The sequence below is a fragment of the Brevibacillus humidisoli genome (assembly GCF_020923435.1).
In the GTDB taxonomy this organism is placed as follows: Bacteria; Bacillota; Bacilli; order Brevibacillales; family Brevibacillaceae; genus Brevibacillus_E; species Brevibacillus_E humidisoli.
The window spans coordinates 4,675,344-4,790,686 of the sequence record NZ_CP087263.1 but is presented as its reverse complement, the minus strand read 5'-3'; the positions used below and the strand labels follow the sequence as shown (position 1 = coordinate 4,790,686).

Below are 115,343 nucleotides of genomic sequence, written 5' to 3'. Positions count from 1 at the left end.
CTCAACTTCATCTGTTCGCCCCGGGATCGCTGTTGGCCGTGCTCCGCCGTTTGGAGCAGAGTCGGGAGAAGCAGGCTATCTTGCTGATCAGCCCGCGTCTCGACGAAGTGATGATGACTGCCTTGGAACGGCTGGCACGACGCGGACACGAGCTGGTCATCCTGGATACGAGCGATGAAGTCGTAGCACTACACCGCATCGGCACTATTCGCAGCCATGGCGCAGCAGGGGGTGCTCTTCGATGAACACCTCCTCCTATACACGTATCGCCTTGATTCTGTCACTGGAAGCACAGGCGGCAGCAGCCTTGCTGCTCGCCCTGCGCTATCTGCCGCTCGATTTTGTCCAGTTATTCGGATTTTTTGCAGCCATGTCCCTGCTGTTGGCGGTTGGCGCCTGGCTTTACCAAGGCGGCGGCTTCAGCATGACCCTGCATCTGCTGCTCTATCCGCTTGCACTAGCTGTAGGCGTGGCTGGTTATCTGTTGTATCAATCTGTGCTTTTGGCTCTGCTGCTGGCAGGGGGCTACTACTGGCGCATCCACGCCGTCTCCACCTCCCAGCTCACCGAGCAAAAGGCCTTTTTGCACCGCTTTCTCTGGGCTACACTGCTCTATGCAGGCTGCCTGTTCCTGTACACGCTGTTTTTGGCGGGTGAGGTAGCGCCTATCCTCGGGATGCTGGCTGTTTCCACTCTGTGGTTTATCGTCGTCAGCGGCGCTGAGTATATCACGCGCGACAAGCCGGCGGGAGCTCACACATCCGGGAAGGCGCTCGCCTCCCTGAGCGGTCAACTGGCTCAACTGCAACTGCTCACCCTCGCCGCCTACGCCGCTTGTGCCGGACTGGTGCTTGCGGTATTGGCTGCTCTGTGGCAGACAGTGAAGCAGCTGCTGTACTCCCTCGCTGTTACGTTAACCGGACCGCTGCTGCAACTGCTGGAACAGTGGATCGAGCAGTTAGCCAATCTGGTGGCAGAGGATCAGCGATCTGAAAACCTGATCGGGGGTCAGGGAGGCGCTGACGAGTCTGTTCCGATCGGTTCCGATGCGCTGGGCGAATCCCTGATTTCTCAGCTTGCGCCCTATCTCACAGGAGCGATTGTGCTTTGCTTTCTGCTCTGGTTCGGTTGGCGGATCTGGCGGACGCGCCGATACGTCCCGGAGACGGAACAGCTCGATCGATCTGCCCAGCAAACCGCAACGATCACGGCGGTGGCGGATGGAGATGGCAGCTCTCTCTCCTGGACGGAGGAGATCAAGGCATTTTTCAAACGGCGGACAACCCCTGATGATCCTGTACGTCACTCCTACTATCAGTTTCTGCTGGCGATGGCAGCGAAAGGGATGCCGATCCGCAAAAACGAGACCAGTCAAGAGTACCTGCGCCGGATCGGCAGCACACGGCAGGACGATTCCTTGACTGCCTTGGCCAATAGGATCACGCGGTATTACGAGCAGCATCGTTACTCCTCTACCCCGCTATCGCCAGAGGATCTCGCCTCGCTGCAGTCGGATGTAGAGAAACTGCGCAAGCTGCGTTGAATCAGCATAAAACCCGATCTTTCACCAGAGGAAAGATCGGGTAATGCAATAAAGCTATGGTCCGGAAGCCTTGGTCAGTAGGCGAAGAGTGTCTTTTCCTTTTCTCAAAGAGAGCGACTGCTGGACAAGAGACACTCTCGCGCCGCAGTTAACTCTCCACCCCTCTGCAAGAAAGATTGGTAGGTGCTGCTTGTAACAGATTACACCAACGCTTTCTGCAATGCGGCTTGAGCCAGCAGCAGAGACGAGTCCAACATAGGAAGCGGACTGTTTTCCGGATTCAGCAGCATCGGGATTTCGGTACATCCTAAAATAACGGCTTCTGCCCCTTCTTCCCGTAACTCCCGGCAAAGTTGCAGGTATGCCTCTCGTGATGTCTCTCGTATGATACCTTTAAACAGTTCATCCTCCAGTACCTGGTTGACCATGTCCTTTTGGCTATCGCTTGGCGTGAGACATTCCATCCCGTGCTGAGCCAATCGATCAGGATAAAAGCTGGCATTCATCGTCGCCTTCGTGCCAAGCAAAGCGATCTTTTTATATCCTCTCTCCTTCGCTTCTGCTGCCACTGCATCAGCGATGTGCAGAAGCGGCAAGGATACCTGTCTGGCAACATCATCGTACACGATATGGGGCATATTGGCAGAAATAAGGGCAAAATCGGCCCCTGCTCTCTCCAACGCATGAAGCGCCGCAGCGATATAAGCAGCGCATTCCTGCCAATTGCCTGCTTTTGCAGCCTGGTAGAAATCGTGGAATCGCACACTAAAGATAACCATTTCCGGGTATGCCGTATCTCCATGCTGTTCGATGTAGAGACGTGTCAACGACTGATAAAACAGCGCAGTTGATTCCGCACTGAGACCGCCAACAATGCCGATCCGTTTCATGGCTCTCCCCCTTTTTCTATGTATTATGATCATTGTAGCAGTTTGCCAAATATAGGGAAAGATCGTCCAAATCACTACTACGTTTTGGGGATATCCTTGTCGTCCACCCGGAAGGAGGACAATCGCCTGATGAAATACGACGGACCTGCCTTTTACGATCAGGATCGGGTTTTTGAGGCTTACTGGCAGTGTAGAGCGTGAAACAAACGCCAATGATACGCTGGAGCGACCGAACTTTTTTGAACTGCTAGCTGCTAGCTTCCCCCCAAGACCTGTGTATTCTCGATCTAGGTTGCGGGGATGCCTGGCGCTTCATTCCCCCGAAGAACTCGCTCCCTTGTTTGATCAGGTTTACGCCGCACTCGCCCCCGGCGGCCGGATAGGCTCTAAGGAAAATCTGCCACGAGCTATGAGCATTTCAAGAGTGTAAGAATCATCACCAAGGGTGAAACATTCGTCTGGATCATACGTATAATAAGTAAACCTGTTTTTTTAAGGAGGGAGTTATAGATTGCCTTTATGGTTATTTGCTTTAGTTATATTTGGTGGCTTACTCCTTTTTGGAATTGCTTACGATGTCCTTACTAAGCGAAAAAGATCTTCCGAGGAAATTCAAACATCTATAAAAAATGCAAGTCCTTCAGAACAAGTATATAAAGAAACATTTCTTGACAATACCAACGAAAGAATTCCACCACACTAGTGTGGTGCTGTCGCATAAGTGGATTTTCTACAGAGGGATAGCCACTTCTCCTCAAAAATCTGTTCATTAGGAGTAAAATCAGTCGGGTAAGGAGGCTATTCTCGCCGACTGATCTCTTTTTTTCTGGTCTATGGAAGCCTTTTTCATCAAATTGTGGGCAAGGGAAAGCCACCCGACCTCCAGGCTTACTTTGATAAGCCACAAAGCAGTAAACGACGAAACCCTCAATTATTCTTGACTTTCCCAAACACACTCTCCTGTTCAATTATTCGACGAAACGCTAGTTTTATATCCTTCGTCACTTACGGAATTTTTCCCGTACTTGCTGCTTAAAATGGAAGTAGGGTAGATTCATCCTTACTTCTTGATTACCTTTTGCTTTCGTACAGGATTGTTTGAGTGGGCAACCTACGCAACTCAGACTTTAGTAGTGGCGAAGTCGGATCTCACAGAAAAAACAAGGGCGGCTCGCTCCGTCAATATCTCCAAGTTTGTCAAACGTTTCGGATAGAGGTAAAGGTTCGGCAACGAACGCTCTTTACGCCGCTTTTGTTGCCATTGGCACACAAGCTCCGCCTCGTATCCTGAATGAAGCCTGGCAGTCAGAAATGGAGTGGCAGGTTTGTTCGTCAAAGCCCTGAATAGTTGTTTAGGGCTTTTCAACCGTGCATCGTGTCAAACTTGGGTCAAGGATAGCAAGTTTTTCTGACACACTATATTGTCCTTTAGGCATGAAAAAGCTCCCCTCAGAGTACAGGTTTTATTATTTGACCTGTCTTCTATAAGGGGAGCATATCACTTTTGGGACAGCCCCACAGTTACTTTATTGATTCAGCAAATTTTATTAGTTCTTCTTTTGCCAAATCACCTTTAGACAACACAAAATGACTCACTCCATCTTTGTGCCAATTTAGAGCAATTATACCCTCTTCTGGATATTCGAGTATTTCTCCTTTAACTCCATTCAGCTTAATTGCTTTTTTTCCTTCATCACCAATAGATATCTTACCGCTTTTAATGGTATGTTCAATCCAATTACCCGATTTAGTTTGATGCTTGTATCTCATCACCACTTCCTTTTGAGACGTGATATCTGGTTTAACACCGTTGGCAAATTCTTTAGGCGGTTCGTTATAGATAATACCATCCAGTTGATACCCTTCCGGGATCTCCTCAGGTGTAGATATCTTAATATTTGACATAAGCTTTTCCGCTTCATTCATTGAGACAGTTGCGGGTTGTGAAACAATGTGATTGTCTGCCATCTGTTTATGTTGCACTTTATTTGTGTCAGCATATAATAAACCTGAAGAGGCTAGCGTCATCGTTGCTAACAAGCCAACCATTGCAATACCTTTTTTCATTTTATGCACCTCTCTATAAATTAGGGTGTGTATGCAAATCTGTCATATCTGATGTTAGCTTGAGCTCCATCAATACCCTTTTCATCAGCGTAGACAACCATTTCGGTATACAAATCTTCAACGTCAGCAGTGTAGTTTATATCAAAAGATTGGTCTCTACTAATTGAGTCACTGTAGAAATATAGATAACGTTTTTCTGTTGTAGATCCTGCGGAATCCACAATTTTGTAGGTACCAAATTGAGCTCCAGATGGATCGGAATCCCCATCTCTTACACCAATCATTGTAAAGTATGCTTTTGTAGCTTCATCTCTATTGCCTTCAATCTCATTTTCATGAACATAAGAATATTGTAAATCTCCATCCGAGCTTTCGCCCTCTGCCCCCGCCACATAAGTAGTTTTCCGATCACTTAGGTCGAACTCTCCCTATACATCAGCAAAAACACTATTGGCAGCGAAAACTGTAATCACAAATGCAGCAGTTCCAATGATTTTTTTCACATTCGGACCTCTCTTTCAAAACAAATTTTCATTATTACCCTTGAAACCACGCAACACTGTTAATCTTTTTAACTAATAGGCCACCACCCCTCTTCTTACATTATTGGATATTAAATCCATTTATAATGATACCATCCAATCCCTTCGAGTCAATTTTTTGTAAATTTGAAAAGAGAAGTGTTCTCATCTTTCCTTTTTTACTTATAAAGCCCACCTAAAACAATACATACTCAATTCTTAATCCTTATTGCCATCAAATTAAGAATAAAAGAAATTTAATGCTATTTACTCGCAATCACTGTGGAGGATTTGACTGTGTGTCAGCACTCTCATTGGGCCATCTCATATTCGCCGAAATGGAATAGCCTTCGAATTATGCACTTTCATCAAATCTTTTTACACGGAGTTAAGACCAAGGATAACTTTGTGTAAAGGGGTTGTTTTTCTATGGTGCGTAAAAAGTATGACAAAGCCTTCAAGATAGCTTCTCGAGGAAGCCATTTTGCAAGTGTACAAAGAATTTCAAAGGCCGATATGGCAGTCCCCGGATAGCTTTAGAGTTCTGCAAACGCCGCTTATTTACCAGCAAAAACCGTGTCGCTCGCCTTATGCAACGGATGGGACTGGCTGTCGTTTCTTATCGAAAACAAAGTCGGATCGGACGAAAACCAAAAGGATCAGGAGTCATGGACAATTTGGTGAAACGTGCGTTTGAAGCAAAGACGAAAAACACGCTCTGGATTGGAGATATCACTTACCTTCCCCTTCAGCATGGATTTCTCTACCCCCCAACAAACCCTACATTCTTTCCAATTTCATGAGCGTATCCCTACATAATAGCTGTTTTTGTAAGAGCTTTTCCAATGTCTATTTTGAGAGACCAGTTGTCAATCCGTTTTTTCAATCGATGACTGTGTCGTGTGAAAATATCCTCAAAATCAGTTGCAAATTCTACAATGTCTGCAACCGCTCCACCCTCTCCTCCTCGGTCAGCCTGGGACACGTATAGCAGCAGCGGCCCACGCTGGGCAGCTTGTAGATAAAACAGCACTGTTTGCGAATCCGCACCTGGTTATCCGGTTCCGCAGGATGCTCAATGGTGCGGAAGCGTGTGGATAAAGGATTTTTGTCATATGGGCCAAACAGTTCGGCTGGAGCCTCTTGGGTTAGAAAACGGTAATCCATCCTCAGGCTTTGCTGCACCGGCTGGGACTCTGTTTGACTGATCCACAGCGGATACCAGTAGCCGATCACATAGGCTGTGTGAGCCCAAAAGGCGTGAATCGACAGCCCGGAGTACTCTGCTAGCGACCGGTAGAGCGGATCGACGTGACGGGAAAACAACTGACGGAGAAGATCTGCACGCCACTGTTCCCTGCCTTCTTGCGGACATACGGAGGCACCTGTCTCCTCTACCAGAAAGTAGGGCCATTTGTCTACACGAACCCGCAATCGCTCAGGTGACACATCAATCCCGTACTGATAACGGCTCATCGCGTACAAGGCCGCCATCGGCAAGGTGTACCATTTTGCAAACAGGGAAGCCGCCACATCTCTCGAGGGAGCCTCTATCAGATCCTTAAACCTATCCAAAATCTGATCTCGCTGATCGGCAGCAAACAGGTCACTCCCGGTCAACGTGTATGGACTGCGCACTTTCCCCTGTGAAGGATCAGAAAACTCCACGCGAAACTTCTGCTCGAAGAGATCATCTTCGATGAACGGCTGCGGCACGATGCGTTCCCTCCCTGTTAAACAAAGCGATGTTGATAATCATTATCATTATAACGGATAGACGAGCCTCCTGACAAGGAAAACACCCCTCTCGTACTGCCCTGTGTGGGGCAGCATGAAAAGGGGTGGAAATAATCGCGGGAAGAACCTGGTACGGCAAATACCAGACAACGGTTCACCCGGAAAATCGAATTCTACAGGTTCTATTCCGGCATGAGACCGGTGTAGTTGGACTCTGGTCGAATGATTCGATTGTTGGCGGCCTGCTCCAGTACATGTGCACACCAGCCGACGGTCCGGCTGACGGCAAAAGTAGGCGTAAACAATTCATCCGGCAGTCCGACTGCTCGCATCACGGCTGCCGCGTAAAACTCTACATTGGTATTGAGCTGGCGGCCCGGTTTGTACTCAGCCAGCAGTTTTACGCCCACCTGCTCCACGTGGGTAGCCAGTTCAAACCAGGGATCGTCCTTGGAGAGTTCGGAGGCCACCACACTGAGCGCGGTCGCCCGCGGATCTTTTGTCTTGTAGACACGATGTCCAAAACCCATCAGCCGCTCCCCGTTCTCAAGCGCTTGGCGCAGCCAGGGTTCGGCATTCTCTTTTGTCCCGATCGCCTCCATCATCTCCGTTACTTCAGACGGCGCTCCTCCGTGCAACGGCCCTTTTAGCGCGCCGATCGCTGCAGTAATCGCAGAGACCAGATCGGAGCGCGTCGAGGAGACGACGCGAGCGGCAAAAGTTGACGCATTCATGCCGTGCTCCTGTGTCAGGATCAGATAGGCGTCCAGACCCCGTACATGGGCCACAGTAGGCTCCTGCCCTTTGCACATGTAAAGGTAGTTTGCCGTGTGACCCAGATCAGGGCGCGGATCGATCGGCGCTCTCCCTTCCTGACGGGCGTATCGGTAGGCGACAATCGTCGGTATCTTGGCCGTGATGGAGATCACCTGTTCCAGTGTGGGCGGCCAACCATGCCCCTGTTCAGCTAGCAGCGAGACACCGGAACGGAGCGCACTCATCATGTCCACGTCGGCAGGAATCCCGTCCAGCGCTTTTTTCACATGCTCCGGCAGGGTACGATTCTCGGCCAGCTTGTTTTTTAGCTGCTGCAGCTCGGTTTCGTTCGGCAGGTGACCATACCAGAGGAGATGCGCCACTTCTTCAAACGTATGCTGAATCGCCAGGTCACGCGCCCAATGTCCCCGGTACACGAGATGTCCGTTCAGTCCATCCACCAGGCTGAGATCGCTTTCCGCTACCACAATCCCTTCCAGCCCAATGGCGATATGCTTGGTTCCCATCCACTTTCACTCCTTTTGTATCTGTTTCTGACACGTTCTTTCCTTCCTTTTAGTATACGTCTCTTTTTTTAAAAGGAGAAATAAAAGAAAAAACACCAATTGATTACAAAACATAATTAGCAAGCAATCAGGTGACCAGCGGCAGCGGCGGATACAAAGCGGCCAGTATCTCAATAAATCGCTGAGCTGCCTGGGAAGGATCTCTCCTCGGCACAACGAGATACGATGCTACCTGCGGCAATTGCAATCCCGGCGTGGCCAGTTCGATGAAACGATTCTCAAACAATTCCCGGCTAATCGCCGATCGAGGCAGAAAGGAGACTCCCACCCCCTCTTCGACGAAGCGCTTGGTGATGTCTACGCGGGACACCACCATCGTGCGAAAGGAGAGGTCTCGCTGCCGCAGGGAATACAGCAGCTCATCCCAGTACCCGGGATGGTTGTAAGTGATGAGCCTTCGTGAGGAGAGTTCCTGCTCCCAATCCGGCAGCGGCGCTTCCATGTCTCCTCCGTTTGGCGGGACGACAAAGACGATCGGATCATACTGGATCAGGTGGGTCGCCAATGGCAGATCTCCCGGCACGCTGCGGGTCAGGCCGATGTCCACCTGACCGCTGCTGACTAGCTGGCCGATCTCTTTGGAATCGGCGATCTGGATGGAGATGTCCACCTCCGGGTACGCCTTGGTGTAGCGACGAATCAGATGAGTCAGCGATGTATGAGCGATGATCGGGGAGACGGCCAATTGCAATGTTTCGACGTACCCCTGCTGCCAGGCTACAAGATCTTCCACCCCTTCATTCCACTGTTCCAGGATGCTCCTGGCATGCAGCAGGAATCGTTTGCCTGCCGATGTCAGTTTCACTCGCTTCCCTGTGCGGACAAACAGCTCTGTCCCTAACTCCCGCTCCAGCTGGCGGATATGCTGGGTCACTGTCGGCTGTGCGATGTACAAGGTTTCCGCTGTCTGGTGGAAGTTCTCGTACTGAGCGGCAACTACGAATGTCTGCAGTACTTTTAAGTCGATCGGGAACCTCTCCTTTCAACACAAGGCACACTTTCTTGTTAAAACGATGCTCCCTTGTCGGAGTCATGCTCCCTTGCCAGGGCCTCGCTCTCTTGCCGGAGTCATGCTCTTTTGGCTGAGCCTCGCTCTCTTTTCGAAAACTCCAACCTACCTCCAGCGCTTGACCACTTCTTCTGCCTGCGCCATGTACATCTCTACAATCTCGGCCGCCGATTGACCTGCTTCCTTCACCATGGCAACCCCCTGCCCGGCCCACAAGGACATATACTCTGCATCATTACGACGAGCGGCAGCGGCACGGATCTCACGTGTCAAACTGTTCTGCACCGGATACGGCAGAGCGGTGATTCCACTCTCTGCAAACCGGTGCATGATCCGGTTGGCAATTCCCCGCGCGGGACGACCGGAGAAGGCGCGTGTAATCTGCGGATCTGTTTCCTTGGCCGTAAGCAGCCGCTCCTTATAAGCGACGTGGGCTGTACTCTCCCGACAGGTCAAAAAACGGGTGCCGACCTGTATGGCATCTGCTCCCAGCGAAAGGGCGGCTGCCAAACCGCGGCCATCCATGATTCCGCCTGCCGCAACGATAGGTGTGTCCGGCAGCGCATCAACGAGCAGCGGCACGAGCGCCATCGTCCCGACGCTCTCTCCTGCTGGCTTTCCCTCTACCGAAAACGTGCCGCGATGCCCGCCAGCCTCGCCTCCCTGGGCAACGATCGCATCCACGCCTGCCGCATGCAAGGCTTTTGCTTCGTCCAGTGTCGTCGCCATGCCAATCAGTTTCATCCCGGCTGCTTTGGCCGCCGATCCGTACTTTCCAGGCAGAGCGAATGCAACACTGAACACCGGCACTTTTTCTTCAAGGATCACGGAAAAACATTCATCTACTTCATCCGTACTGCCCGGTATCTCTCCATCCCAGGGCGCCAACCCGAGTTCGGAGCGAATCCCGTTGAGCCAATCAACCAGTTCCGGCGTCACCGCATACGCCCCCGGCTCCTCGTACAATAGCAGATTGACGCTAAAAGGCTGCTTCGTCAGTTCCTTCACACGCCGAATCGACCGACGCAAATCATCCGGCTTGACGTAAGCGCCGGCCAAAGTACCGAGACCTCCTGCTTCCGATACGGCAGCCACCAGTTCGGAGGACACGATTCCCCCGGCCATGCCAGCCTGGATGATGGGCACCTGCAGGGAAAACCGCTCACAAAACCTCGTGTAAAAGCAATTCATCACCATTAACCCCCACCTCTTTTCTTTTATTGTAGGCTGCAGGAGTTACATTTTCCAACTCAGTCTGGCGCAGGGCCGACTACTAAGAGGGATTTGCTCATAAATAGAGAGGCCATGCCGTACAATGGCATGGCCTTAGGTGTGTAGACAAGCGCTTCCGTAGAGGCGGAGAGTAGCTCTTTTCCGGGAAGGAGCGACTTTTGCCAACCAGCCTAGCGGAGTCAGTCCGAAGCGGGGGCTTTCGGGCGCAACCCTGAGATGCTTCTTCGTAGCGGCGCTACTTTTGCGCCCGCCCGCTTCGGACTGGCGCAGCGGACAATCCCGCTTCCTAGCAGGTTGGCAACGGAGCGACTGGAGGAAAAGAGCTGCTCTCCCCCGCACCGGTCCCCTTTGCCTACAGACTGAGCGCCATGCCGTACAATGGCATGGCCTCTCTTGACCCCCCGCTTATCCCTGCTGCGGAGACTGCTCGATCACTTTGTCGATCAATCCGTATGTTTTGGCTTCCTCTGCTGTCATAAAGAAGTCGCGATCCATATCCCGCTCCACTTTTTCCTTCGGCTGACCACTTCTCTCGGCAATGATTCCTGCCAGCATGTCGCGGGTCTTTAAAATCCGTTCAGCCTGAATCTTGAGATCGGATGCCTGCCCCTGTGCCCCGCCCCACGGCTGGTGAATCATGATTTCCGAATTGGGCAGCGCGTATCGTTTTCCTTTTGCACCTGCTACCAAAAGAACCGCTCCCATTGATGCCGCCATACCAATACAGATCGTAGAGACATCCGGTTTGATAAACTGCATCGTATCGTAGATCGCCATCCCGGCCGTGGTAGAGCCGCCCGGTGAGTTGATATAGAGGTTAATATCTTTTTCAGGGTCTTCCGCAGTCAGGAACAGCAGTTGGGCCACTACCGAATTGGCCACATTGTCATCAATGGCAGAGCCGATAAAGATGATCCGATCTTTTAACAGACGGGAATAAATATCATACGAACGTTCGCCACGATTGGTCTGCTCGACAACTACCGGTACCAGATTCACTCTACTCCAACCTCCTCATACACCTGTTTTCAAAAATCACTACACTTGAGATCAGGCAGCACGACACCGTGGACTGGTAGAGGATGGCGTACGCACCACCCGGCCAAATCCAGACGAGACCATCGTCACCTTGACACTGGCTCCGTCCTCTCTTTTTACGACTGTCCACTCTGTCACCGTCTCTTCCAGCGTGCGACTGTCTTCCTGCCGACGCGGCTGCAGAGGGATCACCACTCCGTCAGCCGGTTTTCGCATCGATTCAGGATCAGCAGACACGTTGGATGTTCGCTCCCATACGATGGTCGGGGCAGGTTTGCGGCTGCTTTCTTCAGCAGGCTTCCTCATGATTGATCCGCTCCTTTTCTCGGTTCTGGGTAAACGGCGAGGACGACACTATAGGGCTCCGAATCCGCGCCGCTCGCTTGGTACTTCTCCGCTAATTGCTTAACCAGACTGACGTACTCCTCGACAAAGGCCTGCCGCGCATCGTGATCAGGCAGGTGCACCTTGGTGTGAAGCGTTGCACTTGGTACCTCTTCCTGCTGCTCCGAGCGTTCCAACAGCAATAAAGCGTCACGTTTGATCCGCTCAGAAGCAGCTACCAGATGCGAGAGAGCGCTCTGGTCTTTCAGCCGCTGCATCATCTCCGGAGCGAGACCGAGCGATTCCGACAACACAAATGTCCTAGCAATCGCCTGATACAGCACCTCCACCAGGTTTCTCACCTGTCGCGTCCCCACCCGTCGGGCCAGCCCTACCTTTTCCAGTGTCTTTAGATGATAGTTGATTCGCTGCGGTGTTTCGTTGAGACCACGCGCCAGTTCTGTAGCGGAAGCCGGTTCCGTCAGCCGGGACAACATCTCCGCTCGCAGCGGGTGCAGCAGAGTCATCGCCTGTTCTGCCGATTCTACAAAGTACGTTTCCGCGATTTGTTCCTTCACCAAAGACACCTCAATCATACATGTGATTTGTTACGTAAAAACATTTTATTACGTTAGGCAACCCATTGTCAATCCGTGGCAGATACCTGAAACCCACATTCGTTGGTAAACACCCCGGAATAATGAGGCAAATCAAAACACCTCATGTGCAGGGCGGTTTAGCCAGATGTTCTATTCTAGTGCGCAATCGAGATCACGACAACATCGTTCTCACACTCGCCAAACACGTGAGCGTCCAACGATTCTGGAAACGATCAGAAGGTTCACTACTGCTTCCCGATGACCTGCCAATCATCAGACGTAAAACTGCCCATGTGCCACAGGGCAACGCCCCGCAGACCGTGATACTTGGCCAGCCAAATCTTTTTCTCAATGCTCTGCTCATCTTCGTACCAGATCTGGTGCTCTCCCCGCTCATCCGCAAAGCTGATCTGCTGCAGGAAGTAGGGAACAGAGAAAACCATCTCGGTTTCTGACTGCTTCAGTCGTTCCTCCACTTTATCGATAGCCGGTTGATAGTATTGAACACCTTCTCCTGTGGTTACCCATTGATTGGCCTGCTTGGAGATACCCAGCAGCAGCTTTTCTTTCGGGATGACCCGGAGTGCTTCTGTCACCGTGTCGTTTACCAGCGGTAGCGGTGCAGAGGGGAGTCCGCTGGCCTGATCGGTATAATCGTAGGCCATCAGAACGACCGTGTCAGCCGCTTGCCCAATGGCTTGCAGATCGTAGCCCTGGTAGTAGATTGTTGGGGGAACAGCCACCGTCAGGCTTTTCTCCCCGATCGCTCCCTTCACCTGCTGCAGAAAGCTGGCGAAGGATGCCCTGCTGTCAGCCGTCTTTAATCCTTCAAAGTCGATGCAGACGCCCGTAAACCCGAAGCGTTCGTCGGCCAGCACCCCCGCCAAGGACTCGACAAATGAAGTGCGAGCCGGTTCATCCTGGAGAAACGAGACTAGATTGGGTTTGTTGGCAAAGACCATCAGCTCTTTTTGCACCTGGTGCTGTTCCGCTGTATTCACTACCTCCTGCCATCCTTCGGGAATCTTCCATGTGCCTTGATCGACCCTCAAGTTGGCCTGTCCGCTCCCGCTGTAGTCCAGCTCTGCCCATCCAAATGCCATCCTGTCCAGGTAACTGGTTTTGTCTAGATTGGCGTAGGAGGAAATCGCATAAAAACCAAGCAGTTCCGTTGGCGTCTGCTGTGCTTGCAGATCGGTTAAACGATGGAGGATTGCCGCCGCTTCTCGTCGCGACAGCGAATCTTGTGGGCGAAATGTACCCGAACGATCTCCCTGCATCACGGACTTGCTTGCCGTGTAGTACAGGTATGGGGCCAGCCCTTCGCTGATCTGGGCCTGATCTCCAAAGGCATGTGTCTGCTGCACAGCACGCCAGCCAGAGGCAAGCCACTGATTCTTCTGTTCGGCGGAGGTCTGGTTAAGCAAGTACATCCCGACCAATGCCGCCACTTCTTCCCGTGTGATGGCCACCTCCGGAGAGAGATGCTGCCCCTCCCCAAGCGATGCCAACAGTCCGTGGCGGGCAGCAGTCACAAAATAAGGGTAAGACCAACGAGTCGTATCTACGTCCGTCCAGTTCGGCGCAGACCCTCCCCCTGTCTCCGGCAGCTTGGTCGCTGCGACCAGCATCTTCACAAAAGCTTCTCGGGACACCTGTTGATCAGGCCGGAAGGTTTTGTCCGGATAGCCTGCCACATGTCCCAAGGCAGCTAATGTGTAGATGGAGTCTTTGGCCCAGTCCGTTTGGTTGACATCCGAAAACGGACGAAGGTCAACATCATAGGCAAACACCGGGACTGCACTGGTGAAGATAAGCAGTACGGCGCATAACAAAGCTCTTCTGTACATCGTTTCTCCTCCTGTGTCTCTATTGATAACGGCTGATAACGGCCACTATTATTAGACGCATGACGACCCTGATGGGTTTCAACAAAAAAACCATAACTTTTTTACTATGCACCTGTTCTGGTGTTTATTCCCACACTAAAATGGGAAAAGAAAAAAGAGATCAGGTTGGACCTGCCTTCAGCCACTTTTTCCGATTGGCTCTGGACATCCGGATGATCGGAGTAAGAACATTACATATAGGAATCCCGTCCTGCACATGGGTGACAGCAATGCATCAAACGAACGAACTTGTCTTGCAGTCAGAAAGGAGTAGACAGATGAAAAACAGATTACGTGCGGTACTCTCGCGGTTGAAATTGTCGAAACTGCCAAAGCTGAGGAAACCGTCAAAACTGCCTAGCTTTCCAAAACCGTTGAAACAGTTCTTTTCATCCCTGTTTGCCAGGAAAAAACCGAAGACAGACGACCAACAGCAGAACGGCAGCCGGCAGCCGAAAAAGCGAAACGGTAAGTTAATATACAAGCTATATACCTCATACGTACTCATTCTTGTCTTTATGTTAGCCGTAGGCGGGGTGGCGATCTATGCCCAGCAGCAAATCGCTGCTGCCACCCAAAGCTTGTATGAAGACCGTTTGCAGTCTGTGGCCGATCTGCTCACTCTCTCCACCGACTTCGAGAAACTAAACTCCATGATGGCCTCGGCCCTCCTATCCAAGTATGCAAAGGCGGAAGAGCAGGCTGATCTCATCTCGGAACTAAAGGCAAAAGTGAGTGATCAAATCGCCAAGCTAAAGGAAAACCAGGCCCGTTACGGGATTGACAGCGGTGATCTGGAGACCTTTTTGGTGATCTGGAATGGATATTCCTCTGATCTGGACGGGATTCTGGAATGGATCCGCAAAGGAGACCAGGCAGTCGGTTCCAGTGATGGAATGGGGTTGGCGATCAGCACCTTTAACACCAAACTGGCGGTAAAGATCGGCGTACTAACCGAGTACCTGCAAGAGACGGTCGCCTTAAACAACGAATTGGCCCGTTCCAGTTATACCGAGACCCATAACCTGCAGCAAAACATCTTCTACATTCAGATTGGGCTAGTCGCGCTGGCGATCCTTCTCTCGATCATCATCGGTCAAGCCATGGCCCGCTCCATCGTCAAACCATTGGGATTGGTCGTACACGCCGCTCAGGAAATCGCGCAGGGCAGGCTGCAGCAGCAGATACAGATCAACCGCAGAGATGAGTTGGGGATTCTTGGCGAAGCGTTCAACCAGATGTCCGATAATATTCGCGTATTGATCCGCCAGGTTCAGCAGTCCAGCGGAAAGGTAACCACATCGTCCAATGAGCTGATGTCCAGTGCGGAGCAAACCAAAACGGCTGTCAACCAGATTGCCACCATGATTGAAGAAGTGGCAAGCGGTGCGGAAGTACAAGTAAAAAGCGTGGAAGAAAGCAAACTGGGGATCAATGAGATGGTCCTGGGGATCCAGCGGATTACCGAAACAGCGCAGGTTGTATCGGAGTCATCGCAGGATACGGCCAAGGAAGCAGAACAAGGAAACGTCTCGATCCAGAAGGCGATCAACCAGATGAACACAATCGAAAGTTCCGTCGGAGAATCAGCCTCAGCCGTCAAAGTGTTGGCTGAACACTCCCGCAACATCGGCAAAATCGTCAACACGATTACCGACATTGCCTCCCAGACCAACCTGTTGGCCCTCAACGCCACGATTGAGGCGGCGCGGGCCGGTGAACACGGCAAAGGGTTTGCCGTCGTAGCCAATGAGGTGAGAAAACTGGCGGAACAAACAGCCGGATCAGCGCAACAAATCACCAAGATCATCGAAGAGATTCAGTCTGGAACCAACCGTGCCGTAGACACGATGGACAAAGGAACACAGGAAGTGCAGCTCGGCATCGAGATCGTCAACGAAGCCGGACAGGCTTTCGAAAAAATCCTCGTTGCTACTCAGCACGTGGCCGACCAGATTGCCGAAGTCTCTGCCGTCACCGAAGAAATCTCGGCTAGTTCCGAAGAAGTGGCAGCAACAGTGGATGAGTTGGCACGCATTGCCCAAGAGTCCTCCGACAATACGCAAAGCGTCGCCGCGACTACGCAGCAGCAGCTTGCGTTTATCGAGGAAATTTCCTCTTCCGTCAGCACGTTGAACCAGATGGCCAATGAGCTGGAAGATGTGATGAAACGATTTGAGCTGTAGGCATGTGAGGATAGGAAAAGGCTGGAGTACAAGTTTACTCCAGCCTTTCTGTGTCCCGATGACTAAAAAGGAAACAAGCCTTGTTTGGGTTGGTCTATCGATATAGGTACCTGTTGATATTTCAAAACTAACTCGCCCCATGTAATAAGCCAAAAAGTAAAGGATCGGAAAGAGAAATAAGAAAATCAGCAGGTATAGTACAATGCGTCTACTGTCTTTCATCAGCGTTATCTCCCTGAACGTGTTTTGAACGTCTCTTTTTTCACTGGCATTCGTTTTCCCTGTTACTTAGCGATTCGTGATATCGATTCCCTAGCTTCCATTATAATCTTTCTATTGGAAGTCATCACGTATGCCTTAATCGCATGCACCGCTTTCGCATTTCTAACCTGATCGCCCGATTCGGTCCGTCGACACCTAAACCAAATAGCCAATCAGTTGGAAAAGAAACCAACTGTGATACCATTTCTCAAAGTGGTTCTGGACGGATCGTCCCAAACGTCTCATACTGACAGAATAGAGAGTTGAAGGAGGGAGTCCACATGGAGGAAGCAAAACAGAAAACGGCTGTAGTGACCGGCGCTGCCCAGGGGGTGGGCTTTGCAATCGCAGAAGAGCTGGGAGCAGCCGGCTATCAGCTTGTCCTGCTCGACCGCCAAGCGCAACGGTTAGCCGAAGCCGCTGAACATTTGAAACAACGCGGATACCAAGTTCATACTCAGGAGATTGACCTGTCTGACACCGATGCCATCCATCCTACGGTGGACAAAATCGTGCAGACCGTGGGTCGACTCCATCTGCTCGTGAACAATGCCGGGATCAATCCGCTCAAGCCGATGGATCAGCTAACCAGCTCTGATTGGGATCTGGTGATGAATATCAACCTGAAGGCCGTCTTTTTTATGATGCAGGCGGTCGCACCACACCTCTGCGACGGGGGAGCGATCGTCAACATTGCCTCTGTTGCCGCCAACAGTCCGCGACCGCTGGCCGTCGCCTATGCCGCTTCCAAAGCCGGCGTCGTCAGTGTAACCAAAACGGCCTCCATCGTGCTGGCTCCGCGCCGGATCCGTGTCAATGCCGTCTGTCCCGGTGCCACGGAGACGGAGCTGCTGTCCCGCATGGCCGATCAGATGGCCGCTTCATCCGGTAATGGTTCCCAGGCTGCTCTCAAGCAGTTTACCGGTGACATACCGCTGGACAGACTGGGCTCTCCGACTGATGTGGCGCAGGCGGTCGCTTTTCTTGCCTCAGACGCTGCCGCCTATATCACCGGACAGACGTTGAACGTATGTGGAGGTTGGACGGTCAAGTAGAGTGCGATCACTGCAGCAGCCTGGCGAGTCCGCAGCCCGTATCGCCGCCTCTATGATCCAAGTTGAGAGGGAGATGTTGGAGTATGCTGGCACGAATCACGATGATTGCAACCAAACTGCTGCCGTTCTGGATTATCTGCGCTTCCATTCTGGCGTATCAACAACCGCATGTGTTTTCGTTCCTGCACAGTTGGACGGCTCCCTCGCTTGCTTTTATCTTGTTTACGATGGGGCTGACCCTCTCGCGAGAAAGCCTCCGCCGGGTGATCACTCGTCCTAAGGTGGCCCTGTTGGGCGTAGGCGGAAAGTGGACCGTCACGCTCGGTATCTCCGTCCTGCTGGCCGTGCTGTTTTTCCCTGACAATCCCGCTCTGTTGGCTGGAGTTGTACTGGCAGGGGCGGTTCCCAGCGGCACGACGGCCAACTTGTATACGTATATGGCTGGTGGGGCTCTGGCGCTCAGCATCACCATGTCGGCGATTGACACGCTGATCGGCCCATTTTTGACCCCGATCATTATGGAAAAGACAGTCGGCAGTGTCGTACCTGTCCAGTTCTTTCCGGTGTTTATGCAGATGGTTTATGTGGTTCTGCTGCCGATCGCACTTGGCCTGCTGGTGCAGTGGAAGTGGGAAAAGCATCTGACACAGGTGCGCCAGGTCATCCCGCTTTTGTCAACCGTTGCTGTATTGATCATCAACCTGGCTGTCGTCTCCGGGGCTCAGGCGATGCTGCAAACCTACCTTTCTCTCCTGCCGCTGCTGTTCCTGTGCGTCTTCCTGCAGGTGACGCTGCCGATGTTGTTTGGCTACCTGTTCGGCGCAGGTCTGCGGGCGGAAGAAGCTGAGCGGCGGGCCCTATCCTATGAGTTCGGCATTTGCAATACGGCCTTGGCAGCCCTGCTGGCGATGCATCATATCAGTCCGATCGCCGCGGTGCCTGCGGTAGCCAATATGATCACCAATACATCCGTCGGAGCGCTGATTGCTGTCACGTGGGAGCCGTTGTTCGGTCGACTCCGGTCCAAGCGGCAGTACAGCTAGTGTCTTGACTGACAGTATGTGTTTACTACTGTCTCGCTCTACTGGAAAAACCGCTGAAACAGCCAGTTGGCAGCGCTGCTGGCAACAGCTAGCCAAATGTTTAGCCAGCCCGCCAGTCGGGCTGCTTTTCTTTCCCTGTTCATGTTGGCCATCTGGTACAGCTTCTGGTCATACCGCAGCAGCAGCCACCCCGTGAGCAGAAACAGAAACACAGCATAGTAGACAAAGCCAATGTTGGGCATCGCTCATCCCTCCCTGCATCCTTAGCGGCCCTTCATTCCGATCCGACGAATGTGAACCATGACCTTAACATCAACAGGGACATCTTTATACATCTGCCTCCATTTCTCCGTTGTACCAATGTGCCGGTTCCAATAGCCGGGCAGCTTGGCCCTTACGTACTCACCAAACCCAAAGATATCCGATCCTTTTTGTTTTGTTTTTTTGATCAGTTTCTCAATCGTTAGTTTTGCTCCCTGAGCCGCTTCCCTCTCGATCTTGCGCAGCAGCTCCGGCTTGTTGAGCGAGAATCGGGTACTCGTCTTTTCATCCACTTCCAGTTCGTAATGAACCTTAACCGCAAAATGGGGTTGTCCGCCCTTCAGATTAACATTAACCTTCGTGTGGCGCCTCGTTGCCCGTAGCAGTACCGACCCCTCTTTACCCGGAACAGGGGTAAATCCGCCATACCCACCCTGTTCAAATCCTTTCACCGCCATAAAAAAGCCGATCTCCATCGGCTCTGCTACTCCGACCATCTGATCTCCCCGGAAGTAGGCAAGTCCTGCGATCAAAATGTTGTCCTTTTTTAACACCTTGATGTAAGGCAGATACGGATCCATTCCCTTGCTGGACAGCGCAGTCCAAAAAATCCCCAAAAAGTCGTTGGGGAACTTGCCTAGTCCTACTGCCTGATTCATCGTCGCAGTCAGATAGAGGGTGGGCACTCGTTCCAACTCCGGCGAAGCTTCCATTGCGGCGGCGGCTCTTCCATTGGCAACCAACATCCATGCCGTTCGCCGTACTTCCGGATTACGGCGTAAATAGTCGTTCAACTCCCTGATTCCTTTTCTGGCCAGCTCTTCACTGATGATAATCACCCGCAGATGCCCTAAAAAGAGCCGATCGGCCAACTGCTGCTGCAGATTCATCATGGCATCGTCAATGGTGTGGCCGACAACACTTAGTACCCAGACCGGCTTTTGCTGTGGCGCGCCACCCCCGGCTTCCGGTCCGAGTGGTATGCGGCCCGGTACCGCGATCTGAGCCGTCAGTTGCAGCATTCGCCTTTCGGGTTCCGGAAATCCGCCATTAAAGTGAGAGACGCTTGGCTCCCTTTTCTCCGCTCGTTCGTCAATCAGGTCGATCGCTACGCCAAGCACATTGGCCCGCTCTTCAATCTCCTGGCGATCCCAACAACCACTCAACAAGGTGGTGATCAGACAGCAGAGGATCAGCAGATTACGAAATGTTGCCGGCTTTATTGGCCGCACTCCGGTCCCCCCTTTTCCCGCGGACGACTGCCATGAGCAGCAATAGTGCGGGATAGACAATGGTGATATAGAGACCGAATCGGCCGACCGTGCCGATCAATTGGTACAGCTGCAGGGTATTTTGCGGCAGCAGCGCAATGATGAAGATAAACGGCAAAAGGAACAGAGAGAACAGTTTGTGATCGCGCAGGCGAAACAATTCACTCATCGCGTGAACGGTAAGCTGGTAGCTGGAATAAAGCGTGGTAAATACGGCCGTTACCCAGACAAACAGAAAGACGATATCCAGCCGCTCCAGCACATTGGCCGGCAACGAGGTAGTCCTGGCCAGTTCCAGTGTCGGCCAGAGCAGTTCTTTTATTTCTTCGGGGCCGAACACGGCTACCGTGGCGATCACTGTCACCAGATACAGACCGCCGGCAATCATGATCCCCCAGATACTGGCCTTCATTGCTTTTCGAGGCTCTATCATGGACGGTATCACAATGGACATGATAAAAGCTCCCTGAAACAACGCCGCTACGGTGGCCACACCGGTCAACATGCCACTAGGTTCATTGCCCCAGAGCGGCTGCAGATAGAGCAGGTTGGCGTTTTTGAGGGAGAGAGCCACGATGACCAATGCCGGAGCCAGCAAAAACGGCAAGTAGAAGAGGTGGATGCTGGCAAATGTCCCCATATCGTTTCGGGTAGGCAGCCCAGCCAACAGCAGCATCACGATGACAGTCACTTCTAACGGCGTTTGCCTGAGCACCGCCGTTACGACTACCGCCCCAAACTCTCGTGCCGTTAAGGCAGTCAGCAGCATAAAGAAAATAATGATCATCACACTGCCCAAACGGGCTGGCCACCGTCCTACGATCCGCTCGCTATACCGGATAATCGATTGGTTCGGGAAGCGCATGCCTAGTATGGTGATGATCCACAGGCCTGCAAAGGCCAGGCAGACTCCCAGCAAGGTAACCAACGGTGCTCCCGTGTCTGCCGCCCGCACAGCAATCAAGGGCAGGGCCAACACGCCAACCCCGATGATCGTGCTAGTCAGAATCGCGATTGCTTGCATCAGCGTGATCCGGCGTGGATATTCCATCCGTGTCATCCCACCTTTGATTGCCGGTTTTGACCGGCTCTAAGGTATTGCCTGGCGGCTGCCGCAGTTTGAACGCCAGGCCGCCAAGCCGCTTTTGATTGGAGGATTGAAGGTGCTGCGGCCGTTTGGTCATCGTCCAAAAGGGGGCGCGAAAGACTGTATCTTTCATTCCCTGCCAATTGCCGGGAGCAATTGGGGTCATGTACGGAACTCCGTATGAGCGCAAGGAAAGCATGTGGTTGCCAATGATGATCAGCCCTACCATCAGTCCGTACAGCCCGAAGATCCCGGACAGCAATACCAGCGGAAAGCGTAGCAGCCGCAGCGCCAGAGCAACATTGTAGGCAGGTGTGGCAAACGAACCGATCGTCGTCAAGGCGATCACAACCACCGTAATCGGGCTGGCAAATCCAGCCGATACCGCCGCCTGTCCGACGACCAGCACACCGACAATCGACAAGGCCCCGCCTACCTGCTGCGGCAAGCGAACGGTTGCTTCTCGCAGTACCTCCATCGATACTTCCATGATCAGCACTTCCATTACAGCAGGAAAAGGCACGCCCGCTCTCCCTCCTGCGACCGCCACTGCAAACTCCGTCGGGATCAATTCCGGGTTAAACGAGATGACCGACACATAAAGGGAAGGAAAAATCAGCGAAAACACCAGGGCAACTACACGTGCTATGCGGACAAAACTGGAGAGAATAAACCGTTCCGAATAATCCTCGGTGGTTTGGTAGAATTGACTAAACACAACCGGAACAATCAAGGCAAACGGTGAACCATCCGCCAGAATGGCTACCCGCCCCTCCAATAGGTTGGCCACCACTTTATCTGGCCGCTCGGAATTCTGCACCTGCGGAAACGGAGAGAAGTGATTCTCTTCGATAAACTGCTCCAAATAACCCGTATCGAGGATCCCGTCAATCTGAATCGCCTGCAGGCGATCAAACACCTCATCGACCAGTTCGGGATTGGCCACGCCTTCTATAAAGCAGACGGCTACCTTTGACTTGGTCAGCCGTCCGATCTCCATCATCTTGACGCGAAAGTCGGCCGTCGGCAGCCGGTAACGCAGCAGGGAGATGTTGGTCCCTAACTGCTCAATAAACCCCTCCCGTGGTCCACGTACGGTCTGTTCCGTTTCCGGTTGGTTGATAGAGCGCTTTTCCACATGACGGGAGCCGATACTGGCCGCTTCTGTCAAACCATCGACCAGCAGTACCTTACGTCCTCGCAGGATTGAGTCTACCAAGGAAACAAGCTGCCGCTGCCAGTCGATGACACTATGGTACAGGGCGTCACAAGTGATCACGTCCTGCAGGCGGCTTAGTTCCTGGGTCGGCTGATCGAGATGAGCATAGGGAATCATCAGCGGTTTCAGGATGTCCCTGCTAATCACCTCTTCATCCTTTAGATTGCTGATATAGAGCAAAGCAGCATCGTAACGATGGAACAAGCGAAATCGGCGAATCACAAAATCGTCGTTTTCTCCCAACATATCAAGGATAAAGCGAATCGATTCCTTTAGACTGCCGTAGACGGCTTGATCTCGATGTTCTAGCAGTTTCTGTTCGGTCGTTTGGGGATGGGAGTGTCGGACGCTCATCGTACCACCTCTGCTAACGTTAACCAGGTTCCTTTATTTTCCCTCTACAAGGAAATTTCATGCAGTAGCTTGTAGGGGTGTCAGGTCCGCGCCCGCATCCATCGTCACAAAAAACCTCGGCACCAGCAACTGGTCTACACCAGTCATCTGGAGCCGAGGCATGATAGAAAAATGATCGTTTTTCAAACCGTACTGCCTCTCCGTATTGGCTGCTACGGCAAATGAATCGCCTGTCCGCTCATCGTCAGCACAGCCTCGGACAGTCCCTCCGCAACCGTCGGGTGAGGATGAATCGTTTGCAGCAGTTCGTCAACAGTTGCTTCCAATGTTAGTGCCAGGGCCGCTTCCGAAATCATCTCCGTCGCATGAGGGGCCAACAAATGTACGCCCAGCACGCGCCCATACTGCTTGTCGGCGACGATCTTGAGGAATCCGCCAGCCTCCCCTTCGACTAGCGCTCTTCCACTCGCCGCAAGGGGGAAAACCCCTTCCTGCACCTGGAAACCTCGCTTCTTCGCCTCTTCACCGGTCAGGCCAACCGCTGCTGCCTCAGGGTGTGAGTAGACACACTGCGGCACATGGTCGTAGGCAACCGGTTGGGGATTCTGTCCCAAAGCATGTTCGACCGCTATCCTGGCTTCGGCCATCGCTACATGAGCCAGCATCATCGGACTGCAGCAGTCACCAGCCGCATAAATGCCAGGTTGATTGGTTTGCTGATAACGGTTTACCTTTATCTTATGCTGTTCTACCGCCAATCCGGCGGTTTCCGGCGTCAGTTCGTCCAGGGCGGCTTTCCGCCCGACTGCCGCAAGCACCAGATTTGCTTGCAGGCGTTGGCCATCGGAGAGAACCAGACAAGCCCCTCCCTGTGCCGCATTCTCCACCGCTGTCACTGTCCGCCCGGTGTAAAACCGTACCTGTTTTCGTTCCAGGTGTGCTTTCAATCCCTGCGAGATGTCGGCATCCATGCCCGGCAGTACCCGTTGAGCGGCTTCGATCACAGCCACTTTTACACCCACTTCGGCGAACAGCGTGGCAAACTCAAGGCCGATCACACCACCGCCGATGATCGCAAGACTTCCCGGCAGGCTGGGCAAGGAGAGGATCTCATCACTCGTCACCACTCCTGCCGTCTCCATACCGGGAATGGGCGGCAAAATCGGCCTGCTTCCAACAGCAAGGATTACGCTGTCTGCAGACAGGGTCTGCTGCTGTCCATTCGCTTCCCGGACGTTCACTTGCCGATCAGGTGTGAACGTAGCGGTGCCGGTCACTACCTTGATCTTGCCTGCCTGGAGCAGTCCGACGACACCCGCCCGAAGCTGCTGGACTGCTTCATTTTTCCGATCGAGCATCGCCTGCCAAGGGATCGGATAACTGGCTCTCATCTCGCCTGACTGCCGGTTTTCTGTCTTCTCGTGCTCCGGTCCGCCTGCATGTCCCGAAAAAAACAGTTCCGCTGCTTTCGCCCAGTTGTGAGAAGAATCGAGCAAACTCTTCGTCGGAATGCAGCCCAAGTTAAGACAAGTTCCCCCCAGCAGCCCCTTTTCTACAAGTGTCACATCAGCGCCCAACTGGCTTGCGCGGATCGCTGCCGTATATCCGGCTGGTCCACCGCCAATCACCAGCACGCTTCTTCTCATCGCACTTCCCCTCCTTGCACGAGCAGCCGCATCGGCTCCTGAATGTAGAAATCGAGGGTTTGCAAAAAGGCTGCTGCTTCCGCCCCATCCAGCGCCCGATGGTCAAAGGAGAGGGAGAACATGGCGACGGATCGCTTCTCCAGTTGATCGCCGACGAAAAGCGGTTTGTCTACTACCCGGCCAACTCCGAGAATGCCGGTCTCAGGTGGATTGATGATTGGGGTAAAACCGTCAACCCCCATCATACCCAGGTTGCTGATCGTGAAAGTGCCCCCTTGTATCTCCTCCGCTGACAGCCGCTGCTCTCTGGCACGAACGCTTAGATCGCCGAGCGTCTGGGCAATGGCGCCGAGATCTTTGCGGTTGGCCTGTCGAATGACTGGTACGAGCAAGCCACCCGGTACCGATACGGCTACACCGATATTTACCTCTTGGTGAGGGGTGATCGTTTGACCGTCGCACCAGGCGTTCAGTTCGGGGTGGCGGCCGAGCGCGGCGGCCGTCAGCTTGATCAGAAAGTGGGTGAGGGTTAGCTTGAATCCAATCTGTGCCGCATCCGGCTGCAGTCGTTTAATCGCGGCAAGCAGTTCAGTCACGTCGATTTCTCGGGTCAGCGTGACGTGGGGAATCTGTTGCCAGCTGGCTGTCATCCGCTCGGCGATTACCTTGCGCATCCCCTTCATCGGTGTGCTGGCCACAGGGGCTGAATCCACCCCTGCTGCCATCCCCTCCATCCGGGAATATCCTTTGCTTCCGTTGACGCCATCCGTTTCAGACCCCGCCCCCAAGTGAGCTGCAATCACATCGGGCAGCATGATCCGTCCTCTCACGTCAAGCTGCTCCCAAGCCACCCCGTGCTCTTCCGCCCATTTCCGGGCCATCGGCGATATCGACGGTGTGGCTTCCGAATGGGCTTGCACGTCTCGGGCAACCACAATTCCAGCCGGCCCTGTCCCGGCAATGGTCTGGAGCGAAAATCCTTGCTCACGCGCCAGTTTCCGGGCGAATGGAGTGGCCCGCAAGATCCGTTCTGCTGATCGCGATGAATCGCTGCTGCCAGAAGTGGCGAGCGTCTCCGAAGCAGTCGATGTTGCCTCTGCCACAGCGCCTGCTGTTGCCCCTTCTGCTGCTGCGGGGGCTGCATGCTGAGCGGCAGCGTCGTTCTCCATTCCGGGCGTACCAGACAATAGTTGACTGATGTCCTCCGACTCAGCCGCAATCACGGCTAAGGGAGCCCCTACCTCCAGCGTAGCTCCTGCTTCGGCAAAGATATGACGCAAGATGCCTGCGGCGGGAGCTTCCACCTCGTTGCTGATCTTCTCCGTCTGCACTTCGTACAGCACTTCACCGGCCTCGACCCGCTCGCCAACCGATTTGCACCAATGGGAGACCGTACCTTCTGTCATCGTCAGGCCAAACTTCGGCATTGTGATCAGGTGTGCCATCTATATCCCCCTCTCGCTACCACCGGGCAGTCAGCACGGCATTCACGACATCCTCTACTTGTGGAATCACTCGATTTTCCAGCGGAGGACTAAACGGTACGGGTGTAAAGGCAGCACCCACCCTGACGATGGGACCGTCCAGGTATTCCAAGATGTTCTCACTCACAGCCGCCGCGATCTCCCCACCAACACCGCCAATCTTTACGGCCTCGTGGGCAATGACCAACCGTTTGGTTTTTTTGACGGATGTGTAGACAGTCTCCAGATCCATCGGTACAATCGTCCGCAAATCGATCACTTCCGCATTGATCTGATGCTGTTCCGCCAGGATTTCTGCGGCCTTTTGCACCTTGCCGAGCATGGCGGAATACGAGACGATCGTCACGTCGTCACCCTGGCGTACGACTGCCGCTTTACCGATCGGAGTGAGATAATCACCATCGGGTACCGGTCCCTTTTGTCGGAACAGATCTTTATGCTCAAAGTAAATCACGGGATTGGGATCCCGAATCGCTGCTTTCAACAAACCTTTGGCATCTGCGGGATTGGAAGGGATGACCACCTTTAATCCCGGGATATGCAGGAACCAGGCTTCCAGCGACTGCGAATGCTGGGCAGCCGCCGATCGGGTCACACCATCCGGCGCTCGCAGGACTAGCGGCAGGGTCGCCTGTCCACCGAACATGTAGCGGATCTTGGCCATCTGATTGAGCACTTCGTCCATCGCCACGCCGATAAAGTCGGCAAAGTGCATATCAATCACAGGTACGGCTCCGGCCAATGAAGCCCCGATGCCGGCACCGACTATGGCCGTCTCGGAAATCGGCGTGTCCCGAACCCGCTCCAGGCCAAACTCTTTGGGCAACCCTTTAAACTGTCCAAAGATTCCGCCCTGACTGGCAATGTCTTCTCCCATAATAAAGACTCGCTCATCGCGCCGCATTTCCTCCTGCATCGCTTCCAGAGTAGCGTCGGAAAACGAAATGTTACGCATGGTCCGCTTCCCCCTCTACGTACAAGTCTTCAAACGCCTCTTCCGGATCGGGGAAGGGACTCTCTTCCGCAAACCGAACCGCCTCCGCCACGTCCTGTTCCACTTTCCGTTCGATCTCACGCAGCTGCTCCTCCGTAAGCAGCTCGTCGGCAAGGATGCGTTCCAAGAGCTTTTTGATCGGGTCCCGCTCTTCCATCTGGGCCATTACCTCTTCGCGTGTCCGGTACTGTTCCGGATCGCCCACGAAATGACCTTTTATGCGGTAGGTTTTGCATTCGAGCAAGGTAGGTCCCTCTCCCTGTCGGGCCCGTTCGACTGCCTGCTGCGCAGCCTCGTACACGGCAAAAACATCGTTCCCGTCAACCATCACACCGGGGATCGCATACGACGTCGCACGCTGCGAGATGTCGGTGACGGCCGTCGCCTCGTGCAGCGGCGTTGTCGAAGCCCATTGGTTGTTTTCACAGACAAACACCACCGGCAGCTTCCACACGGCAGCCATGTTGAGTCCCTCATGGAATGTCCCTCGATTGCTTGCCCCGTCCCCGAAGAAACAGACAGCCACTTCTTTTGCCTTACGCAGTTGTACAGCAAGCGCGGCGCCTGCAGCGAGATTGATGCCTCCTCCGACGACGCCATTTGCTCCGAGCATACCAACTCCAAAATCGGCTATATGCATCGAACCGCCCTTTCCTTTGCAATAACCGGTTTTACGCCCGTACAACTCGGCCATACACCGCTTGACGTCGGCTCCTTTGGCGATGGTGTGGCCATGTCCACGGTGTGTACTGGTGATATAGTCCGCTCGCGTGAGTGCAGAGCACACGCCGACAGCCGTTGCTTCTTCACCGATGTAGAGGTGAACGAAGCCAGGAATATCTCCGGCCAGAAACTTCTCGTTCACCTTTTCCTCAAACCGGCGAATCAGCAGCATCTTGTAATACCACTCTTGCACAAGCTGATCTGTCACGTGATGTACGTCCACTAGATACACCCCTCCCCCTCTTTGACAGCGCTTTCATCATCTTCAGACTACAGGGAATTGCCGAGAGTTCCTATAACCATTCTCAACATTGGTATGAGTCGTGCTCGGCAATCGCCTGATCAATCTGCTTCAGCCCTTCTTTCAACAAATCAAGGGAAGGATGGGTAAAAGCGAGGCGGAAATAATGATCTCCCAGCCCTACGCCGCTAAGCCAATTGCCAGGGACGAAAGCGACTCCTTTGCGGATGGCAATCTGCAGCAGCCGTTCTGCGCGAATATGAGAAGGTAATTTGCACCAGAGGAACACACCGCCTTCTGGAAAATGACAGCTGATGTCCGGATGCGCTCCAATCACTTCCCTCAACAACGCGATGCGAGATGCGTACGCGCTGCGCAGTCGTTCCAGGTGCCGCTCCAGACGTCCTTCCATCAGAAAGGCGTGGACCGCGATTTGACTCAGATTGTTGCTGTGCAGGTCAATTCGCTGCTTCACCTTGAGCAGATTGGTGACAATCGCCTCCGGAGCGACCAACACAGCCACCCGCAGACCGGGAAACACATACTTGGAAAATGTCCGCAAATAGATCACCAGATCGTCCCGATCCATCGCCTTGAGCGGGATGGTTGGTTTGCTGCCGTAGAAAAGCAGGCTGGTTGGATCATCTTCAACAATAGGGACACGATATTTTTTGGCCAGTGAGAGCAGGTGTTCTCGACGCTCCAAAGACATGGTGATTCCGGTAGGGTTATGAAATGTTGGGTTGACGTAGATGAATTTGACAGGGAACTGCATCAGCAGGTTCTCCAAACTCTCAGTGCGAATCCCCTGCTGGTCCAGCGTAATTCGTAAAATTTTGGCGCCTGATGCCGTAAAGGCATCGGATGCCGCGGGCAGCCCCGGGTCCTCCATGATCACGTAGTCACCCGGCCCGAGAAATAACCGGCTAATCAGATCGAGTCCCTGCATCGCACCCGAAACGATCATGGTCTCCTCCGGTGCGGCATGGATTCCACTCTCCTCCAGCCAGCCGAGCAGATCGTGGCGCAGCGGCTCATATCCCTGTGTCGGTGTTGGCAGCTGCAGCAGAATCGGGTTGCGCCGGAGATGTTCCGCAAAGAATTGACTCAGTTCAATCCCAGGATGAACCTCAGGGGCTGTACCGACCCCGGCGAGCGGGATCAGTTTAGGGTCCCGTCCAAAGCGCATGACCTCTTCCATCGCGTAGTTGATATTGCCCGTCTCGTAGGCAAACTGGGTATGCCAGGTCACCGCCTGCTCACTCCGCTCAATCCGCGGGCCGCGCATGATAAACGTACCACTACCCTGCTGGCTGCGCAGGATCCCACGCGCTTTCATGTCTTCGTATGCCAGCGTGATCGTCATACGACTCACCTGTAGAATCTCTGCCATCTTCCGCTCGGAAGGCAGGCGGACCCCAGGCTTCAGTTTTCCTTCGTGTACCATCTGCTCCGTCTGCTGCGAAATCTGTTTGTAAAGTGGCAGCCGATGCTGCGGATCCAGCTTGAGCTGACCCCAGACTGGCGATGACATTCAACTCTCCCCCTTTATTCCATGCCCAGCAGGTTGGGCAGCCAGAGCGAGATCTCCGGTACGTAGGTGATGATCAGGAGTGCGACAATCGACGCGAGGATAAAAGGAATCACGCCTTTGGAGATTTCCCTGAGGGAAACCTTGGCCAGACCGCAGGCGACGTACAAATCGATTCCCACTGGCGGCGTGACCAGGCCAATCGCCAGGTTGATCGTCATCAAGACGCCGAAGTGAACGGGATCGATCTGCATCGCTGCCATAATCGGCAGGAAGATCGGCAGAAAGATATAGTAGGCGGAAATCGCATCGACAAACATCCCGGCCAACAGCAGAATCAGGTTGATCATCAGCAGCATGGTAAACTTGTCCGGAGCAAAACTCATCATCATGTCAGCCAGTTCCTCTGCGATTCCTTCCACCGTGATCAACCAGGCGAACGCAGAGGCAGAAGCGATGATCAGCATCACCATCGCCGTCGTCTTGGCCGATTCCAGGATAATCTTCGGCAGCTGCGGAAGCTTGATCTCCTTATACACGAACAGACCGACGAACAAGCCGTAGAAGACGGCAACGACAGCGGATTCCGTAGGGGTAAAGATCCCGCTGTAAATCCCGCCGAGGATGATGACCGGCGCCAACAGCCCCCAGGCGGCGTCGAGCAGGGCTCGCAGCAGCTCACTTCCGCTCGCTCTCGGCATCGTCGGAATCTTTTCTTTTTTGGCGATGAAGTAGCTGGTGACCGCCAGCAGGACGCCAACCAGCAAACCGGGCACGATCCCCGCCATAAACAGCTTGGCAATCGAGACCTCCGCCACTACACCATAGACGATATAGGCGATGCTGGGCGGGATGATGATCCCGATCCCTCCCGCCGTCGCCAACAGCCCGGCAGCCATCCCTTTGCGATACCCCGCTTTCGTCATGGCCGGGATCAGAATCGCCCCGACAGCAGCCATCGTAGCCGGTCCAGAGCCGGAAATGGCGGCAAAGAAGCAGGCCGAAACCACGGCAACAATCGCCAACCCTCCCGTGTAGTGCCCAGACAGCTTTTCAGCGAGGGTAATCAGCCGACGGGATATGCCTGCCCGCTCCATGATGAGTCCCGCCAGAAAGAAAAACGGGATGGCCAGTAACGTAAAGCCGGTCATCGCCGAGTACATCGTCCCAGGCAGCGATTGAATCGGCAGATCAAACATCAAGAGCGTAACGGCAGTAGCCAGTCCCAGCGCTACCGCAATCGGCATGTTTAAAAAGAGAAACACAAAGAACGACCCAAATAGCCAAATCGCCGTCTCGCTCATTCCTCTCCCCTCCTGTCTTCACCATCAGGCCCATCCTCTATCTCGGTCATAGCTGACCATACGCGAATGTACCCCTCCCAAAAACGGAACAAGCAGAGCACGGCCCCCAACGGAACAGAAAGCCCCATCCACCAGGCCGGCAGCCCCATCGCCGGTGTCTTCTGCCCATACTCGTATTGCTGCATCACCATCTCCAGCCCATACCAGAGCAAAACGGCAAAAAAGACGGAGGTGAGACAGCCGACTACGATGAGAGCTGCCCTTCGCAAAGGTACCGGTACAAGATCGGTCAGCAGCGAAAAGCCGATATGGCCACTTTCTCTGGCCAACAGCGCCGCACCGATAAAGATAACGAAAGCAAACAGGTTGGTCGTCAGCTCCTCGGTAAAAGAAAAGGAAGAGGCCAAAACGTACCTTGATAAAACATTGGCCATCGTCAGCAGGCAGATGACACTCATCATCAGGACCAGCAGCCACTCTTCCAGACGAACCCATAACTTCATCGGTGATCCCTCCCTGACAAATTGCAAAAAAAGGGGCCAAGACAGCCCCTTTTTCCTCTTACTTGCGGAACGCGTCTAACAGTTCTTTGCCGACAATCCCCTCGTACTTGTCGATAACCGGTTTCACCTTTTCCTGGAACGCCTTGATCTGCTCCGGAGTCAGCTCGGTTACCTGCATCCCGTGTTCTTTCAACTTGGCCAGTACTTCCGCATCCTGCTGTCGGTTCAGCTCTTTTTGGTATTGTGCTGCTTCCTGTGCCGTTTCTTTGATTAGCTGCTGCGTCTCGGGATCGAGGCTGTCGTACAGTTTTTTATTCATACCGAAGACAAGCGGATCGTACATGTAGTTCCAAATCGTCAATTGATTCTGCACTTCATAGAGCTTGGAGTTGAGAATGATCGGCAGCGGGTTTTCCTGTCCGTCAATCACTCCTTGCTGCAGTGAAGTAAACACTTCGGCGAAGTTCATCACCGTTGGATCGGCACCAAACGCTTTGTATGTGTCGACCATCATTTCCATGGAGGGGGTTCTGATCTTCAATCCACTCAGATCCTCCGGTGTGACGATCGGCTTTTTGCTGTTGGTGATCTGTCTGTAACCGCTTTCACCAAAGGCCAAAGGTTCAATCCCTTTGCTGCGAACAAGCTCTTTTAGCTTCTCGCCGCCCTCTCCGTTCATCGCCTTATCTGCCTGCTCGTAGTCAGGTATGAGCCACGGGAGTGATGGTACGGAAAACTTCGGATCCAAGACGCTGTAGATGATCGTCGAGTGGACAGAGATTTCAGTAGAACCGTTTTGAACGGCTTCAATTCCTTTCGGCTGATTCCCATTCGATAGGGACTCATTCGGATAGATCTTCAACTTGATCCGGCCGTTCGATTTTTTCTCCAAATCCTCAGCCCACTTGTTCGCTGCAACACCCCAAGTGTCTGATTCCGAAACGGTGATACTCACCTTAAACTTCAATTCTTCTTTTTGAGCCCCGGAAGAATCTCCACCGGAACCACCTGCCGTTTGCGACTGCTCCCCGGCTTGTCCGCCGCAGCCAGCCAGAGATACTGCTGCCAGCAGAGACACAAGCGCCATGTTCACAAATCTCTTTTTCATAGGAATCCCCCTCTGTTGATCGCAGGTTGGCAAAACCCTTAATCTTTATATTATTCAGAATAATCATTTGTCCTGGAATCCGCAATATCCAATTATTGAATTGGACTTATGAAATGGTGTATTTTGCCATTCGATTGGCTTCATGTTCCCTTCTAATCCTTGCTTTTGCTTGCTTTCCCTCATCCCGTGACTCATAGCCAATTGCTGCTCTCCCCACAAATTGGCCGGTATCACTTCTTCCTACCTCCGATACAAGCAGCTCTACTCCGGAAGGAGCAACTTTTGTCAACCAGCTAGCGGAGCCAGTCCGAAGCGGGGGCTTTCGGGCGCACCCCTGGGATACCTCGTAGCGCTGACGACTTTTGCGCCCGACCGCTTTGGACTGGGTGGTGCAGCGGACAGTCTCGCTTCCTCGCAGGTTGGCAATGGAGTGACTGGAGGAAAAGAGCTGTTCTCCCCCGCGCCGCTCCCCCTCTGTCTACAAGCTCTAGCCTCCTGGTCAAGAGGCTGATCTGTACGGTTGACGCTCAACTAACAGCGGAATCAACAAATACAGAAAATAGGCGATCACCATCCAGATCATGAAAGACAGGAGCTGGCCTTCCGTAAAATCGGGAAACAAGCGGTCATGATGGAAGAGCAGCACGCTGTCCAACAACAATCCAATCGCTGTCCCCCATACCCCTAGTCTCACACCGGCATGCGGAGCTGAGTCGAACAGCCGGTACAAGATGAGGACCAGATACAGCAAACAAGCCGTTCCTGCCTCGAGCAGGCAGATGGTGAGCCAAAAACCGCTCTGCTCAGGTTCCACCAGCACGGTATCGCCCAACCAGATAAAGAAAAGCGTCGCCCCCGCCCAGACAAGCAAACCTCCGATCATCGCACGCCATGCATGCTGCAACAACATAGCGATCACCCCTCCCGTTTTTCTCCCGATTGCATGATAAAACGCAGCAAGACTTCCAGCTCAGCGTACACCTGGTCGGCCGAAAAGTCCTCCCTTAACAGCGCCTGCAGAGCCAATCCGTCAACCAGCGCATTCATCAGCACACTCCAGGTTGCAAGCGATACGCCCTCTACCGGTGACTCCTGCCATTGCTGGCTCAGCCGATCCGTCAGCCATCCGTTCTCCTCATCTAGCAGCTTCCCCAGGCGCCTTCTGATATTGGGATTGGCGAACCCGGCCACGACCAGCGATAGGAACAATTGATGATAAAACGAATCCTCGGTGCAACGGCTGCGAGCCGATTCCAGCCCGCGAACCACCAGGTCCTCTCCGTTTTCTTCGGTTCGGGCGAGTGATTGCCACGATGTTCGGCAAACATCCTCGACGATGTCCAACAGCAGTTGTTCTTTGCTGCGAAAGTGATAGTAGACGGTACCTTGCGTAACATTTGCCCCTTTGGCCACGGCCTGCAGCGTCAACTTTTGCAGACCATCCCTGACGATGCACTCCTGTGCCGATTTGATGAGCTCTTGTTTGGAGACCGTATTTGGTTTGGCCATCGCTTCCTCCTCTTGATTCGTCTGTTTCCACTCTTCCCCTTCCCTAGTCGCCTCTTAAGGCAGGGCACAAAGCTAGGAGTATCTAATGGAAAACAGCACTATTAGTTATTTGACTAACTTACTATCATCATATACGTAACAGGAAGTCTCTGTCAATTTTTTTAGCAAATCAGTCGTGAAAGAGAGAACGGCAATGGGTCGCTACTTCATCAGCTTGGCTACCGTTTTCATCAGTTCATCGATTACCTCTTGATCGCCTTCCTGAATACGTTCCACAACACAGGACTTCATATGCCCTTCCAGCAGCATTTTGCCGACGGCATTTAAAGCGGACTGCACGGCGGCAATCTGATTTAACACATCGTCGCAGTAGACGTCCTTTTCGATCATTCCTTTTATCCCTCTAATCTGCCCTTCGATCCGGTTCAATCGAGCGGTCAGATTGCTCTTTACCTTGTCAGAGTGATGGCTCTTGCGCTCCTCGGTGTGTGCACACTCCTCACAATGCAGCTCCTGCTCTGTATTCATCGCAGTTCCTCCTCTGTCAAACTCGATTGGCGATCCACAGCTAACAAGACCGGGAATCGTTGTCACCTCTTATCCAGTCATCGGCAATTATAATACTTCTGATCGTACAAAAAAAGCTATCCGCCATGAGTGCGCATAGCTTTTTCCATGAAACTTCGTTTTTATACAACTTTATACAACATCGTATCCTTGCTCTTCGATCGTCTCTTTTACTTTTTCGATTCCGATCTGTGCTTCATCATAGGATACGGTGACCTCGCCGGCAGCCAGATCAACAGTGGCACTGCTCACACCAGCCAGTTTTCCCACCGATCCCTCGATGGCGTTGACACAGTGATTGCAGGACATTCCTTTTACCTGTAGAGTCGTCGTGATCATGGTTCCCCTCCTTTCTTTCCTTTGGTCATCATCGCCAAGGGTTGCCTCATCTTAGGACGCGGATTGGCGTGTATTGCGGTGCGGCCTATACCCTTGACGAGAAAGCTCGTTATCTAAAGCATGCCCACCAATGCTCCTATATCCCTACAAACAATGTACTTAGCACGGCACAGGAACAAGTAGCGACATTGCTATTATACAATACCCCCCTAGTGTATTTCAATCACAAAACGCATTCCTTTTACACTTTCCATCAGTTTTCCATAAGGTGGACATTTGCCTGACACATTGCTTCTCTATTCTTTGGACTGTGAGGTTCACCCCTCCACCATAATCAAGATTTTGAAAGGAGCACGATCATATGAAACGAATCACTACCCCAATTCTAACTGGAGCCCTGGCCCTCTCTGTGGTTGCCCCCTTCTCCGTGTTTGCAGCTACCAACGCCGATACCACAGCGGACGATAGTCTGCAAAAGCAGGTAATAGTGGCTCAGCGGGGGCCAGACGCTGGTATGGGAAAACATGAGCAGTTGATGAATCTCATCAACACCTATGCACCTGATTTGGTTGATGACTTTGAAGCCGTCTTCGAGCAGCTTCATCCGAAGCTGGACGAGGCCACCAAGCAAAAGCTGGATGAGATCCGCCAACAGCTAAAAGACGGATCCATTACACAAGAAGAAGCTGAGGCACAGTTGGCTGAACTGGGCATCGAACATCCCCGCTTCCTCAAGATCATGAACCGTCCTGAACTAGACGAAGCTACCAAGCAAAAACTGGATGAGATTCGCCAGCAGTTGAAGGACGGATCGATCACACAAGAAGAAGCCGAAGCTCAGTTGGCCGAGCTGGGCATCGAACATCCCCGCTTCCTCAAGATCATGAACCGTCCTGAACTGGACGAAGCTACCAAACAAAAACTGGATGAGATCCGCCAGCAGTTGAAAGACGGATCGATCACACAAGAAGAAGCCGAAGCTCAGTTGGCCGAGCTGGGCATCGAACATCCCCCCTTCCTCAAGATCATGAACCGTCCTGAACTGGACGAAGCTACCAAACAAAAACTGGATGAGATCCGCCAGCAGTTGAAAGACGGATCGATCACACAAGAAGAAGCCGAAGCTCAGTTGGCCGAGCTGGGTGTGCCGTTCCGTGTAAAAGTCCAACACGATGAGAAGTGGAGCCAGTTGCAGCAGGCAGTTGAGGCAAACGACACAGACCAAATCCATGAGTTGCTGGAACAGATGCTGTCGGAACTGCAAGAAAAGGCGGAGCAAAAAGCAGAATAACCCAGATGCGCGGGAACATGGTGGGACAACCATGTTCCCCTCTGCTGTTTTTGATGGAACCCCCTCCTCTCACTGTCATATATGTGTTGCAGCTTTCGTGATACAATGATGGGCAATAGAAGCGGATCATGACCGGACATGACACACCCCCGCATCGTGCCTGTCATGATGTGGATGCCAAACAGCTTACCAAGATTTTATGCGCCAAGGTGAGGTGCTTCATGAAACAGATCTTGCTTGTTGAAGATGAACTCGTTATATCGCGAGTCCTAAAGGCTTACCTGGAAAAAGCAGAGTACCAGGTGGAACAAGCGTTTACCGGTAAAGAAGCGATTCAAAAGTTTGCTATTTCTACTCCTTCACTTGTCCTGCTGGACGTAATGCTGCCGGAACAGGATGGATGGAGCATTTTACAGTATATACGCGAGAGGAGCTCCTGTCCGGTGATCATGCTGACGGCCCTCGGACAAATCAATCATAAACTGTCAGGCTTGAATCAAGGAGCAGACGATTACATTACGAAGCCGTTTATCGCAGAAGAGGTAGTGGCTCGGGTCAATGCCGTTTTGCGACGACCAGCACGCGTCATGGAGGATCAGAGAATCAAATACCTCGGCGGTCTGAAGGTCGACTTCAAAGCTCATACGGTAACGCTGCATGGGCTGGAGCTCGCTTTTACACCACGGGACTTGTCCCTGTTTTTATTTCTGGCCCGCCACCCGAACCAAACCTTTACCCGGGAACAGTTAATCGAACATGTATGGGGACTTGATTATGAGGGCAGTGATCGGGCTGTCGATTTGGCGATCAAACGGATCAGACGAACACTGGAGAACTGGCCGTCATCTGAGGGAGAAATCCGAACGCTGCGAGGATTGGGGTATCAACTATATGTCAACGAAAGATGAACACCGCATCTCACTGCTGCAATTCTGGACGACACGTTATCTGCTGATCTTGTGTGTTGGCTTGCTGGTGATCGGCATCATCTCCACGTACTGGATCAAACACAGCGTGACGGAAAAACGCTTGGGCATGATGAAACTGATAGCAGAAGAACTGGCTGATCGTATCGTAGATGATGAATATGGACGAATCCGGATTGCTCCGACGCTGCCCAGGTTGATTGCCAGTCGTGAGCGTTTTCTGGAGCCAGACAGCAAGATCATTGTGTTCGTCATCAGCCAAAACAGACAAATCTTGTTCAAACCAAAAGGATTCCCGCCTCACGTGTCGCTGCCGCCCTCTCTCTTTGTACCGCCGAACGAAGAGAGTGCAGTCGAAACCATCACAGGAATGAATGATGATACCTTGCATCTGGTCAAACGTAAAATCGTCAGCAACGGAGCTACGATCGGCTGGGTTGCGCTGCTGCTGCACGAAGAAGACCTGACCCAAAATAAGGAACAGATGCAATTCCTGATCATCATGCTGGGAAGCCTGGGGTTGCTGGGATGGGGTGTTATTTATTTGCTCACCCGCAAACTCTCCCGACCGATCAAAGAGGTTGCTGACGCCGCCAAACAGATTGTATCCGGCAATTACGATGTTGCCCTGCAGCCGGACGTCAAGGAATTAGAGCTGTACGAACTGATCGATTCATTTAAAGAGATGGCTGACCGTCTGCGTCAATTGGAGATGATGCGGACCGAATTGCTGGCAGGGGTCACACATGAGTTGAAAACGCCTGTCACATCGATTAGCGGGCTGATCCAAGCCGTTCAGGATGGGATCGTAACAGGTGAAGAAGCCAAAGAGTTTTTGCAGATCTGTACGAAAGAGACCAATCGCCTGCAAAAAATGGTAGAGGATCTGCTTGACTTCAATTCCCTGGCTGTTGGAGAGATCACCGTCCGAAAAGAGAGACAAAACATGAATCAACTGGTGCAAGAGATCGTCTACCAATGGACGATTGGACATGAAGAGAACCGCTTTACCCTGCGTACCCATCTGCCTGACGAAACGATCTCGGCCGATACGGATCCTATGCGAATCCAGCAAATCCTGTACAACTTGCTCAACAACGCCAAACAAGCAATCGGCGAAGAAGGAACGATCGATGTTTTTCTCCGCCAACAAGATGATTACATCCAGGTTGACGTTCAGGACAACGGCAGCGGCATCCCGGAGCAAGAACAGCATCTGATTTTTGAACGCTTCTTTCGGGGAGCAGAGAAAAAACATCGGGTCAGGGGCTTAGGGTTGGGACTCCCTTTTAGCAAAATGATCGCAAAAGCCCTCGGAGGCGATCTGCTGCTGACGAAAAGCACCCCAGGAAAAGGGTCCATCTTTACTCTGCTGGTGGCAAAATAGCAAAAACGGCATTCTTAGACGGTATGGCAAAGCCACACTGTCTTTTTTATTGCCATTATCTGCTCCACGTCCCGGTACCATCGGGCTTTGACATTTGTCTGACATGTTTGTCTGGTAGGCTTTGTCAGAAGCAGACAGTTATTTTGTCCCGTTGTCAGAACGCTATGTTACCTTAGGAGGAGAAGTATCTTGGAGAAGAAACCGTTTCATGTAGCGGCAGCGCTCCTGTCCATGCTGTTGTTCATCACAGGCTGCTCCGCAGCAAACGAAACAGCAGCAAGGATGCAGCGCAGCAATCAACAATCTGTGCCGGTGGAAGTAAGTACGGCAGCCTTAGAACCGTTTGCTGAAACGAGCACGTTTAGTGGTCGTCTGGAAGCGAATCAGGAGGTAACGGTTACGCCGAAAGCTTCCGGGCGCATCGAGCAGATCTTGGTAAAAGTGGGTGAGTCCGTAAAAGCCGGGCAGATCATCGCCCGACTCGATGAAGAAGATCTAAAGCTGGAGCTGCAGAAGGCAGAAGAAGCGCTGGCACTTGCGAACGCCCGTTATGAAGAAGGGAAAAGCACAACCAGACCTGAGTCGCTGGCGCAGATGCAAAACTCGGTAGCCGAAGCGAAAGCGAAGTACGAAGCAGCCCAAAAAAACTTCGAACGGAACCAGACCCTCTATGAGGAAGGAGCCGTCTCGCAGCAAGTCGTCGAAGAAGCCGAGATGCAGATGATCAGCGCCAAGACGTCCTACGAAAATCTGCAGCAGTCACTTGAAATGGAGCAATCCGGACCGACCGAATCCTCGCTCAAGGTGTTGGAGATTCAGCTGACACAAGCGCGGACGGATTACACGATCGCCCAGTCCAACTACGACAATGCTGCGATTGCCGCCCCGATCGACGGTGTGATCGCGGAACTGCCCGTCTCTGTCGGGGAATCGATCGGAACCAGTTCGGCGATTGCGACGATTACCGACATCAGCACAATGAAGGTGGTCACATCCGTCAGTGAGAGCCAGGTAGGAACGATTGCAGTGGGGCAAACCTTCCAGGTGGATGTGTCGTCCATCGGCTATCAGACAGACGGGAACGTCATCTCGGTCAGCCCGAAAGCAGACGACAGCAAGATGTATCCGATCGAGATCAGCATTTCCGATCCGGAAGGGAAAGCAAAGGTGGGGATGCTGGCATCACTGGAGCTACATAAAAATCAGCGCAACGCCATCGTCGTACCCAGCGAAGCGATTGTAACCAAAGACAACAAGACATACCTCTACGTCGTGGAAAACAATACGGCTAACCAGGTAGAGGTAACCACAGGTGAATCCGATGGCGAGCGCACGGAGATTACATCCGGTCTAACCGCAGGCCAGCAAATCGTCGTCAAAGGGCAAAACACGCTCTATCCAGGAAGTGCGGTCACCATCATGAATCAGGGCAACGCCATCGACACCAACCCAAACGATACGGAAAACACCTCACAAGATCAGGGCAAAACGAAAATACAGCAGGGGAGCGACTCCCAGCGAGGATCGGGTACCCGCGATCCGCAAGGCGGTCGCACCAATTCCGCCAACTGACAGGAGGTGATCTGATATGAAAATATCCAAGCATTCCATCGAGAGACCGGTAACCGTCATGATGGGCGTCCTGATCGTCATCATCTTGGGCATCATTTCGCTGACCCGCATTCCCATCGATCTCTACCCCGATATTGAGATCCCGACGGCTGCCGTCATCACCTCCTACAGCGGCGTAGGACCAGAGGAGATCGAAAATCTGATCACCAAGCCAGTGGAGAATGCCATATCTACCGTCGCCGGGCTCAAATCGCTCCGCTCCACCTCACGTGAAGGCTCATCCATGGTGATGGCAGAATTCGATTACGGAACGGATATGGATGAAGTGATCGCCGAGATGCAGCAGAAACTGGAACGGGCGAAACGCAGCCTTCCAGACGATGTTGATACACCAACGGTAGCCAACTACGACCCAAACAGCTCCCCTGTGCTCACATTCGCCGTCTCATCTGAAATGGATGCGGCACAGCTAAAGGCACTGGTCGAACAATCGGTCGTCCCCTCATTGGAGAAGATTGAGGGTGTAGCCTCCGTCACCGTTTCCGGAGGACTGGAGCGGGAGATTGAAATCCTCGTTGATCCATACCGACTGGAACAATACGGCTTGACGATGTCAGACATCTCCCGGCAGTTAAGCAGCGAAAACACGAACGCTTCCGCCGGAAACGTGACCGAAGGCTCTTCCTCCTATCTGGTACGCTCCATCGGTAAGTTCTCATCTGTGCAGGATATCCGGGAGATATCGATCCCGCTCCAGGACGGCTATGTCAATCTGCAAGACATCGCCGTGATTCGGGACGGCTACCAGGAAGTGACAGTGGAAAGCAAGCTGAACGGTGTCCCCACCGTCTCTGTAACCGTACAAAAACAGTCGGGAACCAACACAGTTGCCCTCGTCGATGCGATCAATGAGGAATTGGATCAGGTCAAAGCTTCCTTTACAAATGATATTCAAGTGGAGACGATTTCCGATCAATCGTCCTTTATCCGCCAATCGATCGACACGTTGGTTCACGACACCTACATCGGCGGGATCCTGGCGATGTTTATCATCCTCTTTTTCCTGAAGAGTGTTAAAAATACGTTTATCATCAGCATGGTGATCCCGATTTCGATCATCAGCACCTTTGTCCTGATGTACTTCACCGACATGTCGATCAACATCATGAGTCTGGGCGGTCTAACCCTCGGGGTGGGAATGATTGTGGACGACGCCATCGTCGTACTGGAGAACATCTATCGCAACAAGGAGAGTGGGCTAAGCAGCCGGGAAGCCGCTTTCCGAGGGACAAAAGAAGTGGCGATGCCGGTCATCGCAGCCACTTTGACGACGGTCGCCGTATTTCTGCCGATCGTGTTTGTCGAAGGGGTGACCTCTCAGTTGTTCCGCGACATGGCTGTGACGGTCTCCTTCTCCCTGCTCGTTTCGCTGATCGTTTCGCTCACCCTGACCCCTATGCTCGCCTCTCGCTGGATCTCCACCCGGCAAAAGGGACAGGCGAAGCGTACACCCGTTGTGCGTGAGCTGAGTCAAGAAGCGGGATGGGTGCTGTTTTATCAAAAGATGCTCAACTGGGCTTTGCACCATCGGAAATCGGTAGTCGTGATTGCGATCCTGGCCATGACAGGCGGATTTAGTCTGGTTCCGTTCATCGGCTCCGAGTACATGCCGACTACAGATCAGGGCGAGATCAACGTTTCCATCCAGCTGCCGTCAGACACGCAGCTGGAGACGACGCGCGAAACAGTGGAAAAGGCTTACCAGTTGATTGAACAATTCCCTGAGGTAGAGACGATCTTTTCCAGTGTAGGCAGTCGCAGTGGAACAGGTGCCGGGTTCGGAGGCAGTTCCGCAAATACCGGGGCTTTCACCCTGCGCCTCAAAGATTTGTCCGAACGGGAGCGGAGCACGGCGGAAGTCGTAGAAGAACTGCGCACTGTGCTTAATATCTTCCCTGGTGCCCGCATCCGCATCAGTGAAGCAAGCAGCAATACGATGCCCGGACTAGGAGGCGGTTTTAGCGGCGGACGTGTGGGAGGCATGGGCGGCGCTACACCGATCTCCTACGCTCTACGCGGCAATGATGATCAGATGCTGAAAGAGCTTGCAGAAAGCCTGGCTGCACAGATCAGTCAAGTGGAGGGCATCCGGGAAGCGGATACCTCACTGGAGGAGACCAGCAGCGAGGTCCACATCTCCCTCGACCGCAAAAAAGCAGCGGACTTAGGGATCGAACAATCGACAATTCCGACGCTCCTGAGAGAATGGCTGGACGGCCAGGTGGCCACGCAGTTGGAAAGCGGCGGGACAGAGATCGATGTCACCCTCAAGTTCGAGAGCGGTCAGATATCTGATCTGGAGGATATACAGAACCTGACGCTGGTTACCTCGAAAGGGGAAAGAGTGCAGGTAAAAGATGTGGCAACTGTCACCATGGGAGTCGGACCGCAAACGATCCAGCGGTACAATTCGGCAAAAGTGGTAAACGTGACAGCGATGTTGGCACCGGACTACGATCTGGGAAGCGTCAGCGAACAGCTTGATCAGGTGATCGCCTCCTTCCCCCTTCCAGCGGGATACGTGGTGGAGAAGCAAGGGCAGGACGCACAGATGGCAGAGTCGTTTAGCGGATTGATCTTTGCCTTCGGATTGGCTGTAGCGCTCGTCTACATGATCCTTGCCGCCCAATTCGAATCGATCGTCCATCCCCTGTCGATCATCTTGTCGGTCCCCCTCTCCTTTACGGGAGCACTGTTCAGCCTATGGGTGAGCGGACGTACCATCAGTGTCCCTGCGCTGATTGGAGTTGTTTTGCTGGCGGGTATCGTCGTCCGTAATGCGATCGTGCTGATTGACTTTACCAATATGTTGAGAAAGCAGGGGGCAGACCGTACAAAGGCGATTCTGACCGCCGGGCCGATTCGACTGCGTCCGATCATTATGACCACCTTAACCACATCGCTGGCCCTGTTTCCGCTGGCGCTAGGCTGGGGAGAAGGGGCAGAAAGCCAGGCACCGATGGCGACCGTGGTCGTTGGCGGCTTGATTTTCTCCACCCTGCTGACATTGATTGTCATCCCGGTTGTGTACACCCTACTGGATGATCTCGTGGTCTGGCTGAAGAAACTGCTGCACCCGTTGATCAAGCGAATCAGACAAGATACCGTCAGCGCGGAAAACTAATCCATCGCTACGGAAAACCATATCTGTCAGCACGAAAAACGAATCTATCGCTACGGAAAACTTGTCTAATAGAAAAGGAACAGGGATGCCTTGACGTGCAGGGCATCCCTGTTTCATCCCTATCGTTTTTTAATAACGGAACCGCCCCACCACTTCTTTTAACTCTTCAGACAGTTGGTGAAGCAGTTCCGCCGAGTTGGCCATCTCCTGCATGGCTGCGGCCTGCTGCTCAGTGGCCGCCGCGACGTTTTGTGTCTGCTCAGATGTGTCGGCGGCGATTTCGGCAAATGCCTGGACCGTCTCGGTCACCTCTCGCGAATCAGCACGCAAGTCGGCTGAGACGGCATGAATCTGCTCCATCTGCCTGCTCATCTCCTCCATCGCGGCCAGAATCCGTTCAAATGCGTCACCTGCGGCAGCCACGTCGTCCGTTCCCTGCTGCACTTCACCGGTAATCGACTGAATCGCCTTTACCGCTTGTGCCGTATCCGTCTGGACGTCACGAATCAATTGGGCGATGCGGTCGGCGGATTGTTCTGACTGCTCGGCAAGACTTCGCACTTCGTCGGCCACTACCGCAAAGCCCCGGCCGCTTTCTCCTGCTCGTGCGGCCTCAATCGCCGCATTGAGCGACAGCAGATTGGTCATGGCAGCGATGCTGCCGATCATCCCGACAATTTCGCCGATCTCCTGTGAGCGTTCGTCCAGCCGTTCGATCAGGGAGGCAAACGAGCCAATCGCCTGGTTGACCCCTCTCATCTGACCGACCGCCTGAGTGATCGATTCGTTGCCTTGAACGGCCTCCAGACGTGCCGCTTGAGTTGCCTGCATGACAGAGCCCGATGCCTCAGCCATCCGTTCGATTCCACCCGAGACCGCCTGTATGGCACCAGTGCTTGCCTCTGAACCGTCTGCCACCTGTTCTGCACCGGCGGCAATCTCTTGAATGATCTCGCTTACTTGCTGGTTGGCCGTCGACGTTTGTTCCGCTCCAGCTGACAGTTCCTGCGAGGATGCCGCTACCTTGGTTGCCGATCTGTTTACATCACTCACGATCGCCCGGAGTTGTTCACTCATCTGCTGAAAGTCCGCCCCGAGGTCGCGGATCTCATCACGAAAGCGGAAGGAGGGCGGGACTACAGTCAAGTCACCTGCAGCGACCTGCTTCACGTTTGCCGTTATGCTTTTCAACGGATTGACGATCGTACGGGCCAACCCCAAGGCAATCAGCAAACTGGCAATCAAGGCACCTCCCAAAAACCATAGCGTTTCTTGCTGTGCCGACACAAAGATGTGTTTGGCGGAGGCAGTCGCCTGTTCCGCTCCTTCACTATTGATCGCAACCAGGTTGTCCAGATAACCGCTCATCACCCGGAACGCAGTGTCAGCCTCCCTCAGCAGTTCTGCGATACGTGCCTCATCAAGCTGCCCCGAGTCGATGATCGATTGGTACAACTCCCGGTAATTGGCCCATGACTTTTTTAAGGAAGCAAAATTCTTTTGCTCCTCTTCCCCAAGCGAATTCTTTTCATAGGCAGCAAATAATTGTTCGATCTGCTCCAGTGCCTCGTTCACTTCCTGGCCGATAAACTCTTTTTGCCGATCTTCTGACAATATGTATTTCAACTCCAGTGTCAGCGCATGTTCGGTCTGATACTTAACCTGATGAATCAAGTCTACTTTCGGCAGCCAGTTGACGTTGATCTGCTCTGCCCGTTGGTTGATTACGGCCATTTTCTCCAAGCCAATCCAACACACCGTCGCCATCATCGCGAGAATGACCAAAAAACCTGCGTACAACCGTTTTCGTACCGTCCATCTCATGCGTTTCACCCTTCCACGGTTAGCGGGGCGGTACTGTACATGCCGCCGCTTTTTCTAGTCGAAGCGTCCCATGCCTGCTGCGGATCTACGAAGCGGAAACCAGAAAAAGCACCAGCCCGGTGCTTTTTCTAGGTGTCATCAACAAAGCTGCAGCCTCAAAACGTCTGGTTCTTGTACGGGCTAGACCGTGCAAGTTGTTTCTTCTTCCGGCTGTTCTTCTACCGCTTGGTCGCTTGCAGGCAAGTGATGGATCGTCCGCAGCAGCCGCTCTACCTCCTGCCGCTGCTTCTCTAGCTCCGTCTGGTCCCAACCGGCCCATTCAGCCATCAGCGCCAGTACCTGCTCTTTTTTACTCTCTGCCTTCTCCAGGCGAAAATAGGTCCATCCCGTCCGCAGGCGTAAAAAGTCGGCCGCCGTTACCGTCATCTCTTCCTCCAGTGCGTACATCAGTTGAGCTTGCAGTGCACGTTCCTGGTTAGATCGTAGTGGATTCTGTTCCGACAGCGTGTCAAAACGTTCATAGATGTGCAGCGTATTGGTCCCATACGTCTCGATCCACTCCGTCACGGTCAGCGGATCGATGCCTTTGGCCGTACCGGTTTGAAACAATTCTTTCTTGCAGTCCTCATAGGAAGCATGTCCCCTCCGTTCCCCGCCGCTGATGACGATCTGATCCGTTGAGCAGGGGGGATAGCTGCGGCCATCGGTGCGGCTCAAGTTGCCCGCTACCAGATTGACCACTTTCTCCGCCATTTTCCGAAAGCCGGTCAGCTTCCCGCCGGCAATGGTGATCAATCCCGAGTCGGAGATAAAGATCTCATCCTTACGAGACAACTCAGAGGGGCCCTTCCCTTCCTCGTAGATCAGCGGACGCAAGCCTGCCCAGTGAGAACGCACATCTTCTTTTGTCAGTGCCACGGACGGGAACATCGCATTAACCGCCCGCAGCAGATAGTCACGGTCTTCTTCTGTGGTGCGAGGCGTATCGATCGACAGATCATACGCTGTATCCGTTGTACCGATGTAGGTAATCTGGCCGCGTGGAATGACGAAGACCATCCGGCCATCAGGTGTGTCAAAATAGGCGGACTGTTTGACCGGCAGACGGTCGTAGTCGACAACCAAGTGCACCCCTTTGGTCAAAAACAAGCGTTTGCCCTGGAGCGAACCGTCTTGTTCGCGCAGTTTATCCACCCATGGGCCGGCCGCATTGACAATCTGCTTGGCGTACAACTGATAGGTTTTGCCGGTTCTGCGATCTTCGACCTGCACACCGTTTACCTGACCAGAACGATAGAGAAACTCTTTCACCTCAGCATAATTGACCACGTTTGCTCCTTGCTGTACAGCGGTTTTCATCAGGTCGAGGGTGAGCCGTGCATCGTCAGTCCGGTATTCGTAATACAGCCCCGATCCTTTCAACCCATCCGTTTTCAGCAACGGTTCCTGCCGCCGCGTTTCATCTCTGCCCAGCATTTTCCGCCGCTCTTTTCGCTCTACGCCAGCAAGCCAGTCGTATACGTAGAGGCCCACCGACGAAGCCAGGTAACCGTATGTGCCTCCCTTGTAGATGGGCAGCAGCATCGGCGCGGCCGTCACGATATGCGGGGCATTCTGATAGAGAATGGCCCGCTCCCTGCCTACTTCCTGCACCAGCTTTACTTCTCCCTGCTTCAGGTAACGGAGGCCGCCATGGATCAGTTTGGTGGAGCGGCTGCTCGTGCCAGATCCAAAATCGCTTTTTTCCAACAGCCCCACGCGCAGACCCCGCATACTGGCGTCCAAAGCAATTCCGGCCCCGGTAATTCCGCCGCCGATGACGATCAGATCCAGCTCTTCTGACGCCATCTCCTCCAGAATGGCCGTCCGGCTCTGCATTGAAAATTGTCGTTTCACCGTAGTCCTCCTCTTGCTGCGGGAAACCGTCTCTTCCTGATCAAGCCAAAAGTACGTTTCCCTGCTATTGGTTCCTATCCAAACGAAAAAACCCCAATGGAAACGGCAGCTTGTCTCAATCAAGCTGCGCTTTTCCAAAGGGGTTTTCTCCTCATCTCTGTCCCTTTCCGACTGTTTATGCAGTTGTTATGCCCATAGCTCTTTTGTCCCGACAGAAACGGCCAATGCCCCGGCCGCTAGCGCGTCATCTATCTCGGCCTGGGTACCGACCAGCCCTCCAGCGATGATGGGCAGCGGTGTGAGATTGGTCATCTCCCGGATCACGCGCGGCATCACGCCAGGCATTACTTCCACCGCATCCGGCTGGCTCTGTTCCACCACTTTGATCCCCTTCACCACTGCATTCCGGTCGATCAGGAAGATCCGCTGTATCGCCATCAGATTCATCTCTTTGGCGACGCGGATCAAGTTGCTTCGCGTCGAGATTATGCCTGTCGGAGCGATGTTTCTGGCTACATAGGTCACCCCGCTCTTGTCAGCGGCAATGCCCTCAATAAACTCCATGTGCAGAAACACCTGTTTCCCCGCAGCTTTAATTTTCTCCACCAGCTCTTTGATGTTAAAAATGGAGCCGGTCAACAAAAAGATGATGTTGACCTGGCCGGCAAGAGCGTCATCCAGATCCTGCTCCGATTGTACGGCAGCAATCGTCTGATGCTCCACCAAATCCACAATAGGGTACATCCAACCTACCTCCACGGATGTTTGTTGCCCTATATTATAACATTCTCGTCAGAGCTGGACGATCTCTTTTATACTGTCAATGATGTAGCGCGGTTTGTACAAACTGGCTTCCGCCATCTCCCTCGTACTAATCCCGGTCAGGACGAGAACGGAATTCATGCCGGTATCATTCCCCATCTTGATATCCGTCTCCAGCCGATCCCCAACCATATAGCAGTCGGCGTAGTCAAGGCCGAGATGCTGAACCGCCACCTCGGCGGCTATCGGGGATGGCTTGCCGACAACCAGTTCGATCGGTTTGCCGGTAGCCCCCTCCAATGCTCCGATCAGCGCCCCTGTGTCAGGGATTTGTCCATCCTCCAACGGACATGTGCGGTCCGGATTGGAGGCGATCACGAGAGCTCCGTTGATCGCCGCCTGGTAGAGATCGTTCAGCTTGTCGTACGTGAACTGCCGATCCCACGACAAGACGACATACGCCACCTGACGCGGATCACTGCTGATCGTAATGCCGTAGCTATGCAGTTCTTCGCGAATCGGTTCTTCTCCGATCACCATGACCGACTCTCCCGGCTTGATCTGCTGTTTCAGATATCTGGCCACGATCATGGACGAATTGAGGACATCGTCTATATGGGTCGGGATCCCCATTTTGGTCAGTTTTTGCGCATACGACTCTCGTGTGGCAATCGGTTTGTTCGAGAGAAAAACGACCTTGTCTCCCCTCTCCCGCAGCGCTTGGATCGCTTCCGCCGCGCCGGGGATCAGGCGGTCACCAAGATAAACAGTGCCGTCCAGATCAAAGATGAATCCTTTCATCATACACCGCTCCACTTCTACGTTAGTACAGTTGGTCTTTGGTTATTTTTTTAGCGAAATACTGCAGCAGGATGACAATCACGATGATCAAGATCGCCATTGCCGATGCGGTATAGTACTCCCCGCGGAGCAGATTTTGGAACACGGCCAAACTCATCGGTGCCCAATCTGTCGGCGCCATCAGGATCGAGATACTGGTCTCTTTGATAACGGTGACGAAAACCAGGATCGCCCCAGCGGCAATACCCGGCAGCAGCAGCGGGCCAATCACGGTGATCGCGGCAAACAGATTGGAAGCGCCTAGGCTAATCGCTGCCTCTTCAATATCTTTGCGAATTGCCATCATCGAGCTCATCGTCGAACGGATCATGTACGGCATCCGTCTGATCGTATAGGCAATGATCAACAGCAGCGCCGTTCCCGTCAAATGGAGCGGAGCCGTGTTAAAGGTCTGGATCAGCGCAATCCCGAGAGCAATCCCCGGCACGATCAGCGGGATGGACGATACGAAATCAAGCCCGCCTGAACCGCGGCGCACGACGAAATAAGAAACAAACGTGGCAATCACGACACTCAGCACTAGCGCTCCACCGGCTAGAATCAGACTGTTGACGATGTTTTTGGACGAGGTGCTGAAAATCGTCAGGTAGTGCTCCAGCGTATAGCCATCCGGCAGCGCATGATGACCCCAGGTCGTAGCGAGCGATGAGAGAAAGACCGATCCGATGGCCAATAGCGGCACCAGCAGTAACAGGAACGTATACACAGTCAGCGAGGAGACCACGCCTTTGTGATCGTTCAGCTTCTGTTTGGTTGGTTTGCCTGAGATCGTACCGTACTCCTTGCCGCGGATCACCAGACGCTGCAGCCAAAAGAAGAACCCCGCCACCAGCAGCATGATTACAGTCAGGACGGCAGATCCGGCCCAGTTGAAAAAGCCTGCGATCTCCCGGTATGCCTCAACGACAATCAGGTTCAGATCCTTCGGCGCCAAAATGATCGGCGTACCGAAATCCGAGAAGCTGACCGTAAAGATCAGCAGCATGCTGGAGATAATCCCTGGCATTGCCAGCGGCAAAGTGACGCGCAAAAACGTGTACCAACTCTGCGCCCCCAGGTTTTGCGACGCTTCCTCCAAGGTGAGATCGCTGATCTTGAAGGCAGCCACCATCGGCCACAAGGCGTAGGGGAAGAAAAAGAACACCTGCACCAACACGATGCCCAGCATCGATTGGACGTCAAACAGAACTCCTTCTCCTCCAAACGCGCGATAGATGTGGTTTACCCAGCCGGTTTTCCCGAACATCAGGGTAAAAGCGTAGGACGAGATAAACGTCGGTACGACCAACGGAATCGTACACAGCGCCGCAAAGAATGTTTTAAACGGCATCGTAGTCCGTGCAAACGCGTAGGCGATCGGCAAAACGAAGATCGTCACCAGCACGGCTACCCCCGTAGCCAGCTCCAAGCTGTTGATCAAGGCTGAAAAATAGTTGCTGTCTGGTTTAAACAAGGACGTATAAGCGTCAAATGAAAACTGCGACAGCTTTTCCAGTGTCGAACTGAGAATCTTCGGGTTGACGAAACTGCCGAAGATATTCATCGGCTGGCCGGTTATACTAACCAGCAGAATGGAAAACAGCGGAACGAGCAAGAACGTGAAAAAGAATAGATAAATGATCCACTTTAGCAGGGCAAACCCGTTAAGAGAAAACCGGCTTTTCTTTGCCTCTTTCGAGTTGGGAGACTGCGGTGGTGTGGAAACCGTCTGGCTCATAGAATCACCACACGTTCCGGATCAATCTCCATTCTCACCTTGGTTCCCGGTGTCAGCAGCGGATTGCTGTCAAATGTGATATCCACTTCAAACTTGAGTGAGCCCACATTTACATCGTAGCGAATGATCGGCCCCAGGTACGTTGCCAATTCAACCGTACCCTCCAGCACGTTTTGACTCGTCGGCTGCTGATGCTCCGTCAACAGAGTGATGCTCTCAGGGCGGATCATCACTTGCACGTCGTTCTTTTTGGCCGTGTAAGCGGAGCGGAGCACCTGGCTGCCTTCCAACAACAGAACAGTCCCGCCATCTCCGCTGCCGTTCTCTTTGACAGCAGCGCCGAACAGGTTGGACGAACCGACGAAATCGGCGACAAACGGAGAAATGGGATTGCTGTACAAAGCGGTTGGCGTATCCACCTGCACCAATTCTCCCCCGTGCATGACAGCGACTCGGTCGGCCATACTCATCGCTTCTTCCTGGTCGTGCGTGACGAAGATTGTGGTGATGCCTACTTTTTGCTGAATCTCACGAATCGTAACGCGCATCACGTTGCGCAGTTTTTTGTCCAGGTTGGACAGCGGTTCATCCATCAACAGCACGGCCGGTTCCATGACCAGGGCCCGCGCTAGCGCGACCCGCTGCTGCTGGCCGCCTGAGAGCTGGCCTGGCAGTCGGTCAGCGAGGTGACCCAGTTCGACGAAGTCAAGAGAATCGCGTACCTTTGTCTCGATCTCCTTGTTGACCCGCCCCAGTTTCCGGTTGAGCAGATTGGCCAACACCGCCGCCTTCGTACCCAGTCCACCTTGGTAAAAGCGGCGAACATTCAGACTATAGGCGACGTTTTCAAAGACGGTCAGATGGGGAAACAAAGCGTAGCTCTGAAAGACCATTCCGCAGTTGCGTTGATTTGCAGGTACGTGGCTGACGTCACGATCGCCGATGTAGATTTTGCCGGATGTAGGGGTTTCAAAACCGGCGATGCAGCGCATGGTTGTCGTCTTGCCACACCCGGAAGGACCGAGGAGGGCGAAGAACTCGCCCTCCCGTATCTCCAGGTTGACATCTTCCAGTGCTTTCACGCCGTTAAATTCTTTGCTGAGATGTTCGATCTTGACTGAACCCACGGAAGAGCCTCCTTTTTTATTGGAACTTCTGGCGCCACTCGTTGCGGATGCGATCGTAGTTGTCGACCACCCACTGGACGTCCAATTCCTGTGCATGCGGCATTACTTTTTCTAGGGTAAGCGGCGTTTTCGATTCTACTTCTTTGGAGATCGGGATGTGGTACCAGTTGGCCAGAGTCTGCTGTCCTTCTTTGGATAGCAGATAGTCAATCAGCGCCTTGCCGCCTTCCGGATTGGGGCCGTCAGCGACGAGCGATACCGGGTTGACGATGATCGGCGTTTTTTCCGGCACGATGAAGTCTACTTTTTCTCCTTTTGCTTTCATCTCATACGCCATGAAGTCAAACGCGATCCCAATATGTGCTTCCCCTTTGGCTACTGCTTTGGATGGCGCGGAACCGGAGTCAGGCAGTGCGCTCACCTGATCAACCAGCTTGGTGAAGTACTCCCATCCTGGCTCTTCGCCCAGTCGCATCAACTGGCTGAGCACAGTGAGCGTAGCCGTACCCGATGCGGCCGGGTTGGACATCTGGATTTTGCCTTTCCATTTTGGATCGAGCAGATCATCCCAGGTCTTCGGCAGATCTTCCGGTTTTACCAGATCCGTGTTATAGATGAAGCCGAGTACAAATACTTCTGCGCCTACCCATTTCCAGTCCTTGTCGCGGATCTGGATGCCATTTTGGGAAACCGGCCAGTCTTTGGCGATTTCCGGTGTATATGATGTAATGATTCCTTTCGACTTGGCTGATTCAAACGGCAGGAACCCGCCTCCGCCGTACCATACGTCACCCATCGGATTGTCTTTTTCTGCAATCAGCCGGTTGACGATGACGTTTGTTCCACCGTATTGAACATTGACGGTTGAACCAGTGAAAGCCTTTTCAAAATTAAGACCGATTTCCTTGGTCATGTCAGGTGTCTCTGGAGAGTAGAAAGCGACATCACCGTATCCTTCTGATTTTGCTTCGCCGCCCCCTGCACTGCCGGTCTCCCCGGTCCCCTCGGAAGACGAGCAGCCCGTCATCACAACAGACGTCAACAAGGCAGTGCTAAGAGCAGCAGTGACCCACTTTTTCCATTGCATTTTTCTTTCTCCTCCCTGCGATTTCTCTTTTTTTTGTAAATAGCTGACCTGACAAGAAAAAAACAGAAAAACCCTTCCACGATAAACACACCTCTCTCATAGAGGAAAAAGTGTTTACGGGTAAGGGTTGTCTCCATTTTCTCCGCCTAACCGTATAGAGTATATGTGGTTTCGGTCAACTTTTTAAAGAGTATACCAAGCTTGATTTTGACTGTCAATGAATATTTTGAATTCGCTTTCAGAATCCCGCTACAAGGGTCCAGCTTGAATCCATGGCGGCTCTATGAAGAAACTGCTTCCTTTAAGTATTTCCCGGTAATGGAAGCTTCGCAATGTATGATATCTTTCGGGATTCCTTCAAACATCACCCTGCCCCCATCCTGTCCTGCTCCGGGGCCTAAGTCGATGATCCAGTCAGCCTGGCAGATCACATCCAGATTATGCTCAATCACGATCAAGGTGCTGCCCTGATCAACCAGACGATCCAATATACGAACCAATTGTTCTACATCTGCCAGGTGCAATCCCGTGGTCGGCTCGTCCAACACGTAGAGATTCCCGCTCGCCCCCAGCTCCGTTGCCAGCTTTACCCGCTGCAACTCCCCACCCGATAAAGTGCTGAGGGGCTGACCTAACGACAGATAATGGATGCCTACGTCCTTTAGTCTGTTGAGTACAAGCTTCATTTCTTCTTCTTGGAAAAATCCCAACGCCTCATCGACGGTCATGGCAAGGATTTCGCTGATGTTTTTTCCACGAATACGATACGAGAGCACGTTTTCCGTGAACCGATTTCCCTGACACCCTTCACAGACGGTAGCAACGGTATCCATAAAAGCGAATTCGGTGTAAATCATCCCCAAACCCTTGCATGTTGGGCACGCTCCCTGTGAGTTAAAGCTGAAAAGCGAAGCATTCACATGGTTTTCCTTCGCAAACAGGCCTCTTATCTCATCAAAGATTCCCGTATAGGTAGCAATATTGGAACGATTGGAAGCCCTGATTGCTTCCTGATCAATGAAGATCGCTTCGGGAAAGTATGTGGGAAGCACATGATGGACCAGCGTACTCTTCCCTGATCCTGCCACACCGGTAACGGCGGTCATCACCCCTTTGGGAATACGAACGCTGATATCCTGTAGATTATGCATGCTGGCTTGTTTAATCGTAAGCCAACCGTCCGCTTTTCTAAGCGCTTCTTTGAATCTGGGCTTGCGCTTGAGACATCTGGATGTCAATGTATTCGCAGACAACAAACCTTGGAAATCTCCTTCATATACGATCTCTCCGCCCATTGTACCGGCTTGCGGCCCCATTTCCACGATGCGATCAGCTATTTGAATCACGTCAGGGTCATGGTCCACGATCAGAACCGTGTTTCCCTTATCCCTTAGTTCCTGCAGCAACCGGTTGATTCTGCTGACATCGTGGGGATGGAGTCCAATACTCGGTTCATCAAAGATATAGAGCAGATCAGTCAAGCTGTTTCCAAGCTGACGCACCATCTTGATCCTCTGTGATTCGCCGCCTGACAGGCTGGTTGTTTCCCGATTCAGGCTGACATAACCCAATCCAATGGATATCAAATGTGTCAGCCGCTTTGTAATCGCTTCTGTAATGATGTATGCTGCTGGCTCGCGGATTGTCTGGATAAACTGGATCAAGTCGCTAATCTGCATTCTGCCACATTCTGCAATGTTTTTGCCGTTTATGGTGCACGCCAGCACAGTTTGATTCAATCTGCCACCGCCGCACAAAGAACAAGCAGCTTCGGTGACGACGAAATCGATTGCTTCTTTATACCGCACGGAATCTCTTGAATCCTTATCCAAAAACGTGCGTTTGATTCTTGGCACAACCCCTTCATACAGCGAAGTCGGCGGCCAGTCCTTTGTCGGGTTCGGTGGCTTGAATCCCGTTTTATACAGCAGCGTATCCCATTCATCCTCTGTATAATCCCGCAGTTTTTTATCATTGTCGAACAGGCCGGTACAGACATACCGTTTCCATCTAACCTCCCCAGGCCGAAAAGTGGGGAACAGAATGGCACCCTCATTCAACGATTTCTCTTTGTCAATCAGTCGGTCTACATGGATCGTCTTCGCTGTTCCCAAGCCCTCACACTCCGGACACATGCCTTGCGGGTTGTTAAATGAGAATACATCCGAATAACCGACAAAGGGAGTTCCAAAACGGGAAAACAGCCGCCGCAGCAAAGCATAGATGTCTGTCACAGTTCCCACAGTCGATCTTCTGTTGCCGCCGATTCGCTTTTGATTGATGACAATGGCCACCGGTAGCTTTTCAATCGCATCTACCTCCGGCTGTCCGTAATGAGGCAGCCGATTGCGGATAAAGCTGGAATAGGTTTCGTTCAACTGGCGCTGTGATTCCGCCGCGATCGTATCAAATACGAGCGCCGATTTTCCGGAACCGGAAACGCCAGCAAAGACCGTAATCTGCTTTTTGGGAATAGTTAGATGGAGCCCTTTCAGGTTTTTTTCCCTTGCTCCGATCACGCGGATAAAATCATCTTGCCTCATCGTCACTCTCCTCCTCTTGCCAACCTGCAAAAAATACTATATACCAAAATCATGACAATACTTGTCATGGTTTTGGTATGGTAGAGGAGGATGGACATGTCCAAAGCAAAATTTTTATTTGACCTCATCATGTATGTAAATGCGAAGCGGAGATTTACGGCACAAGATGTAGCATCTGAATTAGGAGTTTCCGTCAGAACGGCGCACCGATATCTCATGGAATTGACAGAAATGGGCGTTCCCCTTTATACCGAACCAGGGCGCAACGGCGGTTACCGGATATTGAACAACCGATTATTGCCGCCGATTACGTTTGATGAAACCGAAGCATTTGCCATTTTCTTTGCCTTTCAATCACTCAAATACTATCAATCGCTTCCTTTTGCCATCAACATCAACTCAGTCTCCAGAAAGCTGCAAGCCTCCCCGATGACGCAAAAAGAAAAGTAGAACGCCTTGATTCCGTTTTATCATTCTGGAATCAAAAAAGAAGCGCCCCGTCTCCCTTTTTGCAAGAAATCATCGATGCTGCTCTCCACCAACAGATACTAAAGATCGAATATCTATCGAAATCGGAAAATACAGCTAGAGAAGTAGTGCCCATCGGCGTGTACGCCTACGATGGCTTCTGGTATATGCCTGCTTTTGATCTGGTCCACGATGAAATCAGACTGTTTCGGACAGACCGGATTTTGTCGTTGGAGAATACCCGGACAACCCACGACGTTCCTATCAATCTAAGCGACTGGTTGGATAGCCGTACAAAACAAACGCCCAAAACCCCCATCCGGTTATATGTGGAACTGACGAGAGAAGGGGTGCGACAATGCCGCAGCCAGCCTTGGTTAGAACCGCATGTCGTACTGGTTAACCAGGAACATGGCTATATTGATACAGAGATTGATGAGAGTGAACTGCCGTTTGTTTCCAGCTATTTTTTACAGTTGGGCACCGCTGCCAAAGTGATTGAACCACAGGAGTTCGTGGAGACGATTCGTCGGCAATCGCAGAATTTGCTCCTCCATTATGCTTAAACCAGTGCATACAGCTAGAAATACGAAGTGGTGGTGAGTTCTTCTCACCACCACGATGATCAACCAAACCGAAAAGCGATCATACTTAACGACCCATACTGATAGCTGCGGTGCAGGAGTTGCGCCTGCTGCCGCTCGTCGGCGGCCCCCATCGCGATGAACAGCGGATCAAAGTGTTCGTTGCGAGGGACAGCCTGCCTGGCATACGGAGCCAGGTCTCGATAAGCAAACAAAGAATCAAGATCCCATGTTTGCACATGGTCGACGATCCAGTCGTCAAAGGCAACGGCCCAATCAACCGGTTCTGCCGCCGACCAATCCAACAGACGGAGATTGTGCGTAACGGCCCCGCTGCCGATCACCAGGATGTTCTGCTGCCCCAGCGACCCGAGAGCTTGACCGATCTTATACTGTTCCTGAGGAGGCAGCCCGGGGTTTATCGACACGGCCACAACCGGGATCTCAGCCTGTGGAAACAGATGATGCAAAATCACCCACGCTCCGTGGTCCAGTCCCCTCTGCTCATCGCGCACGGTGGGAATCCCCTGTGCCGCAAACTGCTTTTCTACAAGGGAAGCGACCTGCGTTGAGCCTTGTGCCGGATAAGTCATCTGGTAGAGCTGATCTGGAAAACCGTAAAAATCGTAGATCGTCTCATAGGTCTGGTCAGTATAGGTAAATGACAGGAGATCGCTCTCCCAGTGAGCGGAGAACAGGACGATAGCATCGGGTTTTCCGATGTGCATCCCCAGATCCTGGAGAAAATCGGTGTAAGCGTTCCGCTCCATGGCCAAGCTGGGCGCACCGTGGCTGATAAACAGCGTGGGCATCATCTGTTTTTCCCTCCTTCTGTCTGAGATGCGTACACATGTTGGAAAGACGTGCAAGTGCTTAATCTGAGTGCGCCTGTGCCGGCATAGACCGGTCAGGCGGCCGTTGTTTTAGAACGTTGGAACAGCTGATCGACGGACAACGCTTTTGTATCGGTCAGCGCGAGATAGACGGACATGGCCAAAAGAGCCAGATCCAATTCAAACCCTGCCCCCTGACCACCGCCAAGCAATCCGTTGGCCAGCTTCACCTTTCCGATCGCGCCCAGCATGATGATCGCTGTCAGGATCGAAACATAACGGGTGCCTAGCCCGATGATCAAAGCAATTCCTCCCACCAGTTCGATAATCGCTACCAGATAGGCGACGAATCCGGGTAGCCCGATGCTGGCAAACCAACCGGCGATATTCTCCAATCCATTGTTGAACTTGTCAAGACCGTGGGCAAAGAAGATAATGCCCAATACCACTCGCACAATCGTGCTGGCAGCTTGTTCTTTTGTCATATGATACCATCCTTTCTTTTATATCAAATTAATATTCATATCGCAAAACTCATATGCAAAAAAAAATCAGCACCTACCTTGGTCCTCAGACAACGGTAGCAACGCTCTTTTTGCTTCCCCTTTTCCCCTGATATCGCCTACCTTCCCGCTTCAGGTTTTCTAATACAGATCTTTAATTTCTATTTTCAAATAAAAATATCACGGGCGTCTCTGGAAAGTCAAGTTCTTTTTTGTTAATATAAAATAAAGTTTGCTTCTATGAAACGAATGGAGAGAACAAACAATGGACATCGGGACAACAATACGCACCATTCGAAAACGAAAAGGTATTACCATCGCCCAGCTCTGTGAAGGAACGGGTTTATCGAAGGGATTCATGAGTCAGGTGGAAAACAACAAAACCTCCCCTTCTATCTCTACACTTGATACGATTGCCAAATACTTGAATGTTCCGCTCGCTTATCTCGTGTTGGCCAAAGAAGAGAGAATGCGTGTGGTGCGAAAGGACGAGCGTCAAACCAGTCTGTTTCGCGAGGATCTCAAGGTAGAGCATCTTGCCGATGAAGGAGGCCTCCGCCTGATGATGATTGAAATCCCGGTCGGTTATCCGGAAAAAGAAGAGCCGCATGCACACGATGGCGAGGAATGCCATCTGGTGCTGAGAGGCAGGCTGCTGGCGCAGCAGGGTGAGGATATGGTCGTACTGGAGGAGGGAGACACGTTCTCCTGGAAATCGTGTGTGCCCCATCTGGTGAAGAACATCGGGGAGGAACCCGCTCTGCTCCTGATCGCCAGCTACAGTGAGCAGCGGAAAGAAGGGATGTAGGCGAAATGAAGTGGATCTTCTCCTGGCGTTATCGCTAGGGAAGATCCACTTTTTCATCTGATCAACCATCATCATGTGAGCAGAGCAATATGGGATGCTCATACCATCCTCATTGCATCATCATTGAATGATGATCTCATCATCGTTTAAGAGGCATTGGCCCGCTTGATTCTCCACTCTACTCGTCCTCTGGCACAACGGCGTCTCGCAGGTGTGTCTCCAACTCCGCTGCGTAGCTGTCTGCCTGCTGCTTCGTCCAGCCCAACCTCTTGGCCATATAGGCTAATACCGCCACTTTCCAGGTTCTCACGAAATCGATATCGAAAAACAGAGCGCCCGTTCTCCTGACAAAGAAGTCGGTCGGTTTAGCGACCATTTCCGCCGTGATCGCATACTCCAGCATCGCAAAAAGATCTGCGGGCAGCCCGCAGGCTGCAGCTTCCCGCCCACTGCCTGCAATGATCTTGTACAGCCGCTCCACATTGGACCCGTACCGACCAGCCAGCATCGCCGCTTGTTCCGTGGTGAGCCCCACCTTTTCTCCCTTGACGATCATCGCTTCCATGAACAAGGGCAAGTTGTCCGCCCCACCGACGTCACCACCGGAGATTGGCAAGTTTTTGGTTCGACACCGTTCAAATGGACCCTGCCCCTCTCGCTGCAGTCCTGCTGCGACCAGATCGACGACCGTCTCCGCCATCTTTCGATACCCGGTCAACTTGCCGCCAGCTATGGTAATCAAACCCGATTTGGACTGCCAGATTTCATCCTTGCGCGATATCTCGGACGCCGTTTTCCCTGCTTCATAGATCAAGGGACGCACACCACTCCAGCTTGATTCCACGTCGGTCGCCGTGATCTTGATATCAGGGAACATAAAGTTGATCGCCTCGATCACGTAGTCACGGTCGGCGGCCGTCATCCGCGGATGAGCCGTGTCACCGTCATAAAACGTATCGGTCGTGCCAACATAGGTCTTGCCGTCCCGCGGGATCGCAAAGACCATACGACCGTCTGGCGTGTCGAAATAGACAGCTTGCCCCAGCGGAAAACGATGTTGGTCAATCACCAAATGAATGCCTTTTGACAGTTGAAGCGTTTTTCCGTGCTTGGAATTGTCTTTCTCACGCAAACTGTCTACCCATGGACCAGCAGCATTCACAATCTTTTTGGCGTAGATTGGGTAAGTCTCCCCATTCAATTGGTCGAGCACCGTAACCCCGATCAGGCGCCCTTGCTCATAGCGAAAATCTTCTACTTTTGTGTAGTTGAGAGCCGCCGCTCCCTGAGCTGCTGCCGCCTTCAGCACCTCGATCGTGAGACGGGCATCGTCGGTCCGATATTCCACATAGTAACCGCCGCCGAGCAATCCTTCTCTTTTGAGCAGCGGTTCTTTTTCTAACGTCTCCCGTGCGGACAGCATCTTTCGTCGCTCGCTTCCTTTGACAGCAGCGAGATAATCGTACAGCCACAATCCGAGCGAAGTACTAAACCTGCCAAACGTCCCCCCACGGTAAATCGGCAGCAACATCCACTCCGGGGTAGTCACGTGCGGGCCGTTCTCATAGACAATCGCCCGTTCCCGCCCTACTTCTGCCACCATCTTGATTTCCAACTGCTTCAGATAACGAAGACCGCCATGCACCAGTTTGGTCGACCGGCTGGAGGTGCCGGCAGCGAAGTCCTGCATCTCCACAAGCGCCGTTTTCATGCCGCGTGCAGCCGCATCCAAGGCAATCCCTGCACCGGTAATTCCTCCCCCGATGACCAGCAGATCAAAAGTCGTCTCACGCAAGCGCGCGGTGATCTCGCTACGTCTCAAACCGGATAATGCGTATGCCACTCCTATCCCCTCCTGTTGCCACATATAGGGTAGAACAGAAAATACAAAAAAGACCACAACAAACACCATAGCCGAAGCTATCATGTAGTGTGGTCTCTCCAGATCTCCAGACGTTGTATGAACTTACTGTTAGTATACCATAGTTTCGTTTACTTGAAAGCCATCGCTGCACGCACAGCTTTTTTCCAGCCCGCGTACAGTTCATCCCTTCGCTCTGCTGACATTTCCGGCTCGAATCGCCGGTCGATATTCCACTGCTGGGCGATCTGCCCACGATCCTGCCAATAGCCGACAGCGAGTCCGGCGAGGTAAGCGGCTCCAAGTGCGGTCGTCTCGTTGTTGACGGGGCGCTCCACAGGCACACCTAGCAGGTCGCTTTGAAAGCTCATCAAAAAATTGTTTTTCACAGCACCGCCATCGACCCGCAGTGCTTTCAGCGATATGTCGGCGTCCGCTTCCATGGCAGCCAGCACATCTTTGGTCTGGTACGCAAGCGATTCCAATGTTGCCCGGATCAAGTGCTCCTTGGAGGTACCCCGTGTCAGGCCAAACACCGCTCCACGTACATCGCTGTCCCAGTACGGGGTGCCTAAGCCGACAAATGCTGGTACCACGTAAACGCCTTCGGTTGAATCAACTCGTGTCGCATACGCCTCGCTGTCCTTCGCTTCTTTCAACATGCGCAGCCCGTCGCGCAGCCACTGAATTGCCGAACCAGCAACAAAGATGCTGCCCTCTAACGCATACTCCACTTTGCCGTCCAGTCCCCACGCGATCGTAGTCAGCAGCCCGTGAGCCGATGAAACCGCTTTTGACCCGGTATTCATCAGCATGAAACAGCCTGTTCCGTAGGTGTTCTTGGCCATTCCCGCCTCGAAACAAGCCTGACCAAACAACGCGGCCTGCTGATCGCCAGCGGCACCGGCGATCGGCACCTCATAGCCAAAAAAATGATAATCGGCTGTATGTCCATAGACCTCTGACGATGATCTGACCTCAGGCAGCATCGCTCGGGGAATCGTCAGAATCTCCAGCAGTTCCTCATCCCACTGCAGGTCGTGGATGTTGAACAGCAGCGTCCGGGAAGCGTTGGAGTAGTCGGTGACGTGGATCTTTCCGCCGGACAGTTTCCAGATCAGCCAGGTATCAATCGTCCCAAACAGCAGCTCGCCCCGCTCCGCCTTTTCCCTAGCCCCTTCGACATGGTCCAGGATCCACTTCACCTTGGTGCCGGAAAAGTAGGCGTCGATCAACAACCCCGTTTTCCGTCGGAACAGATCGTCCAGCCCCCTCTCCTGCAGGTCGCTGCAGATAGCGGAGGTTTGACGTGACTGCCAAACAATGGCGTTGTAAACCGGTTTGCCGGTCTGTTTGTCCCAGACCACTGTCGTCTCCCGTTGGTTGGTAATGCCGATGGCCTCCACCTGTTCCGGTTTTACGTCCGACTCAGAGAGGCAGGTCGCGATGACGGCCAGCACCGAGCCCCATATCTCCAGCGCATTATGCTCGACCCATCCCGGCTGAGGGAAATATTGCGGGAACTCCCGTTGCGCGATGTGGACAACCTCCCCTTTTTTATTGAATAAAATCGCTCGCGAACTTGTCGTTCCCTGGTCAAGAGACAAGATGTACGTTTCCATCCCATGCTCCTCCTCTGTCCATTTTTTTCATTATACCGCTACTTTCCGATCGGCAGCCGATACGTCCCGCTTGTGTCCAAACAGATAAGCAAGCAGCAGCACGATGCCATTCGCCGCCAGGACGTACCACAAAGCACTTGACGGTGCTCCCTGGAAGACCGCTTGATAAAACAAACCGCCTAGTGAACCGCCCAGCAGTGGGCCTACAATCGGAACCCAGGCATATCTCCAGTTGGAGGGTCCCTTGCCGTAGATAGGCAGCAGAAAGTGCGCCAGCCTTGGCCCCAGATCACGGGCCGGATTGATGGCATAACCGGTCGTCCCGCCCAGCGACAGCCCAATGCTGACAATCAGGAATCCGACAATCAAGGGATTGAGTCCTTCCGTGAACTTGTTGGCCCCAATTGCCAGTATCCCCAATACCAGTACGAAGGTGCCAATCATCTCACTCAACAAGTTGGCCCATGTGTTTCGAATCGCCGGCCCTGTCGCAAACACGCTCAGCTTGGCCCCCGGATCATCCGTCGCCCTCCAGTGAGGCAGATAGTGCAGGTAGACGACCACAGCCCCCAAAAAGGCTCCCAGCAACTGCGCCAGAATGTAACCAGGTACGTCTGCCCAGGCAAAACCACCGGTGAAGGCCAGAGCAACGGTAACAGCCGGATTGAGATGAGCACCACTGCTACTCCCGACCGCGTACACGCCCACCGCTACCGCCAGGCCCCAGCCCATCGTAATCACCATCCAGCCGGAATTGGCGGCATACGACTTCTTCAGCGAGACTCCTGCACATACACCGCCTCCCAGGATGATCAGCATCATCGTCCCCACCACTTCGCCCCAGAAAGCCGACAATGAAATCCCCTCCAGTTATGGTAATTTTTTTGGGAAGAGAGCAAAAAAGAGAGCCACTCCAAAGCACCCTCTTGGTCAGAGGAACTTTTTGCGTGGCTCTCCTTTTCTCCGTCACCAATGATTAACTTGCTTTTTATGGTAACGCAGGTTGTAACCGCTGTCAATGTGAAAAAGGTCACGCACCAAAAGCGGCAAATGGAACAGCGCATCCCGTCCTCTCCTGCTGCACGACCTTGACGCATTAGTGCGAATAACTACGAAGAAACGCTGCAACAATAACCTTGATTGGATTTGGCACGAGGGTGGTGCTCCTTTTGCTTCGTACCGTGGCTGTGACCAATGACCGGGAAGTGACAACTGATATTTCCATCTCGGACCTTATGACTTTAGATCTGAAGTGGTTTTGGGTTGATTTTGATTCCCCCACAGAAGAAGAGGCAAGACTGCTGGAAAGCCATTTCCACTTTCATCCCCTGGCGATTGAAGACTGTTTCCACTTGCTGCAGCGCCCCAAGCTGGACCATTATGATGATCATCATTTTTTCGTCCTGCACGCGATCAATCCAAAAACGCTGCAAGCCGAAGAGATTGATTTGTTTCTAGGCCCCAACTTCGTCGTTTCCTTTCATTTGAACCACTGTCCAGAGGTTGATGAGGCCTGGAATCAGATCATGGCGCATAAAACGTTGTCTGAGATTAGTCATATTTACGTTGCTTATACCATCATGGACAAGTTGGTCGACCATTATTTTCCCACCCTGTATCAAATAGAAGATCATTTAAATGAGATTGAAAGCAATATAAAGAACGAAACGGTTGAAAAGCTGATGGATACCATCTTTGATATCCGCTCCGATCTGCTTACGCTGCGAAAAACCGTTTTGCCGATGAGAGATCTTCTATACCGGGTGATCAATTCTGAAAAGATTGAAGGCCTCAAGGAACACTTGGTCTACTTCACCGACATCTACGATCATTTGTTGAAGCTGTCCGATATGATTGAATCGAATCGAGAGATGACGGCAGATATGCGTGACAGCTATATCTCGGTGAATGCCAACCGGATGAACAGCATCATGAAGACACTAACCGTTTTGTCGACGATATTTATTCCCTTGACGTTTATTGCCAGCATCTATGGGATGAACTTTGAGTACATGCCGGAGCTTGCCTGGCGTTGGGGGTACTATGGAGTGCTCTTGGTGATGCTGGCAGTTGGCGGCAGCATGGTATTCTGGTTGTGGAGCAAGGGTTGGTTTAAATAAATGCTTCTTGATATTTCTTGATGTTGATTTGAACCGTTATGCTCCTCCAGGCTATTTCATCATAAACCGTAATCGCTGATCTTCAACCTTTCTTCTCCAGATCATATGATCCATTCCATCGCCGGGCCATATTCAATTGTCCCTATGATTTCCCCGTTATGGAGGGCAACATAAAAAAATCTTTCTCTCCCATCCGTATCAAGATCTGCGAGGAGATTGTTCTTTTTTGCTTCGATTTCCTTCCTCCTATCATCAACCATATGAGATATACCTTCCTTGTCAAAGGTATCCGTAATGACTAACGTGAAGAAGCGATGCAACTCATCTACATCAACGGAACGAGGTCTCCTAACCTCCACTATGTTCAACAGTAAAACCTCCTCCTGAGCCACTTTACGCTTGCAATAAAAAAGGAAGAGCAGGAGACTACTGCCTGCTGTAATGCTTCCACAAATCCTTGTTGGATGTGGTGATCGCAGTCGCCCCAGCCTGCAGGGCCTGTTCCACATCATCCACCGTTCGAATCAGACCGCCCGCCAGCACCGGGATTCCCGTCTGTTGGCACACTTCGGCAATGATCCGCGGCATTAGCCCGGGCAGGACTTCAATAAAGTCGGGTTTGGTTTTTTCCAGCAGGGCATAACTTTTTTTCAGTGCATTGGAGTCGAGCAGAAAGATGCGTTGAATCGCCACGACACCCTTCTGTTTGGCCTTCAGGATCACACCTGTCTTGGTCGAGATGATCCCGTGGGGCCGAACGTCCTGGCATAAGTATTCCGTCGCGTACTCGTCGTTTTTGAGGCCTTGGATCAGATCGGCGTGCAAAAACATCTTTTTGTGATGCTTCCTGGCCAATTGATAGAGGTGCTTCAACTGTCCGACGTGAGTATCGAGAAAGACGCCGTTCTCGTATGAACTTTCAACGATGCTCTCCAAATCCTTGGCGTCTTTCGCTGCCGGCAGGATCACTTGTCCGTTGAAACTCATCTCACTCTGCCACTCCTTCGATCACGTATTGGGATCAGAGTCCCAGTCCTGTCTGGCACTGCCGCGATGGAACACAAGGCCTTGGTCTCGCAGATAGTAGACACCCTCATCCGGATAGTAAGCGACATCCCCTGATTCATTCGTTCCTACATCCAGAATCTCCAATACTTCCTGTCCGGTATTAATAAACTGATGGGCAATCTTGCGTCCAGCAGGTTTGGCCACAAAATCGCCTTTGCCTACCTGATACTCTGCATCGTTTAACCGCAGCGTGCCGGTACCGGCGAGGACCATAAAAAACTCCTCCTGCTTGGAGTGACTATGGTACTTTACGCTCTGAGCGCCAGGAGGGATGCGATCGATATGGACATAGATTTTCTCACTGCCGGCGGCCTGTCCCAGCAGCAGCGTGATGGCTCCTTTTCCGTATTCGCTTATGTGTTCGCCGGGCAGTTTGGCGATGTTTAAGATCTTCCCCAATTCTGTGTGCCTCCCTTCGGTTTCCTGTTCCTTGGCTACCTGATGCATAAAAGCTCTTACTCCAGGCAAGGCAATCAACGAAACCGATTTTCATAATTATTGCAAAAGGATCATGAACTGTGAACAGCTCTCAGTCTGTAGACAAAGCCTCGGCACAGGCGGAGAGTAGCTCTTTTCCGGAAGGAGCAACTTTTGCCAACCAACCGAGCGGAGCCAGTCCGAAGCGGGGGCTTTCGGGCGCAACCCTGAGATACCTCGTAGCGATGACCACTTTTGCGACCGCCCGCTTCGGACTGGCGCAGCGGACAGTCCCGCATCCTCGCAGGTTGGCAACGGCGCGACTGGAGGAAAAGAGCTACTCTCCCTCGCGCCGCTCCACTTTGTCTGCAATCTGATGAACTGTGAACAGTTCTCTAATTAGATATATGCTGCGAGAAACAGACCAGCACCATGAAGGTATGTATGCCGCCAGCAAACGGTTTGCAAGTCGCTGGAGCCGATACAACTATACCCATTTTTTGTATGATTATTTTTGAGCGGATATTGGTGTAACCTTCCTTTTTCTACAGATGAAATGGTGCGAAAAAGCAAGAAAAACGGAGAAACCATTAGTTTATTGAAGGAGGATATTCATACATGAAAAAAGTAACGATACTATTATTAACATTTGCTTTATTCCTGTGTGCAGCTTGCAGTCAGATCATGTCAAAAACAGCGGAAGTAGTAACGGTGATTGAGATTCGAGAAGAAAGTATTCTTGTTGAAAATAAAAATAAGGAGCAAAAGGAAATACCCATTCCCAAAATCGTTTCTGGCTTAATTGAGAAAGATAGAGACTATTTTATTGAATACGAGCACCTTAATGGTCAAGGAAAAAAGCTTGTATCAATCCAACCTATCAAGTCCTTTGATTACGAAGAATGAGAGTTGGATGGACTTTCTAGAAAGATTAAGAATGAGAAAGAAGCCCGAAGTGCCATTTTTGAGTAAACTGGGGCAAGTCCAAGGAAAGAACAAAGATACAGAGAAAACGACATACTAACGCCGACCACTGGCAAAAGAGAGCAAAAAAGGAGCGGCAAACAACATAGCAACCAACAAGAGAACCTCCACGATCTGGACAGACATCCATCGCACCCCGTTCATCAAGAATAATTATCATTATTGTATGCGATGATCATAGAAGCGGCAACTACCCACCGCTCCATTTTAAAAAAATGGCTTTTCTAACCTTTTCCTTCGCGGTATAATAAGAATAAATTTTGGGTCAAGGAAACATTTTTAGACAAAAGAAAAATGAAACTCATTATCAATACGACGATGCTGCTGTTCAACTGAACAGCAGCATCGGTGCTTTTTAGCAGGAAACGAATGATATTCACTATCAGAAAGGATGAACGATTATGATCGCATGGAACACAAGCTCCCCGATCGATACAGAAAAATCCCGGGATCAACAAGCAAGCAGCTTGCTTGCTCGCCTTCACCAGCATCAGGAAGGAGTGGCGGCGATGACGAGCGGAGCCTTTACGCTGGCCGCCTGGATGCTGGACCAGTTCCCTACGCTATCCATTGGACTTTATCTGCTCGGCTACATCATCGGCGGCTACCAGAAAGCAATCGAAGGGGCAGGTGCCCTGCTGAATGAACGGAAAATCGATGTCAATCTGTTGATGCTGCTTGCCGCGATTGGCGCGGCCAGCATCGGGTACTGGCTCGAAGGGGGGATCTTGATCTTTATCTTTGCCTTGAGCGGAGCGATGGAGAGCTACACGATGGCGCGCAGTTCCCGTGACATCGCATCGCTGATCGACCTCAAACCGGAAACAGCCCTGCTCTGGGAAAACGGGGTGGAGAAGCGTGTACCGGTCGATTCGCTCATCCCTGGCGCGATCGTCGTCGTCAAGCCAGGTGCCAGCATACCAGTAGACGGCATCATTCGCGAAGGGAGTTCGGCAGTAAATCAAGCCTCGATCACCGGAGAATCCCTCCCCGTGGAAAAGGCGGTCCAAGATGAAGTGTTTGCCGGCACGATCAACGGTCAAGGCGCTTTACTGGTGGAAGTGACCCGGACGAGTGAGGCCACACTGTTCGCCAAGATCGTCCAACTGGTTCATGACGCACAGAACGAGATGCCGCCTTCCCATCGCTTTCTGGAGCGATTTGAGGGGATCTACGCCAAAACGATCCTCATACTCACACTGCTGTTGATGCTCATCCCGCCTCTGCTGCTGGGTTGGGACTGGCAGCAGGCGCTGTACCGGTCGATGGTATTCCTGGTGGTTGCTTCTCCCTGTGCCCTGGTTGCCTCGATCATGCCGGCCGTATTGTCAGCCATTTCTACCAGCGCTCGGAAAGGACTTCTGTTCAAGGGGGGCGTGCATCTGGAAAACCTGGCAGGAGTGAAAGTGGTTGCCTTTGACAAAACCGGCACACTGACCAAAGGAACCCCGATCGTCACCCACCTGCTCCCGCTGCAGGGGTACAGTGAGCACGAGCTGCTGCAAATCGCCGCATCGATTGAACAGAGATCGGAGCACCCGCTTGCGCAGGCGATTGTAGGGAAGGCAGAAGAATACGGTCTGACACTGGAGCAGCCCAAACAGTTCCAAGCTTTGAGCGGATGGGGAGTGACAGCGGATCTGGCCGGGGAGACGTGGAAAGTGGGCAAAGCAGAATGGTTGGATCATTCTAGCATGTCTGAATCAGCTGTCAAAAGGGCTGCAGAGCGGGAGGCCCAGGGAGAGACGCTGGTCTATCTGCAGAACAGCGCCGGACTGGCCGGGATCATCGCCATCCGTGATACGCTGCGTCCGGATGCGCCTGCCGTGATCCGCGCATTGCAGCAGCTCGGCATCAAAGTGGTGATGCTGACCGGTGACAGACGTACCGCAGCCGAGGCGCTCGCCCGTGCTGCCGGTGTAGAGGAGGTATATGCCCAACTGCTGCCTGAACAAAAGTCGGACATGATCGAACAGTTGAAACAGCGTTACGGAAGCGTAGCGATGGTGGGTGACGGAGTAAACGATGCTCCCGCTTTGGCCAGGTCGACTGTCGGCATCGCGATGGGCGGCACCGGCAGTGAAGTCTCGCTTGACGTCGCCGATCTCGTGCTGATGAACGACGATCTGACCAGGCTGCCCGCCGCCATCTCGCTCGCCCGCAAAGCGAAGCGGATCATCAAGCAAAACATCTGTTTCTCCCTCACGGTCATCCTTTTGCTGGTATACGCCAACTTCGTCGGTGAGGTCACCCTCCCGTTGGGTGTCGTCGGTCATGAAGGGAGTACGATCCTGGTCATTCTCAACGGGTTGAGGCTGCTGCGGTCGCAGCAGCCAATCGCAACACGATGACGGGGCGTGACTGCTGCCGGTTAGTTGCAGGGAGATCGCAGCCTCACTTCTGCTTTTTTCCCTGCGGACTTATCCCGGCTGCCCGCCTGCTGCCCCAGCATTCACCTTGGATACGGTTTGCCGCTGTGGTGCCTGGCTGGTCAACAGGACACCGCCAATCACCAGAACCATCCCGATGAGCTGTGCCCAACTAACCGACTCCCCGTAAAATAAGGCGGCGGTCCACATCGCATTGATCGGTACCAGATTGATATAGGCACTCGCCTTACTGGCACCGATCCGGTGTACGCCCTCATTCCACAGTACAAAAGCGATAACAGTAGCAAACACACCGATGTACAGCAACTCACCGATCGACTGCCCCGACAAGCCCGGTACACGGCTCCAGCCGCCTTCAAACCAGGCACTCACGGCCAAAAGCAGTGTTCCGGCTATCGTTGTGACGGTAGTCGTAAGCAGCGGGGAAACGCCTCTCATCACGATCTTCCCGGCAATTCCATAGGCCACCCAGCTGGCCACGGCCCCAAACAGGAGGAGGTCCCCTTTGTTAAACGAAAAGTTGAGCAGGGTCTCCCAGGAACCTCCCGTAATGACGAGGAGAACGCCAGTCAGGGATAACAACACACCTAGTCCGAGGCGACCGCTCCAGGCTTCACCCAGAAAAAGAACGGCAATCAAAGTCATAAAAACCGGGTTGATGGCAACGACCAAGGCGCCATTGGTAGCCGACGTATAAGACAGACCCAGAAAGAAAAAGAAATTGTAAGCAAATACGCCGGTCAATGAAAGCACAAGCAGACCGATCCAGCGCCGCCTGATTACCTGCCAGTCCCAGCCGCGGACAGCGGTAAGCCAGATGGCAAGCAACACACTGGCGATCCCAAAGCGAATCGCCGCTGTCGTAAAGGGAGGAATCTCCGTCACGACGTGCTTTGACGCCCCAAAGGAACCGCCCCAAAAAAGCGGAACCAATAACAGTACCAGGTAAATCCCGCGGGTTGTTGTAGCTGTATTCCCTTCTCTCTCCATCAGACTGCTCCCCCACTCTTCTTTTTTTATGATAGAGCTATTTGCATCTGTTCCCTTTCCTGTCCGATTTGAGCCATTTCTTCCAACTTAGGCCTACTGCCCGATTTGACCCACCTTGGCAGCCGACTCCTTCAGCGTGGACTTTCCCCAACGCAAGGCCAGCAAGAGCAGTACCACCCCTGCAGATAAGTAGAGTGCTGTCGTGCCCCAAAGCGCTTCCACCAGATAGCCGGAAAACGGCCCAAGCGCTGCGCCCAAATCGATCGCCACCGTGTAGGCTGTGATCACCGCCACCTTGGAAGACTGGGAGGCGACATCAGACGCCAATGCGTCCATGACAGTCGTCAGAACGGTAGACGTTAGCTGTATCACCAGCAAGACAACCAGCCACCAGGCGAACGGCAGCTCGAGCGGAACGGCGGCAAACAGCAGTCCGGCAACAACCAGTGTGCCGACAAACAGCGGTCGGCGTCCCTTTGGCCCGTCTGACTTCCTCCCGAACCACGGGGCGAGGAACGGCTCCCATCCCCAGCGCAAAGCTTGCAGCACTCCCGCCACCGTGGCAGCCCCTATGACGATGCCGGCGACCTCCATCCCGTTCGGAATCCGCTGATCCATCAGATAGCTTACCGTAGCGGTAAAGACCCCCTGATACAACATCGCCAACAACAATCCAGTCAACAGTGTCCAGATGATAGGAGCATTTTTCCAGAGAGGCTGAGCTTTCGGGATTCCATACGCCTTTTCACCGCTGTTCTCACTGGTCGCCAGCTCTTCTGCCACCTGTGTGGGAGACTGGGATACTCTCTCAGCCGATACATGGCGGATCACAAAGGGCAGTGCCAGCAGTGTGACGATTCCAAACGAGATCGAGACGGAATCCGCTCCAAAGAGATCAGCCAGCAAGGCTCCCACCAGCATTCCCGCCAAACTTCCCAACCGGTACAAGCCATTATAGGTGCCCATGTGGCTCCCCCGATTTCGTTCGTCCGACATCTCCAAAATCAAAAAGTAAGCACCCAGCCGTAAAAACGACCAGGCCACTCCCCACACACAGCGCATCAAGAGCAGCAGCCAAAATCCATCGAGCAGTCCATACGAAGCGGTGGTTAACACGGCCAACAGCACAGCAACCCCGATTCCCTGCCGCATGCTGAGGCGCTGGTACAGCCAGCCAATAACAGGGTTGAGCGGCAAGCGGACGAGACGGTTTACGGACAGCAGAATCCCTACCTCCCACAGCGAAGACAGTCCAAACTCCTGCCAGTGCGTAGGCAGCACCACGTACAGCATCGAATCCCCCAACAGACAAGCGGCTGTGATCAGCGCAATCACCTTTACCTGCTGGGCTTTTTCTCTCTCTCTCATGATTTCCTCCATCCCCCGCCTCCCTGGCGAGTGCGACCCTGCGAAGGTCGACAATCTCTCTTTGCAGATAAACAAAAGACTCCCCCAGAAATTACATCGGAGGAGTGCAACAGTCAGGGCTGTTTTTCATTGCCTCGGACAGCATGAACAAGCTTTCCATCACCTGTTGGTGTTTTTCTTCCGGGATTTGACGGAAGAGATTGGAAAGGTACTCCGCCATCTGTTCAGCAATCGCCTCATATTGTTTGCTGCCTTGTTCTGTCAGCGAAAGCACGACATACCGCCTGTCCTTGGGATCTGGCGTGCGGCTGACCAAGTCCAGCTCAACGAGTGCCTGTACCTGACGACTGAGTGTACTTGTGTCCACACATAACGATTCCGCCAAATCATTTAACGAAATGTTTGGCTGTCTGTTCAGTTCGTACAGGATGTGGCTCTGCAGCACAGTGATCCCGCAGCACTGCGCGCCTTCCTTTTGCAGCAAACCAAAACGGCGAACCAGCTGTTGTAAAACTTCCCGTACGGAAACATATTGTGGTATCGGCCTCACGTTCATCACCTATACCGGTTTTACCACAAATTATTTTAAGAATGCAACTATTTTTGTTTGAGCGCAATATCAGCTCCTGTGATGTCCAGGTGACAGTGAATGACATGACCGTCTCCTACCTGTTTCAGCGGCGGGATCGTCGTCTTGCAAATGTCCATACAGGATGGACAGCGGGGGTGAAACGTACAGCCCGCCGGAGGATTGGCCGGACTGGGCAAGTCTCCCTCCAGAATGATCCGCTCCCGTGGGGCGTCAGGATCGGGTATGGGCACGGCTGAGAGGAGTGCTTTGGTATAGGGGTGGCTCGGGCTGCCGTACAAGCTCTTTTTGTCAGCCACTTCCACTACTTTCCCCAGATACATCACAGCCACCCGGTCTGATATGTGGCGGACCACGCTGAGATCGTGGGAGATAAACAAATACGTTAGCTGGAATTCCCGCTGCAGGTCCTGCATCAAGTTGAGGATCTGAGCCTGAATCGATACGTCCAGGGCGGAAACGGGCTCATCGGCGATAATCAGCTTGGGACGCAGGATCAGCGCACGGGCTATGCCGATCCGCTGCCGCTGTCCGCCGGAAAACTCATGTGGATACCGATCGAGATGGGATTTGGTCAAACCGACCACCTCTATCATCTCTTCCACCCGCTGGCGCCGCTCCGTCACGCTGCCGATCTCGTGCACGAGCAGCGGATCCGTCAAGATCTGCCGGATCGTCTTGCGCGGATTGAGCGAAGCGAACGGATCTTGAAAGACAAACTGCATGTCGCGGCGCATCTGACGAAGCTGCTCGTCATTGAGCTGGGCTACATCTTTTCCTTCAAATAAGATTTGTCCCTCTGTCGGTTCAATCAGCCGCAGAATACACCGCCCCGTCGTCGACTTGCCGCAGCCCGATTCGCCGACGATGCTGACCGTCTCCCCAGGATAGATGGTTATATCGACACCATCTACGGCACGCACAACTCCTTTTTTCCCCCAAAATCCACGCTTGTATGGAAAATGCTTCTTCAGGGCTTTTACTTCCAACAGAGGTTGTTGCCCGTTCAGTGATTGTGTCATGACCTCCCCTCCTCTGCATACAGCCAACAGCGGCATCTTTGCGTCTCGGCAACGCTGAGCAGGTCAGGAGCTTGTGTCCGGCAGATCTCCATCGCCTGTGAGCAGCGAGGCGCAAAACGACATCCCTCTGGCATCTCATGAAGCGACGGCACCGTCCCCGGAATCGACTCCAACCGCTCCCGATCCGACGTTACCTCTGGCATGGAGTTGATCAAACCAATCGTGTACGGATGCTTGGGAGCGCGGAACAAGGTACGCACGTCGGCCTCCTCCACGATCTGGCCGGCGTACATCACAATCACCCGCTCACACATCTCGGCGACGACCCCCAGATCGTGGGTAATCAACATGATCGCCGTTCCGTGCTGCTGCTTGAGCCGCTTCATCAGCTCCAAGATCTGCGCCTGAATGGTAACATCCAGCGCGGTCGTCGGCTCGTCCGCGATAATCACTTTGGGCTGACAAGCCATCGCGATCGCAATCATCACCCGCTGCCGCATTCCTCCCGAAAGCTGATGAGGGAACTCCGCGTAGATCTCCTCAGGGCGGGGAATCCCCACTTCCTTCAGCAGCTGAATCGCCCGGTTCTTTGCTTCCCGCTTGGACAGTTTGAGGTGCTTGATCAGGGGCTCGGAGATTTGCTTGCCGACGGTGTGGAGCGGATTGAGCGAAGTCATCGGCTCTTGGAAAATCATCGCCAGTTTATTGCCCCGCACCTGCTGCATCTGCCGCTCTGTCAGCGTCAGCAGGTCAAGATCGTCAAAGCGGACCTGACCATCAATCCGCGCATTTTTCCCCAACAGTCGCATCACAGACAAGCTGGTCACACTCTTGCCGCAACCGGACTCACCTACAACGCCTACTGTCTCCCCCGCCTCTAGGGCGATATTGACGCGATCAACCACGGTTATCTGTTTTTGCGACTGGGTAAAAGAAGTTGTCAAATCTTTGATTTCCAACAAGGGTGCCATGGTCTACTCCCCTCCTCGTTTCTCCGTTTCACAGCTCGGTCTGATTCCGGCAAAAACCGTATTGTGATGGGCCTTGCGCCACTTGACCATCTGATCGCTCACGACTGGGTGCACTCTGTTCGTCAAGGTAATCAGCGTCGCCCGACGGAGTGGATCGTGCCAGATAGAGGTGCCGGTAAAACCGGTATGGCCAAAGGCAGTCGACGATACCAGATCGCCACCGCTGCAGCCTGCCGCTGTCTGCTCGGGCGTACCGCCGGTGGCCGAGTACTCCCAGCCGACCGCCCGCATCGGGGTCAGCTGCCCGCTCTGACAGCGTGTGGCGAAATCGCGCAGCATCGGGTCGAGAAAACCGGCTGCATCCGGCTCCGACCAGATGCGCATATAACGATCCAGATCGCCAATGCTGGAGAACAGCCCGGCGTGCCCGCTCACTCCCGCCAATCCGTAGTGGGCGTTGCAGTCATGTACGGTGCCGCAGATCACACCTTCCCGCCAAACAAATCCTTCGTATCTATCGCAGACGGCGGCATAGAGTGGGCTCTCGCCATGTGTCGACTCGTTTTGCAGATAGTCTGCGACCATGTGAGACTCGTAGAGATTTCCTTCCTCCGTAGGCGCAATCGTGCTCGAACGCCCCTGCCAGGCATCCGCTGGAAGATAACTGGTCTGCCGCATTCCCAATGGTTCAAAGAGCAGTCTGCGCGCCACCTGATCCAACGATTCATCCCAGATTCGCTCAAGCAGAAAACCGAGCAGCATAAAACCCAGATCACTATAGACGACCTGCTGTCCTGGTGCTGCCTCCATCGCTTCCTCCGCAATCGCCCGCACATATGCCTCCCGTCCGCGATACGGGATGAAATAAGGGCGCCAGGCAGGCAATCCGGATGTGTGGGTCAGCAGGTGATAGATGGTCATCTGCCCTTTCCTCGTATGATCCCTGCCACCCCGCAGCTCGGGAATATAGTTGACTACTGGCTCAGTGAGCGACAGTCGTCCTGCCTGGACACTGAGCAGGATCAACGGCAGGGTGACGACAACTTTGGTCAGGGAAGCGAGATCATACACGGTATGTTCCTCGACAGGCACTCCCTTTCCCGCCGTTTCGGTCCTGCCTCTCGCCACCGTTATCGTCTCTTCGCGGTTGATGATGAGGCGGCAGACCCCGCCAGGGAAAACGCCCGCTGCAATCCCTCGTTCCAAACTCTGTGCCATCCGCTGTTCCAACTGCGTTTTCTCTTCCCTTCGCATGTTCAACACCGGCCTTCCCCTTTGGTTATTTGCTGCGGTGCCGCGGATCAAGCAGGTCACGGAGCGCATCGCCAAACAGGTTGAAGGCGAGAATCGTGACGGTCATCGCCACACACGGCCATACGATCATCCCTGGAGCCAGTTCCATGTACCTTCTTGCTTCCGAGATCATGCCTCCCCAGGACGGATCAGGCGGCTGGATGCCCAAGCCAAGAAAACTTAACCCTGACTCTGTCAAGATCGCTCCCGAGATAGCCAGTGAAGCTTGCACCAGCAGCGGAGCGCTCACGTTGGGGAAAATCTCTAGAAAGAGGATGCGACTGGTTCTTGCGCCGATCGCACGGGCACCCTCCACATATTCCAGGCTTTTGATCGATAATACCGCTCCCCGGACGATGCGGGTAAAGATCGGAATGTTGACGATGCCGATCGCCAGAATCGTATTAAACATACCCGGTCCCAAGGCGGCCACAATGGCCAGCGCCAGCAGGATTTCCGGGAAAGCAAACAGGACATCCATCACCCGCATGATCAAGGTGTCGATCCAACGGCCAAAGTACCCGGCCAACAGTCCGAATAGAGAGCCGAAGACCACGCTGATCGCAACCGAAGACACCCCGACGGTCAGCGAAACCTGTGCCCCATAAATAATACGACTCAGAAGATCGCGTCCAAACTGGTCTGTTCCCAATAAAAACTGATCTGAACTGCTCTCCAACCGGTGTTCCTGAAACATCTGTGTCGGATCGTAGGGCGATAGCACGGGAGCGAGGAAGGCCGCCAGTACGATGACATCGAGGACAATCAGACACACAACTGCGGTTTTGTTTTGGATAAAACGTTGTCTGAACGTATTCACGTGGACCCCCCCAACTAATACTTGATCCGTGGATCTACCCAGGTGTAAATGATGTCGACCAACAGGTTGATCAGGACGAAGACGAGCGCGATGAACAGGACGCCCCCTTGCACGACCGGATAGTCACGTTGATAGATGCCGTCGAGAATGTACTGCCCAAGGCCGGGAATGGAAAAGAGCTGTTCGACAATGACGGACCCACCCAGGAGGTAGCCTATCTGCATCCCTGCCAGCGTGATGATCGGAATCGCCGAATTGCGCAGGGCATGCCCGATCACCACTTTCCACTGGTTGTTCCCTTTGGCCCGGGCCGTGCGGATGAAATCTTTGTCCAGCGTCTCCAGAAATGCAGAGCGGGTCATCCGCATGATGCCTGCCGCCAACACAATGCCCATCGTCACAGCGGGCAGGACAAACACTTTGACCGCTTCTGCAGGATCGTCCCAGAAATGGACCACGTCAATCGGCGGAAACCAGCCGAAGTACAGCGACAAGATCAGCAGCAGCAGGCTGCCGATCGCAAAGTTTGGCACCGAGATTCCCAACATCGCGACTATTCGGACGATCACATCCAGCGGTGAATGCACCCTTACCGCTGAGAGGATTCCTACGGGAATCGCAATCGCCCAGCCGACCAATGTCGCAAACAGGGTGAGCTGCAGGGTGATCGTAAATCGCTTCAGAATCTCCGGCAGAATCGGCTCTCCCGTGTGCACAGACTGGCCGAAGTCACCGATCAGCAAGCCCCCCATCCAATCCAGGTACTGAGTGACCAGCGGTTTGTCCAAACCCATACTGGCCCGAAGTGCCTGGATTGCTTCCGGCGTCGCATTGGTTCCCAACATGATCGACGCCGGATCGCCCGGCACCAAGTGCAAAATCGTAAAGACGAGGATCGAAATGCCAAATATGATCGGAATAAGGCTGACCAGTCGTTGTATGATATATCGTCCCACTCTTACCCCTCCACAAATAGAAAGAGCCGGGGAGGCAGCATGCTCCCCGACCACCTTCCGATATCACCGTCAGTTCTTCTTGGATGTCTTCACCAGAGCGTAGACTTCACCAGCGGCTGTTGGTTCGAACCCTTCCACCTTATCGCTGACCGCATAGAATCTCTTAGGCGAAGCGAGGAAAAGGTTCGGTGCGTCTTCCACCAGCAGTTTTTGCGCTTCGTCGTACAGTTTTTTACGCTCTGCCTGATCGGTTGCTTCCAGTGCCTTCTGAACAAGCTCATCATATTGCGGGTTGGAGTAGTTCCAGACGTTCGCCGAACCTTCCGTATGGAAGAAGAAACGCATCGAGCGATCCGGGTCGATGCCGGATGTGTTTCGACCGACCAGCATCGTCATATCTTTCGATTTCCAGGTCTCGATGTAGTTCCCCCACTCCAACTGGCTGATTGTCGCTTTAATCCCGATCTGCTGCAGCTGCTGCTGGAGCATTTGTGCTGTTTCAACCATGTCCGGGTAGGTAGAGGCAGTCTCCAACACCGTCTCAAACCCATTCGGATATCCCGCTTCCTTGAGCAGCTCTTTTGCTTTCTCAATGTTTGTCTGGTAGCTTGGATAACTGCCGGTGTCCAGTGCCCATGCTGTTTGCGCCGGTGCAATCGGGCCGGTCAGGGCAGCTTCCCCTTTCCAGACAACCTCTGCGATTGCATTGCGGTCGACCGCGTAACTAATCGCCTGACGAACGCGCGGATCATCAAATGGTTTTTTGTTGACATTGATGCCAAGGTAGCTGTATTCCATCGATTGATAGCTTTTGACCGCTACACCCTTGGTATCTTTCAGCAGATTGGCAAAGTCGGCGGAAACCTGTGCGATGTCAATCCTGCCGGAACGAAGCGCGGCCAAACGCTCCGCTTCGTCTTTCATGATTTGGAACTTGATGGCATCAACGCCCGGTTCCCCCTCGATAAAATAGTCAGGATTTTTCTTCAACAGTACGTATTGTCCGGATTCAACCTTCTCCATCATAAACGGACCCGTACCAACGGCTTCCGTGTTCAGATCGCTTACTTCTTTCGGCACGATTGAAGCATATGCACTGGAGCTGTTGGCGAGAAAAGCCGAGTCGGGAGTTTTCAATTTAAACACGACGGTATGTGGATCTGGCACTTCAATCGTGTCGATGCTGGAGAAGTACGACTTGGCGATCGAACCGGTATCCGGATTGAGGATGCGCTCAAAGCTGTACTTGACATCCTCGGCCGTCATGTCTCGTCCATTATGGAACTTGACCCCTTCGTGCAGTTCAAATGTGATCGTCTTGCCGTCCTCCGAAAACGACCATTTCTTGGCCAGGCCCGGAATGACGTTCAGTTCGCTGTCCAATCTGGTCAGGCTGTCGTAAACCAGTGAGTAGATGCGCACACTGGAGGCAGCAGGCACCTTGTGCGGGTCGAAGCCTACCGGATCTTGTTCGGCACCGACGATCAACTCGGTCGGTCCGGCCGCTTCACTCGGTGAAGTCTGTCCGCCGTCCTGCGGTGTTTGGGCAGCCTCCTGACCGCCGCCCGAGCAGGCCGACAGCACCATGCCGAGTGCCAGCAAAATGGATAGGAATCTCTTTTTCATCATGAATCCCCCTTGTCTATGATGTACATCTATCTACCAGCATACATTCCCCAGGATGACAGGTCGGGAAGCGCCTGTCACGGATGGAACATTGCTCGGTCTGTCCATCAATGTTTCGTGTCCCAGAATCGCAAACGCCACCGCTTCTTTGGCATCGTCCGGCACACCGTACTCGGCGGTCGTCGTCAGCGTAACGTCTGACGGCAAATCCCGCCTCATCATCTCAAGCAGCGTCAGGTTATGGGCCCCGCCGCCGGAGACGATCACTTCTTTTATGTTTACCTGTGGAAACACGTGCTGCCGATAAGCATCCGTAATCGTTCGGGCTGTCAACGCTGTTGCCGTAGCAATCAGATCGGCAAACGCGAGTTGCAGCTTCTCCCCTTCGCTGACAAAACGATCGGCAAATCCTCTGCCGTACACTTCACGTCCCGTACTTTTTGGCGGGGGCATCTGATAGTATTCATCCTGCAGGAACTGGTGCAGCAGTTCCTCACAGACACGTCCGGCAGAGGCGATTCGACCACTGGCGTCAAAACGCTCCCGTCCGCCTGTTTCCCGGTTGACCAACTCGTCGATCAGCATATTGCCCGGCCCCGTATCGAAAGCGTATATCTGGTCAAGACCAGCAGCAGCCGGAATCACCGTGACGTTGCCGATTCCGCCGATGTTCTGCAGCAGTCTCCCTTTCTGCGGATCACGAAACAGGATCAGGTCTGCGTATGGAACCAATGGTGCGCCTTCACCGCCGGCAGCCAAGTCTCGTGCCCGGAAGTTGCCGATAACAGGGATGCCGATCCTCTCAGCCAGGGTCGACAATTCGCCGATCTGCAGAGAAGCGCGAACCGGCATTTCCCCCTGTGGACCGGGAAAAGGGGTTGTTCCTGCGATGTGCCATACAGTCTGACCATGGACACAGACGGCATCTACTTGGTCAGAGGAGACGCCAGCCTGCTCCAGCAGCTGCCGAACAGCGTAGGCATACCACTCAGCCAAACCAAAATGAGCAACGACCAACTCGTCAAGACGGGCCGTATCCAGATTGCAAAGAGCCAACAGCCTCTTCCGCAACTCCTCCCCGTACGGAACGTAATGAAATGCCTGCAAGGTCGTCTTTTCAATCTCCCCTGCAGCATCTGTATGAATGGAAACGAGCGCAGCATCCACACCATCAAGTGATGTTCCCGACATCAAACCGACTAGCAGATGCTCCTGCTTTTCCCTGTACAATCGCCAGTCACGGCGATTTACGATAGACAAGGACAATCCCCCTTTCACCAGGCCGTTCTCCGCTCGTTTGCTCCCGCTCCACGCTGACTTCAGGCCTGTTTTACATGAAGCGCTTACACTCTTTCCAACCACGTCACTCCAGATCACAGAACTATCTTTTTCCTACGATACTCTCATTCTATGTAATATTATTACCCAAGTCAACCGAATTTTCGGTAATTTTATTACATACGTACTTTTCTCCTCACCCAGTCTTCACACACAGTGACCAGCCCGTTGAAGCGGAATAGAATAAAACAACATCCACTTTTGGGAGGTTGCCCATGTCTGAAAAGCCAATCACCACCTGGGAAGAGCACCAATTCTGGCTAAAGATTCTGGAAGATCACGCCCACTTCGTGCACGATTACCTCTCCCCTAGTGAATATCACTGGGTGCGAGCCGCATCCGCCTATATAGCAGCGTTTGCCCGCCTGAGAGAACAACTCAGACAAATCCCTCCCGATCTGCCAACCGAGTCGGATGCGATGGCTGCTCTCTCCCGCGAGATTTATCCGTTCGCTTCCGGTTACTACCAATTGGAAGGACAACTCCAGCAATTGCGCATCTGCAATGCGATCAATGTCAACCTCAGCCCTACTTATTTCAATGGAACACTCGATGAGAACCAGGAATACCTTCGTCAGCTGGAATGGTACATGAAAGGTGAAGAACCACCAGAGCTGCCATTGGTGGAGTTATTCGAATTATGGCTGGAGGATCAGGCTGGCCACGCCTTGCTGTTGGCCGGGGGAATGGACCCGGTGGAACGAGAGATCATTGAACAGGCGAGGACGTTCGCCGATCGGTTCAGCTTTTACTTGCTCAAAAACAGACAGATGCGCGACTATCTCCGTTTCACCAGACCAATGTTTCCTGCTCAGCAGGTGTTTGCGCAACAAGTCGCCCAAACCGTGCTGGCCTTTACCCAGTTGGTGATGATGGTGATCGACAGATACCGGGATGACGAAGTGCTCAACAAACTAACGCTCCGCTTTCTAGAACATCACCTGCCGGAAGCCTGCTATTTTCTGCGAAAACTGGCACCTTATCTGCCTGAAGACTTTGCTCTGCCGGATTGCCAATTCAGCAAGCCGTACTTTTCTTGACGTCGGCTGATCATTCCTTTCTCCTATCGCTGTGCTTGGGCTCTAGGCGGCAATTGCTTCGTTCCGGGATCGGCTACATCGATACACCAAATCCGCGGATGTGAACAACCGGTTGAATCCTTATCTTCGCTTTTGACAAGGCCTTCCCCCAATCGTCCGCCGCTTCTTTCCAATGGCTGTACTGCCATGCCTGGGCATAGACACCCAAGCCAATCGGATCGATCTGATGTTGTTGGATTTTTTTGATCAACCGATCGCAATCTTGCCTGATTTGCTCAGCCATCAACTTTTCAAGCTGACTGCCTTTCTGCTCCATATCCACTGCAAATAAACGTTCGGTAATGATCACGTTTCATGCCGATCTCAAAGACGAATTGCTCCCGTTCGTATCCCGTCTTGATGTCATACTGAACATCTTGAATATCGAAACTGACCGTACTCCGCTCTTTTTTGGCCTTCGTCTGTGCAGACGGCAGACGAATGGTGAGCGGAATCGGACCAGCCATCTCCCTGGTCAGCAACAGCAACAGGCTGCTCTCCTGTCGGTTCAACGAGGTGGCATACAATCCATTTTTCTTCAACAGTGCTGTCCCGGTCACGATCAGTTCGTTGTTTTGGGCCTTGATTTCGGTCATGCTAGGCGTGATTCGGTCGTCGAGCATCTGCCGGTGAAACTGTTCTAGTCGGACCAAGACAGTACTCCCATTCCGATGAGCCGAGTCGACGATGTCCCGGATCACGATGCCGATCCGCCCCTTGTCCTTCATATTGGCGTATATCACGTCTTTGAGCGGCCCGTCCACCACGATCATTCTGGCGTTGATGTCGTTTTTGGGATCACGGAACAGCACGTCGAGGTCGGGAAAAATGTTTTGTTTCTGCAGCAGCCGTTTGCTGATCAGGACGTTTTGCAGTTTGCCGGCTGCGATCGTACCGGTTGACATCGCATCCAGCCTCTGTCTTGAATGGCGCAGACTGACCGCTTTGTCCGCCGAGATGTTGTACTTTTCTTTTGCTTCAGGCGTGAATACAGGGTAGGTCGTGTAGACGAGCAGCCGATCATCTACCGCTGTATCCAGTCCTAAAACGAGGAGCATTCTCGTCTGTTCCAAAAGCAAGCGGTCGCCGCACCCGGCAACCAGCACCAGGCACGCTGCCATCCCCGTCAACCACAACCTTTTCATTGCAACGCTTCCTTTCGCCATGACCCATATATCCTACTGTACAGCCAAAGCAAGAGCGGAAAAAGAAAGGCCAGAAACAAGCCAACGCTCCCCCACACCTTTTGCAGTTGGGTCACTTGATCGTAATCAGGAACAAACCAGCAGGAGATCACGATCCAGATGAAAACGACAATCCGCAGATGAGCGCGATGATCCTGCCTACCGAGCAGATAACTCGTCCCGAATACGGACACATAGAGGTAGGGGATTACAGTCATAAACAGGACAAACAGGTAAAACGAGAGGAACACAATCTCCAAGCGTTCCAGAAATGGAAACTGAATCAGTTTGAGCAGATTGAGCGTAGGCCAAATAGCATCCATAATCTCCGGCTGACTAAATCTGATATAACTAAGCAGTGTCACTAATAGAAAGATTATCATCGACAACGTGTTGGCGATGATAATCCCTTTGTACGCCTTCTTTTTATCCCTGAGAAAGGGATAATAAAACAGCGCCAGCTCAAAACCTAGAAAGGAGAGGGCCGTCGCCTTAACGGTCTTGAGAATCGGAAGCAGTCCCTCCCTGGCAATCGGTATGAGATTGAGCCATTCCGTATCCCGCATGGCAAACAGCAAGATGAGCGGCATCCACAGCGTACCCAGGTAGACGAACTCGGCAAACCGTCCGATGACCAGCAAGCCGTGCCGGGTGATCATGTAAATCGGCAGTAGAAATAGAAGAGTCAGGGCGAATTGCTTGGTGTTAGGCAAAATCCAGACTCGCATCACATTAAGGATCGTAAAAAAGACCACGCTTGCACCGAACAAGCCATATAAGATCCAGATCACCGACAGTCCGGTGCCAATCCACTTGCCAAAGTACTTGGGAAACAAATCGTACAACGTATCCTGCGGGTTTTTCTCCATCACTTTGATGACGACGAGGCTGGTACATACGGCCAGCATCCACCCGAGCAGGATCGCAATCCACCCATCCGCCCCGGACGTCTCGGCCAGATCGCGCGGCAGCGACAAAACTCCTATCCCCACCTGGGTTTTGTAAATCGTAAAGATGTACTGCGTCAAAGAGAGTTGGTTGTATGCGTATCTCCTCACTAGCGGTCACCACTCTTTCGGCTCGCTGCTTGTTGTCGCCTGCCCTGTTTAGGATCCGTTGAGAGGGGACGTTTGTTCATTTTCCATAGTGGAAAACGGATCCATGTATCTTTCCAATCCTGAAGCCGCATGGGGGAGTTTGGTGTACCGTAAGGCATCCCCAGTGATTCAAGCGAAATCAGATGAGCAATCAAAATCATCAAGCCAATACTGATGCCGATCATGCCGAACAAGGCAGCGCTGATCATCATCGGAAAGCGAACCAAGCGGATTGCTGACGCCATATCATGATCGGGGACGATAAAGGAAGCAATCGCTGTCAACGCTACGATGATCACCATGATATTGCTGACGATCCCGGCCTGTACCGCTGCCTGCCCAATCACAATTCCGCCGACTACGCCAATCGTCTGACCGATTGGGGCCGGCAGCCTGAGACCTGCTTCACGCAGCATTTCCAATGGGAATTCCATTAACAGCGCTTCCAAAATCGGCGGAAAGGGAACCTGTTCGCGCGATTCGCCAACCGAAATCAACAGATCCAGCGGAATCACTTCATAGTGAAATGAGACCATCGCAATGTACAGGGATGGCAGACTTATGGCAATAAAAAAGGCAAATAAGCGTAGGATCCGCAAAAAAGAGGCGATCATCCAGCGAGTGCTATAATCGTCCACACTTTGAAAATAAACAGGGAAGGAGGCCGGCCCTATTAATACTGCTGGGGAGCGGTCGACCACTAAAGCGATACGTCCTTGCAATAGATGGGATGCTACGGAATCGGGCCGTTCGGTCAGCAGGAACTGCGGGAACAAGGTAAAGGGATGATCTTCAATAAACTCCACCAATTCGCCGCTATTAATCATCGCATCCACATCAATCTGTTGAACGCGATCCTCTATTTCGGTGACGAACTGAGGATTGACGATGTCCTGCAAAAACAGCAGCGAAACCTCTGTTCTGCTCCGTTTTCCAACTATGTACTGCTGTATCTTCAACTGACGGTTAGGCAAGTATCTGCGAATCAGCGCAATGTTTCTCGAAGCGGTTTCGACAAAACCCTGGTGTCCGCCCTTTAATGTAGATTCATTCTGCGGTTCTGTGATCTGCCGTTGCGGCCACCCCTGATTCTGAAAGACGAGTGCGCTGCCGTGCCCTTCGATGAACAGCACACTGTTTCCGTCAAACAGAGCCTCCTCGACTTTCTCCCACGAGCGAGTCGAACGGACCTTTCCGATCGGCAGCGTGATCTGGAACAACTCGCTTGTCGAACCGATTTCATAGAGAAGCGGCCGCAATATCTGGTCGTTAAGAGACACCTTGTCAACCATATCTTCCAGATAGACGAGCAGCAACTCCTCCCCGGAGTGTATCTGCAAGTGGCGCAATGCCAGGTCAGGTGCATGGGAAAAAAGCTGGAGCAACATCTGTTCATTGCTGGCCAGATCTGACGACAAGAAATCTCCTCTCTGTGTCGCTTGTTCAGTCCGGGTACCTTTTCCTGCCTTTTTGACCCACTTGCGGTAGTTACGCATAGCCACAACTCCCCATGATCTACCACTTTTATCATGTGTAGAAACGAAGAAACTATACGATTACCCTGTTCACCTGCCGTCTTGACGCAGGAAAACGCTGATGCTACAATAGGCCATAAAATAGTTAGGTGGTTTATTATTAAAGGGGGAGACAAATATCAAACAGTGGAACCCATTGCACGCGCCGATCCTACCCGTAGACCTCTTCCTCCGCCTGTACAAAACAAACGCCACACTGGTTCGCCGATTAGAAGAGCGGCTGCATCCGCTTGACCTCACTCTGGGCCGCTTATGTCTGCTGGTGGCGCTGCGGGGCACGGAGCAGCCCATGCTTCCTTCCGAGCTCAGTGACGATTTGGCCGTGACCCGGGCCAATGTGAGCGGACTGCTCAATGCGCTGGAGCGGCTGGAGATGGTGCAGCGGGTATTTGACCAAACCGACCGCCGCCGAATCCTGGTCCACCTGACCGAGAAAGGCAGGCAGACATTGGAGGCTGCGTGGCCGATTTACGAAGAAGCTATCTCGTCCGGTCTGGGGCGTCTGACAGTTGATGAGCAGCAGACCTTTCTGCAGCTGTTAAAAAAGCTGGAATCCTTCTAAGGTAGTAGTGACAGGAAGGCTCGCATCATATTGTGTTTCCGTGCCGGCTTGGTTATTTGGCGTAGATCAACATTTGGTTAATTGCTTAATTATAAACTAACTAACAAATGAGGCCGCCTACTGCTCCCGTAAACATAAGGTGTTCTTCTTTGATCCTACGGTGTGATGGTTCCTTCTCAATGGCAAATGTCTTGACCTTCACGGGAAATTTTTTGATCGTCGTGTTTTCCCGCGTTTCTCCGCCCTATCGTTAATCACCTAACTATTTATCCGTTAATCACTTTCCAAGGAGGTTTATCTCATGTCATCCAAACTGCTTGCTGTTCTTGCCCTCTGCTCGTTTTTCGTCGGACTTGACTCGATCATTACCGTTCCACTACTGCCCGAGATGACTCAATCTGCCAACATGCCTGAAAAGCTTGGGGCGCTGCTGGTAACGGCGTATGCACTCGTCTATATGCTGTCAGCACCGCTGTTCGGGGCGCTTTCCGATCGCTGGGGACGCAAACGACTAATCCTCTGTGGGATGCTGGTGCTTGGTGTCGGTACGCTGCTGACAGGATGGGCGAGCAGTTTTCCCGCGCTGCTTGCTTTTCGGGCCCTAACCGGACTTGGTGCAGGGATGATTGAACCGACGGTGTTTGCCCTGATCGGCGACCGCGTCCCTTACGAACAGCGCGGACGGGCAACAGGCATTGTGATGGGTGCGCTGATCGGTTCCACACTGTTTGGGGTGCCGCTGGGCACGTACTTTGCCCAATTCGGCTCATGGCGCTGGACCTTCTGGGGGATTGGCATCCTGGCCTTTGTCGTTTTGCTCGTGATCTCGTGGGGCATTCCCCAGGACCGGCCGCAGAAGTCTGCAGCGGGAGCAGCATCCGGCTTGTTGGGTCGCTCGTTCCGGGCGGCACTCTCGAGTCGTTCCGTCTTTTTTGCGCTGCTCTCTACCTTCCTTTGGTTTGGCGCCCTGCAAGGGATGTTTTCCAACATCGGGACCTATTATCATCTGACGTTCCAGCTTGACGTCCGGCAGATCGGCCTCATTCTGATGCTGGCCGGATTCGGCAGTGTACTAGGAAATGTGATTGGCGGCAGAATGGCTGACAAACTGGGGAAAAAAGTGGTCATCGGGTTGGCCAGCATCGCCTGCGCCTTTGGCGTCCTCGGCATTTCTCTGATAGAGGCAAGTATCGCCACGGCGATCATGGTCCATGTGGCCTGGGCTACGGCTTTTGGCTTTGGGCAGGCGGCCTTGACCGCACTGGCGTCCGAACTGCACCCAGAAGTGCGAGGAACGGTGATGTCGCTCAACAGTTCCGCGATGTACGCCGGCATGGTCGTCGCTTCTGCCGCTTCTGCACCCTTGCTGCAGCAGATTGGCTTTGCTCCGATTGGCGTGATGTGTGCACTAGCGTCTCTGCTGGTCTGGCCGATCTCTCGGGCGATCAGAGAACAGCATCCTGTGTCCGTTTCCCAGCGGTAATAAGCCAACCAACGACGAAACGTTCATTGACAGCACTGACTCGTCCATTCTGCTTCGTACATTCTACACCCTAAAGAGTTCCAAGACGTGGAAGAAGGCCAAAGGGTGCTTACCTCCACGTCTTCCTTCTTATCAGCAGCTTGCTGTTGTTTTAGGCTGTTGTTTTAGGCTGTTGTTTTAGGCGAAAGTCTGCTTGCGGTTTGGAAAGGTACGTGTTACATTATAATTAGTTTAACGTAATATATATTTTAATCTGGACAACCATCCATCCTTTCTCTTCATGGTGCCAGTCACGTCACACGAAACCTTTCCCAATCTAGCGAGGTGATTGATAGATGGAAAAAAGAAATATCTTTTCCCCATATCGTTCAGCCACTACCGGAGACAGTCACACGGCCAAATCAGCGGATCGCCGTATCTTTACGCAGCGTGTTCGCAAGTTTCTCGGACGGACGTCGAAAAAATAACTACAACGATACAAACCAACATCTGCTCACCCTGCGCCCTAGATCGAAGCATTCTCTCAGCCTAGCTGACCGGCTCGATCATCCCTCAACGCAGCAGATGACTCATCTTCGAGCTGCAGCTTTGCCAACGGTGTGAACAGGTAGACCAGTACACCACTTATCACAATCAACACGCCGCCTGCAGCGATGATCATGCTGGAGCTATAAGCTGCTGCCAAGGGGCCCGCCGCGATAATCGCAAACGGCAGCAGAGCGAAGCTGATCGTCATCAGTACGCCGTATACTTGGGCCTGTTGATGCTGCGGCACAGTCGTCTGGACGATCATCATTTCCGGGACGTTTATCGCGGTCTGGGTTACACCAAAGAGAAAACAGGAAACGACAATCATCCATAACCACGGCGACAACCCGACGAGCAAATAAGCCAAGCCGCTGATGATACCTGCCCATACAAAAAGCAATCCCTGCCGCTTGATCGTGATCCTTGTCAGCAGAAGCCCCATCAACAAGGCACCAAGCGCGATACTAGCGCGCAGCAGCGTCAGCGTCGCTGCATCACCCCCTAGATCCTCCGCGACAAAAATGGCCGAGAGGGAGAGAAACGGTGCACTTCCCAGGTTCAGGAAAATGGCAAACACGGCTAAACCGAAGATCAACTTATGTTTTTTGACGATTCGGAAACCTTCCCCTACGCGTTGATGGTAGGGTCTTTTTTCTGTCGTAATAGATCCCGCTTCAGCTGAATGCTGCTCCTTATCTGGCCTAGCTAACAAGATGATAAAAGCAGACAATACAAATACAACAGCTGCAATCACCAATGTCGCGCTGGCGGAAAGCAGTGTGACCAGCGCACCTGCACCAGCCAGCCCGAGCAGGGAGACCACTTGGCTGGAAGATTGCAGGAAAGCATTGGCCTGTTGAAGCTGTGATGAGTGCGTTACTCTCGGCAGCAGCGCAACGGATGCAGGGTTGTAGAAAGCACCGATCGCTGACTCCATCGAGGCAACCAGGAAGAACAGCCACAATGGCAGGCTGCCCAGGTAGAAACAGATGGGTATCAGTAGCACGAGCAATCCGCGAAACAGGTCAGAGGCGAACATCCAGCGATGCAGTTGTCCTCGCGACAGCAGCGGGGTGACGACGGAACTGAGCAGCATCTGCGGCAGCAGTATACAGAGAAACAAGAGAGATGTACTGACCGCGTCACCGCCACTTTCAATGAGCAGCCAGACGACAGCGATGGAGACAAAGTTTTCGGCGATGTCCTTCAATGTGCGGGAGAAGAACAAATAACGGTAGCGCGTATGCCATAACCCGGCTGGCAGCACTTGTGAAGCGGCGCTCATCGATGCTCCTCCCCCTCTCTCGGATTCGTATCTTCCCGTCCTCTGTCCGGATGATCCCCTTCCCCGCGCTGTATGCCCTGCTCGGCTTCGCCCTTCATCACTTCTCTGATCATTACCCCTACTGACACTTCCTTCAGACGGTCCGTCGGCGCTTGAGGGATGATTCTCTCCCACTTCAGCAGCAGTTGCACCATCTCATCCTTGAGTTGCTCGATCTGCTGCTCCGTGAGCATCAACTGCGATTTGATCGGCGGATCAGAAGGATCGGGACTTTCACCTACCAATTGGGGATGAAAAACGGTCCCCACCGACTGATAGTACTTTTCCACAATCCCCGACACCTCTCGTGTTTCCACCAGCTTGATCAGGCCACCGTCAGCCAGACGCTGCATATGGTAGTGGATGTTTCCCGGTGTCTGCCGCAGCAGATCGGCCACCTGCTTGGCGGTGCGCGGCACCTCCGCAATCGCATGCAGGATTTGGATGCGGATGGCACTAGCCAACAGCTTCTGCTGTTCGATGGAAATCGGAACTGCTTTGTTTGAACCACTGTTTGAACCGTTGGACATGTGATGCACCACCTTAGATCTAAATATATCACTCATTCTGTAAATCCAGATCGTATTGTGAATACAGATTAACAAGAGATAAAGGACTCGTCAAGCACAACAAAAGAAAAAAGGGATTGCCATCTATTACTAGAATAATATGGATGAACGATCAACTGAGTCATACGGAAGTTCAGGAAGGAGCGAAAGAGAGAAGGGAGTGTTGTGCCATGCGTGAACAACATGCCGACATCGTCATCGTCGGCGGCGGTACCGGTGGATGTGCTGCCGCCCTAGCAGCTGCCAAACTGGGCAAGCAAGTAGTCATGACGGAAGAAACCAACTGGATCGGTGGTCAACTGACCAGCCAAGGAGTACCTCCTGATGAACATCCCTGGATTGAACAGTTTGGATGTACCCGCAGTTATCGAGCCTTTCGCAACGGTGTCCGCGACTATTACCGACGCCACTTTCCACTGACGCCTGCTGCGAGAGCCCATCCCTATCTAAACCCGGGCAACGGTTGGGTCAGCCGACTCTGTCATGAGCCGCGAGCGGCTCTTTCCGTCCTGCAGCAGATGCTTGCACCGTATGTTCACAGCGGCAGGGTGACGATATTGACTCGGCATCGGCTCATCTCTGCTCAGACGGCGGACGACCGGATCATCTCGATCACAGTGGAAAGCGCGGAAAGCGGTGATCGGCTGGAACTAGCCGCCCCCTATATCTTGGATGCCACCGAATCAGGCGACGTCCTGCCGCTCGCAGGTGTCGAGTATGTAACGGGTGCGGAATCAGTGGAGCAGACCGGGGAGCCGCACGCTGTCCAGGGAGAGCCGCAGCCGATGGACATGCAGGCGTTTACCCACTGTTTCGCCATCGACTACCACCAGGGGGAAGATCATACCATCGAGAAACCGGAGTCCTACCACTTTTGGCGCGAATACAAGCCCGATTTCTGGCCAGACAAGCTGCTCAGCTGGACGGGGATGCGGCCTGACACACACGAACCGATAACGTATGAGCTGTTTCCGGGCACCAACCGTCCCTCTCTGTATGACTACCGTCAGATTGCCGACAAGCACAATTTTTCAGGAGGGCTATACCCCAGCAGCATCTCGATGGTCAACTGGCCGCAAAACGATTTCTGGCTCGGGCCCGTGATCGAGGTGAGTGAAAAGGAACGGCAGCGCCACCTCTACCAGGCGAAGCAGCTAAGCCTGTCCTTGCTCTACTGGCTGCAGACAGAAGCGCCACGGCCAGATGGCAAGCAGGGGTACCCCGGACTTCGTCTGCGAAAAGACGTTTTTGGAACCGAAGACGGGCTGGCCATCGCTCCCTATCTGCGCGAATCGAGACGAATCAAGGCAGAGTTCACCGTGCTTGAGCAGCACCTCAGCCCGACTTGCCGACCAGATGGCAAGGCCGAGACCTTCCCTGATGCCGTCGGGATCGGCTGCTATCGGATCGATCTGCACCCCAGCACGGGCAATCGGCCGTACCTGTACATCCCATCCTTGCCGTACCAGATACCACTCGGCTGCCTGATTCCAATACGGGTGGACAATCTGCTGCCGGCCTGCAAAAATGCCGGGGTAACCCATATCACAAACGGCTGCTTCCGGCTCCACCCCGTAGAGTGGAACATAGGAGAAGCAGCCGGGTACATTGCCGCATACTGCCTGGAGAGGAAGCTCTCCCCCCGATCGGTCCGCAACGATCCGCAGGAGTTGGCTGAATTCCAGCGGCTGCTGACACGCGAAGGGGTGGAACTGTCCTGGCCCTCCATGCGCGCGGTGTAACCTTTTTGGACGGGACTCAATAGGCGGGTGGATCAATTCGCAGCTTAATCCCCCGTTCGGCCGATTCGAGAGCGGCCCACACCACTCGCAAGGCGATCAGCCCGTCTTCTCCGCTGATCGGTGGCGCCGCTCCCATTACAATGCTGTCGACAAAGGCATCTATCACGCCGCTGTTGGTCTGGTTGTCGTTCGTCTGCATCGCCGCCAACTGGTACCTGATCCTCTCCCCATTCGGTTTGACGATCTCCAATGGATAGGTAGGGTCGGCGTAGATCCGCATCTCTCCATGCTGGCAGTAGAGAATCGTGCTGTTGTCCTCTTCTCCGTAGTACGTCCAGCTAAATGAGGCTGTACCCATAGTGCCGCTCGTCATCCGAAACAGGCAAACCATGTTGTCGCATACAGCTATCGGATTGCCCTGTCCGTCCTTTTTGTCCAGCACGCCCTGCAGCGCGGTTACTTCCGCGAATTCATCGTCCAGCAGATAACGGATCAGGTCTACTTTATGGATGCCCAGGTCTCCGGCCACCCCCAGCACGGAACGCTGTTTGTCAAAGAACCAGGTGGTCGAGCCCTTGGTCGCGCTCCAGTGCTCCGGCCCTCTGTGGCCGAAGTTCGTTTGAAAGGAAAGGACTTTGCCCAGTTCGCCGCTTTGCAGGATTTGCTTTGCTTTTTGATGTGCTTTGCTCAGTCGTTGATTGTGTCCGACCATCAGGATTTTGCCCGACTCTTTTTGGGCACGGATGATTTCTGCGGCGTGCTCCAGAGTGATCGCAAGCGGTTTCTCGCACAACACATGCTTGCCGTGCTGCAGAGCCAGTGTGCTGATCACGTGATGAGTCTCATTGGAAGAACAGTCGCTGATGGCGTCAATGGTCTTATCCTCCATAATCTCGCGGTAATCGTCCACCACTCGCCCTCCATATCGGTTGGCCAGTTGCTCCGCTCTCTCCCGGTTGCGATCGTAAAAGGCGGCAATCGTCACGTGCGGATTGTTGGCGTACTCCGGCGCATGGCGAAACTCGGCAATCGAGCCGCAGCCAATGATTGCTACATGTATCGTCATCTTGTCCCCTCCGCTCTTTCCTTTGTATGAAAACGTATCGGCTCTTCCCATACTACAGCGATACGACAGAACCTAATCCTTCTTTTGCAGCAGGACAGCGATGATAATGATCAGCCCTTTCACCAGTCCCTGCAGATACGGCGACACATTTAACAGGTTCATCATGTTGTTCAGGATTCCCAGGATGAGGACCCCAAAGAAGGTCCCGATCACTTTTCCCCGCCCTCCGCTCATCCGGGTTCCCCCGATGATGACGGCGGCGATAGCATCCAGCTCATAGGCGAGTCCGGAGCTGGCAGAAGAGATCGAATTGAGACGCGACGACTCAACCACTGCTGCCAATGCCACAAACGAGCTGCAGAGCATGTAGACGCCGATTTTAACCCGGTCGACGCGAATGGCAGACAGTAGAGCGGCCCGTTCATTGCTGCCAATCGCGTATACATAGCGCCCAAAGCGCGTCTTGTGCATCAACAGGTAGACTAGCAGCGTGGCAGCCAGGAAGATGATGATCGGATAAGAGATCCCGAGAACATCCTCATTGGCGATCATGGTGTACGTTTCTACCTCACCAGAGATGCTCCCCCCGTCTGCGATGTAGAGAATCAACGAACGGGCCCCCGCCATGACACCCAGCGTGGCAATAAAAGAGGCAATCTTTCCTTTGGTGATCATCACGCCGTTCAAAAAGCCGATCAGCGCCCCGCAAAGAAGCGCCGTGACCAAGGCGAGGAGGACGCTTTCGGTGCCGTTTAGAGCGAGCAGTGCAACTCCCCCGACAAAGGCGAGCACCGCTCCCACCGACAGATCGATGCCGCCCGAGAGCATCACGACCGTCATCCCCAGTGAGATGATGCCGATAATCGAGACCTGGCGCAAAATATTGGTCAGGTTGGTATAGGTAAGAAAACTGCTGTCCGCCAAGGCCGCCAGGATCACGATCACCAGAAATGCTACAGCCACACTGTATTCGGCCCAAATCCAGGAAACCTTCCCTCCCATTTTGCGGGTCACTTTTACTTCCGTCTGGTTCATCATTGCCCCATTCCCTCTTTCCTAGTACCGATTGCGTGCAGCATGATCAGCTCTTCTGTCGCTTGTGACCGTTCCAGAGTAGCGGTGACCTCCCCTTGATGCATCACGATTACCCGATCGCACAGCTTCAATATCTCCGGCACCTCCGAAGAGAGGATGACGATCGCTTTTCCCTGTCGGGCCAGATCCATGATCAGGTGGTAGATGTCGCTTTTAGCGCCCACATCGATCCCTTGTGTCGGGTTGTCAAAAATCAGGATATCGGCGTTTACCTCCAGCCATTTGGCTAATACCACCTTTTGTTGGTTGCCGCCGCTCAAAGTAACGATTGAACTGTCCGGATCGGCCACCTTGATGTTCAGCTGCTCCTTGTACTGGGAAAACATCTGCCGTTCACGTCTGGTATCAATCCATCCGTACTTCCCGTACTGCTGCAGAGCGGTCAAACTCATGTTGGACAACACGCTCAAGTCTTTGATGATCGCATTCTCTTTTCGATTCTTAGGTACAAAGCCGATCCCCGCTTGCAGAGCGTGCCGGGGATGGGTGATCTGCACTGGCTTGCCGTCAACCAGGATCTGTCCGGCCGTTTTTTTGCGGTAGCCGAAGATACATTCGAACAGTTCCGTCCTGCCATCCCCGGCAAGTCCGGTAAAGCCGAGAATCTCTCCTTGATGCAGGGTAAAGGAGACATTGCGGAAAAGACGGTTACAGCTCAATTGCTGCACCTCCAGCCGAGCTGTCCCCTCCGAGCGCGTCACGTAGTAGTCCTGCCCCGCTACCGAGCGTCCTACCATCATCCGTGTAATCTGTTCCTCATCCACGCCAGCGATGTCGCCCGTCCCAGCCAGACTGCCATCTCTGAGAACGGTAAACCGATCACAGACCTCCAGCACTTCTTTCAGCTTGTGCGAGATGTAGATGATGCTGACCCCCGACTGTTTCAGAGAACGGATCAGTGCCATCAGCTTGTTGGTCTCATGATCGGTCAGTGAAGTGGTCGGTTCGTCCATGATGATGATTTTGGCCTCTGCTCGCAGCGCTCTGGCAATCTCGATAATCTGCTTGAAAGAAGCGTCCAAATCTCGCACATACGCCTTGGGATCGAGAGAGATCCCGATCTTGGCCAAAATCTCCGTCGTTTGGCGACACATCTCGTCCACCTGCAGAAATCCGAACCGGTCGGTCAGTTCGGCTCCCAGAAACAAGTTCTCGTACACGCGCAGATCGCTTACGACGTGCAGCTCCTGATGGATAAAGCTGATTCCCAATGCTTTGGCCGCACGGGGATCGGATAGGACAGCGCTGCGGCCAAACAGGCGAATCTCACCGTCGTCGGGTGACAGCACGCCACCCAGTATGTTCATCAGGGTCGATTTTCCTGCGCCGTTTTCCCCCAGCAGGGCATGTACTTCTCCCGCTCCAAGCTGAAAGTCGACCCCTTTTACTACTTGTACCTGATGAAATGACTTGGTGATTCCCTGCATCTGGAGAATGTATTCCATGCTTGCTCCCCCTTCCCCGCACATGCTGATGAAACTGCGTAAAAGCAATACGGTCTCCTGCTTTGCCGCAGTTTCTCAGCTTTTTTGAGGCCAGCTTCGCTGCCGTCTAAAACGACGGACGGCTTCGTGCTGCAGGCAGTTCTTCCGTTCTTCGTCCCTGTCGGCCGATCCTTCTCGCTATGTCGCCAGGGACTTGCCTTCCTTGCGAAGCAGCATTGCCGTTTCAACAGTTGGTGATTCCATTTTTTAGTAGTTGACTCTACTAGTATGGTTGGCTTAAATAGTTGGCGTGTTCTCTTTAATAGTTCGCATTTTCATCGTAATACTGGTCAACATTCTCCTGGGTCACCTGTGCAGCTTCGAGGACGATCTCTTTCTCGCTTGGCGTCTTGCCATTGACGATATCAACCGCTACTTTTACTGCGTCTTTCACCATCAGCGGCGAATAGATAAAGGTAGCTTTCAACAGGCTGTCGCCATCTTTGATCAGCTTGTAGACATCTTTGTGGCCGCCGGCTCCGGTAACAATCTTGATGTCCGTACGATTGGCTTCCTTGATTGCCTGCAGAACCCCCAGGGCCATCTCGTCGTCATGGGTGTAGACGGCGTCGATCTGCGGCTGCGACTGCAGGATGTTTTGCATCACGTGCAGCGACTTTTCTTTCTGGAAGTCGCCGGACTGACTGACGATGATCTCCATGCCGGGGTGGTCTTGAATCGCCTCCCGGAATCCTTCGCTGCGCAGCGTCGTGACGGAGCTGGGGACACCGATAATCTCTACAATCTTGCCTGTTCCGCCTAATTGTTCAGCGAGGTACTTGCCTGCCCCCTGCCCAATCCCTTTGTTGTCCCCCTTCACCAATGCCGTAAAGTCGTCACTTTCGATCTCGCGGTCAACAATCACCAGCGGTATGCCCGCTTCCTTTACTTTTTTGGCAACGGGCGTCAGGGCAGCCGATTCGATTGGCAGCATCACGATCGCGTCCACTTTTTGCGAGATCAGATCTTCCACGTCGTTCGTCTGCTTGTTGGGATCGGCGGCGGTCGTAATCACGTACTGGATGCCTTGAGCTTTTGCCTCATCCTCCGCATTTTTGATAATCGCTCCCAGCCAGCCGTGATCCGCTGCGGGAAACGACATCCCGATCGTCTTTGCCTTCTCGCCTCCTGCTGCCGTTTCTCCCGCTGTACCTGTAGATGATCCCCCTGTGCTTTGGCTCTGTCCGCCACAGCCCGCCAATGCGAGCAGCAGCGCAAGAATGGCGAAGCCGCTTACCCATTTTTGAAGCGCTTTCATTTTTTCCATCCTCCTCTACTCTTCCCCTGTATTCTATTTGCACCCGGCTCGCTTTATGTAATCGATTACAAAAAGGGCCGGAGGATGCACACCAGCGGTGCGCTTATCCCATGGTTGATTCCCGGATGATTAGTTCATGATCCAAAATCACGCTGCGCAGGGAATCGTCCGGATGATTCAGCTTGTGGATCAACATCCTTGCCGCCTCACAACCCATCTCATACATCGGCTGTGCAACTGTGGTCAGCGTCGGATTCATCATAGCGGCAAACTGGATATTGTCAAAGCCGACGACAGCTATGTCCTGTGGCACACGCACCCCTTCTTCTTTTATGCCTTTTAACGCCCCGATCGCCAGCGTGTCCGAGACACAGAAGACGGCTGTCGGTTTCTCTTCAAGAGCGAGAAAGGCACGCATGGCCCGCTGTCCGCTCTCAAACCCCAGATCGGTGTGAATCACCCACTCCTCGCGGCAGGCGATGCCGTATTCCTCCAATGCTTTCAGGTAGCCCTCTTTGCGCAGTCGGGCGTACAAAAAGCGCTGATCAGAGTTAATCATCGCAATCTTGCGGTGCCCGAGGGTGATCAAATGTTTTACCGCTTTATACGCTGCGGTTCGATTGTCGATGGAGACGTAGGGAATCTGCAGGTTTTCGCTGTATTCACAGCACTGGATGACCGGGAACTGTCTGCCCTCCCCTGTCAGGTGGTCGAGATCGGCGGCCGGATCCATCGAGATCACCCCATCGGCCAGTTTGTGCTTCACCAGATCGAGGTAGATCATCTCCCGCTCAATATCGGTGTCCGTGGTGCACAGCAAAATATTGTAATGGTGTTTGCGGGTGACGTCTTCGATCCCCTGTACGATTTTGGAGTAAAAGGGGTTAGAGATACTGGGAACCAGCACCAAGAGCATTCTACTCTGCGAGATGCGCAGGTTGCGACCCAGCATGTTGGGTTCGTAGTGCAGCCGTTCAATGACGCTCTCCACCTTCTGGCGGGTCTTCAGCGAGACGGACGGGTGTTTGTTCAGCACGCGCGACACGGTGGCTACCGATACTCCCGCCTCCTTGGCCACTTGTTGAATCGTTATCATCGTTTGTCCTACTTCCTTTTTAGTTGTAATCGATTACGGCTAAGGTAATATGAACGCACGGTACTGTCAACACAAGCATGATCTGCAAGCCTGGATAGGATAAGTTGGGACGTCATGAGGTATCTATTGACTGTATTTTCTAAAATGATCTACAATTAAAAATGTAATCGATTACATTTCGTGGTGTCAACTATTTTTTGGAGGTGCGACGATGAAGTTAGGTGTCTTCACCGTTCTGTTTGCACAAAAATCGTGGGAAGAGACGTTGGATTACGTAGCTGCAAAAGGATTGGACGCAGTGGAAGTGGGCACAGGCAGTTACCCCGGGAATGCCCACTGCAACGCGGAAGAGCTACTCGCTGACAGTGGAAAGAGACGAGCTTTTAAACAAGCGGTAGAATCCAGAGGGTTGATCATCAGCGCATTAAGCTGTCATGGCAATCCGCTGCACCCGCAGAAACAGATCGCCCAGGCTTACCACGACAACTTTCTGATGACCGTGCGTTTGGCAGAAAAACTGGAGGTGCCGGTTGTCAATACCTTCTCCGGCTGTCCCGGGGATCATGAGCATGCCAAATACCCCAATTGGCCGGTGGCACCGTGGCCCAACGACTACCAGGAGATTCTCGCCTGGCAGTGGGAGCAGAAAGTGATCCCGTACTGGCGCGAGATGGAGCAGTTCGCTGCCGAACATGGCGTAAAAATCGGTCTGGAGCTGCATGGCGGCTTTTCTGTGCACACGCCGGCCACGCTGCTCCGGCTGCGGGAGGCGACCGGTCAAGCTCTCGGCGCCAATCTTGATCCGAGCCACATGTGGTGGCAGGGAATTGATCCGGTACAAGCGGTACGAATTCTCGGCAAGGCAGGAGCGATTCATCATTTCCATGCCAAAGACACCGCGATAGATACGGTCAACGTCAACCATCACGGTGTCACGGACATGCAATCGTACGCCCAGATGCTGGACCGCGCCTGGCAGTTCCGCACGGTAGGTTATGGGCACGACTTGAAAACCTGGGCCGACATCATCAGCTCCCTCCGTCTGGTCGGCTACGATGGTGTCGTCAGCATTGAACACGAAGACGGGTTGATGTCGGTTGACGAGGGCTTTACAAAGGCCGTGCAAAACTTGCAGCAAGTGCTGATCCGCGAACCCCTCGCTGAGATGTGGTGGGTGTAAACAGACCGATCATCCTTCTCCGACCGGATCCGGACCGATGGCAGACTGCGGCGAGTACCGCCCCAGCGAAAGAGCGTACAGGATGCACCCGACAGCAACTACCAGCGCAAAGGCCAACAGCAGGTTGCTGTATTGATGGGCGGGAGCCGAATGAATGAACGGCAGCAGCGGAAAGCCAAGCACTGCCCCCTCCAGGGCCTTTCCGACGATCGCGGTTCCGACCGCCCCCGATACAAACGAGATCAGACCGTAGAAGCCCATCCCCACCCCGATCTGCTGGGGAGCAAGAATCTGGGTAATGCTCTCGGCGAGCGCAGTCTGTACGAATGAAAAGCCGATGTACATGAGGACCATCGCCATCGCCGAGAACCAAACCCATTTGTCGGTCAGCCCGGCCAACAGAAGCAGCGCAGTCAGGACCAGGCTGAGTCCGGTATAGACAACGAAGTGGCTTCCCTTCTTGACCGTGATGTTTCCGGCTACCGTCCCGAAGATGACGGCACTGGACGCTCCCGGAAAGAGAACCAGCCCGATGTCATCTGTTGCGAGATGATGCAGATGATCCATCATCAGCGGGATGACGAACATAATCCCGACAACGGTTCCGAAGATGAGAAAACCGATCAGCAGACCGATCCTGTACTTGTGATCAGCCAGCAAGGAAGGCTCAACAAACGGATGAGCGGCCCGGCGAATCCGCATCATGAAAGCGGCTGCTCCCACTGCCGTGACGATCAGGTACGGCCAGTCAAGTGACGTGCAGTACAAGATCAGCGAGGTAATCGTGATGCCGAGCAGAACGGCTCCCGGGATGTCCAGCTTGCCGCCAGCCGGCTGCGACTCCGGCAGCAGCTTTAAAAAAGCAGGAATCGCTGCCAGTGTAAACAGCGGGATCAGGAACAGGTACGACCAGTGCAGGTAAGCCGAGACAAACCCACCGATCACAGGCCCGACACCAATCGCAAACGAGACCGTAGAGGTCAGGATGCCAAACAGCTTGCCTCGATCCTGCTGTGTAAAATAGCGGGCGACGACAATCATCACCAGCGCCGGAATCGACGAGGCCCCTGCTCCTTGGATCGCCCTGCCGAAGATGGTGAACGGATACCAGAACTGCAGCAGAAAGCCGATCAGCGAACCCGCCGCATAGACGATGATGCCGATCACGATCAGCCGCCGCAAGCTGAATAAGTCGGCCAGCTTGCCGTAGATCACCTGTCCCAACCCAAACGTGATAATAAATACAGTCACAACCCAGCTGACCCCCGCAGGCGTCAATCCGTACTGGGCGGAAATGTTCGGGGTGGAAACGTTAAATACGGTTTCGTTCAGCACTCCAAAAAAGATGACGTAGATGATGAGCGGCACGAAACGCTTGCGGTCAAGCGTCGGCACCTCATTTTGATGAGATTGCAGCATGTTTTCTCCATCCTTTAACATTAACTTCCTATCTGACAGACCCAAGTATAATACATCATTACGTCATCCTATGTCATGTTTTTGTGTGCTTATCGATAACATTTGGTAAACGTGGTCTGATGGACCGCTCCACGTCTAACAACAAGCTGCTCTACCTCGACTGTCCTGCTCTCGACTGTCCTGCTCTCGACTGTCCGCTCGCTCGCTCGCACAGCAATCAGTGTGCTCCGGTTGAGCAGATTGGTAACAACCGTCAGAGCTTGATTGGGAGGATGGGGAGCAATCGCTCGACTCCGAACGGGTTGGCTGGTCAAAATGCACCATCTGTGGCAGAGATGATTGGCAGCAACCTGTGTCCGTCACCTGCGCTGCTACCAGTTGTGCATCCTTTTCGCTTCCTGCAGGTCCGCAACATGCTGCTGCTTGGCCGGCCGCACCGCTACCACCGCCGACACTGCATACCCCTGTCTCCGGCAGCTGTAGCTCTACCTTCCTCGCTGCTTCCCAATCACCGACCAGCGCCGATACCACCGAGCGGACTTGCTCGTAGCCAGTCGCGAGCAAAAAGGTTGGGGCGCGTCCGTAGCTTTTGGAACCGACAATGTACAGATCTTTTTCTGGCTGACGCAGCTCTGCTTCCCCGTGCGGACGGACCGTACCGCAGCTATGGATGTTGGGATCGATCAACTCAGCCAGTGCGGGTACGCATTCGAGTGCAGGATCGAAATCGGCACGCACCTCTCGCAGCATGTTCATATCGGGACGGGAACCGGTGTTGGCGATGATCTGATCGACCGGGCCGATCATCGCTTCCTCTTCTTGCAGCATCCCGATTACCCGCAGTCGCCCTTCTACGCTGTCGATTTTTTCAATGTAAAATGGAGCAAACACCTGCATGTGACCACTTTCCACCAAGCTGCGCAGACGGAGTCCAAGGGCCCCACGCGCCGGCAGCGCATCTGCTTCTCCACCACCGTATGTTTGGCTTACTGCTTGCTTGCGAATGGCCCAGAAGATGGTGGTTTCTGGTGCTTCTTGCTGCAGTTTGGCCAGATCCAACAGGGTGTTGATTGCCGAATGTCCGCTACCTACCACGAGAACCCTCTTGCCGGCATATCTGCTTTTCTGCTCTCCCAGTACATCGGGGATGCCGTACACAATCTGAGAATTCGCCTCTGCTTCTCCATCCCCCCATACCCCTCCTGAACCGACCGGATTGGGCCTGTTCCACGTACCTGTGGCATCGATGACAGCACGTGCTTCCAGCTTCACTCGCTTTCCGTTTTGTTCATACTGGATGACAAACGGCAGGTGGTCCCGACCAGCTGTTTTCATTTTGTCCAGTCCCTTGCGGCCAACAGCGATCACCTTGCTGTTGAGATGAAGGTATGGCTTGATCTGCGGCAGATCGGCCAGCGGACGAAGATAATTGTCAACCAATTCTCCCCCCGTTGGAAGCGCCTCTGGCGGCGGGGCTGCCCACCCATGCTTCTCCAACAATGCTTGAGCCGCTTTGTCTACATTGTATTCCCAGGGTGAAAACATACGGACGTGCTTCCAGCTCTGGATGTTGGCCGCGATTGATTCTCCCGCTTCCAGCAGGACAAACGGCTCCCCTCTTTCTGCCAGATGCGCCGCTGCGGCCAAACCAACAGGACCAGCGCCCAGAATCGCTACAGGTCGTTTTACAGATTTCATCGTACATGCCTCCTCGAGCTTGTTTCGTGTTGGACTCTGCCACTCGCATCTGTTCCCCTCTAACAATAGTTGATTTTTGCAATTATTACTGTGAAAGAAGCTCCTCCCTATGATGGTGGGGAGGAGGGATAATCGCCTACTTTTATCCGACAAACGCGAGTGCTGAGTTCCCGTACATTTGTTATATCACACATCATTTTCATTTTGCAACTATTTTCTGATTCAATTAGTTGATGATATACGTGTTTGTCTTACCCCTCGGCTATAATGCATGCTAAGATAGCGGTGTAGAGAGGGTTTGTTGCCTGAATGGCAGGGTCTTCTGCCTCTGCTCTATTCTGATTCTGCTCAGATCAAACGCGTGATGAGTGAGCGTAGATCAAAGCGGAGACAGTGGGACGGGAAGCTGCATAACGAAAAGCAAACAGGGGAGAGAAACGATGAAAACAATCGCCTTACAGCGGTTGGATGAGACAGCCGCTTCCGATCTGGTGGCGTTGTCGTCCAGTCTGGGTTGGGACTATTCGAGCGAAGACGTCCGCACCATCTTGGCCTGCGGTATCGTCTATGGACATTGGTCGGCAGAAGACGGAGTGGTTTCTAGCGCGGCGATCTTTCCCTACGGTGACCGACTGGCCTCGATCGGTATGGTGATGGTTAGGGAGCCGTATCGGGGACAAGGCCTCGGCAAGGCTGTGACTCAGAAATGTATCGACGCCCTGCCCAGTGGGGTTCCGATTATGCTGATAGCGACACCAGAAGGAATTCCGCTGTACGAGCGGCTCGGCTTTCAGACTGTGGAGACGATTGAGAAACTGCTTTGCGACCGTTATCAACAGCCTGCAGGGGGAGTGACTCCTGCTGGAGTCAAATCAAACGAAGGCAATCCTGCCGCTGACCGTTCAGCACGTCTCCACAATGGTTATCACCTCTGTGAGATGACCGCCGATGATGTGGAGGCTGTGATGGATTTGGATGAAGCGGCTGTAGGCGGCCGGCGATGTTCGTTTTTGCAGGCGAGAATGATGCAATCGGCGCGTCAGGCGGTGATCAAGAGGCCAGATGGCACGATTGCCGGTTTCGGTCTGGCCGTGCAAGGGCCTGAGCTGCTGCTGTTGGGACCGATCGTCGCACCCGACTGCGAACTGGCCCTCGCTCTGATAGATCACTTAGCCAGTCGGCATGAGGGAAACCTGCGCATCGATATCCCTGCCAAACAGCAAGCACTGCGGTCAGGTCTGTTGAAGCGCGGGTTCTGTAAGGCAACCCAACCGCCCGTCATGCTGAAGGGAGCTGATCAATTGCCTTCACGCAACGATACCCTGTTTGCCATTGCGGCGCAGGCGTTTGGCTGATCCATCATAGCAGCTTTACCTTTTGCGGAATCAGCACATGCAGCTTTATCATTTGTAGAGTCTGCATGACCCGCCACTGGCTTAGGCGGAGGTTGCCGGATTTGCGCGGTGGGCAGGAGGAGCATCAACGGCCAACGCCCAGTCGACAGCTGCTTCTGCATGGATCGCCGTCGTATCAAACAGGGGAACCGGGGAATCATCCTGGTTGACCAGGAGCGTAATCTCGGTACAACCGAGAATGATTGCCTCAGCCCCCTGTTCAACCAACCGACTGATGATCTCGCGGTATCGCTGTCTTGAATCCGGTTTGATCACTCCTCTGCACAGTTCTTGATAGATGATTTGATGCACGACTTCCCTGTCCCTCGGTTCAGGAACCAGAACGTCCAACCCGTACTTTTGATGCAGGCGCCCTTTATAGAAATCCTGTTCCATTGTAAAACCGGTTGCGAGCAGTCCTACTTTGCCCAACCCGTTTTTCCTGATCCGCTCGGCAGTTGCATCAGCGATATGCAGCAGCGGCAGTGAGACCTCCTGCTGGATCTGCTCGGCCACCTTATGCATCGTATTGGTGCAAATCACCAAGAAGTCAGCCCCTGCTCCTTCCAACAGCCTTGCGGTGCGAGCCAGCAAGTCGCCCGCTTCCTCCCACTGCCCTTGATGCTGCAGCCTCTGAACCTCCTCAAAGTCAAAGGAATAGAGCAAACATTTGGCGGAATGAAGTCCTCCCAGCCGTTCCTTCACATGTTGGTTTAGCAAGCGGTAGTAGATCGTCGTAGATTCCCAGCTCATGCCGCCCAACAGACCGATTGTTTTCATTGCTATCTTCTCCCTTTTTTCAAAGTGCGAAGCTGCTCTGCTTTCTCCTATTGAAACATGCCCGCTTCATGCTTGTCGCGTGATGTTTGTGACGGAGGGTCTGCCCAACCGACTGGATGGCTCTGCACAGCACCGATCGATCTTAATCTCTTTGACATTCACCGTATACGATGGGTGGGAACGCAGCAAATCTTCCAGAAATGGCAGTCCGGGCGCGTAGATAAAGCTTCCCCCCGCTTGCAGCGACTGGAGGATTTGCATGTACGTTTTGGCATAACGTTCGGCGCTGCTGCTGCTCCGCAGGTGATGGTGCATGAAATGGTTGGAGAAGGCCATGTGGGAAATGACCGTCCCCCACGTCACGGCTCTCACCTGCCAATCGAACCAATTGGCCCGAAACAAATAGTCGCATTCTTCGACATCTCGATCGATGCCGTATGCTTCAATCCCGCTTTCCCGCAGGAAGCGGACCAGATTGGCTTGGGCGCCGCAGCCAATATCCAAGACAGGCTGTTTGATCGTATCCAACCCAATCCCCAACAAGTCGAGTTGAAACTGAGGGTCGTACTCAGCGCACGGTACAGCAAACAACTCCGGATGTTCTCTGTACTTGGAAAAGATAGCGGTGCCATTGCTGCCGACCAAAAAGGCTTGCAGTCGTTTGTAATGGCCATCAAACAACTCATCGATTTCTGCGTCGGACAGCGTAGCCGTTTTACTGCCCATCGTACAGATGCGCTGCAACAGATGTTTGTACAGACTTTGCAAAACAAGGCGATCCCGGTGTTGAAAGTCAAGGAATTGGTTTGCTCGCAAAAACAGCCTGAGGACACGTTGCGATACAGCCTCTAGTACTTGCGAGATCGTGCCTTCCCTCTTTGTTGACTCGATGAAACCGACGATCTCTTTTGGCTTATGTTTAAACAACTGCACCGTTTTTTCAGATGGTTTTACAGCCAGTTTTCCATCAGGCAGGGTATAAAAGAGACTTTTGTTTTGGTTGAACAGCAGTTGGTGATCGATGATGTGAAAGAAATCTGTTGAGGTAAACACCATCTTTTCTCCTCGCTTTCCATCGGCAGTCTTGCACCTGTCTATTTTATCCTGCAGTAACCCTCCACGCATCTTTGACAGCGTTGACTGTTCATGGTTTGCTCGTGCTCGTGCCATCCTGCCCATACATTCGCCGTTTTACACCAACTTCCCTTTTCCACCTTCGTGCTGCTTGTCGATTGACAACCTGCAGCCAGAAACAGGGGGTCTGGAAGGAGTTGATAAAGAAAGCTCCTACATTGCAGGTCTGAACTGTGACCCACAGCGTAAGAGCTTCTGCCTTTCCACTATTCCTCTTGACCTGTCGCGGGCGGGTGCTGCCATTGAATGGTCAAGCTGCGCTGCCGTCATCCGTGCCCTCGTTTGCCTGGGGTACAGCGGGCAGCGGCAGTAGTTGTTTTTTGCTGATCAGCTCCAGGCTACGCAAGAAGAACCAGAGAAACCCGGCATAGAAGCCAAGAAAAGGGTGTTTGAACGAAGCCGGACGATTTCCTTCAAAAAAGAAGTGTCCCACCCACGAAAAAACATAGTGCAGCACGGCGCAGCCGACTGTGACCCGCCAATCAAACCAGAGCGCAACCCAGCCTATGAAGGCAGCGAGAAACGCCAGGTAATGCAGCTGTTGATTGTACCTGTTTCGGTGAGCCTGCTGATAAGCAAGCAAGTCCCTGGTCACGCGCTGCTTCATGCGGCATGCCCCCCTAGTTTCGTCTGCCTTCATCATACCACGAAACAACCTGCTTTTTTGCGCAGGAATATGCTACGCCACCTGTGACCGCTCCGCCGCATCGCTCTGCTTTCTGCTCGACTGCCAGTGGTAGAGCAGGTAAACGGCAAACAAACCGATCAGCGTCATCAGACCGAGAACGGCGAGGTCTTGCGTGATAAACGAAAGTCCATGCCCCTTCTCCAGTACCTCCCTGACGGCGTGGAGGAAATAGGTGAGCGGCAGCGACTGTCCGATCGCAGCCACCGCCTCCGGCATCGCACGCAAGGGCCACGTGTAACCCGATAGTAAAAAGGATGGGACAGCAATCAGCATGGCAATCTCGGTCGCCTGCAGTTGATTGGCCGAGAAAAAGGAGATGGCAAACCCAATCGACAACACCGTTACGTTGAACAAAGTACCGACGATCAGCAGATGGGTCAGATCGCCGTAATACGGTACGCCAAAACCTTTCAGCACGATCGCAAAGGTGACAACCAGATTGAAGGTAGCCATCACCAGATAGGGTGCCAGCTTGCCCACAAGCAGCTGCCCAAAACGATGTTGACGCAGTGTTTCACTCCACGTCCCCTCCTCTTTCTCGCGGGCGACGGAGAGGGCGACGCCGAGGAAAAGACACTGCTGCAGGACCGTTCCGCCGAGACCGTACACCATAAAGGAGAGGTAGCTGAAGGTAGGATTGTACAGAACGCGATAGCGATAATCCAGACCGGTGAAGAGGGTCTTCCCTTCGTCTCCCCATGCCCCTTGTGCCTCCAGCTTGGATAGGGTCACCCCGGCCGATACACTTTTGATTACCGTATTGGCGGCACGCACCGCCGTGTTGGAGATCAACATATTGCTGCCATCAATCACGGTCAGCACTTCGGCGGACTGCCCGGTTTTGAGTCGCTCCGTGGTACGCTCCGGAATCACCACGCTGGCCGCAGCTTCTCCCCGTTCTACCGCTTCCATTGCGTCATCCTCTGTGGCCACCACTCTCGTGACGGCAAACGTCTGATGGACGTCAAACGCACGTACCAATTCCCGGCTTAGTTCCGTCTGATCCTGATCCACAATCACAGTCGGCAGTTCGGTCACCCGCTTTTCATTATACAAAAAGCCAAATAGTGTAAAATAAAGCACTGGTACGGCGAGCAAAATCATCAGCACCGTCCGGTTGGCAAAGATAAACTTCCACTCCCGTTCGAACAATCGGCTGATCTCCCTCACTTGTCTCCCGCTCCTTTGATCTGCCACTCAACCGATAGTCCGGGACGCAGTTTGGCCCCCTGCAGATCAATCTGTACCTGGAAGGAACGAATGTCGCGATCCCCCAGTTCCTGTGTCGCTTTTTGCACGGCGAAATCGGCGGCAGGTGCGATTACACTCAGTTTCCCATCTACCTCACGACCTAGTGACGGTACAAACAGGGCGACACTCTGCCCTACTTCCAAGCCAGCCAGATCGTTTTCACTGACGTAAAACTTGGCGAACAATTCATCCTGTGCCTGCAGAGTAAGGACCGTATAGCCTTGGGCAACCAGTTCGCCTTTGTGAACATTGACCGATTTCACGACACCGGACAGGGGTGCCGTCAGCTTGGTATCGTTCAGGTGGGCTTCAACTTCGGCAAGCGCCCCTTTGGCCTGCTGTACGGCTGCCTTGGCTGACTGCACATACAACTGCTTGATGCCAACCTGTCCATGAGCTGCCACTGCCTGGTTATAAGCAGCTACTGCCTGATTGAGCTGCGCTTTTGCGGCGTCTATTTGCTCCTTGCGCGCACCGCTTTTCGCCATGCTTAGCTGCTCTTGGACGGCGGCACGTTCGGCCGTTGCTTTCTCGTACTGCAGCTGTGCCTCCTCCACTTGTGCCTTCGGTACAGCACCCTCAGTTAAAAGGTGCTGCATCCTTTGGTAGTTGGTTTGGGCCGTCTGTTCCGCTGTTTGGGCTGCCTCCAGCTTTGCCTGAAGCTGATTGATCTCTTCCGGGCGTGCTCCGTTTTTCGCTGCTTCGTACTGGGCGCGGGCCGCATCGACTGCTGCTTTGGCCTGCTGCACCTGTGCATCGCTGGTCTGGTTGGTGACCGTTACTCCTTGCTCTGCCTGCCCCAGCTTCACCTTGGATAGTTCGTAGGCCGCTTCTGCCTGTTCCCGTTTGGCCAGCAGGTCTTCATTGGACAACACGGCAAGCAGTTGCCCAGCTTGTATGACATCGCCTTCTTTTACCCGGAGATCGGCGATCGTGCCGCCCATCTTGAAGGCCAGGTCTACCTCTGTTCCTTCAATCACGCCGACAACCGAGTTGTCCAGCGCTCCTCCTGACGCATAATTGGCTCCCGGGACTAATAAATACACGGTCAAGACCGCGATCACACTCACAAATCCCGCCACACCGATCCAGACGTTCTTCCTCATTGGTGATTCTCTCCCTTTCTCCTCTATCGATGGTCTTTCTACTTTCCATCTTTTTTTCCATCTGTCCTTTTCCCCGTGTACTTTCCCTCTTGCCTTTTGGTCGAACTTTCTTTGGCCGAACTTTCATTGATCGAACTCTCTTTTGACCGAACTTTCTTTTGGCATAACGCTCTTTCGGCTCATAAATACTTGTCTGACGCCAAGGTTGATCAGTGCTCGATCGCTAATGCTCCTTTGCAAAGCGAAATCAAAGCTGTCCGGGTCTCTTCGGTATAGAGCGGCTCGCCGCGAAAGATCTTGCGCAATGCGGTGAATCCGACCATGCCAAAAAGCGCCGAAGCCAATGTCTGCACTTCCAACTCCGCGTTGATCACTCCCAGACGCTGCAGTTCGCGGAGGAACTGCTCCACGGTCTCGAAATAGTCGGCCAGCAGTGTCCGAACCATCTGATCCCGCTCCGGATCGCCCGAAGTGTAGCTTAACAGCAGCAGACAAAACTCCTGATGCTCCGAGAAGAAGCGGAGATGCTCATCGAGAACGCCAAGCATCCGCTCCTTTACAGGACGGCTGGTGTCCTGCATAGCGTTGGTGACACTATCGATCAGCATCTCCACTCCCTTTCGGTTCACATGGTAAAACAACTCTTCCTTTGTCTTGAAGTGGTAGTACAACGTCCCTTTTGCCACCTGGGCAACATCGGCAATCGAATCCATTGTCGTATCACTGTAGCCATACTGGGCAAAGGCCCGCAATGCCCCTTGCGAGATCTGATCTTTTTTTGATATGGACATGTTCTGCTCCTCCTCCTGTATTTGAACTGACCAGTCAGTACAAATGATATTGTAACTCCGCGCCAATGGTTCCGTCAAGTTTTGACAGGCGAAAGAGGCGTTCCTCTGTACAGACAAAAAGCTGACACTACTCCCCATGGGAGGGCCAGCTTTTGCTGATGGTTCTTGGGATTTTCCGTGAGACATCCACGGCAAACTCTTTCGGATATACGCCTGCGGCTGCTCTCGCTTTGATCAAGGCCGGATCACCGCCCCCAAGCTCACCGAGGGGCATCGCTTTGATCCCGTTTACCTCCAGCTTGGGCTGACCATCGACCGGAAACGTGATCTTCAACTTTCGCTCCCCGTTGTTCTTCTCCATTGCATCCAGGGCAGTCTGTTTGATCAATCGTTGATTTTGGACAAAGGCATCGTACAATACGTCACCGTTCTTCTCCTCGGTGTAATCCGAACGAAAACGAGGTTCCCTCACGACAAGGAGCCAGTGTTCCACTTTGTCGTACTTGTTTGCCAACAGGATGTATTTCAGTTCCGTACCGCGGATATATAGCCTGATCAATTCGTTTGCAGTGGGACAGGGCGGGTCGTCCGCTTTTCGTTCTCTCTCGCACTGCTCTATCTCTTCTCGCACCTGCCGTTTAAACTTCCGCACCGTATCCAATGATTGATCCTGCATCTTGGCGACGAACTGGTTGCGCAGTTCCTGAACCGCAGCCAACGCGGCGCTGTCCACCACATTTTGCGCCTGCCTTAGCGAGACGAAACCACTATAATAGTAGGCCAAGTAGAATATCCCTGTGATCGCCGCCATCAATAGGAACAGCGTAAAGATGGTTATACTGCCGTTTTCATTGTGCAACACTTGCTTTAGTCGTATCATCATCGTGACCTTATCTTATGACTCATTCTGACGACTCACCCCGTTACAACAGATAGTTGATCAACATGATACCAACGACGTGCAGGATGATCATTTTCAACGCGTAAGCCTTGTCACCGCGAAGAAAGTCAAAGATCACCGCTTGCACCAAGGCAAGACTAACCAGTATCAGTGCACCCCAGTAGACCATATCGATCAAATCAGGAGATAGCTTGGTTTCGTTTATCAAGTAGGGACCAATGAAGCAGATAAAGATCGTGAATAGGATAACGCCCCACCTCATGATTCGCGCCGATGCTCTTTGACTGATCACGTTCACTCTCCTCTGTGTAGATTCCCTGTCTTGGCATGACTCTGTTCAAACAGGGTCTGATTGTCTATACCCGCTTGCTGAAATCCGGCATTGATACCGCTGTCCAGTCCCCTTTCGGCGTACTTTCCTGCCAGATCAACCCCTTTTTCTTTCAAAAGAAAACGATTGTACCTCCTTTGATTGTCGAGCAGCCGCTTCAGTTGGTTTTGGGTAATCATCCCCTTTTGGTCGTGCAGGTAACCCAGCACTTTGTTGGAATCGTCTGCTGACAGTCGATACAGATTGTCGATGGCTTTGTTTGTTGCCTTCGCTTTTCTTTTCTTTCCTGGTGAAGCAGGGCGTGGTCTAACTCCTAATAACAACAGTTCATCCATCGTGGTGCCAATCTGTTGTTTCTTTCTCATGTTTTCAAGTTTTTTGCCCAGAAAAGCAGGCTTGAACGTCATATTGCCAATGATGCCTGCAAGATAGCTGCTGGTTCCGTGCTCCCGTTTGGGCAGGACCATGTTGGAAACTGCCGTATCCATCATACCGACAATCGATTGCAGCACATTTTTCTTGATCTGCTTGATCTTCTGAAGCGAGATAAAACGACCGATCCGATCAAACGTAAGGGCTGTGATCGCACTTCCTAGGACGATTCTGCCCCAGTCTTCAGCGGTTCCAGGCCATGCTCCCTGGTCATCGATATAGACATAGGTGTTCCAGGCCATGTTTGTCCCAAACGACCACATCGTCCATTTACTCGTAACAGCACTTTTTGCCACGCTGACAGGAGAAGCTGCCAATCTGCTGATTCCGTTCCGGATCAAATGGACCCCGCTCTGCATCAACGCGCCTGCTCCTGCATAAGCAGCGGCCATCCAGATCCCGGCGCCAATCGCCCCCCAGGCAATCCCTTTCCACATGTCAAACCCGGAGCCGGATAGAAAGGAGTATCCCACCCCAAATGCGGTGCCCGCTGCCAGACCAAATCCAAGCAATGGCATTAGCAGCGGCATGGAGATGGTCGTCCCTACGATTGCCATCATACCAACCACTACGGACAGCACAATCCCTGCCCCAACCGCACCTACGATAATCCCACGGCCGACTGTCGTGAAAAAATCGGCCACTCCGTCTTTATAGTCATTCCAAAACTCCTGCACATCTCCAACAAGCTGGTCGAACCAATCTGGCGGGTCTCCCGCTCCCGGAACGTCACTACCTGGTGGGTCTCCCGCTCTCGGAACGTCACTACCTGGCGGGTCATCCGCTCCCGGAACGTCACTGCCTGGCGGGCCTCCCGCTCCCGGCACACCACTGCCTGGCGGGTCTCCCGCTCCCGGCACACCACTGCCTGGCGGGCCTCCCGCTCCCGGCACACCACTGCCTGGCGGGTCTCCCGCTCCCGGCACACCACTGCCTGGCGGGCCTCCCGCTCCCGGCACACCACTGCCTGGCGGGTCTCCCGCTCCCGGCATACCACTGCCTGGCGGGTCTCCCGCTCCCGGCACACCACTGCCTGGCGGGTCATCCGGACTTGGCACATCACTGTCCGGACTGCTCCCTCCATTTGGCATCCCATCCTGATCAGGCAATTCGATTATTGTAGTGGTCTCCCCCTGCTTTCCCTTTATGTCAACCGGGTTCAGGCTGATATCCACATGCTGTTTTCCGGCAGCTAACACCGGACCCGACGTGAATGCAAACAATAGGAAAACCAGGCAGCTGCCACGTATCCATCTCTTCACAGTCGATTCTCCTTCTCGTCATTTTCCTGTCTGTACTTAGAGGAGCAATCGATGACCATCGGTATCGTTTCTGAAAGTGCGGAGATCTGAAAGCGCAATGAAAGCCAGGTAAAGCACACTTGTTGCCGTCAGGCTGGTTGGATTCAGCGTGTCATAACGGCATAACTCCGTCCCTGAACGTCACCGAACAAGGACATCGTCAATGTGGTTGTTCTTTCCTCAGACTTACTTCTGCGGATACGGGCAGCGATAGCCCTGTCGTATCAAACAGCGCATCCTGATCTAATAAAGGGACCTGTATAGTCACTTGCACTGTGACATAGTCGTCCCCTTCATCGGAAAGCGACACGGTATGTTCATACTGATGCGCCACCTTGCTTACGGCCTTCTCCACATCTCCCCTGTCGTCACTGACGATTGCCATCCGCGCTCCGTCCATGGCCGCCGCTTCCGCTGTCACTTTTGCGGTTGAGGCAAGAGCAAACTGCCAGACAATGATGATCATCAAGCTGAATAGTGGAAGGACAGCAACGAATTCAATGGCCTGTGATCCACGTTCATTTTTGAGCTGCTTTATCACGTCCAATGTCCCCGACTCATGCTTTTTTCTTAACTCTTGTTGCCCCATTGCGTAAACCAACCCTTGATTTTCTCCAGTACGGCCGTGCCAATCTCCTTACCTCCTTCTCCTTCAAAAGCCGACATAATCCCTGTTAGCAGTAGGACAACCAATGCACACACAGCGACGTACTCAATCGCTTGTGCTCCTTTTTGGTCTTTCAACGAAACAAGAGCATTTGCCGTTCGATGATTCAGCCATTCACGCCATTTGTGAACCATCCCCTTCACCTCCCTTCACAAAGACAGCAAGATCTCGCTTCTCGACCTGCAGCCAGATCATCCATCAGGAAGATTGGAGCATGTTCAGGATGCCTGATTGATGGACGAAATGAAGAACGAGCAGCCCGATGACAGATAAAATGACCCCCGGCAAGATTAAAAACGATGTAACCAGCGTCACCTTTGGCCCTACTTTTGATGCTTTTTCCTTGATCATGACAATCTGCCTGCTTCGCATATCCTCCGCCATCATTTGAAACGTGTGCGAGATCGGCACCCCGAGCCTGCTTCCCTGCATCAAGGCCACCACCAGCGTCTCCAGTTCAGGACTGCGATTGCGGTTGATCAGCCTCGTATAGGCCTGATCGCGCGGTACCCCGAGGTCCAACTCCTGTTGAAAGCGGGTCAGTTCCTCGCTGAGGGGACCAGCCATGTTCCCTACCACTTGTTTCAGAGCCGACTCCAGCGGGATACCCGCCTGCATCGTGACGCTCATCGCATCGAGAAAGTCAGGCAAATCAGCCGCCATTTGCGCCTGACGTTTTTTGGCTGCTGCATGGAGCCACAAGGCTGGTCCAAAAAAGCCGCACAGCAGCAGGATGATTTGTGTCAAACTGCCAAAACCGATCATGGAGAGTAAGTTGCCGATCAACAGAGCGAGCAGGACAGTGACAAAACGTAGCCCTAGAAAAGAAGCAACCGTCAACCCGTGCGGATGACCAGCAAGTGCAATGATGCGAGTCAGCTCCGTTTGATTGATCAAGTAAGGAAAACGTTGTCCCACCGGCGAAAGCTTGTCGGCAAGCCGAAACAGTTGATGTTTGAGACGAACCGTCCACTTCACCTTTTGCTTCTTTTCTGCCGTCAACAGAGCTAGTTCCCTCAGCAGCTTGATTCGCTGCAGATGATACCGCCACCAGCAGACCATACTGAGCGACCAACTCAGAAAGGAGACCAACAAACAGAACCAAACCTTGTCAGACATCAGATCATACCTTTACGTTTGCGATTTTGCGAATGATCACAAGCCCAGTCCCGATCAGGACAGCACTGATCGCTATCAGTACCATGCCCGGCATCGTGAACAACAGCATGACAAAGCCCTCCAACGCAAGATTAAAAAGCAGGATGATGACAATCGGCATACATGTCAAAACCAATGCAATAAACCGCGGCTCAGACGAACTGTTGTGCAGCTCTTTATTGATCCGCTGCCGCTCTTCCAGTGTTTTGGCCAGGTGACTGAGTACCTGCGCGAGATTTCCCCCTGCCCGGCGCTGAACCGCGATCGCATTGATCAGCAGCTTCAGATCTTTGCTTTTGATCCGCTCATTCATCCTCGTCAGCACAGCATCCATCTCCGTTCCCACTTTTAGCTCGCTGACGATGGTCTGAAACGTCCTTCCCGCCGGCGGTTTCATCTCTGTCGCAACCATCTCCATCCCCTGCTGGATGCTGAGTCCTGCTTTTGTCGAGCTGGAGAGCAGCCGACACACTTCCGGTAGCTGCCTGTTGATCGCTTGTGTCAGCTTGCTGTGGCGTGATTTCAGCCATTGTGCCGAGCCTAGTTTGAACACGAGATAGGCCAACAGGCCACTATAGACAAAGTCCAGACGCAGCAGCTTCCAGATTATCAGACCAAGTCCAAGCCAGCAGCCAATGCTGATGACGACCCATTGTAATGGTGTCAGCTTGAGGTTTACCCTGTGCATTGCCTGATCGAGCGACTTGCCGTATTCGGTACGATTGAGCCGGCTGCTCAGCCGCTGCCAAATCCCCGGTCTCACACGTCCATCCTCCCGATAGTTCGGTTCAAGCGTCTTGTTCAAGACGTGCAACCGTTTCCTCACGCATATTGCTTCCAAAAGCGTAAAAGAGGCAAACAAAGCTGAACAGAAGCACGCTCCTAGCAGCAGCCAAATGGTTGAGCTCATCATCTGCTCCCTCCCGCTTGAAATGACTCAATTGGATAAGTGTGACCGAATGTCACAAACCGGCTGTGACAGTTCGGCACGTAGCCAGACGATTCAAAATAGCCCAGCACTGTTCCGTCTGCCTTGATGCCCTGTCGGTTGAAGCGAAAGATTTCCCGCAAGCTCAGTCCGCTCCCCTCATTGACCGCTTCGGCAATCGAGACGACTTTTCTCGATCCGTCCGCCAGCCGCAACGTCTGGACAACAAGATCGACAGCGGCCGCAATATACGGCTTCACCACTTCCACTGTGATCCCAGGATTGCTCATAACAATCATCGCCTCCAGTCGGGTGATCGCATCCTGCGGCGAGTTGGCGTGAATCGTGGTAAGCGATCCCTCATGTCCGGTGTTCATCGCCTGCAGCATATCGAACGCCTCGCCGCCGCGCACTTCCCCCACGACGATGCGGTCTGGACGCATCCTTAGCGAGTTCTTTACCAATTGGCGGATGGTAATCTCGCCTGTCCCCTCCATATTGGCTGGCCTCGCCTCCAGCGAAACCACGTTTTTGCGGTTAAGCCTCAGCTCGGCCATGTCTTCAATCGTGATAATCCGTTCGCCTGGTGGGATCGCTGCCGAGACGACGTTTAGCAGGGTCGTCTTGCCACTGCCCGTCCCACCGGAAATAATAATGTTCAGTTTGGAAGCAGCGGCCGTCTCCAGAAACAGCGCCATCTGCTCAGAGAGAGAGCCGAATGATATCAAATCCTTCATCGTGTAGGGATCTTTTTGAAACTTGCGAATCGTCAAGACCGGCCCGGACATGGAGATAGGCGGGATGGCTGCGTTGACGCGGCTGCCATCATCTAATCGAGCGTCAACCAAGGGGGAGCTTTCATCGATTCGGCGGCCGATCGGAGCAACGATTCGTTCGATGATGTGCCGTACGTGCTCATCGTTCTTAAACCGGATCGCAGAAAGCGACACACGTCCGTTTTTCTCGTAGTACACTTCACTTGCTCCGTTTACCATGATTTCGGTCACCTCTTCGTCCCGCAGCAGCGGCTCCAGTGGTCCGAAGCCGACCGAGTCGTTCAAGATCATCTCCAGCAGCTTGCTCCGGTCATGATGCGACAGGACGATCTTCTCCTCCCCCATCATCTCGCTGATTAACCGTTCGATTGTTCTGCGCTTCTGATAAGCGGGCAGCTTGATCAGGTGATCCAGATTGGTCTCCCTGACCAGCCGCTCTTTGTAGTGGGCAAACAGATCATCCAACGGATCGCCCATCCGAGGATGACTCTCTGCCCCCTCCCTCTGTTGATCATCCAGACGGGCACCCAGCTTGTGAAAGATAGACATGCTCACTCACCCCCCACCAGTTGGAGCGTGGAAGCAGTCACCTTGACCAGATCCTTGACCGGGCCTCTTT

At 53.1% G+C, this 115,343-nt stretch carries 107 protein-coding genes and 1 pseudogene (2 of these 108 cut by a window edge); 26 read left to right on the top strand and 82 right to left on the bottom strand.

All coding sequences use genetic code 11. The features are described 5' to 3' along the window. Together LOK74_RS23360 and LOK74_RS23355 are read left to right on the top strand one after the other, a co-directional pair. Positions 1 to 245, top strand: partial view of a DUF58 domain-containing protein gene (locus LOK74_RS23360; RefSeq protein ID WP_230044393.1) — the 3' end only. The gene continues 949 nt to the left of window position 1, outside the view; only the last 245 of its 1,194 coding nucleotides appear in the window; its start codon lies beyond the left edge, outside the window; it ends in the stop codon at positions 243 to 245. Beyond that, positions 242 to 1,543, top strand: coding sequence for a DUF4129 domain-containing protein (locus LOK74_RS23355; RefSeq protein ID WP_230044392.1), 1,302 nt, complete (start codon positions 242 to 244; stop codon positions 1,541 to 1,543). The genes LOK74_RS23360 and LOK74_RS23355 overlap by 4 nt, the downstream gene beginning before the upstream one ends. 200 nt (positions 1,544 to 1,743) lie before the next feature. Here LOK74_RS23355 and LOK74_RS23350 read toward each other — a convergent pair whose 3' ends face one another. Next, positions 1,744 to 2,433, bottom strand: coding sequence for an aspartate/glutamate racemase family protein (locus tag LOK74_RS23350; protein WP_230044391.1), 690 nt, complete (start codon positions 2,431 to 2,433; stop codon positions 1,744 to 1,746). 511 nt (positions 2,434 to 2,944) lie between these two features. Between LOK74_RS23350 and LOK74_RS23345 the strand changes: the two genes are divergently transcribed. Beyond that, on the top strand, positions 2,945 to 3,136 hold the full coding sequence (locus tag LOK74_RS23345) for a hypothetical protein (RefSeq protein ID WP_230044390.1): 192 nt from the start codon (positions 2,945 to 2,947) through the stop codon (positions 3,134 to 3,136). 78 nt (positions 3,137 to 3,214) lie between these two features. On the opposite strand, the pseudogene LOK74_RS24465 reads toward LOK74_RS23345, so the two are convergent. The 3 genes and pseudogenes from LOK74_RS24465 to LOK74_RS23335 all read right to left on the bottom strand — a co-directional run. Further along, a pseudogene (locus LOK74_RS24465) lies at positions 3,215 to 3,584 on the bottom strand (transposase); the annotation flags it as partial. A gap of 370 nt (positions 3,585 to 3,954) precedes the next feature. Further along, positions 3,955 to 4,500 (bottom strand): DUF4367 domain-containing protein, encoded by a 546-nt coding sequence (locus LOK74_RS23340; RefSeq protein WP_230044389.1) that lies wholly within the window; start codon positions 4,498 to 4,500, stop codon positions 3,955 to 3,957. 20 nt (positions 4,501 to 4,520) lie between these two features. Next, complete coding sequence (locus LOK74_RS23335) at positions 4,521 to 4,892, bottom strand: hypothetical protein (RefSeq protein ID WP_230044388.1); 372 nt, start codon at positions 4,890 to 4,892, stop codon at positions 4,521 to 4,523. A gap of 659 nt (positions 4,893 to 5,551) precedes the next feature. On the opposite strand from LOK74_RS23335, the gene LOK74_RS24460 reads away from it, so the two are divergent. Continuing rightward, a complete protein-coding gene (locus tag LOK74_RS24460; protein ID WP_420908808.1) occupies positions 5,552 to 5,824 on the top strand; it encodes a hypothetical protein in 273 nt (90 codons plus the stop codon). Positions 5,825 to 5,954: 130 nt separating this feature from the next. Here LOK74_RS24460 and LOK74_RS23330 read toward each other — a convergent pair whose 3' ends face one another. From LOK74_RS23330 to LOK74_RS23295, 8 genes are all read right to left on the bottom strand, one after another. Then, on the bottom strand, positions 5,955 to 6,737 hold the full coding sequence (locus LOK74_RS23330) for an IucA/IucC family C-terminal-domain containing protein (RefSeq protein WP_230044387.1): 783 nt from the start codon (positions 6,735 to 6,737) through the stop codon (positions 5,955 to 5,957). Between the two features lie 203 nt (positions 6,738 to 6,940). Further along, positions 6,941 to 8,041: a citrate synthase/methylcitrate synthase gene (locus LOK74_RS23325; RefSeq protein ID WP_230044386.1), complete on the bottom strand. Its 1,101-nt coding sequence runs from the start codon at positions 8,039 to 8,041 to the stop codon at positions 6,941 to 6,943. A 127-nt stretch (positions 8,042 to 8,168) separates the two neighbouring features. Beyond that, complete coding sequence (locus tag LOK74_RS23320; RefSeq protein WP_338148682.1) at positions 8,169 to 9,068, bottom strand: LysR family transcriptional regulator; 900 nt, start codon at positions 9,066 to 9,068, stop codon at positions 8,169 to 8,171. A gap of 147 nt (positions 9,069 to 9,215) precedes the next feature. Continuing rightward, entirely contained in the window at positions 9,216 to 10,301 is a 1,086-nt protein-coding gene (locus tag LOK74_RS23315) for an NAD(P)H-dependent flavin oxidoreductase (RefSeq protein ID WP_230044385.1), read from the bottom strand. A 447-nt stretch (positions 10,302 to 10,748) separates the two neighbouring features. After that, complete coding sequence (clpP, locus tag LOK74_RS23310) at positions 10,749 to 11,342, bottom strand: ATP-dependent Clp endopeptidase proteolytic subunit ClpP (RefSeq protein ID WP_277613411.1); 594 nt, start codon at positions 11,340 to 11,342, stop codon at positions 10,749 to 10,751. Between the two features lie 51 nt (positions 11,343 to 11,393). Beyond that, positions 11,394 to 11,687 carry a hypothetical protein gene (locus LOK74_RS23305; RefSeq protein ID WP_230044384.1) on the bottom strand — a complete coding sequence of 98 codons (294 nt, stop codon included), beginning with the start codon at positions 11,685 to 11,687 and terminating at the stop codon, positions 11,394 to 11,396. Continuing rightward, on the bottom strand, positions 11,684 to 12,283 hold the full coding sequence (locus LOK74_RS23300; protein ID WP_230044383.1) for a winged helix-turn-helix domain-containing protein: 600 nt from the start codon (positions 12,281 to 12,283) through the stop codon (positions 11,684 to 11,686). The genes LOK74_RS23305 and LOK74_RS23300 overlap by 4 nt, the downstream gene beginning before the upstream one ends. A gap of 266 nt (positions 12,284 to 12,549) precedes the next feature. Continuing rightward, positions 12,550 to 14,154 (bottom strand): glycosyl hydrolase family 18 protein, encoded by a 1,605-nt coding sequence (locus tag LOK74_RS23295; protein ID WP_230044382.1) that lies wholly within the window; start codon positions 14,152 to 14,154, stop codon positions 12,550 to 12,552. Between the two features lie 317 nt (positions 14,155 to 14,471). Here LOK74_RS23295 and LOK74_RS23290 point away from each other — a divergent pair, with 317 nt between their 5' ends. The 3 genes from LOK74_RS23290 to LOK74_RS23280 all read left to right on the top strand — a co-directional run bounded on the left by LOK74_RS23290 (position 14,472) and on the right by LOK74_RS23280 (position 18,738). Then, positions 14,472 to 16,379 carry a methyl-accepting chemotaxis protein gene (locus LOK74_RS23290; protein WP_230044381.1) on the top strand — a complete coding sequence of 636 codons (1,908 nt, stop codon included), beginning with the start codon at positions 14,472 to 14,474 and terminating at the stop codon, positions 16,377 to 16,379. Positions 16,380 to 16,921: 542 nt separating this feature from the next. Then, positions 16,922 to 17,695 (top strand): SDR family NAD(P)-dependent oxidoreductase, encoded by a 774-nt coding sequence (locus LOK74_RS23285; protein ID WP_230044380.1) that lies wholly within the window; start codon positions 16,922 to 16,924, stop codon positions 17,693 to 17,695. 83 nt (positions 17,696 to 17,778) lie between these two features. After that, entirely contained in the window at positions 17,779 to 18,738 is a 960-nt protein-coding gene (locus LOK74_RS23280) for a bile acid:sodium symporter family protein (protein ID WP_230044379.1), read from the top strand. A 38-nt stretch (positions 18,739 to 18,776) separates the two neighbouring features. Here the strand turns inward: LOK74_RS23280 and LOK74_RS23275 are convergent, their stop codons facing one another. From LOK74_RS23275 to copZ, 16 genes are all read right to left on the bottom strand, one after another. Then, on the bottom strand, positions 18,777 to 18,980 hold the full coding sequence (locus tag LOK74_RS23275) for a CLC_0170 family protein (protein WP_230044378.1): 204 nt from the start codon (positions 18,978 to 18,980) through the stop codon (positions 18,777 to 18,779). A gap of 21 nt (positions 18,981 to 19,001) precedes the next feature. Next, entirely contained in the window at positions 19,002 to 20,231 is a 1,230-nt protein-coding gene (locus LOK74_RS23270) for a Ger(x)C family spore germination protein (RefSeq protein ID WP_230044377.1), read from the bottom strand. Next, a complete protein-coding gene (locus LOK74_RS23265; RefSeq protein ID WP_230044376.1) occupies positions 20,200 to 21,321 on the bottom strand; it encodes a GerAB/ArcD/ProY family transporter in 1,122 nt (373 codons plus the stop codon). Before LOK74_RS23265 ends, LOK74_RS23270 begins: the two co-directional genes overlap by 32 nt. Continuing rightward, positions 21,269 to 22,930, bottom strand: a complete 1,662-nt coding sequence (locus LOK74_RS23260; protein ID WP_230044375.1) for a spore germination protein — start codon at positions 22,928 to 22,930, stop codon at positions 21,269 to 21,271. The genes LOK74_RS23265 and LOK74_RS23260 overlap by 53 nt, the downstream gene beginning before the upstream one ends. Positions 22,931 to 23,142: 212 nt before the next feature. Further along, on the bottom strand, positions 23,143 to 24,576 hold the full coding sequence (gene lpdA, locus LOK74_RS23255; RefSeq protein WP_230044374.1) for a dihydrolipoyl dehydrogenase: 1,434 nt from the start codon (positions 24,574 to 24,576) through the stop codon (positions 23,143 to 23,145). After that, positions 24,573 to 26,021 (bottom strand): dihydrolipoamide acetyltransferase family protein, encoded by a 1,449-nt coding sequence (locus tag LOK74_RS23250; RefSeq protein ID WP_230044373.1) that lies wholly within the window; start codon positions 26,019 to 26,021, stop codon positions 24,573 to 24,575. Before LOK74_RS23250 ends, lpdA begins: the two co-directional genes overlap by 4 nt. A 16-nt stretch (positions 26,022 to 26,037) precedes the next feature. Then, positions 26,038 to 27,015, bottom strand: a complete 978-nt coding sequence (locus LOK74_RS23245) for an alpha-ketoacid dehydrogenase subunit beta (protein ID WP_230044372.1) — start codon at positions 27,013 to 27,015, stop codon at positions 26,038 to 26,040. Further along, the gene (pdhA, locus tag LOK74_RS23240; RefSeq protein ID WP_230047108.1) at positions 27,008 to 27,949 is read right to left on the bottom strand and encodes a pyruvate dehydrogenase (acetyl-transferring) E1 component subunit alpha; all 942 of its coding nucleotides are present in this window, start codon (positions 27,947 to 27,949) and stop codon (positions 27,008 to 27,010) included. Before pdhA ends, LOK74_RS23245 begins: the two co-directional genes overlap by 8 nt. A gap of 133 nt (positions 27,950 to 28,082) precedes the next feature. Further along, positions 28,083 to 29,552, bottom strand: coding sequence for a MocR-like pyridoxine biosynthesis transcription factor PdxR (pdxR, locus tag LOK74_RS23235; RefSeq protein ID WP_230044371.1), 1,470 nt, complete (start codon positions 29,550 to 29,552; stop codon positions 28,083 to 28,085). A gap of 14 nt (positions 29,553 to 29,566) precedes the next feature. Next, entirely contained in the window at positions 29,567 to 30,853 is a 1,287-nt protein-coding gene (locus tag LOK74_RS23230; RefSeq protein WP_230044370.1) for a TRAP transporter large permease, read from the bottom strand. After that, entirely contained in the window at positions 30,850 to 31,356 is a 507-nt protein-coding gene (locus LOK74_RS23225) for a TRAP transporter small permease (RefSeq protein ID WP_230044369.1), read from the bottom strand. Before LOK74_RS23225 ends, LOK74_RS23230 begins: the two co-directional genes overlap by 4 nt. A gap of 58 nt (positions 31,357 to 31,414) precedes the next feature. Further along, the gene (locus LOK74_RS23220; protein ID WP_230044368.1) at positions 31,415 to 32,464 is read right to left on the bottom strand and encodes a DctP family TRAP transporter solute-binding subunit; all 1,050 of its coding nucleotides are present in this window, start codon (positions 32,462 to 32,464) and stop codon (positions 31,415 to 31,417) included. A 499-nt stretch (positions 32,465 to 32,963) separates the two neighbouring features. Continuing rightward, positions 32,964 to 33,374 (bottom strand): DUF5367 family protein, encoded by a 411-nt coding sequence (locus LOK74_RS23215; protein WP_230044367.1) that lies wholly within the window; start codon positions 33,372 to 33,374, stop codon positions 32,964 to 32,966. 5 nt (positions 33,375 to 33,379) lie between these two features. Further along, positions 33,380 to 33,973, bottom strand: a complete 594-nt coding sequence (locus LOK74_RS23210; protein WP_230044366.1) for a TetR/AcrR family transcriptional regulator — start codon at positions 33,971 to 33,973, stop codon at positions 33,380 to 33,382. Between the two features lie 201 nt (positions 33,974 to 34,174). Further along, on the bottom strand, positions 34,175 to 34,501 hold the full coding sequence (locus LOK74_RS23205; protein WP_230044365.1) for a metal-sensitive transcriptional regulator: 327 nt from the start codon (positions 34,499 to 34,501) through the stop codon (positions 34,175 to 34,177). Positions 34,502 to 34,672: 171 nt separating this feature from the next. After that, positions 34,673 to 34,879 (bottom strand): copper chaperone CopZ, encoded by a 207-nt coding sequence (gene copZ, locus LOK74_RS23200; RefSeq protein WP_230044364.1) that lies wholly within the window; start codon positions 34,877 to 34,879, stop codon positions 34,673 to 34,675. A gap of 361 nt (positions 34,880 to 35,240) precedes the next feature. Here copZ and LOK74_RS23195 point away from each other — a divergent pair, with 361 nt between their 5' ends. The 5 genes from LOK74_RS23195 (at position 35,241) to LOK74_RS23175 (ending at position 43,239) form a co-directional block, all read left to right on the top strand. Continuing rightward, positions 35,241 to 36,170, top strand: a complete 930-nt coding sequence (locus LOK74_RS23195; RefSeq protein ID WP_230044363.1) for a GumC domain-containing protein — start codon at positions 35,241 to 35,243, stop codon at positions 36,168 to 36,170. Between the two features lie 221 nt (positions 36,171 to 36,391). Further along, complete coding sequence (locus LOK74_RS23190) at positions 36,392 to 37,078, top strand: response regulator transcription factor (protein ID WP_230044362.1); 687 nt, start codon at positions 36,392 to 36,394, stop codon at positions 37,076 to 37,078. Further along, entirely contained in the window at positions 37,062 to 38,483 is a 1,422-nt protein-coding gene (locus LOK74_RS23185) for a sensor histidine kinase (RefSeq protein WP_230044361.1), read from the top strand. Before LOK74_RS23190 ends, LOK74_RS23185 begins: the two co-directional genes overlap by 17 nt. 189 nt (positions 38,484 to 38,672) lie before the next feature. Further along, the gene (locus tag LOK74_RS23180; RefSeq protein WP_230044360.1) at positions 38,673 to 40,055 is read left to right on the top strand and encodes an efflux RND transporter periplasmic adaptor subunit; all 1,383 of its coding nucleotides are present in this window, start codon (positions 38,673 to 38,675) and stop codon (positions 40,053 to 40,055) included. A 16-nt stretch (positions 40,056 to 40,071) separates the two neighbouring features. Then, positions 40,072 to 43,239 (top strand): efflux RND transporter permease subunit, encoded by a 3,168-nt coding sequence (locus LOK74_RS23175; protein WP_230044359.1) that lies wholly within the window; start codon positions 40,072 to 40,074, stop codon positions 43,237 to 43,239. Between the two features lie 129 nt (positions 43,240 to 43,368). On the opposite strand, the gene LOK74_RS23170 is transcribed toward LOK74_RS23175, so the two are convergent. The 8 genes from LOK74_RS23170 to LOK74_RS23135 all read right to left on the bottom strand — a co-directional run bounded on the left by LOK74_RS23170 (position 43,369) and on the right by LOK74_RS23135 (position 55,056). After that, positions 43,369 to 45,063 carry a methyl-accepting chemotaxis protein gene (locus LOK74_RS23170; RefSeq protein ID WP_230044358.1) on the bottom strand — a complete coding sequence of 565 codons (1,695 nt, stop codon included), beginning with the start codon at positions 45,061 to 45,063 and terminating at the stop codon, positions 43,369 to 43,371. A gap of 180 nt (positions 45,064 to 45,243) precedes the next feature. After that, the gene (locus tag LOK74_RS23165) at positions 45,244 to 46,941 is read right to left on the bottom strand and encodes a glycerol-3-phosphate dehydrogenase/oxidase (RefSeq protein WP_230047107.1); all 1,698 of its coding nucleotides are present in this window, start codon (positions 46,939 to 46,941) and stop codon (positions 45,244 to 45,246) included. A gap of 204 nt (positions 46,942 to 47,145) precedes the next feature. Beyond that, positions 47,146 to 47,703, bottom strand: a complete 558-nt coding sequence (locus LOK74_RS23160; protein ID WP_230044357.1) for a glycerol-3-phosphate responsive antiterminator — start codon at positions 47,701 to 47,703, stop codon at positions 47,146 to 47,148. Positions 47,704 to 47,751: 48 nt separating this feature from the next. Beyond that, complete coding sequence (locus LOK74_RS23155) at positions 47,752 to 48,522, bottom strand: HAD-IIA family hydrolase (protein ID WP_230047106.1); 771 nt, start codon at positions 48,520 to 48,522, stop codon at positions 47,752 to 47,754. A gap of 22 nt (positions 48,523 to 48,544) precedes the next feature. After that, complete coding sequence (locus LOK74_RS23150; protein ID WP_230044356.1) at positions 48,545 to 50,299, bottom strand: ABC transporter permease; 1,755 nt, start codon at positions 50,297 to 50,299, stop codon at positions 48,545 to 48,547. Further along, positions 50,296 to 51,426 (bottom strand): ABC transporter ATP-binding protein, encoded by a 1,131-nt coding sequence (locus LOK74_RS23145; protein WP_230044355.1) that lies wholly within the window; start codon positions 51,424 to 51,426, stop codon positions 50,296 to 50,298. Before LOK74_RS23145 ends, LOK74_RS23150 begins: the two co-directional genes overlap by 4 nt. A gap of 16 nt (positions 51,427 to 51,442) precedes the next feature. Further along, complete coding sequence (locus LOK74_RS23140; RefSeq protein ID WP_230044354.1) at positions 51,443 to 52,513, bottom strand: extracellular solute-binding protein; 1,071 nt, start codon at positions 52,511 to 52,513, stop codon at positions 51,443 to 51,445. A gap of 281 nt (positions 52,514 to 52,794) precedes the next feature. Beyond that, complete coding sequence (locus LOK74_RS23135; RefSeq protein ID WP_230044353.1) at positions 52,795 to 55,056, bottom strand: ATP-binding cassette domain-containing protein; 2,262 nt, start codon at positions 55,054 to 55,056, stop codon at positions 52,795 to 52,797. Positions 55,057 to 55,152: 96 nt separating this feature from the next. Here LOK74_RS23135 and LOK74_RS24315 point away from each other — a divergent pair, with 96 nt between their 5' ends. After that, positions 55,153 to 55,506, top strand: a complete 354-nt coding sequence (locus LOK74_RS24315; RefSeq protein WP_338148631.1) for a helix-turn-helix transcriptional regulator — start codon at positions 55,153 to 55,155, stop codon at positions 55,504 to 55,506. A 59-nt stretch (positions 55,507 to 55,565) separates the two neighbouring features. Continuing rightward, positions 55,566 to 56,090: a WYL domain-containing protein gene (locus LOK74_RS24310; protein ID WP_338148630.1), complete on the top strand. Its 525-nt coding sequence runs from the start codon at positions 55,566 to 55,568 to the stop codon at positions 56,088 to 56,090. Positions 56,091 to 56,149: 59 nt separating this feature from the next. On the opposite strand, the gene LOK74_RS23125 is transcribed toward LOK74_RS24310, so the two are convergent. Beyond that, on the bottom strand, positions 56,150 to 56,923 hold the full coding sequence (locus LOK74_RS23125) for a dioxygenase family protein (RefSeq protein WP_230044352.1): 774 nt from the start codon (positions 56,921 to 56,923) through the stop codon (positions 56,150 to 56,152). Between the two features lie 92 nt (positions 56,924 to 57,015). Beyond that, the gene (locus LOK74_RS23120; RefSeq protein WP_230044351.1) at positions 57,016 to 57,426 is read right to left on the bottom strand and encodes a DoxX family protein; all 411 of its coding nucleotides are present in this window, start codon (positions 57,424 to 57,426) and stop codon (positions 57,016 to 57,018) included. Positions 57,427 to 57,709: 283 nt separating this feature from the next. Between LOK74_RS23120 and LOK74_RS23115 the strand changes: the two genes are divergently transcribed. Next, positions 57,710 to 58,252 carry a helix-turn-helix domain-containing protein gene (locus LOK74_RS23115; RefSeq protein WP_230044350.1) on the top strand — a complete coding sequence of 181 codons (543 nt, stop codon included), beginning with the start codon at positions 57,710 to 57,712 and terminating at the stop codon, positions 58,250 to 58,252. A gap of 178 nt (positions 58,253 to 58,430) precedes the next feature. On the opposite strand, the gene LOK74_RS23110 is transcribed toward LOK74_RS23115, so the two are convergent. The 3 genes from LOK74_RS23110 to LOK74_RS23100 all read right to left on the bottom strand — a co-directional run bounded on the left by LOK74_RS23110 (position 58,431) and on the right by LOK74_RS23100 (position 62,590). Next, positions 58,431 to 60,119: a glycerol-3-phosphate dehydrogenase/oxidase gene (locus LOK74_RS23110; RefSeq protein WP_420908807.1), complete on the bottom strand. Its 1,689-nt coding sequence runs from the start codon at positions 60,117 to 60,119 to the stop codon at positions 58,431 to 58,433. A 125-nt stretch (positions 60,120 to 60,244) separates the two neighbouring features. After that, complete coding sequence (gene glpK, locus LOK74_RS23105; protein WP_230044349.1) at positions 60,245 to 61,735, bottom strand: glycerol kinase GlpK; 1,491 nt, start codon at positions 61,733 to 61,735, stop codon at positions 60,245 to 60,247. A 30-nt stretch (positions 61,736 to 61,765) separates the two neighbouring features. Next, a complete protein-coding gene (locus LOK74_RS23100; protein WP_230044348.1) occupies positions 61,766 to 62,590 on the bottom strand; it encodes an MIP/aquaporin family protein in 825 nt (274 codons plus the stop codon). A 314-nt stretch (positions 62,591 to 62,904) separates the two neighbouring features. Between LOK74_RS23100 and corA the strand changes: the two genes are divergently transcribed. Beyond that, positions 62,905 to 63,855, top strand: a complete 951-nt coding sequence (gene corA / locus LOK74_RS23095) for a magnesium/cobalt transporter CorA (protein ID WP_230044347.1) — start codon at positions 62,905 to 62,907, stop codon at positions 63,853 to 63,855. A 101-nt stretch (positions 63,856 to 63,956) separates the two neighbouring features. On the opposite strand, the gene LOK74_RS23090 is transcribed toward corA, so the two are convergent. From LOK74_RS23090 to LOK74_RS23080, 3 genes are read right to left on the bottom strand one after another with little or no spacing between them, the layout of a single operon-like run. Continuing rightward, on the bottom strand, positions 63,957 to 64,223 hold the full coding sequence (locus tag LOK74_RS23090; RefSeq protein WP_230044346.1) for a GNAT family N-acetyltransferase: 267 nt from the start codon (positions 64,221 to 64,223) through the stop codon (positions 63,957 to 63,959). A 58-nt stretch (positions 64,224 to 64,281) separates the two neighbouring features. Continuing rightward, complete coding sequence (locus LOK74_RS23085; RefSeq protein WP_230044345.1) at positions 64,282 to 64,842, bottom strand: glycerol-3-phosphate responsive antiterminator; 561 nt, start codon at positions 64,840 to 64,842, stop codon at positions 64,282 to 64,284. 21 nt (positions 64,843 to 64,863) lie between these two features. Beyond that, positions 64,864 to 65,322, bottom strand: coding sequence for a cupin domain-containing protein (locus LOK74_RS23080; RefSeq protein ID WP_230044344.1), 459 nt, complete (start codon positions 65,320 to 65,322; stop codon positions 64,864 to 64,866). Between the two features lie 119 nt (positions 65,323 to 65,441). Between LOK74_RS23080 and LOK74_RS23075 the strand changes: the two genes are divergently transcribed. The 3 genes from LOK74_RS23075 to LOK74_RS23065 all read left to right on the top strand — a co-directional run bounded on the left by LOK74_RS23075 (position 65,442) and on the right by LOK74_RS23065 (position 68,675). Further along, positions 65,442 to 65,717 carry a hypothetical protein gene (locus tag LOK74_RS23075; RefSeq protein WP_230044343.1) on the top strand — a complete coding sequence of 92 codons (276 nt, stop codon included), beginning with the start codon at positions 65,442 to 65,444 and terminating at the stop codon, positions 65,715 to 65,717. Between the two features lie 241 nt (positions 65,718 to 65,958). Next, on the top strand, positions 65,959 to 66,246 hold the full coding sequence (locus LOK74_RS23070; protein WP_230044342.1) for a hypothetical protein: 288 nt from the start codon (positions 65,959 to 65,961) through the stop codon (positions 66,244 to 66,246). Between the two features lie 479 nt (positions 66,247 to 66,725). Next, the gene (locus LOK74_RS23065; protein ID WP_230044341.1) at positions 66,726 to 68,675 is read left to right on the top strand and encodes a heavy metal translocating P-type ATPase; all 1,950 of its coding nucleotides are present in this window, start codon (positions 66,726 to 66,728) and stop codon (positions 68,673 to 68,675) included. Between the two features lie 69 nt (positions 68,676 to 68,744). Here LOK74_RS23065 and LOK74_RS23060 read toward each other — a convergent pair whose 3' ends face one another. The 10 genes from LOK74_RS23060 to LOK74_RS23015 all read right to left on the bottom strand — a co-directional run bounded on the left by LOK74_RS23060 (position 68,745) and on the right by LOK74_RS23015 (position 79,609). After that, complete coding sequence (locus LOK74_RS23060; protein WP_230044340.1) at positions 68,745 to 69,704, bottom strand: DMT family transporter; 960 nt, start codon at positions 69,702 to 69,704, stop codon at positions 68,745 to 68,747. 93 nt (positions 69,705 to 69,797) lie between these two features. Further along, complete coding sequence (locus LOK74_RS23055; protein ID WP_230044339.1) at positions 69,798 to 71,084, bottom strand: MFS transporter; 1,287 nt, start codon at positions 71,082 to 71,084, stop codon at positions 69,798 to 69,800. Positions 71,085 to 71,163: 79 nt separating this feature from the next. After that, entirely contained in the window at positions 71,164 to 71,628 is a 465-nt protein-coding gene (locus LOK74_RS23050; RefSeq protein ID WP_230047104.1) for a MarR family winged helix-turn-helix transcriptional regulator, read from the bottom strand. Between the two features lie 41 nt (positions 71,629 to 71,669). Beyond that, on the bottom strand, positions 71,670 to 72,683 hold the full coding sequence (locus LOK74_RS23045) for an ABC transporter ATP-binding protein (protein ID WP_230044338.1): 1,014 nt from the start codon (positions 72,681 to 72,683) through the stop codon (positions 71,670 to 71,672). Next, on the bottom strand, positions 72,680 to 73,654 hold the full coding sequence (locus LOK74_RS23040; RefSeq protein WP_230044337.1) for an ABC transporter ATP-binding protein: 975 nt from the start codon (positions 73,652 to 73,654) through the stop codon (positions 72,680 to 72,682). The genes LOK74_RS23045 and LOK74_RS23040 overlap by 4 nt, the downstream gene beginning before the upstream one ends. A 3-nt stretch (positions 73,655 to 73,657) precedes the next feature. Further along, on the bottom strand, positions 73,658 to 74,908 hold the full coding sequence (locus tag LOK74_RS23035; RefSeq protein ID WP_230047103.1) for a serine hydrolase domain-containing protein: 1,251 nt from the start codon (positions 74,906 to 74,908) through the stop codon (positions 73,658 to 73,660). Between the two features lie 25 nt (positions 74,909 to 74,933). Continuing rightward, positions 74,934 to 75,767 (bottom strand): ABC transporter permease, encoded by an 834-nt coding sequence (locus LOK74_RS23030; RefSeq protein ID WP_230044336.1) that lies wholly within the window; start codon positions 75,765 to 75,767, stop codon positions 74,934 to 74,936. A 14-nt stretch (positions 75,768 to 75,781) separates the two neighbouring features. After that, positions 75,782 to 76,723 (bottom strand): ABC transporter permease, encoded by a 942-nt coding sequence (locus tag LOK74_RS23025; RefSeq protein ID WP_230044335.1) that lies wholly within the window; start codon positions 76,721 to 76,723, stop codon positions 75,782 to 75,784. 69 nt (positions 76,724 to 76,792) lie between these two features. Further along, the gene (locus tag LOK74_RS23020) at positions 76,793 to 78,349 is read right to left on the bottom strand and encodes an ABC transporter substrate-binding protein (protein WP_230044334.1); all 1,557 of its coding nucleotides are present in this window, start codon (positions 78,347 to 78,349) and stop codon (positions 76,793 to 76,795) included. Between the two features lie 33 nt (positions 78,350 to 78,382). Continuing rightward, positions 78,383 to 79,609 carry an anhydro-N-acetylmuramic acid kinase gene (locus LOK74_RS23015; protein ID WP_230044333.1) on the bottom strand — a complete coding sequence of 409 codons (1,227 nt, stop codon included), beginning with the start codon at positions 79,607 to 79,609 and terminating at the stop codon, positions 78,383 to 78,385. Between the two features lie 293 nt (positions 79,610 to 79,902). On the opposite strand from LOK74_RS23015, the gene LOK74_RS23010 reads away from it, so the two are divergent. Continuing rightward, positions 79,903 to 80,727, top strand: a complete 825-nt coding sequence (locus LOK74_RS23010) for a DUF2935 domain-containing protein (RefSeq protein ID WP_230044332.1) — start codon at positions 79,903 to 79,905, stop codon at positions 80,725 to 80,727. Positions 80,728 to 80,800: 73 nt separating this feature from the next. Here LOK74_RS23010 and LOK74_RS23005 read toward each other — a convergent pair whose 3' ends face one another. Genes LOK74_RS23005 through LOK74_RS22990 form a run of 4 tightly spaced genes read right to left on the bottom strand, consistent with a single transcriptional unit; the run spans position 80,801 to position 84,543 of the window. Further along, positions 80,801 to 81,010, bottom strand: a complete 210-nt coding sequence (locus LOK74_RS23005) for a Ger(x)C family spore germination C-terminal domain-containing protein (protein WP_230044331.1) — start codon at positions 81,008 to 81,010, stop codon at positions 80,801 to 80,803. 7 nt (positions 81,011 to 81,017) lie between these two features. Beyond that, positions 81,018 to 81,911 carry a Ger(x)C family spore germination protein gene (locus tag LOK74_RS23000; RefSeq protein WP_230044330.1) on the bottom strand — a complete coding sequence of 298 codons (894 nt, stop codon included), beginning with the start codon at positions 81,909 to 81,911 and terminating at the stop codon, positions 81,018 to 81,020. Next, entirely contained in the window at positions 81,908 to 83,008 is a 1,101-nt protein-coding gene (locus LOK74_RS22995; RefSeq protein WP_230044329.1) for a GerAB/ArcD/ProY family transporter, read from the bottom strand. Before LOK74_RS22995 ends, LOK74_RS23000 begins: the two co-directional genes overlap by 4 nt. Continuing rightward, positions 83,008 to 84,543 (bottom strand): spore germination protein, encoded by a 1,536-nt coding sequence (locus LOK74_RS22990; protein WP_230044328.1) that lies wholly within the window; start codon positions 84,541 to 84,543, stop codon positions 83,008 to 83,010. The genes LOK74_RS22995 and LOK74_RS22990 overlap by 1 nt, the downstream gene beginning before the upstream one ends. A gap of 175 nt (positions 84,544 to 84,718) precedes the next feature. Between LOK74_RS22990 and LOK74_RS22985 the strand changes: the two genes are divergently transcribed. From LOK74_RS22985 to LOK74_RS24130, 3 genes are all read left to right on the top strand, one after another. Next, positions 84,719 to 85,144 carry a MarR family winged helix-turn-helix transcriptional regulator gene (locus tag LOK74_RS22985; protein WP_230044327.1) on the top strand — a complete coding sequence of 142 codons (426 nt, stop codon included), beginning with the start codon at positions 84,719 to 84,721 and terminating at the stop codon, positions 85,142 to 85,144. 301 nt (positions 85,145 to 85,445) lie between these two features. Continuing rightward, a complete protein-coding gene (locus tag LOK74_RS22980) occupies positions 85,446 to 86,627 on the top strand; it encodes an MFS transporter (RefSeq protein WP_230044326.1) in 1,182 nt (393 codons plus the stop codon). 335 nt (positions 86,628 to 86,962) lie between these two features. Continuing rightward, positions 86,963 to 87,094: a hypothetical protein gene (locus LOK74_RS24130; protein WP_255679479.1), complete on the top strand. Its 132-nt coding sequence runs from the start codon at positions 86,963 to 86,965 to the stop codon at positions 87,092 to 87,094. A gap of 56 nt (positions 87,095 to 87,150) precedes the next feature. Here LOK74_RS24130 and LOK74_RS22975 read toward each other — a convergent pair whose 3' ends face one another. Beyond that, positions 87,151 to 88,440 carry an MFS transporter gene (locus LOK74_RS22975; protein WP_230044325.1) on the bottom strand — a complete coding sequence of 430 codons (1,290 nt, stop codon included), beginning with the start codon at positions 88,438 to 88,440 and terminating at the stop codon, positions 87,151 to 87,153. Then, positions 88,437 to 89,009 (bottom strand): ArsR/SmtB family transcription factor, encoded by a 573-nt coding sequence (locus tag LOK74_RS22970; RefSeq protein WP_230044324.1) that lies wholly within the window; start codon positions 89,007 to 89,009, stop codon positions 88,437 to 88,439. Before LOK74_RS22970 ends, LOK74_RS22975 begins: the two co-directional genes overlap by 4 nt. A gap of 209 nt (positions 89,010 to 89,218) precedes the next feature. Here LOK74_RS22970 and LOK74_RS22965 point away from each other — a divergent pair, with 209 nt between their 5' ends. After that, positions 89,219 to 90,790: an FAD-dependent oxidoreductase gene (locus LOK74_RS22965; RefSeq protein ID WP_230044323.1), complete on the top strand. Its 1,572-nt coding sequence runs from the start codon at positions 89,219 to 89,221 to the stop codon at positions 90,788 to 90,790. A 16-nt stretch (positions 90,791 to 90,806) separates the two neighbouring features. On the opposite strand, the gene LOK74_RS22960 is transcribed toward LOK74_RS22965, so the two are convergent. The 5 genes from LOK74_RS22960 to LOK74_RS22940 form a co-directional block, all read right to left on the bottom strand. Further along, positions 90,807 to 91,856, bottom strand: coding sequence for a Gfo/Idh/MocA family protein (locus LOK74_RS22960; RefSeq protein WP_230044322.1), 1,050 nt, complete (start codon positions 91,854 to 91,856; stop codon positions 90,807 to 90,809). Between the two features lie 72 nt (positions 91,857 to 91,928). After that, a complete protein-coding gene (locus LOK74_RS22955) occupies positions 91,929 to 92,894 on the bottom strand; it encodes an ABC transporter permease (RefSeq protein WP_230044321.1) in 966 nt (321 codons plus the stop codon). Further along, positions 92,891 to 94,396 carry a sugar ABC transporter ATP-binding protein gene (locus tag LOK74_RS22950; protein ID WP_230044320.1) on the bottom strand — a complete coding sequence of 502 codons (1,506 nt, stop codon included), beginning with the start codon at positions 94,394 to 94,396 and terminating at the stop codon, positions 92,891 to 92,893. The genes LOK74_RS22955 and LOK74_RS22950 overlap by 4 nt, the downstream gene beginning before the upstream one ends. Before the next feature lie 298 nt (positions 94,397 to 94,694). Next, positions 94,695 to 95,693 carry a substrate-binding domain-containing protein gene (locus LOK74_RS22945; protein WP_230044319.1) on the bottom strand — a complete coding sequence of 333 codons (999 nt, stop codon included), beginning with the start codon at positions 95,691 to 95,693 and terminating at the stop codon, positions 94,695 to 94,697. Positions 95,694 to 95,796: 103 nt separating this feature from the next. Beyond that, positions 95,797 to 96,789, bottom strand: coding sequence for a LacI family DNA-binding transcriptional regulator (locus LOK74_RS22940; protein WP_230044318.1), 993 nt, complete (start codon positions 96,787 to 96,789; stop codon positions 95,797 to 95,799). Positions 96,790 to 97,000: 211 nt separating this feature from the next. Between LOK74_RS22940 and LOK74_RS22935 the strand changes: the two genes are divergently transcribed. After that, positions 97,001 to 97,969, top strand: a complete 969-nt coding sequence (locus LOK74_RS22935) for a sugar phosphate isomerase/epimerase family protein (protein ID WP_230044317.1) — start codon at positions 97,001 to 97,003, stop codon at positions 97,967 to 97,969. 9 nt (positions 97,970 to 97,978) lie between these two features. Here LOK74_RS22935 and LOK74_RS22930 read toward each other — a convergent pair whose 3' ends face one another. Together LOK74_RS22930 and LOK74_RS22925 are read right to left on the bottom strand one after the other, a co-directional pair. After that, complete coding sequence (locus LOK74_RS22930) at positions 97,979 to 99,388, bottom strand: MFS transporter (RefSeq protein WP_230044316.1); 1,410 nt, start codon at positions 99,386 to 99,388, stop codon at positions 97,979 to 97,981. 135 nt (positions 99,389 to 99,523) lie between these two features. Continuing rightward, entirely contained in the window at positions 99,524 to 101,086 is a 1,563-nt protein-coding gene (locus LOK74_RS22925) for an FAD-dependent oxidoreductase (protein ID WP_230044315.1), read from the bottom strand. 440 nt (positions 101,087 to 101,526) lie between these two features. On the opposite strand from LOK74_RS22925, the gene LOK74_RS22920 reads away from it, so the two are divergent. Then, entirely contained in the window at positions 101,527 to 102,441 is a 915-nt protein-coding gene (locus tag LOK74_RS22920; protein ID WP_230044314.1) for a GNAT family N-acetyltransferase, read from the top strand. 81 nt (positions 102,442 to 102,522) lie between these two features. Here LOK74_RS22920 and LOK74_RS22915 read toward each other — a convergent pair whose 3' ends face one another. The 15 genes from LOK74_RS22915 to LOK74_RS22845 form a co-directional block, all read right to left on the bottom strand. Further along, on the bottom strand, positions 102,523 to 103,260 hold the full coding sequence (locus tag LOK74_RS22915) for an aspartate/glutamate racemase family protein (RefSeq protein ID WP_230044313.1): 738 nt from the start codon (positions 103,258 to 103,260) through the stop codon (positions 102,523 to 102,525). A gap of 66 nt (positions 103,261 to 103,326) precedes the next feature. Beyond that, a complete protein-coding gene (locus LOK74_RS22910; protein WP_230044312.1) occupies positions 103,327 to 104,313 on the bottom strand; it encodes a class I SAM-dependent methyltransferase in 987 nt (328 codons plus the stop codon). Positions 104,314 to 104,644: 331 nt separating this feature from the next. After that, positions 104,645 to 105,001: a DUF962 domain-containing protein gene (locus LOK74_RS22905; RefSeq protein WP_230044311.1), complete on the bottom strand. Its 357-nt coding sequence runs from the start codon at positions 104,999 to 105,001 to the stop codon at positions 104,645 to 104,647. A gap of 72 nt (positions 105,002 to 105,073) precedes the next feature. Continuing rightward, positions 105,074 to 106,252 carry an ABC transporter permease gene (locus tag LOK74_RS22900; protein WP_230044310.1) on the bottom strand — a complete coding sequence of 393 codons (1,179 nt, stop codon included), beginning with the start codon at positions 106,250 to 106,252 and terminating at the stop codon, positions 105,074 to 105,076. Next, a complete protein-coding gene (locus LOK74_RS22895) occupies positions 106,249 to 107,439 on the bottom strand; it encodes an HlyD family secretion protein (RefSeq protein WP_230044309.1) in 1,191 nt (396 codons plus the stop codon). The genes LOK74_RS22900 and LOK74_RS22895 overlap by 4 nt, the downstream gene beginning before the upstream one ends. A 209-nt stretch (positions 107,440 to 107,648) precedes the next feature. Next, positions 107,649 to 108,230, bottom strand: a complete 582-nt coding sequence (locus tag LOK74_RS22890) for a TetR/AcrR family transcriptional regulator (RefSeq protein WP_230044308.1) — start codon at positions 108,228 to 108,230, stop codon at positions 107,649 to 107,651. A 127-nt stretch (positions 108,231 to 108,357) separates the two neighbouring features. Further along, positions 108,358 to 109,113 carry a Tad domain-containing protein gene (locus LOK74_RS22885; protein WP_230044307.1) on the bottom strand — a complete coding sequence of 252 codons (756 nt, stop codon included), beginning with the start codon at positions 109,111 to 109,113 and terminating at the stop codon, positions 108,358 to 108,360. Positions 109,114 to 109,153: 40 nt separating this feature from the next. After that, positions 109,154 to 109,423, bottom strand: a complete 270-nt coding sequence (locus LOK74_RS22880; RefSeq protein WP_230044306.1) for a hypothetical protein — start codon at positions 109,421 to 109,423, stop codon at positions 109,154 to 109,156. Between the two features lie 2 nt (positions 109,424 to 109,425). Beyond that, the gene (locus tag LOK74_RS22875) at positions 109,426 to 111,156 is read right to left on the bottom strand and encodes a hypothetical protein (RefSeq protein WP_230044305.1); all 1,731 of its coding nucleotides are present in this window, start codon (positions 111,154 to 111,156) and stop codon (positions 109,426 to 109,428) included. 199 nt (positions 111,157 to 111,355) lie between these two features. Continuing rightward, on the bottom strand, positions 111,356 to 111,736 hold the full coding sequence (locus LOK74_RS22870) for a TadE/TadG family type IV pilus assembly protein (RefSeq protein ID WP_230044304.1): 381 nt from the start codon (positions 111,734 to 111,736) through the stop codon (positions 111,356 to 111,358). Positions 111,737 to 111,765: 29 nt separating this feature from the next. Further along, a complete protein-coding gene (locus tag LOK74_RS22865) occupies positions 111,766 to 111,996 on the bottom strand; it encodes a Flp family type IVb pilin (protein WP_230044303.1) in 231 nt (76 codons plus the stop codon). Between the two features lie 64 nt (positions 111,997 to 112,060). Then, a complete protein-coding gene (locus tag LOK74_RS22860; RefSeq protein WP_230044302.1) occupies positions 112,061 to 112,981 on the bottom strand; it encodes a type II secretion system F family protein in 921 nt (306 codons plus the stop codon). A 4-nt stretch (positions 112,982 to 112,985) separates the two neighbouring features. Further along, positions 112,986 to 113,930: a type II secretion system F family protein gene (locus LOK74_RS22855; protein WP_230044301.1), complete on the bottom strand. Its 945-nt coding sequence runs from the start codon at positions 113,928 to 113,930 to the stop codon at positions 112,986 to 112,988. Continuing rightward, complete coding sequence (locus LOK74_RS22850) at positions 113,930 to 115,273, bottom strand: TadA family conjugal transfer-associated ATPase (protein ID WP_230044300.1); 1,344 nt, start codon at positions 115,271 to 115,273, stop codon at positions 113,930 to 113,932. The genes LOK74_RS22855 and LOK74_RS22850 overlap by 1 nt, the downstream gene beginning before the upstream one ends. A gap of 2 nt (positions 115,274 to 115,275) precedes the next feature. Next, positions 115,276 to 115,343: the 3' portion of a CpaE/TadZ family protein gene (locus LOK74_RS22845; protein ID WP_230044299.1), read on the bottom strand. The gene runs 1,108 nt beyond the window's last position; only the last 68 of its 1,176 coding nucleotides appear in the window; its start codon lies off the right edge, out of view; the stop codon is at positions 115,276 to 115,278.

What these genes read in the sequence shown, in the direction of transcription:
- LOK74_RS23355 (WP_230044392.1), top strand. Translation starts at nt 242, where the DNA reads ATGAACACCTCCTCCTATACACGTATCGCCTTGATTCTGTCACTGGAA.
- LOK74_RS23350 (WP_230044391.1), bottom strand. Translation starts at nt 2,433, where the DNA reads ATGAAACGGATCGGCATTGTTGGCGGTCTCAGTGCGGAATCAACTGCG.
- LOK74_RS23340 (WP_230044389.1), bottom strand. Translation starts at nt 4,500, where the DNA reads ATGAAAAAAGGTATTGCAATGGTTGGCTTGTTAGCAACGATGACGCTA.
- LOK74_RS23325 (WP_230044386.1), bottom strand. Translation starts at nt 8,041, where the DNA reads ATGGGAACCAAGCATATCGCCATTGGGCTGGAAGGGATTGTGGTAGCG.
- LOK74_RS23315 (WP_230044385.1), bottom strand. Translation starts at nt 10,301, where the DNA reads ATGAATTGCTTTTACACGAGGTTTTGTGAGCGGTTTTCCCTGCAGGTG.
- LOK74_RS23305 (WP_230044384.1), bottom strand. Translation starts at nt 11,687, where the DNA reads ATGAGGAAGCCTGCTGAAGAAAGCAGCCGCAAACCTGCCCCGACCATC.
- LOK74_RS23295 (WP_230044382.1), bottom strand. Translation starts at nt 14,154, where the DNA reads ATGTACAGAAGAGCTTTGTTATGCGCCGTACTGCTTATCTTCACCAGT.
- LOK74_RS23290 (WP_230044381.1), top strand. Translation starts at nt 14,472, where the DNA reads ATGAAAAACAGATTACGTGCGGTACTCTCGCGGTTGAAATTGTCGAAA.
- LOK74_RS23285 (WP_230044380.1), top strand. Translation starts at nt 16,922, where the DNA reads ATGGAGGAAGCAAAACAGAAAACGGCTGTAGTGACCGGCGCTGCCCAG.
- LOK74_RS23280 (WP_230044379.1), top strand. Translation starts at nt 17,779, where the DNA reads ATGCTGGCACGAATCACGATGATTGCAACCAAACTGCTGCCGTTCTGG.
- LOK74_RS23275 (WP_230044378.1), bottom strand. Translation starts at nt 18,980, where the DNA reads ATGCCCAACATTGGCTTTGTCTACTATGCTGTGTTTCTGTTTCTGCTC.
- LOK74_RS23265 (WP_230044376.1), bottom strand. Translation starts at nt 21,321, where the DNA reads ATGGAATATCCACGCCGGATCACGCTGATGCAAGCAATCGCGATTCTG.
- LOK74_RS23260 (WP_230044375.1), bottom strand. Translation starts at nt 22,930, where the DNA reads ATGAGCGTCCGACACTCCCATCCCCAAACGACCGAACAGAAACTGCTA.
- lpdA (WP_230044374.1), bottom strand. Translation starts at nt 24,576, where the DNA reads ATGAGAAGAAGCGTGCTGGTGATTGGCGGTGGACCAGCCGGATATACG.
- LOK74_RS23250 (WP_230044373.1), bottom strand. Translation starts at nt 26,021, where the DNA reads ATGGCACACCTGATCACAATGCCGAAGTTTGGCCTGACGATGACAGAA.
- LOK74_RS23245 (WP_230044372.1), bottom strand. Translation starts at nt 27,015, where the DNA reads ATGCGTAACATTTCGTTTTCCGACGCTACTCTGGAAGCGATGCAGGAG.
- pdhA (WP_230047108.1), bottom strand. Translation starts at nt 27,949, where the DNA reads ATGCTGCTGATTCGCCGGTTTGAGGAAAAGGTGAACGAGAAGTTTCTG.
- pdxR (WP_230044371.1), bottom strand. Translation starts at nt 29,552, where the DNA reads ATGTCATCGCCAGTCTGGGGTCAGCTCAAGCTGGATCCGCAGCATCGG.
- LOK74_RS23230 (WP_230044370.1), bottom strand. Translation starts at nt 30,853, where the DNA reads ATGAGCGAGACGGCGATTTGGCTATTTGGGTCGTTCTTTGTGTTTCTC.
- LOK74_RS23225 (WP_230044369.1), bottom strand. Translation starts at nt 31,356, where the DNA reads ATGAAGTTATGGGTTCGTCTGGAAGAGTGGCTGCTGGTCCTGATGATG.
- LOK74_RS23220 (WP_230044368.1), bottom strand. Translation starts at nt 32,464, where the DNA reads ATGAAAAAGAGATTTGTGAACATGGCGCTTGTGTCTCTGCTGGCAGCA.
- LOK74_RS23215 (WP_230044367.1), bottom strand. Translation starts at nt 33,374, where the DNA reads ATGTTGTTGCAGCATGCATGGCGTGCGATGATCGGAGGTTTGCTTGTC.
- LOK74_RS23210 (WP_230044366.1), bottom strand. Translation starts at nt 33,973, where the DNA reads ATGGCCAAACCAAATACGGTCTCCAAACAAGAGCTCATCAAATCGGCA.
- LOK74_RS23205 (WP_230044365.1), bottom strand. Translation starts at nt 34,501, where the DNA reads ATGAATACAGAGCAGGAGCTGCATTGTGAGGAGTGTGCACACACCGAG.
- copZ (WP_230044364.1), bottom strand. Translation starts at nt 34,879, where the DNA reads ATGATCACGACGACTCTACAGGTAAAAGGAATGTCCTGCAATCACTGT.
- LOK74_RS23195 (WP_230044363.1), top strand. Translation starts at nt 35,241, where the DNA reads ATGAAACGAATCACTACCCCAATTCTAACTGGAGCCCTGGCCCTCTCT.
- LOK74_RS23190 (WP_230044362.1), top strand. Translation starts at nt 36,392, where the DNA reads ATGAAACAGATCTTGCTTGTTGAAGATGAACTCGTTATATCGCGAGTC.
- LOK74_RS23185 (WP_230044361.1), top strand. Translation starts at nt 37,062, where the DNA reads ATGTCAACGAAAGATGAACACCGCATCTCACTGCTGCAATTCTGGACG.
- LOK74_RS23175 (WP_230044359.1), top strand. Translation starts at nt 40,072, where the DNA reads ATGAAAATATCCAAGCATTCCATCGAGAGACCGGTAACCGTCATGATG.
- LOK74_RS23170 (WP_230044358.1), bottom strand. Translation starts at nt 45,063, where the DNA reads ATGAGATGGACGGTACGAAAACGGTTGTACGCAGGTTTTTTGGTCATT.
- LOK74_RS23165 (WP_230047107.1), bottom strand. Translation starts at nt 46,941, where the DNA reads ATGCAGAGCCGGACGGCCATTCTGGAGGAGATGGCGTCAGAAGAGCTG.
- LOK74_RS23160 (WP_230044357.1), bottom strand. Translation starts at nt 47,703, where the DNA reads ATGTACCCTATTGTGGATTTGGTGGAGCATCAGACGATTGCTGCCGTA.
- LOK74_RS23155 (WP_230047106.1), bottom strand. Translation starts at nt 48,522, where the DNA reads ATGAAAGGATTCATCTTTGATCTGGACGGCACTGTTTATCTTGGTGAC.
- LOK74_RS23150 (WP_230044356.1), bottom strand. Translation starts at nt 50,299, where the DNA reads ATGAGCCAGACGGTTTCCACACCACCGCAGTCTCCCAACTCGAAAGAG.
- LOK74_RS23140 (WP_230044354.1), bottom strand. Translation starts at nt 52,513, where the DNA reads ATGCAATGGAAAAAGTGGGTCACTGCTGCTCTTAGCACTGCCTTGTTG.
- LOK74_RS23135 (WP_230044353.1), bottom strand. Translation starts at nt 55,056, where the DNA reads ATGAGGCAAGATGATTTTATCCGCGTGATCGGAGCAAGGGAAAAAAAC.
- LOK74_RS24315 (WP_338148631.1), top strand. Translation starts at nt 55,153, where the DNA reads ATGTCCAAAGCAAAATTTTTATTTGACCTCATCATGTATGTAAATGCG.
- LOK74_RS23125 (WP_230044352.1), bottom strand. Translation starts at nt 56,923, where the DNA reads ATGATGCCCACGCTGTTTATCAGCCACGGTGCGCCCAGCTTGGCCATG.
- LOK74_RS23120 (WP_230044351.1), bottom strand. Translation starts at nt 57,426, where the DNA reads ATGACAAAAGAACAAGCTGCCAGCACGATTGTGCGAGTGGTATTGGGC.
- LOK74_RS23115 (WP_230044350.1), top strand. Translation starts at nt 57,710, where the DNA reads ATGGACATCGGGACAACAATACGCACCATTCGAAAACGAAAAGGTATT.
- LOK74_RS23110 (WP_420908807.1), bottom strand. Translation starts at nt 60,119, where the DNA reads ATGTGGCAACAGGAGGGGATAGGAGTGGCATACGCATTATCCGGTTTG.
- glpK (WP_230044349.1), bottom strand. Translation starts at nt 61,735, where the DNA reads ATGGAAACGTACATCTTGTCTCTTGACCAGGGAACGACAAGTTCGCGA.
- LOK74_RS23085 (WP_230044345.1), bottom strand. Translation starts at nt 64,842, where the DNA reads ATGAGTTTCAACGGACAAGTGATCCTGCCGGCAGCGAAAGACGCCAAG.
- LOK74_RS23070 (WP_230044342.1), top strand. Translation starts at nt 65,959, where the DNA reads ATGAAAAAAGTAACGATACTATTATTAACATTTGCTTTATTCCTGTGT.
- LOK74_RS23065 (WP_230044341.1), top strand. Translation starts at nt 66,726, where the DNA reads ATGATCGCATGGAACACAAGCTCCCCGATCGATACAGAAAAATCCCGG.
- LOK74_RS23060 (WP_230044340.1), bottom strand. Translation starts at nt 69,704, where the DNA reads ATGGAGAGAGAAGGGAATACAGCTACAACAACCCGCGGGATTTACCTG.
- LOK74_RS23055 (WP_230044339.1), bottom strand. Translation starts at nt 71,084, where the DNA reads ATGGAGGAAATCATGAGAGAGAGAGAAAAAGCCCAGCAGGTAAAGGTG.
- LOK74_RS23050 (WP_230047104.1), bottom strand. Translation starts at nt 71,628, where the DNA reads ATGAACGTGAGGCCGATACCACAATATGTTTCCGTACGGGAAGTTTTA.
- LOK74_RS23045 (WP_230044338.1), bottom strand. Translation starts at nt 72,683, where the DNA reads ATGACACAATCACTGAACGGGCAACAACCTCTGTTGGAAGTAAAAGCC.
- LOK74_RS23040 (WP_230044337.1), bottom strand. Translation starts at nt 73,654, where the DNA reads ATGGCACCCTTGTTGGAAATCAAAGATTTGACAACTTCTTTTACCCAG.
- LOK74_RS23035 (WP_230047103.1), bottom strand. Translation starts at nt 74,908, where the DNA reads ATGCGAAGGGAAGAGAAAACGCAGTTGGAACAGCGGATGGCACAGAGT.
- LOK74_RS23020 (WP_230044334.1), bottom strand. Translation starts at nt 78,349, where the DNA reads ATGAAAAAGAGATTCCTATCCATTTTGCTGGCACTCGGCATGGTGCTG.
- LOK74_RS23010 (WP_230044332.1), top strand. Translation starts at nt 79,903, where the DNA reads ATGTCTGAAAAGCCAATCACCACCTGGGAAGAGCACCAATTCTGGCTA.
- LOK74_RS23005 (WP_230044331.1), bottom strand. Translation starts at nt 81,010, where the DNA reads ATGGCTGAGCAAATCAGGCAAGATTGCGATCGGTTGATCAAAAAAATC.
- LOK74_RS23000 (WP_230044330.1), bottom strand. Translation starts at nt 81,911, where the DNA reads ATGAAAAGGTTGTGGTTGACGGGGATGGCAGCGTGCCTGGTGCTGGTT.
- LOK74_RS22990 (WP_230044328.1), bottom strand. Translation starts at nt 84,543, where the DNA reads ATGCGTAACTACCGCAAGTGGGTCAAAAAGGCAGGAAAAGGTACCCGG.
- LOK74_RS22980 (WP_230044326.1), top strand. Translation starts at nt 85,446, where the DNA reads ATGTCATCCAAACTGCTTGCTGTTCTTGCCCTCTGCTCGTTTTTCGTC.
- LOK74_RS24130 (WP_255679479.1), top strand. Translation starts at nt 86,963, where the DNA reads ATGGAAAAAAGAAATATCTTTTCCCCATATCGTTCAGCCACTACCGGA.
- LOK74_RS22975 (WP_230044325.1), bottom strand. Translation starts at nt 88,440, where the DNA reads ATGAGCGCCGCTTCACAAGTGCTGCCAGCCGGGTTATGGCATACGCGC.
- LOK74_RS22970 (WP_230044324.1), bottom strand. Translation starts at nt 89,009, where the DNA reads ATGTCCAACGGTTCAAACAGTGGTTCAAACAAAGCAGTTCCGATTTCC.
- LOK74_RS22965 (WP_230044323.1), top strand. Translation starts at nt 89,219, where the DNA reads ATGCGTGAACAACATGCCGACATCGTCATCGTCGGCGGCGGTACCGGT.
- LOK74_RS22960 (WP_230044322.1), bottom strand. Translation starts at nt 91,856, where the DNA reads ATGACGATACATGTAGCAATCATTGGCTGCGGCTCGATTGCCGAGTTT.
- LOK74_RS22955 (WP_230044321.1), bottom strand. Translation starts at nt 92,894, where the DNA reads ATGATGAACCAGACGGAAGTAAAAGTGACCCGCAAAATGGGAGGGAAG.
- LOK74_RS22950 (WP_230044320.1), bottom strand. Translation starts at nt 94,396, where the DNA reads ATGGAATACATTCTCCAGATGCAGGGAATCACCAAGTCATTTCATCAG.
- LOK74_RS22945 (WP_230044319.1), bottom strand. Translation starts at nt 95,693, where the DNA reads ATGAAAGCGCTTCAAAAATGGGTAAGCGGCTTCGCCATTCTTGCGCTG.
- LOK74_RS22940 (WP_230044318.1), bottom strand. Translation starts at nt 96,789, where the DNA reads ATGATAACGATTCAACAAGTGGCCAAGGAGGCGGGAGTATCGGTAGCC.
- LOK74_RS22935 (WP_230044317.1), top strand. Translation starts at nt 97,001, where the DNA reads ATGAAGTTAGGTGTCTTCACCGTTCTGTTTGCACAAAAATCGTGGGAA.
- LOK74_RS22930 (WP_230044316.1), bottom strand. Translation starts at nt 99,388, where the DNA reads ATGCTGCAATCTCATCAAAATGAGGTGCCGACGCTTGACCGCAAGCGT.
- LOK74_RS22925 (WP_230044315.1), bottom strand. Translation starts at nt 101,086, where the DNA reads ATGAAATCTGTAAAACGACCTGTAGCGATTCTGGGCGCTGGTCCTGTT.
- LOK74_RS22920 (WP_230044314.1), top strand. Translation starts at nt 101,527, where the DNA reads ATGAAAACAATCGCCTTACAGCGGTTGGATGAGACAGCCGCTTCCGAT.
- LOK74_RS22915 (WP_230044313.1), bottom strand. Translation starts at nt 103,260, where the DNA reads ATGAAAACAATCGGTCTGTTGGGCGGCATGAGCTGGGAATCTACGACG.
- LOK74_RS22905 (WP_230044311.1), bottom strand. Translation starts at nt 105,001, where the DNA reads ATGAAGCAGCGCGTGACCAGGGACTTGCTTGCTTATCAGCAGGCTCAC.
- LOK74_RS22895 (WP_230044309.1), bottom strand. Translation starts at nt 107,439, where the DNA reads ATGAGGAAGAACGTCTGGATCGGTGTGGCGGGATTTGTGAGTGTGATC.
- LOK74_RS22890 (WP_230044308.1), bottom strand. Translation starts at nt 108,230, where the DNA reads ATGTCCATATCAAAAAAAGATCAGATCTCGCAAGGGGCATTGCGGGCC.
- LOK74_RS22885 (WP_230044307.1), bottom strand. Translation starts at nt 109,113, where the DNA reads ATGATGATACGACTAAAGCAAGTGTTGCACAATGAAAACGGCAGTATA.
- LOK74_RS22865 (WP_230044303.1), bottom strand. Translation starts at nt 111,996, where the DNA reads ATGGTTCACAAATGGCGTGAATGGCTGAATCATCGAACGGCAAATGCT.
- LOK74_RS22860 (WP_230044302.1), bottom strand. Translation starts at nt 112,981, where the DNA reads ATGTCTGACAAGGTTTGGTTCTGTTTGTTGGTCTCCTTTCTGAGTTGG.
- LOK74_RS22855 (WP_230044301.1), bottom strand. Translation starts at nt 113,930, where the DNA reads ATGAGCTCAACCATTTGGCTGCTGCTAGGAGCGTGCTTCTGTTCAGCT.
- LOK74_RS22850 (WP_230044300.1), bottom strand. Translation starts at nt 115,273, where the DNA reads ATGTCTATCTTTCACAAGCTGGGTGCCCGTCTGGATGATCAACAGAGG.